This is a genomic window from Trichococcus paludicola (assembly GCF_003052295.1).
Classification (GTDB): Bacteria; Bacillota; Bacilli; order Lactobacillales; family Aerococcaceae; genus Trichococcus; species Trichococcus paludicola.
The window spans coordinates 57,672-173,014 of record NZ_QBLC01000005.1; the positions used below are offsets into that span (position 1 = coordinate 57,672).

Sequence of the window (115,343 nt, forward strand, 5' to 3'; positions counted from 1 at the left end):
CCGATATGGTTAAAGACGGCATCCAGCATGACTTTCATACCGCGCCTGTGGCATTCATCCACGAGTTTTTTGAAGATTTCGGCATCGCCGAAAGCCGGATCGATTTTCAGGTAATCAATCGTGTCGTACTTATGGTTGGAAGAAGCTTCAAAAATCGGACAGAAATATATACCGTTGATTCCCAGGTCCTCCAAATAGTCAAGCTTGTCTATGACCCCCTGCAGGTCGCCGCCGAAGAAATTCTGCCTGTTAGGATCTTCCGAACCCCAAGCAAGTGTGCCTTCCGGATCGTTGCTCGGATCCCCGTTGGCAAAACGCTCCGGGAAAATCTGATACCAAATGGTTTCTTTGACCCATTCAGGTGTTTTGTAGCGATCGACTTCATGGAAGAATGGCATCCGGAAGTAATTATTTGGCATCAGCAAATACTCTTCTTCTAATGGATAGACGCCGTGATCGCCATAAAAGACGGAAATTCCGTCATGACCCTTTAAAGAAAATGCATAGGATAAGCGCTTTAAAGGTGCGTTCACTTGCACAAACCAGTAGTCGTAAAGATCGGTGGAAAGTGTTTTGATCATCTGAAGCGGTTTGCGGAACCACTCCTCTTTGTCCAAAAAATAAGGGTCCCCGTAAAGCAATCCCATCTCTCTAACGTCTCCGCGGGCAGTCCGCAGGCGGACGTGCATCGTTTCTTGGTCATATAGATAGGCAAACTCGCTTTCGGGACGATGGTAAAGCGCTGAAGTGTTCATAGTAGTATCGGCTCCTTTTCACTCTTTGTTTTCCCACATTGTGGCACATCAGATAATCGGTTGCAAGAACTTTTAGCAATCGGTTGCATTTTATTTTTGGAGTGGAGAATCATATCCATTGGCTTGCATATTGTTAGAAACCCTTGATATACATATGTAATTAAGCTTTTCACAATCAATCCGATTCATCAAAAAAATAAATCGTTTTCTTTTTATGAGAAATAACGCTTGACTATTTAAGCAATCGGTTGCATAATCTAGAGTGTAAAGGAAATTCATTTCAAGGGGGACAAGTAAGTGAAGACGAATTGGAAAAAATATTTTGGAAGCGGTTTAATTTTGGGAGCATCTGCTTTAATCTTGGGCGCATGCGGCGGCACAACGGATACAAGCGACACAGGCTCGGCTGAGAACACATCCGGGGAAGTCGTAGTAGAAGGCGATGTCAAATTGTGGGTGGACACGGATCACGTGGAAGTCTTCAAAGGAATCGTGGCAGACTTCGAAAAAGAATTCCCTGAAGTTACCGTTGAAGTGGCAGCAGGAAGCTCAGCGGATGCAAAAAAAGATGTATCGAAAGATCCAAAAGCGGCTGCCGATGTCTTCATGATGCCGCATGACCAGGTCGGTCAAATGGCTGAAGCCGGTCTGTTGTACCCGAACACAAAATACGCGGATGAAGTAAAAGCAAACAACGTGGAATCGGCTGTGGAAGGCGTAACGTGGAACGATGAGCTTTACGGCTACCCATACGGCGTTGAATCGCAAGTTCTCTACTATAACAAAGCGAAACTTACTGAAGATGATGTGAAGAGCTGGACGACGTTGTCTGAAAAAGGCAAAATCGGCACAAACTTTGCTGAAGCTGGAGCCAACTATATCTTTGGACCGCTGTTCATGAGTAACGGTCTTTACTTGTACGGTGAAAACGGTGAAGATCCAAGCGGAACCAATTTCAATAACGAAAAAGGTGCTGAAGTACTTGCATGGGTCGCAGCTCAAAAGAACAATCCAGGCGTGATCCAATCTGGAGCTGAAGCTTTGGCCAACTTGGAAGCAGGCGTTTCGGATGCTTTCCTTTCCGGCCCTTGGTCCAAAAATGACGTAATCAAAGCATTGGGCGAGAACATGGGCGTTGCGGCTTATCCGACAGTCGATTTCGGCAGCGGCGAAGTTCAAATGAAAGCTTTCTTGGGCGTCAAATTGTTTGCCGTAAACCAACAGACAGATGCTCCTTTAGCATCCATGGCTTTGGCTAACTACCTGTCCAATGAAACTTCCCAATTGACTGAATTCCAGGAAATGGGCGTCATCCCATCTAACAAAGTCGTTCAGGAAACAGCGGAAGTGCAAGAAGACGTTGTTGCAAAAGCGGTCATGGAAATGTCCCAACCCACTCATTCAGTCGTAATGCCTAAAGTTCCGGAAATCGTTTCGTTCTGGCCAGCAATGGATGCCATCATCAATGATGCATACAAAGGCAACATCACAGAATCCGAGTACATGGAAAAATTGGACAAATTGGTCAGCGACACTTCCAAAGTAACAGAACCTGAGGAAGAAAAAGAATAACAAAAATTAAAAAGGGAGGGCGAAAGATCACGCATCTTTCGTCCCTCCTATTTAAATGACGAAAGTGAGTGGGGAAGCCATGTTCAAGAAAAAAAGTTACAGCCAGCAGATGACCTTTCGGGAAGTGTTCAAAGAAGGGGACGTCGCAACAAAACTTTCCTTTGTTGTCATGGGAGCTGCCAATCTTGCCAATAAACAATACTTAAAGGGTTTGATTTTTCTGTTTTCGCAGATCGCCTTCTTCTATTGGCTGATCCGCAACGGACTACACGCGCTGTCCATGTTGGCGACGTTGGGTACTCAGGGGCAAGGGCTCGTTTTTGATGAACGCATAGGGATTGAAGTGCTGCAAGAGGGCGACAACTCGATGTTACTGCTATTATTCGGCATTGCTGCCATTGTGATTTGTGTGCTCCTTGTGGGTTTGTACATCATCAATCTGAAAAGCGCACGGCATCTCCATGGGCTAAAAGTAGCGGATGAAAAGATTCCGAGCACGATGGATGATTTGGCGAGTCTGCTGAACGAACGGTTCTACCTTACCCTAATGACGATTCCGTTGTTGGGCGTACTGCTGTTCACGGTCCTGCCGTTGCTTTACATGATCTCGATCGCCTTCACTAACTATGATCATACGCACTTGCCGCCGAAAAACCTCTTTACCTGGGTCGGCTTGGTGAACTTCGGTAACGTCATTTCCGGAAATATGGCAGACACCTTCTTCCCGGTCTTGGGCTGGACGCTGATCTGGGCTACGCTGGCGACGGTCACTTGCTTTTTCTTCGGCATCCTGCTCGCGCTTTTGATCAACACCAAAGGCCTGAAATTCAAAGGCGTTTGGCGCACGATTTTCGTCGTCACGATGGCAGTACCGCAGTTCATCTCGCTATTGGTGATGCGCAATCTGTTGAATGGCGCGGGACCCATCAACGCCACGCTTCTGAATTTGGGGCTGATCGATTCGGCCATTCCGTTTTTGACGGATCCGATTTGGGCAAAAATTACGGTCATTGTCGTTAATATGTGGATCGGTATTCCGGCAACGATGCTGGTTTCGACGGGGATCATCCAAAACCTGCCGACTGACCAGATTGAGGCTGCACGGATCGATGGCGCCAACAAGTTGCAGATTTTCAGGAACATCACTTTCCCGCAAATTTTGTTCGTCATGATGCCAGCGTTGATCCAACAATTCATCGGAAACATCAACAACTTCAACGTTATTTTCCTGTTGACCGGCGGCGGCCCTTCAAATTCTGACTTTTACGGAGCTGGTTCGACGGATCTGCTGGTTACGTGGCTGTACAACTTGACAGTCAACACGATGGACTACAACTTGGCGTCCGTCATCGGTATCCTAATCTTCATCCTGTCCGCAGCTTTCAGTCTGCTGGCCTACACAAGAACGAATTCATTCAAGGAGGGCTAAAAAAATGGCAAAAGAAAAGAAAACAACAGGATACAAAGCGCAGCGGCGATATTCGCTGGCTGCAGTCTACGCCGTCCTGGCTGTCCTGTCGGTCATTTGGATGTTCCCTATCGTATGGATCGTTTTAACCAGCTTCCGGGCAGAGGGCGGGGCGTTCGTTCCGTACATCATTCCAAAATCATTTACTTTGGAAAACTACAAAATTCTGCTGCAGAACACAACCGGAAATTATCCGTTTGTGCGTTGGTTCCTGAATACGCTGTTTGTTTCCGTGATCAGCTGCCTCCTGTCGACTTTCATTACGATCGCAATGGCGTACGCACTGTCGCGCTTGCGCTTCAAGATGCGGAAACCGTTCCTGAAAGTGGCGCTTGTCCTGAACATGTTCCCCGGATTCATGAGCATGATCGCCGTGTACTACATCCTGAAAGCCCTGAACCTGACGGAAAGCCTGCTTGCTTTGATTTTGGTCTATTCTGCGGGCTCCGCGCTGGGCTTCTATATCGCCAAAGGATTCTTTGATACGATCCCGATGGCGCTGGACGAATCGGCCATGATCGACGGCGCCAACAAGTGGCAGATTTTCACGAAAATCACGCTGCCGTTGTCCAAACCAATTATCGTGTACACGTCTTTGCTGGCTTTCATGGGACCGTGGATGGACTTCATCTTCGCAAAAATCATCATGGGCGACAACATCCCGAACTACACAATAGCGATCGGGCTGTTCACGATGATGACCCGCACGACCGCGAACTCGCTGTTTATGGCGTTCACCGCAGGTTGTGTGCTGATCGCCATCCCAATCACGATCCTGTTTATCTTCATGCAACGCTTCTATGTGGAAGGCGTGACTTCCGGATCAGTCAAAGGATAGTATTGTAAAGTGAAAAAGCCCAAAAGGCGCTCTTGCCGGAGCGCCTTTTGGGCTTTTTGGGTTTTGTTTTTGTGGGGGTAGGCAATTTTGTCGTGTGAACATGGATACTTTGGAGTTATTCATGATTTTGGCAGTATTCGGGCTGGAAAAGATGAATACTTTGGAACAATCTATCTTTAGCACGGCATGCGCGCGCAAAAAGATGAATACTTCGCATTTATCCATGGTTTCAATCAACATTCCGCCGCGCGTTCGATCAGCCGGCGGTCGCCAAGCCCTTTACGATTTGAGCCAAGGCCTCGTTGATCGGAGTGGCTGGATGGCCGAGCAGTTTTTCGAAATCCTCGCTTTCGACATCCAACGAACCTTCGCGGATGCTCTTTTGGATAGCGAGCAGGATAGGGATGACGAAATCCGGTACACCGGCACCGCTCATCGCTTCGGCATAAGCGGCATCATCAAGCTGCAGTACGGTGACTTCTTTCTCCAAAACGGTTCCGAGAGCCGCGGCAATTTCTTCCTGAGTCAAGGGCTTGCCGGAGAGCTCATAGATTGTGTTTTCGTGTCCGCTGCCGGCCAACACGGCAGCGGCTGCTTCCGCATAATCCTGTTGCAGCGCCCATCCGACCTTGCCGTCGCCTGCGGATGTCACCCACGGAGCGCCTGCCAGGACGCCTTGGATGCTGGAAGCCTCATTCTCCAAGTACCAGTTGTTGCGTAGGAAAGAATAGGGGATGCCGGTTTTCAGGATGGCGTTTTCCGTCGCCTGATGCGTCGGAGCGAACAAGTTGGTGCTGTCCTGAGCTTTAGCTAGGCTGGTGTACGCAATGAAGCCAACGCCGGCCCGCTCTGCCGCAGCTACAGCGTTGGCATGCTGGCGGATCCGGGTTTCGTTATCTCCGTCCGCAGAGACAAGCAAGATGCGATCGACGCCTGCGAAAGCGGCGTCCAACGTTTCCGGATGATCAAAGTCCCCTTGGCGGACATCCACCCCGCGAGCGCTCAATGCTTCCGCTTTCTTTGGATCGCGGACACTGACCGCCAATTGGTTGGCCGGTACTGTCTGCAAAAGCGTCTCTACAACTTTTGTGCCGAACTTTCCTGTTGCTCCCGTTACTAATAATTTCATGCTGAATCCCTCCGATTTCTTCACTTATTTATTGTAATCTAATGATATAGCATCCGGCTTCATTTGGAAAGCCGTTACACTTAGAGTTGTGTGTGGATGAAAAATTGGCAAGGAAGAAAGGGAATGGGGGATGAATATGTAGAGAACCTCCGACATTTATCTTGTATTCTCGGCAGTTCGCGAAGAGTGGTGAGATCCTCCGACAATCTTCCTAAAATGTTGAACGACTAGGTTCGCCACCCACAAATGATTGATACAGCAGGATACTGGTTTTATTGGTGGTCAGCCAGTATTTCACCCAACCTTTGCAGCTTTTCAGGACTGTCCTTGCATAACGAGAATAGCAATCTATCAGTTTACGATTTTTTCAACTGCCATACTCCTAGATCAGATGAATCGGTACATTAAAATGAGCAATGTTTACTAAAAATTCAGTTTAAAAAAGGCAGGCTTCCATTTCAATCCCGAAAATAATAGTGATTTCTGATATTGGGCCTGTGCGTATCATTTGTTATTTCGTTTTGCTTGTTATAGAATGGGTGAAGGATAATGCAAGCGCTCTCAATTCTTTTATACGTTATGAATCATAAGGAGGAACCGTAATGGATAAGAATCCTGAATTTGAAAAAGAATTACACGAAAATGAAGTGGCCGCAGCAAATGCTGCCCATTCCCATCCAGATCCACTTTCCGGAGAAGCAGAATCTGAAAGGGACTATCAAATACCAAAATCCCAACATCCGGACCCAGAATTGGATGCCGAAGCAGAAGAGATTGGGAAATTAAATTCGGATGATGACGCTTAAAAAAATACACAGATAGAGGCTGGACAAAACCCAACTGAATAATAAAAATAGGCGCTAAATTACCTGAGTTGGGGTAAGTTATCGCCTATTTTTTTATCCTGCTACGGAGGTTCGTTCCATAGGTGTGTCCTTTCAGAAAAGCGAATTCATCTCTACCGTGATATCCGTCAACAGGATCTGGAAGGACAGCAGCGTCAACTCGAAGAGGAACGCTGCGATTGGGTCTACTTCGAGAAAATCACTGGAACGAAAAGTGATCGTCCCGAATTTCAAAAACTTCTTCAGGAAATCCAGACAGGGGACACGCTGGTTGTGACGAAGTTGGATCGCTTCGCTTGGAGCACACAAGATGCATTGAACACGATTAAGCTCCTATTCGGGAAGGGCGACCAAAGAAATTCAATCAGTAACAAATCAATCTTGCCATGAACCTATTGAAGGACCATTCCTAAGGGTACTACTTGCTTTAATTGAATAACATAAGGTGCTATTGTATCTATAAGCAAAGGGGGGTGTCTCATTTTGAGACACCCCCCTTTAAGTTCTATCTATAGTTCTTCTCCATTTGTAGTAATTACCTGTTTATACCAATCAAATGATTTTTTCTTGCTTCTCTCTAAAGTACCATTGCCATAATCGTCTTGATCAACGTAGATGAAACCGTAACGTTTAGACATTTCAGAGGTACTTGCACTAATTAAATCGATACAACCCCAGCTTGTGTACCCAATAAGATCTACACCCTCTTTGATCGCTTCGTTCATTTGCTCAATATGTGCACGCATATAATCAATACGATAATCGTCGTTGATTGAGCCGTCTTCCTCTACTTTATCATAGGCTCCAAGTCCATTTTCCACGATAAACAACGGTACTTGGTAGCGATCATACATTTTCTTTAAGGTAATACGCAATCCTTTCGGATCAATTTGCCATCCCCAATCAGATGACTCTAAATAAGGGTTTTTCACACCACTAAAGAAGTTCCCTTTTTCCTTCTGCTTACCAGGTGCTCCGCTGGCAACCATTGACATGTAGTAACTAAAGGATAAGTAATCCACTGTATGTTGCAGTAATATTTCTTCATCGCCAGGAAGCATGTCAAGCTTAATATCATTTTCTTCAAAATAACTTAACATGTAACTTGGATAATAGCCACGAACTTGGACGTCAGTGAAGAACAGGTTCATTTGGTCTTCTTTCAGTGCTTCTAATACATCATCTGGACTGCAAGTTTCTGGATATACTTCCATACGAGCCAGCATACAACCAATCATGGCATCAGGGATCATTTCATGACATGCCTTGACCGCTCTAGCGCTTGCTACAAACTGATGATGTAATGCTTGATAAACCGTTTCTTCCTTGTGTTCTACTTCATCTATAAGAACACCACTACCGATATATGGAGACAGCGTTGAAATATTAATTTCATTGAACGTTAACCAGTATTTCACTTTTCCTTTGTAACGATTAAATACCGTTTCTGCATAATGAACAAAGAATTCAACTACGCGTCGATCTGCCCAACCATTATATTTTTGAACTAAAGCAAGTGGAATTTCATAGTGTGATAACGTCACAAGTGGCTCGATTCCATATTTCAATAATTCATCGAATACTTTGTCATAGAAAGCTAGTCCTTCTTCATTTGGCTCTGTCTCATCACCATTTGGAAAAATACGAGGCCAAGAGATGGACATACGGAATGTTTTAAAGCCCATTTCTGCAAACAGTGCAATATCTTCTTTATAACGGTGGTAGAAGTCGATACCACGACGTTTCGGGAAGTTATCTCCAACGGTTCCTGCTAAAAGATCCTCAAGTTCCTTTTTGCTTCTGATATCCATTTCGATTTCATTTGCACGTTCTTCTTTTGGTACAAATTGAACCATATCAAAAATGGAAAGGCCTTTGCCCCCCTCGTTGTAAGCTCCTTCTAATTGGTTTGCAGCCGTAGCTCCACCCCATAAAAAACCTTTTGGAAATGTCATAGTATATTCCTTCTCTCGACTTTTTTTGTTTCTGATTTTATTATAATTTAGTGATGCTAAAAAAACTGGTCTAAAAGAGACCAGTTTAAGGCTGCGAAGAATGTTGCTATTGGGATCAATGAAACAATACATCAAACAACCTTAATAAGGTTTGACTGCTGACAGCACTATTTTCAATTTTTCCGCACTGTAAAATTTCATCAAATAATGCTAGATGTTGATGTGGCTCCGAGAAGGTAATCAGTAATTTCTTTCCTTTTGTCCTTTTAAGTTTTTCAAATAAAAGGAATTCCTCTGATAGTAAGTATCCCTGTATAGAAATAGTGATAATCATATCTTCCTCTGTCAATATGTCCAGAACATCCATTTGTTTAAAAATATTTGTATTACATTCACAAAATTTCCCTGCAAGAAGTATTTTTTTTTGTAACTCCAAAGCTTGGATTTGATGCTTTTCAAAACCTAGTATTACAACTCGACGGGATTTGCTGATTTGTTTTACAATCCGCTCAATCTGTTCCCTTGGGATATTTTCAATTATTTCCACGTTTTCCTTTAATTGCTCTATAAACCTATCTCCACTTAGGTGAATATCGTTCTTTTCAAGAGGTGCCCCATGCTTAATTACAGAATTTCTTAAGTTTGAAAAATTTCTAAAACCAATTCTTTTGCAGAAACGATTAATTGTAGAAGGGGCTACATTACATACCTCTGCTGCTGTTTCTAATGAAAACCCCTCAATCTTATGAAAATTTCCGAGCAACGTTTTCGCTATATGGTAGTTAATATCCTTATCAAGAGAATTGTTTATGTATGCTAAAAGATTATAAATCAATGTTTCCACGTTTCCCACCTCAAGTGAATAATTCATGTTAGTTGGACAATCACTTCATTATTTTAACATTAATTCCCTTTTTTTATTCGTGATTAGTGCTAAAATCTACGTGTATAACGCGACTGATGAATGACACCATCTAAGCCGGTCCAATCGGAAAGCAGCGTTGCCTGGCTTTTAGGGTTAAGATAAATAAACAGACAACAGAGGATGCGCCATGAACGAAAAACTATTAAAGGATCTATTTTTTAAAGAATATTATTTCTCGGATTTTTATTTTTTTAATGTGGGATATGAGAAGTGCCAGAGCAAGCATCGGTTTGGCCCTTCGTTACGGGATAACTATATCGTGCACTTTGTAATCAGCGGAAAAGGGCGGTATACCGTGAACGACACAACTCATCACTTAGGTGCGGGGGATTTTTTTCTGATCCGGCCGAATGAACTGGTCGATTATGAAGCGGATGCGGAAGATCCCTGGGAATACTATTGGATAGGATTTTCTGGCAAAAAGGTGAAAGAAATCCTGCAGACAAATGGCATCGGAGTCAAAGACTATATCGGGCAAGTCGACACGAAAGAAGCGTTGCGGGAAAAATTCGAGGGTTTTATGCAATCCGATTTTTTTGATGATTCTCAAAAACTAGCAAATCAGGCCTTCTTCTATGACATTTTTTCGTTCTTCAAAATCCATAATGAAGGTGTGGAAATGGAGGTCCGAGTCAGCCAAAGGACAAAATACAGCGAAGCTTTTTTGTTGTACGTGGAAAATAATTATTATCGCGAGGATTTGACGATCGAAGAAATTGCGAAATCGATGTACCTGCACCCTTCCTATTTCAGCCAGGTGATCAAAGAGGAGTTGGGTTTGAACGCCCTCAAATATTTGAACCTGTACCGCATGAACAAAGCCAGCCAACTGTTGAAAACGACGGAATTGTCGATTGAGGAAATCTCAAACGCGGTAGGATATGAGAACCGGCACTCTTTTTCGAGGGCCTTCAAGAGCAGATTTCACAGTTCGCCGACCGAATATAAGGCTGAAAAATAAGACCTACAAAATTGTACCCTGCAGCTAAAATCATGCACTTTTGTTTCAGTGAGAATAAACTATACTGGAGACATCAAATGGAAAAAGGAGCATGGATATGGTTAAAATTTGTTTTATCGGTGCAGGCAGCACGATTTTTGCGAAAAATGTTTTAGGGGACGCGATGTTGACGCCGAGTCTTCAAGATGCAGAGATTGCATTATACGATATTGATGAAAAAAGATTAAACGAATCTGAATTGATGCTTAAGGCTATCAACAAAAACTCGAACCAAAACCGCGCCAACATACAGTCTTTCAGCGACAGGAAAGAAGCTTTGAGAGATGCGAATTTCGTCATCAATGCTATTCAAGTTGGGGGATACAAACCGAGCACTGTGATTGATTTCGAGATTCCCAAAAAATACGGCTTGCAGCAGACAATCGGGGATACTGGCGGTATCGGCGGTATTTTCAGAGGATTGCGCACACTTCCAGTCATGTTTGAATTTGCCAAAGATATGGAGGAGGTTTGTCCGGATGCCTGGTTACTGAACTACACCAATCCTATGGCCATTTTGACGATGGGCATGCTGAAAGGGACGAAGATCAAAACGGTCGGCTTGTGCCACAGTGTTCAAGTTTGTGTGCCGGAATTATTTGAACATCTGGGGATAAAAGATCAATACAATCTGGATGAATTCCAATGGAAAATCGCCGGCATCAACCATATGTCTTGGCTATTGGAGATTAACCGAAACGGGAAAGATTTCTACCCTGAAATTCGCCATCTGGCTTCAACAATCGCTGATCCGCATAAGGATTCTGTGCGCTTTGAATTGATGAAACATTTTGGCTACTACATCACAGAATCCAGCGAGCATAATGCAGAGTACCATCCTTATTTTATCAAAAAGAATTATCCGCAATTGATTGATGAATTGCAGATCCCGATTGATGAATATTTGCGCAGATGTGTTACCCAAATCGAAGGCTGGGAACTTCAAAGAGATGAGATCGTCAATAACGGTTCGCTGGAACACACAAGAAGCCGCGAATATGCCTATTATATTATGGATGCGATTACAACCGGAAACCCAACGATGATTGCTGGAAATGTTCTCAATAAAGGCCTGATCACCAACTTGCCGGAAGATTGCTGTGTGGAAGTTCCGTGTTTGGTGGACAAAAATGGCGTTCAACCTACCTATGTGGGCAACCTCCCTACGCAACTGGCCGCATTGAATCGAACAAACATCAATGTCCAGGAGTTGACGGTTGAAGCCGCAATGACACTTGAAAAAGATAAAATCTATCAAGCGGCATTGTTGGACCCTCATGCGAGTTCAGAACTGTCCATTTCAGAAATAAAAGCAATGGTGGATGAATTGATCGCTGCCCATGGCGACTATCTGCCGACTTATAAATGAGAGAAAACAGGTGCGCCCAGTCAATCGGCTTCGTCGCATCATAGAGCATACTCGATATCTTGAAATACAAAAAAACGAAAGGAAGAGCAGCCTGTTGGTGCTCTTCCTTTCGTTTTTTTTGTTTATTTTGAACTAGGCTTCGCATGTTTCGGATGCTCGTGGTTGGCCTGAGAAATTTCCCGGGAAATGGTAAAAAGGCCAGTGTGAGAACGCTTTCCCTAAAGGGGTCCATCTTATTGTGGGGCTCTTTTACCCGTGCTATAGTAGTCACATGAAAAGGATTTCAAAAAACAAAAGGAGATGAAAAATGATGATGCAGAAATTGCAGCGCTTTGGTGGCGCCATGTTTACACCTGTTTTATTATTCGCTTTTGCAGGGATTATCTTGTCGCTTTCGATCATGTTCCAAAATGAAATGTTGGTTGGTGGAATCGCAGCGGAAGGGACAATATGGAAAAACTTCTGGGCGGTAGTTGAATCCGGTGGGTGGACAGTTTTTAATCAGATTGAGTTATTATTCGTTATTGGTTTGCCTATGGGATTGGCCCAAAAAGCAAATGCTCGTGCAGCTTTGGAGTCGTTCGTTGTCTATACCACATTCAACAACTTCTTAAGCAAAATTCTTCAGCTGATGGGACCGACGTTCAATGTTGACTTCACCCAAGAAGTCGGCGGCAACAGTGGCCTGAAAATGATTGCTGGAACAAAGACGCTGGATACCAATTTAATCGGCGCAATCTTGATTGCAGCTATTGTTGTTTGGATCCACAATCGTTACTTTGAAAAGAAATTGCCTGATTGGATCGGTATTTTCCAAGGTTCTTCGCTAGTCGTGATTATCGGGTTCTTCCTGATGCTGCCTATAGCATTTTTGACGGCTTGGATTTGGCCAATCATCCAAAGCGGTATCGGATCAGCACAAGGATTCATGGCCAGTTCCGGTACATTCGGCGTTTGGTTGTACGTGTTCCTCGAAAGGATTTTGATTCCGACGGGCTTGCATCACTTCATTTACCAACCGTTCATTTTTGGGCCAGCGGTAGTCGAAGGTGGGTTGACCGCTGCTTGGTTGGAAAACCTGAATACATTCGCGCAGTCGACTCAGCCTTTGAAAGAGTTATTCCCTGAAGGTGGGTTCGCTTTGCATAATGTTTCCAAACTGTTCGCACCGCTGGGGATTGCAGCTGCCTTCTATACGACAGCCAGTCCTGAGAAGCGTAAAAAAACATTGGCACTGTTGATTCCGACGGCGTTGACCGCCATTCTTTCCGGGATCACGGAACCGTTCGAATTCACGTTCCTTTTCATCGCACCGCAGTTGTTCTTGGTTCATGCTTTATTGGCGGCAACTTTAGGCGCGACTGTATATGCTTTCGGAGTTGTCGGAGATATCGGTGGTGGGTTGATCACAAACCTGTCGCAGTTCATCATTCCGATGTCGATCAATCATATTGGATCAGTCCTAACCCTATTCGCAGTCGGCTTTACTTTCAGTGTCATCTACTTCTTTGTGTTCCGATTCGCCATTCTGAAATATGACCTGAAAACACCTGGGCGTGAAGATGCGGAAGAAGTCAAGATGTACAGCAAACAAGAGTATCGGGAAAAGCAAGCCAAGAAAAATGCTGGCGAGCTGGCAGGCAATCCGTACTCTGTGAGAGCTGCGCATTATATGGAAGCGTTAGGCGGCGTGGATAACATTGTCGAGGTGAACAACTGTGCGACAAGGCTACGTGTGACAGTGGCAGATGAAGCACTGGTGGCAACGGATGCGGAATTCAAGCAAGGCGGCGCCCATGGACTCGTCAGAAATGGAAAGGCGTTCCAAGTGATTGTGGGGCTGGATGTTCCGCAAGTCAGGGAAGCATTCGATCAGCTGGTCGAACAAAGGCCGATTTAACAACATATCCAATAGATTTATCATCATACATTTAAGTTAACAGGAGAAAGGGAGAATAAACATGGAATTAAAAAAACAATCGATCGCTATCGCAGGCGGAGGCAGCACGTTTACACCAGGGATCATCATGATGTTATTGGAGAATCTGGAGATTTTTCCGATCAGACAAATCAAATTTTATGACAATGACTCGGAGAGACAAAAGCAAATTGCGGATGCATGCGAAATTATCCTAAAAGAACGCGCCCCTGAAATCACTTTTGTTGCAACTACTGATCCCGAAACTGCCTTTACAGATGTCGATTTCGTGATGGCCCATATCCGCGTCGGCAAATATGCGATGCGTGAAAAAGATGAAAAAATTCCATTAAAATACGGCGTCATCGGCCAAGAGACTTGTGGACCAGGCGGGATTGCGTACGGCATGCGTTCGATCGGGGGCGTGTTGGAATTGGTGGATTACATGGAGCAATATTCTCCGAATGCATGGATGCTGAACTACTCCAATCCAGCAGCGATTGTAGCGGAAGCGACGCGTAAACTGCGTCCGAACAGCAAAATCATCAACATATGCGACATGCCGGTAGGTATCGAACATCGCATGGCGGAAATTCTTGGAATGAAATCCCGCAAAGAACTTTCCATCCGCTACTATGGATTGAACCACTTCGGATGGTGGACAGATATCCGTGATAAAGACGGCAATGATCTGATGCCTGCAATCCAAAAGCATGTCAAAGAGCATGGCTACCTCACTCCAGCCGAACTGGAAGGAAAGGGCAGCGAGGAAGTCGAAGCAAGCTGGGTGCACACATTCGGAAAAGCTAAAGAAGTTTATCCACTGGATCCAAAAACCTTGCCGAACACTTATTTGAAGTACTACTTATTCCCACAAGATGAAGTCGAAAAAGCCAACCCTGAATATACCCGCGCAAACGAGGTGATGGATCACCGCGAGAAGATGGTCTTTGGGGAATGCAACCGCATTGCGCAACTAGGGACTGCGGTAAATTCCGAACTGGAAATGGACGATCACGCTTCTTACATTGTCGACTTGGCTCGGGCGATTGCCTACAATACAAAAGAGCGCATGCTGCTGATTGTGCCGAATAATGGGGCAATCTCCAATTTTGATCCGACAGCGATGGTGGAAATTCCGTGTATCGTTGGTTCGAACGGTCCGGAACCACTTGTTCAAGGTGAAATCCCTCGTTTCCAAAAAGGCTTGATGGAACAGCAAGTCGCTGTAGAAAAACTGGTAGTGGAAGCCTGGGAAGAAGGCTCCTACCAAAAATTATGGCAGGCACTGACTGTTTCCCGCATCGTACCAAATGCGCGGGTAGCCAAAAACATTCTTGATGATTTCATTGCCGTCAACACAGAGTTTTGGCCAACTCTAAACTAAGAGTTCCTTCCTGAAACAGACACTTCATATGATACAATAGAGTCGCAAACCAAAGAGAGTTGCTCTTGGTAGGCGACTCTTTGTTTTCGGAGGGATAGGGATGGAATTAGAAGGCATCATCAACGAGCACTTCAACGAACTGAATGAAAATGAAAAAGCCATTATTGAATATATCATCAGGAATAAGGCGAATTGCCAAGAGATGACCATCATTGAATTGGCGAAAGAGACGCTGACGTCGAAATCATCCATCCTGCGCTTGACGCAAAAGTTGGGATTCAGCGGGTACAGTGAGTTCAAATACAGCATCCGAAAAGATATTTCCAAGAAAAACGTCACCGGAGAAAAACAAGATCTTTACAGTCTGCAGATCAAAGACATTGAAGCGACAAAGAAAATTTTTGAACAAACCGAATTGACACCCATTTTGAAACAGTTGCATGAAGCAAATCGGATTTATTGTTATGGGACCGGCTGGGGACAGCGCAACGTTTTGGCTGACTTCTTACGCTCTATGATTGCTGTCGGTAAATATCCTGTTGTCCTTGAAGCCAAAAGGGAACTGGAAATGGCATCCAAAAGCGATATCCAGCCGACGGATTTATTGATTGTAGTATCGTTAAGCGGCGATATCCGCGAAGTCGAAAAAGAAATGGGTATTTTGAAGCTGAAGGGCATTCCGATTGTCTCGATCACTAGCTTGAGCAATAACAGCTTAGCGTCTTTAGGAAAGTATAATCTGTATTTCCAAAGCACCCCGGTCATGCAGGGTGACACCGAAATTGTTTCCTTCCTACCCATCCACCTGACTTTGGACAGCCTGTACAGGAAATATGTGGACTACACAAACCTCCTGCTCAAGCAGTGACGCCAGAGCGGGTAACGCTGTGACTTAGCCCGCCAAAATTGATTTGGCGGGCTTTTCGGTCCGCATTTCAGGGCGCCCCCGCCTTCGTGCCCAACAAGACTAAATAGAAAAAGAAGATCTACCTCGCCCGAGGTAGATCTTCTTTCTTTCAAATGTATCAAGCTCAAGCGTACGTTACCGCAACCCCATAATGGTCGGACACGCCAGGCAACTTCTTACCATCAAACTTAACTTCGTAGGTTTCGACCGCTTGCGGTTGATCCGAGAAGATGTAATCGATGCGCAGCGGCACTTCGTTTCCTTCCCAGCCGTCGATCGCCGGCGGAACGGTTGCAGAGCCGATTCGAGTTGCAGCGACGGCATAGGCATCTTGCCAGCCGGCATTCGTGATCAGGTCGTAGCCTTCGTTGCGGACATCGGCCGGGTTGTTGACGTCGCCCATCACGTAGATAGGCTTGGTGCCACGCAACTTTTTGACGCCTGCCTCGACTGAACTCCACTCCCGCAGGAACGGATTTTCTTCTTCCTCTTTCCACCAGGACAGGTGGACGGAGACGAAAGCGGCCGCTTCGGTCTCGAGGACCAATGCACGGCGGGTGTGGATGCTTTCGAAATCATTGACTATAGAAAGTTGGACCTGATCGACTGACTGAATCGGCGCTTTGCTGAGGATGGCGACTCCTTCATCGAAACGGAAGTAGCCTTGGTGGCACGGCACCCAGGACCAATGGTAGGAAAGGCCTTTCTCCGCCAGAGCCTTTACCAAGAAATAGGCGAAGTTATCCGATTTGATCGGGATTTCATTCTGAGTGGGCAGATAGCCTTCCGGTTCGCTGATGGCAGGGCCGGAAGAAAGCTGATTCACCTCCTGAAAAGCGATTGCGTCATATTCGTTTTCCAGGATGTCGGCAACAAGCGGTTCAAACAGGCTAGGGTCTGCTGTTTGAACCCAGCTGTACGTATTCAAAGTCAGTAGTTTCATGTGGTCCTCACCTTTCTATTTTCCTAATAAATCTATTATATCAGATTTCAGGACATCTGCTTGAGGGCCGTACACGACTTGGATGCCTTTTCCTTTGCGGATGACACCGCGTGCGCCCAATGTGGACCATTTTTTATCTTCCGCGACTTGTGTTTCATCTTTCACCGTTACGCGCAAACGTGTCATACACGCATCGACTTCAGAAATGTTGTCTTGTCCGCCGAATGCGCCGATGATGTTCCAAACAAGTTTGTCGTTATCGGATGCATCAGCGTTGCCTGCCGTTGTTGCAGTTGAAGGAGCAGCTTCTTCGCCTTCACCATCGAAGTCGGTATAGTTACCCAAACGGCCTGGTGTTGCGAATTTGAAGCGTTTGATCATGAAGTTGGCAACGAAGTACATAATGACAGCAAAAGCGAGCGTCACCCAGATGTAGTTGACAACATCCAACCATAAGCCGGCTTTCAAGGACATCGGGATGCGCGTCAGGAATTCCAGTGTACCGAAGGAGTGGACGCGCAGGCTGATGATGTCGGCCATTGCAAAAGCGACTCCTTGGAGGACTGCGTAAACGCCGTAAAGTAGCGGTGCAGCGAACATGAACATGTACTCAAGCGGCTCAGTTACGCCCGTCAGGAAAACAGCGATGGCTGCCGAGAAGAACATAGATTTGTATTTTGGACGTTTGTCTGCATCGACATTGCGGTACATTGCATATGCCAATCCCATCAAACTGCCGGCAGCGCCGATCATTTGGCCGACTTTAAAGCGGGCCGGAGTGAATGCGCTAAGCAACTCGTTGTAGCCTGCGGTATCGCCAGTATTGTTCAAATTCACCAAATCGCTGGCCCAAGCCAACCATAGAGGATCTTGTCCGAACACTTGCGAACCTGCAGCGGCGCCCGTCAAAATTGTGTAGGTTCCGCCCAAAGAAGTGTAGTTCATCGGAATCGTCAGCATATGGTGCAGACCGAACGGCAACAACAGACGCTCCAGCGTACCGTATACGAACGGCGCTAAGATCGGTGCTGTATCCGCGGAGTCTGCGATCCAAATCCCAAAATTATTGATGCCGGTCTGAACGACTGGCCAGATGATTGCCAAGACAAGGGAAATAACAACGGATCCACCGATGACGACGAAAGGCACGAAGCGTTTGCCGTTAAAGAAGGACAATGCTTCAGGCAGTTTGCGGTAGTTGTAGTATTTATTGAAGATAACCGCACCGACAAAACCGGCGATGATGCCGACGAAAACGCCCATATTCAAAGCGGGTGCGCCCAAAACGTTAGTGAAGTAGCCGTTCACCAAGATATCTTGGCCGAACAATGTTTTGGTTGTTGCGCCGTCAGTAGCCAACATATCCGCGGTCACTCCGAAAAGTTTACCGGTCGTGCGGTTAATCAGGATGAATGCAAGCAGTGCTGCGAAGGCTCCGCCAGCACGCTCTTTCGCCCAAGATCCCCCGATGGCGACAGCGAACAGGATATGCAGGTTGACGATGACAGCCCAGCCCAGGTCTTCGATAACCCCAGCCGTTGTCAGCAACAATTGGACATCCCCCGAGAACATAGCGATCATTTTACCGATACTGATCATCAAACCAGCTGCCGGCATGACCGCGATAACGACCATCAAAGCTTTACCAAATTTTTGCCAAAAATCGAACGTAAATATTTTTTTCATTTTTAAAACTCCTCTCAAAATTTATTAGTGCAATCGATTGCAACGTTTACGATTCGAAGTATAGAACATATCCAGAGATTTTGCAAGCGTTCTATTTGAGAATAATTCGGTTTTCCCGACGGATATTCAGCGAATAGATGAAGGAAAGAGCAGAAATTCCGAAAAATAACACGGCGGAAATAATAATGCAACTTTTGCATTGACAATGCAACCGATTGCACTTAAACTAAGGGGGAAGAACAAATAAGGGGGAACAAATGATGACACAACAAATTTTTGAGATCGATCCATGGAAAGTGACAACCAAACAATTAGATAAAGAAAACCGCCGCCTGCAGGAAAGTTTGACCAGCCTCGGCAACGGCTATATGGGCATGCGCGGAAACTTCGAGGAAGCCTACTCGGGCGATCACCATCAAGGCACCTATGTGGCGGGCGTCTGGTATCCCGACAAAACACGCGTTGGTTGGTGGAAAAACGGTTATCCGGAATATTTCGGAAAAGTGATTAATGCGATGAATTTCCTGTACATGCACATCTTTGTGGACGGGGAAGAAATCGATCTGCATAAGGATGCAGTGAAAGACTTTTCCTTGACGTTGGATATGGAAAAAGGCCGCTTGGAACGTTTCTTTACGGTAGTGAAGAACGGTAAAGAAGTCACGGTCCATTTCACACGCTTCCTGAGCATCGACATCAAAGAGCTTTGCGCCATCAAAGTGGAAATCACAGCTTCAGAAAATGCTGCTATCCGCATCGAAAGCGCTCTGGACGGGAATGTCCAAAACGAGGACGCCAACTATGATGAAATGTTCTGGGAATGGGTTGAACAGACTGACGATACGTTGGTCGTCGAAACAATCCCGAACAACTTCGGCATCGAACGTTTCAGCGTGGCTGCAACGATGCACCACAAAGCGACAGGCTTCAATCAAAAAGGCAACAACAGCAAAGAGTTGTTCGTCTCCCAAGTGTTCGAAGGGGAAGCGGGAAACGGCCAAGTCCTTTCATTGGAGAAATACGTGACGCTGACAACGAGCCGCGATCATGCGAAGGATCAACTTGCAGCAAAAGCCGAAGAAATCTACGCAACAAAAATAGCAGGCCAAAGTTTTGAGGAATTGGAAGCAAAACAAGCGAATTTGTGGGCAAAGCGTTGGGAATTGGCGGATGTCGAAATCGGCGGGGATGATGAAGCGCAACAAGGCATCCGTTTCAACTTGTTCCAACTGTTCTCCACTTATTATGGAGAAGATGAGCGCCTGAACATCGGACCGAAAGGCTTCACCGGCGAAAAATACGGCGGCGCTACTTACTGGGATACAGAAGCTTACGGCGTGCCGTTCTACTTGGCAGTCACCGAGCCGGAAGTCACCCGCAACCTGTTGAAATACCGCCACAACCAATTGCCGGGAGCTTTCCACAATGCCGCGCAACAAGGATTGAAGGGCGCATTGTATCCGATGGTGACCTTCACCGGCGTGGAATGCCACAATGAATGGGAAATCACTTTTGAGGAAATCCACCGCAACGGTGCGATCCCTTACGCAATCTACAATTACACAGCCTATACAGGCGATGAAAGCTACTTGGCCGAAGAAGGACTGGAAGTGCTCAGCGCCGTCAGCCGTTTCTGGGCGGACCGCGTACACTTTTCGCAGAACAAGCAATGCTACATGATCCATGGCGTGACCGGGCCGAACGAGTACGAAAACAACATCAACAACAACTGGTACACAAACCGCTTGGCTGTCTGGGTGCTGCGTTATACCTTGGAAAGCCTGGAGAAATATCCGGAACGCGCAGAAGCGTTGGGCATCACCGCAACCGAAAAAGAACAATGGCAGGATATCATCGACAACATGTACTTCCCGTACGATGAGGAGCGCCAAGTTTTCGTGCAGCATGACACTTTCCTTGATAAGGATCTAAAACCGGTCAGCGCGCTGGACAAGGCTGATTTGCCGTTGAACCAACACTGGTCATGGGACAAGATTTTACGTTCCTGCTTCATCAAGCAAGCGGACGTCCTGCAAGGGATCTACCTGTTCGGTGACGAATTCACGATGGAAGAAAAAGAACGCAACTTCGACTTCTACGAGCCGATGACCGTGCATGAATCAAGCTTGTCGCCATGCATCCACGCCATCCTTGCGGCAGAACTGAACAAGGAAGAAAAAGCTGTGGATCTTTACCGCCGCACCGCTCGCTTGGATCTGGACAACTATAACAACGATACCGAAGACGGCTTGCACATCACATCGATGACCGGCAGCTGGTTGACGATCGCGGAAGGCTTCGCCGGCATGCGCGCCAAAGACGGTCTGCGTTTTGCGCCATTCTTGCCGAAAGACTGGACGCACTACCAATTCCACATCAACTACCGCGGCCGCTTGATCCTGATTGCAGTGAACGAAGAGATCGTCAGCCTGACCTTGGTGAAGGGCGAAGCGTTACCTGTCCGCATCTATGATGAAGAGTTGCAGCTGAAAGATGAAATCAAAGTCGCACTGAAAAAGACCGTGTCCGTATGAGCGACACCAAAGGAGAGAAAGAAATGTTGAAAGCAGTATTGTTTGATTTGGACGGCGTGATCACCGACACCGCCAAGTTCCATTTTTTGGCCTGGCGTGACCTCGGAGCGGAGTTGGGGATCACCGTCGACGAAGCCTTCAATGAAGAACTGAAGGGTGTCAGCCGGATGGATTCTTTGGAGCGCATCCTCGCATACGGTGGCTTGGCTGACAAGTATTCTTTGGCTGAAAAAGAAGCCCTCTGCACAAAGAAAAATGACCATTATCTGGAATTGATCCAGGAAATGACACCTGCGGACATCCTGCCAGGGATCCTGCCGCTTTTGGAAGAATTGCGCGAAGCGGGTCTGAAGACGATCATTACCTCAGCCAGCAAGAACGCACCGGGCATCCTGGCGTTGCTGCAGGTGAAGGACTACTTCGACGGCATCGTCGATCCGGCTTCAGTAGCTGCAGGCAAACCGGCTCCGGACATCTTCTTGGCCGGTGCGGAGCTTGCAGGCGTGCAACCAGCCGAGTGCATCGGTGTGGAAGATGCCGCTTCAGGAGTGGACGCCATCAAAGCCGCGAATATCACTGCGGTTGCGATCGGCGATGCAGCCGTGCTGGGGCATGCCGACCGCGTGTTGGCGGACACAAGCGCATTGTCGCTTGCCGTCTTGCGTGATACCTGGGAGCAGGCGATTTAAAATGGGCAGCATAACGATCCGCGAATGGGGCAGCATCGGAACGGAAAAAGTCATGCGCATCACCTTGAGCCAGCCGAACGGGATGTCCGTCAGCTGCATCAACTACGGTGCCCGGCTGATCCGTTTGCTGGTCCCGGACCGGGAAGGCCATAGTGAAAATGTTGTCCTAGGCTTGGCTGATGCTGAAGCCTACGGAAACGACCGCGCTTCCTTCGGCGCCACCGTTGGCCCGGTTGCCGGCCGGATTTCCGGAGGCAAATGGAGAGCGGTGCAGCTGGAACAGAATGCCGGCGAACACCATATCCACGGAGGCAATAGCGGCTGGGGCCAACAGTTCTGGGACTTTACGACCGAAGAGACGGCAGAAGCCATAACCGTCACTTTCTCGTTGGAATCAACTCGGGAAGTGGTCGGCTATCCCGGCCGACTGCAGGCGAAAGTCAGCTATTCTTTGGATGCAGAAGGATGCCTGACGATCACGATGGAAGGGGTCAGCTGTGACCCTGAAGAAACGCTGTTCAATCCGACCAGTCATATTTATTTCAACTTGAGTGGCGACGCCAAACGTTCAATAACCGGTCATACTTTGCAGCTGGCCTGTGAGGAAGTGCTGGAGTTGGATGCTGACAAGCTCCCGACCGGATTGAAGCGAGCGGTGGCGGGGACGGCTTTCGATTTCCGCGAAGCGACAGTTATCCGCAAAGCCATCCGCAAGCGTCCAGAAGGATTCGATGATGTTTTCCTGATGCAGCCGAACCGACAGCCGCAGCTGATCCTCCATGATGAGGGGAGCGGCCGGAAAATGGAACTGTCCAGCAACCGCAGCAGCATTGTGCTTTTTTCGACGACGGACATGAACGAACCGTATCTTGTAAATGGCCGCCCGATGCGGAGCCATCTGGGGTTGGCGATTGAAGCGCAGGAAATGCCGGATGCCATCCATCATCTGGGCTGGGACAATATCGTCCTGGCGCCAAATACTTTGGCGATAAGGGTTCAAAATTACACTTTTAAATGGTAATCTTAGGATACAAAATGAACTCTGAGGAAAATGCCTATGACAGTTACGATAAAAGATGTCGCCAGAGAAGCGGGCGTCGCAACTTCAACCGTTTCACGCACGTTGAAGGACAGCCCGCTGATCAGCGAAAACACAAAAGTGAAAGTGCGCCAAGCGATGCAGAAACTGGGCTACACGCCCAACTTCGCTGCCCAGAACCTGGCCAATAAGTCCACGCAGACGATCGGCGTGATCCTGCCGGTGGCGACGATGGGAAATCCTGCGCAGAACCCGCTCTTCCTGGAGATGATTCAGGAAATCGGCGTCGTCTGCAATGAACAGAAATACATGATTTCTTTGGCTACCGGGAAAACGATGGCAGAACTGAAGGAAAGCGTGCGCCTGATGCACCAACGCAAACTGGTCGACGGCTTCATCCTATTGTATTCGGAGGCAAAGGATCCGATCCGCAAGTTCTTGCATGAGGAAAAGATCCCATATGCTTTGCTGGGGAAACCCGATGTCTACGAGAACGAAACGATCTATATCGATAACGATAATCGCCTGTCCGGCAAAACTGCGACTGACTGCTTGATCCGGCATGGGCACCAACGGATCGGCTATGTCGGTTTGACGCCTTCCCAAATGGTCGATAAGGAGCGCTATAAAGGCTATTCCGATGCCTTACGCGACGCCGAATTGGCCGTCCATCCGGAACTCTATTTCGAAACACCGGACAATTTCATGGCTTTCCAAGAGTTCCTAGAAGAGACCAAACCGACCGGACTTGTCGTCGGCGATGACCGTTTGGCCTTGCGGGTCCTGCAGTATCTGCAGCTGGACAAGTACAAAGTGCCGGATGACATCTCCCTCGTCAGCTTCAACAATTCCGTCTTTGCGACCCTGTCCCATCCATTCCTGACGACAATCGACATCCATGTCCAGGAATTGGCGAGACAAGCCGCCGCCCTCCTGATCCGCCAACTCAACGAACCGAGCGCCTTGCTGCCGAAAATGATCGTGCCGCATGAAGTGATCGAAAGAGAAACGGTTATGCGGGTGCGGGGAGAGTAAGTCCTCAATAGATAAATTCTTTAAAACAGCAAGCCCCTAATTTCCGATATCCGATTGGAGACTAGGGGGCTTGCTGTTTTTGTTTTGGGGGCATAGCTAAGCGTGCCTTATATATTATCTGAGAATGATTTGGTCAGGAACTTCAGGAATTGCTGGGCTTCCGGGGTGATGTTTTCTCTTGTTCTTTTGATCCAGCCCATTTTGATGAGGACGTCGTAATTTTCGATAGGGATGGTTCTGATGCCGTGTTCCAGAAAATCTGCTGGCTGATTCCGGGGCCAAACCGGAAAACATCCGTATTCTTCAGCATCGTCAGGATGGTGGAAGTTTCATTCACAAAGAAAACCTTTTCGAACTCGGTCAATTTCACACCGTCTATTTCCGGGTAGTGGCTCAAGTTGGAATAATAATCATCCGGTTTTCGGATGACCGGGAAGGCCTTAAGCTCCCTTATGTTAGTTTAAGTGAGGGTGCTTACCTTTAAAGGTTAGTTTGAGTTCGGTATTTAACTGGACTTAAGCTAGCCATTTTTTATTTTCCATAAAAGGTAGTCGAAGACTCAATGAAATCAGCAGCGAATAAGCGACTTGTAAAAAGATATCAGCAATTATAATGAGGCAGTTGGATATAGCACTGTAACCGTATCATAAGTCAATAAGCTAAAATTTGGGCATTTTGGTGCATGAGTAGTATGATGAAGTTACTAATAATTAGTATTATGAGGAGTGGTAGGATGACAGCATATGAATTACCAAAAGTATGGCAGTGGGAAGAAGAGAATTCAAATAAAGTTGGAAACCGTCCAACAGCCGGCAGTCGTTTCGAACAAAAATTACCAGTCGGAGATGCTCCGTTCCAACTCTATTCATTAGGAACACCGAATGGCATTAAAGTTACGATCATGTTCGAAGAGCTAAAAGAATTGGGTGTAGAGGGTGCAGATTATGACTTATACACTATTAACATTGGGGAAGGCGACCAGTTTGGTTCGGATTTCGTCGAGATCAATCCTAATTCTAAAATTCCAGCCCTTGTTGACCAAAGTCAAAGTCCGCGTTTGGAAATTTTTGAATCAGGTTCCATTCTGCTTTATTTAGCGGAGAAATTTAATCAACTGATTCCGACTGATATCCATGGCCGGACCGAAACCCTTAATTGGTTATTCTGGCAAACAGGAGCAGGCCCTTATGTTGGTGGAGGATTTGGCCACTTTTTTGCTTATGCTCCAGAGCCTATGCAATACCCGATTGATCGCTTCACGATGGAAACGAAACGTCAGCTGGATTTACTCGATAAAACCTTAGCGCAACGACCTTATATAGCTGGTGATGCCTATACCATAGCAGATATTGCCATCTGGTCTTGGTACGGTCGTTTAGCTTTAGGAAAATTATATGAAGGATCCTATGAATTTTTGAATCTGGATGAATACCCTCATCTCTTGGAATGGGCTCAGCGCATTGCAGAACGATCAGGCGTTCAAAAAGGTCTGGCAGCGGAGTCTCAACCGCTTGAGAAGTAGTTCAAGAAAACAAATCATTGAGTTTTCTCCTTAGGTAGCACTAAACCTCATTTAGACATAGTGCGGAGAACCGATCAAGATGTTGAGTAGGGAAGAGCGGGAGGAGAAAATACTCAAAAAATAAACCATCAACTTTCCTATGAGAGTTGATGGTTTTTGTATTCCGAGAATGATCCGGTCAGCAATTTCAGAAAGCGTCCGCATAAATTAATTACTTTTGTCAATTTACATACGTGACAAAAGTATATAGACTGTGAGGTGGGAGAGTGATGGGATGCGGAATGTTAACAAAATGATGGTTGTAATTGTCTCTATTTGTGTCATCGCGGTTTCATCCATCTATTATAATTATAAATTTGTCAGATACGACAGTGAAAAAATTGTTTTTGGCGCTACTTATATGACCATGAATAACAGCTTTTACAAGGCCATAACAGATGAAATAGAAAAACAAATCAATGATCGTGGCGATATCTTATATACCCGTGATCCGGCTTTGGATGTCGATAAACAAAACGAACAAATCAATGACTTGATTGAGATGGGGATTGATGTATTGATCATCAACCCGGTTGATTATTCTAAAGTGAATGATTCTTTGGAAAAAGCCAAAGAAGAAGGCATCAGGATCATTGTCATTGATGCGCAGCTGGATGACGATACCATTGCCGATACGACTGTTTTGTCCAATAATTATGATGCCGGCGTGCAATGTGCCAAGGATATGATGCGTAATCTGGCTTCGGCAAAGATTGTGCTGTTAAAACACAGCGCTGCTTTATCGTCTGTTGACCGGATCAACGGTTTTTTGGATACAATCAAAGATAATGATAATTATACCGTTGTTGCAAGTGAAGAGTGTTTGGGCCAAACGGAAGTCGCGATGCCCGTAATGATGGAAATCATTGATAAAAAAATCGATTTCGATGTTGTTATGGCTTTAAACGATCCTAGCGCATTAGGTGCTTTGGCGGCAATAAAAGATAAACAAATCAGTCATGAAGTACTGGTCTATGGCGTGGATGGTTCACCGGATATGAAAAAACTATTGATTGACAGTGATGAAGTCCAGGGAACTGCAGCACAATCGCCTACTACGATGGGGGCAAAAGCGATTGAAGCAGCCTATAAAATTGTTAATAATGAACAATATGAAAAGTCGATTGTTGTGCCGGTTAGCTTAATAACCAAGAACAACATCAGCGAATATGACATTTCGGGGTGGCAATAATGATCAATTTAGAGACGAAGCATATAGCTTATATTCATAATTCCTTATTGCTGCTGAATTTCATTATTGTTTTGTTCAATGCTTCCATCTTTTTGCTTTCGACCAAATATTTGCAAGCCCATGGGTATGCCTCTGCTTTTTTGGAAAACCTGTCTTATGTCCCTCCGGCGCCGGAAAAGACTTTTTTTGGGGCGATACTGTTGTTTTTGATATTGCTGGCGAGCATGTATTTCCGCACGAAAGACAGTTATATTGTTTACTGGTTGATCTATCTGGAAGTTATCGTAATGATAATGTTGATAATCGTTTTGAACGGCAGTTACAATGGCATCGTGTTGTTGGTATTCGCTGATATTCTGTACAATACAAAAAACATCAAATATTGGCCGGCACTGCTGATCATCAGCTTTGGCCTATTGATAATCTCTGATTATGCCATTCTTTCGCTCATTGTCAGAATGCCATCCATTGAAACCTATATCAATTTTTATCCCAGCGGAGCCAGAACGTTGATATTGCTTTTCAGAAATATCCTTACCTCGCTGAATATCGTCGGGTTCATTTCTTTTCTGGCGGCTTCCTTATTTGTCCAACAAAGAGAAAAACAGCGGTTCGGAGAACAACTAGCGATGGTCTCACGCGTAAATGTCGAATTGAAGAACTATGCCAATTTGACTGAAAAAATCGGTGAAGACAATGAACGGAAAAGAATTTCCAGGGAAATACACGATACGCTGGGCCATGCTTTAACCGGAATATCGGCGGGCGTCGATGCCTGCATTGCCATCATTGATATTGACCCGGAAAAAACGAAACAGCAATTGCTGCTGGTCAGTGATGTTGTCAGAATGGGCATCAAAGATGTGCGGCGTTCCTTATATAAATTGCGCCCGGGCGTTTTGGAAGACAGCACGCTAAAAGATGGGTTAACCAAAATGATCGCCGAATATGCAGGTGTGTCGAATCTGAAAATAGATTTACATTACAAATGGGATAATGTTGATATTGATAATACAAAAGAAGATATCATTTTCAGGATGATCCAGGAATCCATTACCAATTCTTTGCGGCACGGGCATGCCACGGAGATCGAGATAAATATGTTCGTCTACGATGATGAATATGTCATCATCATTCAGGACAATGGCACGGGTTGTGAAAATATCAAATGTGGTTATGGGTTAAAACAGATGTGTGAACGCGTAGCTATTTTAAATGGGACGGTCAGATTTTCTGGCGAGAACGGGTTCAGAACTGCCATAGAAATACCGATCGAAAGGGGAATAAATTATGATTAAAGTAATGATTGCCGATGATCAAGAGTTGATAAGACAATCCCTGGAAATTGTCTTATCGACCAAACCGGGTATTGAAGTTGTCTCAACCGTAGCTGATGGTTTTGAAGTGTTGGAAAGCATCAAAAAATGCCATCCGGACCTTATTTTGATGGACATCAGGATGCCCAAGATGGATGGCGTATACTGCACAAAGATGGTCAAGGAACAATATCCTGACATCAAAATCATTATTCTGACTACTTTTGATGACAATGAATTTGTCTTCAGTGCTTTGAAATATGGGGCCAGCGGTTATCTGTTGAAAGGGGTCAGCATGGACGGCCTGCACCAAGCCATTCTGACCGTCGTCAATGGGGGCGCCATGATCAACCCGGATATCGCCACTAAAGTTTTCAAAAAATTCTCTCAAATGGCAACCAGCAATTATGCGATCCAAGTGGACGATAAAAATGTTGCGGATATCTCAAACCGTGAAATGAAGGTCATCCAACAAGTGGGATTCGGCCTGTCCAATAAAGAAATATCGCAAAAGTTATTCTTATCAGAGGGGACGGTCCGTAATTATCTCAGTACCATTTTGTCAAAATTGGATTTAAGGGATCGGACACAACTGGCTATTTGGGCAGTCCAAACGGGTCAAACAACAAAAGATTTCGGTAATGAGCATGACTAAGATGAAAAAGCTATTCCTCGCTTTGATAGGTTGCAGTCTATTGATGATCTATCTGTTTGTCAGTTCTCGCAAGGAAATCACGATTACGTTGGGGATGTTCACAGGCAGCAATTGGGATGTCTACAATGCGGAAAGTTATAAAGTGATCGATGATGCCATTGAAAAATTCGAAAAGGAACATCCTAATGTGACCATCGAATATAAGAGCGGCATTTTGAAACAAGATTATTCAGCCTGGTTAGCTTCCAATATCGCCAGCGGGGACCAACCGGATGTCTTTATGGTTTTATCTGAAGACTTCAATAGGTTATCTTCCTTAGGGGCTTTGATGCCGTTGGATGATGTGATCAAAGCCAACAATGTAAGCACTGATATTTTCTATGAAAGCGCTCTTAATTCGGGCGGTTACCAAAACACGCAATATGCCTTACCCTATGAAATCAACCCGACCATGATGTTTGTCAATCGCGATTTATTGGAAAAGGAAGGCATTACCATACCTGAGGGCAATTGGACGATTGAACAATTTTATCAAATCTGCGCCCAAGTAACGAAAGATACTGATAATGATGGCACGATTGATCAATATGGATCCTATGGTTTCAAATGGCAAGATGCGGTCAACGGTTATGGCATCAGTCTGTTTGATAAGGAGGGTGCATCAAGTAATCTGAATCAAAGCGATGTAAGGGAAGCCTTATCCTATGTTCAAAAACTGAAGGATCTGAACAAAGGCTATCAAGTATCGTCGGAGGATTTCGATAAAGGCAATGTCGCTTTTTACCCGTTGACGTTTGCCCAATATCGGACGTATCAGCCTTACCCTTACCGCGTCAGCAAATATTCTACCTTTAAGTGGAGTTGCTTAGCGATGCCAGGGACAACGGCTAATCAAAAAACTTCTCAAATAGCCACCTCTTTGATAGCCGTGAGTTCCAAAACGACACAGCGGCAATTGGCATTTGAGTTTCTGGAAACCTTAACGATCGACCAAGAGATCCAGCAGGAATTATTTGAAAATTCGCAAGGGGCTTCAGCTTTGAAGAGTGTGATGGCGAGCGACAGCACGAAAGCGTTGCTGGATCAGGATGCCATGAGCAATTATTCCTTAAAACAAGCTGTGTTGGATGATATTATCGAAAATGCGGTCATTGAACCGAAATTCAAAAAGTACAACAATGTCATCGAAAGATGCGATTATTTGATCACGAATGCATTGAATGAAAATCGGATCGAGGATGAGCTGGTCGACATCGAAAGAGAAATTGACAATCAATTGAAATAAGCGGAATGACAAATGTCACCCGGAGGATGAGGTCTGTTAGGCCTGAGTAATCCACTAGATATTGCAATACGAATAGCCCTGCTGCGATAGGAATGTCCTATCGCAGCAGGGCTATTTTTCGGTTCAACAAGAGTCCTGGGGGAACAGTTTTTTAATTATTTCATGTCAAATGTCACATGAATGTGTTGACACTCGACACGATGCAAGCGCTTCAATGGGTGTTATTCTTTAGAGGTTAATTGATATACGCGAAGGAGGAAAATAATTTGAAATATGTGGTTCTGGTAAGCCACGGTGATTTTGCGACGGGCTTAAAGACATCGTTGGATATGCTGGCTGGAAAACGGGATGATGTAATCGCAGTTGGATTGCCTGATGGTAAAACAGCAGATGAGTTTGCTTTGATGTTCAAGGAAGGCATTCAAGCTGTGACTGGGGATGATGAAATCATCTTGCTTGCTGATATTGTAGGCGGTTCACCTTTGACAACTTCATTGAATGTTTTAGCGGATGCAGGCAAACTTGCCAATACAATCACTATCGGCGGCATGAACTTGCCATTGGCTTTAACGGCAGTTTTGATGAAAGACAGCTTGGATAAAGAAACTTTTACTGCTACGGTCGTATCTGAAGCGAAAGAAGCTTTGCAAGAATTCAAATTAGAACAACCAGAAGAAGACGACGAAATTTAGAGGGGGAAAGAAAAATGACAGTATCATTTATTCGGATTGATGATCGTATGATTCACGGGCAAACATGTACGCGTTGGGCAAAAGAGTTCCCTTGTGACGGGTTGGTAGCTGTGAATGATAAGGCGGCTCAGAGCGACGTTCTAAAAGCGGCCTATAAGAGTGCCAGCGGTTTAAAAACGTTCATTTGGACAAATGAGGAATGGCAACAAAAAAATCAAAAAGTATTGGACAGTAAAGATCGATATTTCCTGATCACCAAAGATCCTTTGGACATGAAAAAGATTTTGGTGGATCAAAAATTCAAACCCGGAATCGATACTGTGATCGTAGGTCCGTGCAATGACCGTGAAGGTGCTACGAAATTGGGGAATAACCAATCGATCACACAAGCAGAAGCAGAGGCTTTTGAAGCAATGTATCAAGCTGGTTATAAAATTAAATTTGCCTTACTGCCTGATGTTTCAATCGGAACATGGGAAAACTTCAGAAGCAAATTTGGTTTTAAATAAAAAAACAAAAGGGGAGAAGAAATTATGACAATTAGTTGGATTCAAGCAGCTATGCTAGGGCTGTTCGCCTGCTTATCAAGTATGCCTGGTTTAGGTGGTACATCATTCGGAAATTATACATTAGGTCGTCCTTTAATCGGTGGTTTAGTTTCAGGTATTATTTTAGGAGATATCCAAACGGGTATTTTAGTCGGCGCAGCAATGCAAATCGTGTACATCGCATTGGTCACTCCTGGTGGAACAGTTTCAGCTGACGTTCGAGCAGTCAGTTATATCGGTATTCCGCTTGCGATGGTAGCTTTAAAAAGCTATGGTTTGACGGCTCTTAGCATAGAAGGTGCAGCATTAGCTACGTCATTCGGTACAATGGTCGGTACATTGGGTACCGTATTATTTTACGGAACTGCAACAGCTAACCTCGCATGGCAACACATCGGTTGGAAAGCGGTGGAAAAAGGTGAATTCCATAAGTTATATACAGTCAACATGGGCTTGCCTTGGATTTCCCATTTCTTCTTCTCATTTATCCCAACCTTGATCATGTGTAAATTGGGAGCTGATGTTGTAGAGGTAATCAAAACAACCTTACCGATGGATGGTTTGGCAATGAAAACCTTATTCACAGTCGGATCCTTGCTTCCTTGCGTCGGTATTGCGATTCTATTGAAACAAATCGTTACGAAAGCAGTAGACTTTATTCCCTTCTTCTTCGGCTTTACTTTGGCTGCGTCATTAGGGATCAACTTAGTTTCAGCGACAGTGGTTGCGGCTATGTTTGCATTAATCAACTATCGTATCAAACTGCTGTCATTGCAAAGAATGGTATCAGTGAGCGGCGACGAAGAGGAGGACATTTAAGATGGCTAAGGAATTAAGCAAAAAAACATTAAATAAATCTTTCCACAATTGGTATTACGGAAACTTGACATGTTTCTCTCAAGAACATATGCAAACATTTGGATATCTATGTTCGATGTTGCCAATCGTTGAAGAACTTTATGATAAAAAAGAAGATCAAGAAAGATCGATGAAAACCTATACTGCCTTCTTCAATACTGAACCACAAATCGGTACAGTGGTAGTCGGTATTACAGCTGGGTTGGAAGTCGCTCGTGCCAATGGGGCAGCGGATGTTGATGACGAAACAATCAATGGTTTACGTGCTGGTCTGATGGGTCCTTTGGCGGGTATCGGTGATTCCCTGATCGTTGGAACTCTGATTCCGATTCTATTAGGTATCGCACTGGGATTATCTACTGATGGTTCACCGTTAGGCGCAATCTTCTACATAATCGTGTGGAACATCATTGCCTACTTGGGAATGAAATTTCTTTACTTCAAAGGATTTGAAGTAGGCGGTAAAGCTGTCGATTTCTTGGTAGGACCACAAGGTTTGGCATTACGTGAATCGATTACTTTATTAGGCGGAATGGTCATTGGGGCTGTTGCTGCTACTTGGGTAAGTGTTAAAACTTCGTTCGTCTTAGTTGGATCGGATGGCAATAGCCTCTTGACGCTGCAAGACAAATTCGATTCCGTATACCCTGGATTATTGACTGCTCTGTTTGTGGTAGGCTGCTGGTATTTGCTTTCCAAAAAGAATATGTCACCAATCAAAGTAATGTTGATTTTGGTAGTCGTTGCCTTTGTCGGAGTTTTGGTCGGATTCTTCAACCCAGGATTGACTTATTAATATTAAGAAATATTGTGGGGCCGTCTCTTTGCGAGGCGGCTCTTTTTTCGGAGCAGAGCAGAGGAGATGTGTCTGGTAGCCGGAGGAGCGCGGTTTGAAACGGTCGTCAACTCCGGTTAAGCTTCGCTCCCCGGAGGACAGCGGTAACTTTCGTCCCCATCTTCGACTAAGCTGGCCTTATCGGAGAAGAAAGACGAAATGTTGGGTGACCTCCGGCGAGGCCTGCGTTCACCGGAGGACAGACCGTGAGCAAATCGTGAGCAAATCATAGACTAGGGGTGAAAAATTCAGTACTTGGACCGATGCCTTTGCGCGCAGCAGGGATTATAATGAAAGGGAAAGAGAGGGGAAGGATCATGAATTTCTTAATGAATCTGATTTGGTTTGTATTGGGTGGTTTCATCAGTTTTATTTCTTGGATCGTTATCGGAATCCTATGGTGCCTGACCATCGTCGGGATTCCTATCGGTATGCAATGCTTCAAGTTCGCAGTGATGGCGGCAGTGCCGTTCGGCAGGGAAATCCGCATCAGCGAAAGCGGCACATCGTTTATATTCAACATTATCTGGATGGTGTTGGGCGGATTGGCGTTGGCAGCCGAAGAAGTCATTATGGGCGTCATCTTCTGCATGACAATCGTTGGCATTCCGTTTGGGCTGCAGCACTTCAAGCATGCCAAGTTGGCATTGATGCCGTTCGGAGCGGAAATCTATCGGGTTGCGTAATCTGCAATATCATTGTTGGATAAGTACGCTACCGAAGACTCTATTTTAAAAAGCAATGAGGTCCTTTGTTCCCAGTCAATCACTGGGAACAGAGGACCTCATTTTTAGGGCTCAATGCACTAATTAATTTTGCGTAATTCCATTAACGATTTGAGTCAAAGCCTCATTGATTGGGGTTGCTGGACGACCAAGGAGTTTTTCGAAATCATTGCTCTCAACATCCAATGAACCTTCGCGGATGCTTCTTTGGATTTCAACAAGGATAGGGATAACGAAATCCGGCACACCAGCCTCCTGCATAATATCAGCATAAGTAGCGTCATCAACTTGTTGTACAATGACTTCTTTGCCCAATACACTTCCGAGAGCTGCTGCTATTTCTTCCTGAGTCAATACCTTGCCAGAAAGCTCGTAGATTGTATTTTCGTGCCCGTCACCGGAAAGTACAGCAGCCGCAGCCTCTGCATAATCTTGTTGAAGTGCCCAGCCTACCTTGCCGTTTGCTGCTGATGTGACCCATGGAGCTCCTGCCAGGACGCCTTGAATACTTGAAATTTCATTCCCCAAGTACCAGTTGTTGCGCAAGAAGGAGTAGGGGATCCCCGTTTTCAAAATCGCTTCTTCGGTGGCCTGGTGCGTTGGCGCGAATAAGTTTTTGCTTTCTTTGGCATTCGCTAAACTGGTATACGCAATGAAACCGACGCCGGCGCGTTCTGCCGCAGCTACTGCAGCGGCGTGCTGACGAATTCTTGTTTCGTTATCCCCATCCGCAGAAACAAGCAACAAACGATCAACACCTGCAAAAGCAGCATCCAATGTTTCTGGATGATCAAAATCCCCTTGGCGGACTTCCACTCCACGAGCCTTTAATTCTTCCGCTTTCTCTGGGTTACGAACACTGACAGCCAGTTGATTGGCTGGTACAGTCTTCAAAAGCGTTTCTACAACCTTCGTACCGAATTTTCCTGTTGCTCCCGTTACTAATAATTTCATGCTGCATCTCTCCAATTCTTTTGTTTACTTATTTAATGTAAACTAATAGTATAGTACTAGACAGATTTTTGGAAGTAGGCACTTTTTTATAACCTAGTCACAAAAACAGTACCATCAGGAACGGGAGGCATTTATTATGGCAAGAAGTCGGTTTGGTGAACCTGTAGGGGAGCAAATAGAAGTTTGCCCCGTTACGCAAACGCAGGACATCATTGCAGGGAAATGGAAAATCATCATATTATGGAATTTAAGCACGCAGACGAGAAGGTTTAATGAACTTCAACGGTTGTTGCCGAATATTTCAAAAGGGATATTAACAAGGCAATTGAGAGAATTGGAAGAAGACCGGATGGTTCACAGAGAAGTCTATAAGGAAGTTCCGCCGAAAGTAGAATATTCCTTAACACCTTTGGGGCAAAGTTTTATCCCTATTCTGAATAGTATGGGCGAGTGGAGTAAAAAAAATTTGGTGAGCAAGTAAAACTCCGCGGTGATGGCGGCAATACCATTCAGAGCGGAAATCTATCGGGTTGCGTAACAGCTGAAGGCAGGATTTGGCGGTTGTGATTATGTAAAAATATTTATCGGTTTCTAGCGGGAATTGATTGTCTGTGGTGGATCCGGTGTTTTCGGACTTGCTGCAGACGGATCAGTTCCCGTTTTTTTGGATTGGATGTAAATAGATGACATATCTTAATAGAGGTAGCTTTTTGGCGTAGGAATTGGTCGTGCGGTGCATCCGTTTTGCAAATGATAACGAAATCATTTTCGAATTGGATAAACAAATAAAGTCAATTGGCGGCCAGTTGGATACCTGATTGTAAAATAATTGACTCCCTAAGCCATCCGTTGACAATGCCCTATTTCTTGCGTATCCTTTGAACTAATTTTAAGCTTAAGGCAACTGAGGCAGAAATGCAGACGAAAGGGATGGAGATATGAAAGCGGTACTATTTGATTTGGATGGTGTGGTCACCGATACGGCGAAGTTTCATTTTTTGGCTTGGCGCGACTTGGGAGCGGAGCTGGACATTGAAGTGGATGAGGCTTTCAACGAGGAGCTGAAAGGGGTAAGCCGCATCGATTCGCTGGAGCGCATATTGACGCAAGGCGGGGTTGCGGATAAATATTCCTCAGCCGAAAAAGATGAATTATGCGTCAAAAAGAATACCCATTATTTGGAATTGATTAAGGAAATGACGCCGGATGATATTTTGCCGGGCATCATTCCGCTGTTGGAGGAACTGAAAGCTGCCGGCATAAAAATGATCGTGACTTCCGCAAGCAAGAATGCTCCAGGAATCCTTGATCTGTTGCAGGTGCGTGCTTATTTTGATGGCATCGTCGATCCCGCAACTGTTAAGGCTGGCAAACCGGCTCCGGACATTTTTCTGGCGGGCGCCCAACTTGCGGGTGTTGATCCGGTCGATTGTGTAGGAGTCGAAGATGCGGCTTCAGGCGTTGAAGCGATCAAAGCTGCCGGCATCGTGGCGGTAGCGGTTGGCGATGAACAGGTTTTGGCTCTGGCTGACCGTGTGCTGCCGAGCACTGCGGATTTGTCGCTCGCGGTTTTGCAGGAAGCATGGGCGAAAAGCCACAAATAACGGATCAGAACTTCTAAGAGATCGATAAAAGTGGACTTGCCAGGCGGCAAGTCTATTTTTGTTGTCGTTTTTTTGGGGCGGATTTGCTGGGATGGCTTCGCCGGAGCAGACGCGAGCGGAATTCTTTCACCTCCGACGAGCCCCTGTTCGTCGGAGGACAGCATCTGACCACGCATCCAGCCCCGACCAACATTCGCTCGCAGGAGGAGAGCAGATTACCGTAACCGCACCTCCGTTGAGAAGGGCGCTCACCGGAGAAAAGCACCAGTTCCCGCGGATACCTTAAAAAATGTCGGATATACACTATCAAATGGCATGGCATCTGTTGCGGGATATGATTAAACTGTAAAGTGAGAGTGGGGATACCCACAAATGAAAGCGTATACTGGAGAGGGTGGATGAAATGATAGAGAAAAAATTTAATGACAAGTGGATATTCTGGGAGGACAAGAACTCCTTTGCGTTGGTATGGAATGTGCCGGAAACAGCCAAGGAAATCACGGTACCGCATGATGCGATGTTCGAAAAGAAGGCACATGCGGACAGTCTGAACGGCGGTAACACAGGCTATTACGACGGCGGATTTTATAACTATGTGAAGACGCTCCATGCTCCGGTTGATTACAAGGAAAAGACGGTCATCCTGAAGTTTGAAGGTGTGTATATGAACGCCATGGTGTACATAAACGGCGAGTTGGCCGGTAAAAATATGTTCGGGTATTCAACTTTTTATGTGCGGCTGAATGATTTTCTCCGCTACGGAGAAGAAAATGAAATCCGTGTCCAAGTCCGCAATGGCGCGATGACAAACAGCCGCTGGTATTCGGGCGGGGGAATCTATCGGGATGTCTACCTGCTTGTGTCGGATGTGACGCATCTGGTTCCAGAAGGGGTCCAGATCAAAACGGCAGAAGCCGATGAAACGTTGGCAGTGCTGGATATTGCGACAGAAGTGAAGACACGGAAGTATGCGCCAAGCCGCGTCGTGTTGGAAACCGTGATCCGCGATGCGGAAGGCAATGAAGTGGCGAAAGAACGCTCGCCTTTTGTGTTGTTTGAGCAAGAGGAACGCATCATCAAACAGCGCGTGACAGTGGATAACCCGGAGCGTTGGTCGGACGAAAATCCGAGCCTGTATACATGCGAAAGCAATCTGTACGTGGATGGGGAATTGGCGGATGAAGCCGAGACGACTTTCGGTATCCGGACGTTGCAGGTGGATGCGAAGCGCGGTTTGCGTGTGAATGGTGAAACAGTGAAACTCCGCGGCGCCTGCATCCATCACGACAGCGGTCTGCTTGGTGCAGCCACTTACGAGGATGCCCAATTCCGTCAAATCAAACGGCTGAAGGAAGCTGGTTTCAATGCAGTCCGGATGTCCCATCACCCGATGGCGCCTGCGATGCTGCGTGCCTGCGACCTTTTAGGCATGTACGTGATGGACGAAACATTCGACATGTGGAACCGGATGAAATCCGACTACGATTACGGCCTTTATTTCCAGGAATGGTGGGAAAAAGATGTCACAGCGATGGTCCGCAAGGATTTCAATCATCCAGCCGTCATCCTTTATTCGGTCGGCAATGAAATACCGGAAATCGGGACCCCGCATGGAGCGAAAGTATGCCACGAACTGTGCGCCAAGATCAAAGAATTGGACGATACCCGCTTCACGTTGGCGGGCATCAATGGCGTCTTTGCGGCCGGTGATAAAGTCGATCAGATCGTGAGCGACGTTGTTTCCGATCTGCAACAGTCAGGCGAAATCGAAGGCAATGTCAATGATTTCATGACGCTGATGGATGGCCATCTGGACGATATCGTTGTGCATCCGGCCATCTCGGAACGTTTGGAAACGGCCTGCAGTCCGATGGATATCGCGGGCTACAACTATATGACTGCCCGTTATGAAGGGGACAGCAAAGCTTATCCGAACCGCATCATGGTCGGCAGCGAAACGTACCCGCCTGAAATCGCCCGCAACTGGGACTTGGTTGAAAAACTGCCGCAAGTGATCGGCGATTTCACTTGGACCGGCTGGGATTATCTGGGGGAAGCTGGCGTCGGCGTGCCTGCTTATCAGTGGGGTGAAGGCGGCTTTGGGGCCAAGTTCCCTTGTCAATTGGCTTATGTCGGTGATTTCGACATCACCGGCATCCGCCGCCCGCTCTCCTATTTTCGCGAAATCGTTTTTGGGCTGCGGAAAAATCCGTATATCACCGTCCAAAATCCTCACCGATACGGCGAACATCTGATCAAAACGCCATGGATCATGAGCGATAACGTGTCGAGCTGGACTTGGAGCGGCTGCGAGTGGAACCCGGTGATCGTGGAAGTGTATGCGCCGGGGACGGAAATCGAACTGTTCCGCAACGGGGAATCGCTGGGCAAACAAGCTTCCGGCAAAGCTGTAGGCTATCGTGCGCTTTTCGAAACCACTTATGAGCCAGGCACCCTGACAGCTGTCGCTTACGAAAACGGTCTAGAGATCGGCCGGATGGACTTGACGACAGCCGGCGAGGACTGCAAGTTTGTCTTTGGCGCCGAGGAAATCATGGATGAACTCATCTATGTCCCGGTTGCCTATCGTGACGCGGCAGGAAATTTGGCCGCGGATGCTGATCAGACGATCCGCTTGGCGGTTTCCGGTGACGCGGAGCTCGTCGGCTTTGGCAACGGCAATCCGAAACCGGAATCCCATCCTGATAAGCATGTGACGCAAACGTTCCTTGGCCGTGCGATGATCATCCTCAAAAAGACTGCCGATGCAGAAAACATCTTCTTGACCCTTACTGATGAGAACGGCGTTGCAGAATCGCTGAAACTGTTGCTAGCTGATTTGGAATTGGATCAACAAGCACTGCGCGTTTCGGAAAGGGTGAAGCTATGATCCGGAATCCGATTCTGCCGGGTTTTTACCCGGATCCGTCGATTTGCCGGGTCGAAGATGATTTTTATCTCGTCACTTCCAGTTTCAGTTACTTTCCGGGCGTGCCGATCTTCCACAGCAAGGATTTGGAGCAATGGGAACAAATCGGGCACGTGCTTGATCGGCCTGAACAGTTGCCGCTGACGCATGAAATGATCTCGGCCGGCATTTTTGCCCCGACAATCCGTTATCATGACGGCACGTTTTATATGATCACGACCAATATGAGCATGGGTGTCGTCAATTTTGTCGTGACCGCCACTGATCCTGCCGGGCCTTGGTCGGACATGCACATCATCCAGGGCGCGGACGGCATCGATCCTTCCTTGTTCTGGGATGATGACGGAAAATGCTACTACACAGGGACGACCCGTTTTGATGATGAAGCAGGGTCCAGGCAAGGCATCTGGTGCTCCGAAATCGATCTGGCCACTTTCGAGTTGGTCGGCGAGCGCCACATCATCGGGACCGGGGCCCAGGTAAACGCTGAAGCTCCGGAAGGTCCGCATTTGTACAAGAAAGACGACTATTACTATTTGATGATCGCGGAAGGTGGGACGGAACATTTCCATGCCGTCACGATCAGCCGCAGCCAATCCATTTTCGGGGAATATGAGAACCACCAAGGGAATCCGATCCTCACTCATCGCCACCTCGGGAAAGGCTATCCGATCTGGAATGTGGGCCATGGGGATTTGGTCGAATTGCAAAATGGCGATTGGTATATGGTTTGCCTCGGTTCACGCTTGAGTGAGGGGCAACATAAACTGTTGGGCCGCGAAACCTTTCTCGTTCCAGTCGTGTGGGAAGATGGCTGGCCCGTCGTCAGCAAAGGCACAGGCAAATTGGAGTGGAGCTATCCATCCCCGGGCCTGCCGAGTTGGCAACCGGTTGGGCACGCAGTCAATGATTTCAAGGAGCCTGTCGTCGAGAGGTTTGAAGAAGAACTCGGTTTTGAGTGGAACTTTTTGGGCACGCCCCGGGAAGATTTCGCCAAGGTTGATGCGGGCCGTTTGCGCTTGAAACTGTTGAAGAATGCGCTGGTCCCATGGGAATTCGACAATACGGACGGGAGCGTCTTCAGCCGCATCTCGAAGATCGGCAAAACGAAAGAGAATATCAGCTTCGTCGGCAGACGCCAACAGCACCTGGATTTCCAGGCAACGGTCACGGTCCGTTTTTCGCCGGAGGAAAACGAAACGGCGGGCATCGTCGTCCTGCAGAACGACGCGAACCAATTGCGTCTGGAAATCGCGAAAGGTCAAGAGGGCAATCCGGTCGTGCGTTGTATCCTGGTTATTTCGCATTGTGATCAAGCCGGCATCCAGCACTTCACCGAAGCGCAGCTGGGCGAAGTCGTTGCGGCTCCGACGCAATCGGAATTTACGCTGCAAGTGAAAGCAAACGGCTCGCGCTACAGCTTCTCCGCAGGGCCAGCCGCAGACGAAATGCAGTCGGTTGCGGATGAGGTGGACGGATCCTTCCTGGGTTCGGAAACAGCGGGCGGCTTTGTAGGTGTCTATATCGGTATGTTTGCTTCCGGAAACGGGCAAACGAAGGAAAAGTATGCAGATTTCGAGACCTTCATTTATGAGGGATTCGAATGAGAAGGAGATTGTAAACGATGATGGATGTTCAGGTACAAAAAATAGATGCCTTGATCGGCGAAATGACTTTGGAGGAAAAAATCGGACAGCTGCAGCAATGCGGGCCTTCCTTGGTGGGAGCTTTTGAAGTCAGTTTCGAGGAACTGCTTGATATGATGTTCGATGGCCGGATCAGTCAGGAAGAATTCGGCCGATTGATGAGCACCGCCGAAAAAGATTTTCATGAGGATAATCTGCGTGCCGGGAAAATCGGTTCGTACAATGGCGTCGGGGATGCCCTGACCGCGAACAGGCTCCAGAAAATCGCCGTGGAGGAAAGCCGTTTGGGGATTCCCTTGCTGTTCGGCTATGATGTGATCCATGGTTTCCGGACGGTGACGCCGATCCCGTTGGCTGAAAGTTGCGCCTGGGATCCTGAACTATGGCAGAGAACGGCCAGAATGGCTGCGGAAGAAGCGACAGCAGCGGGCATTCACATGACGTTCGCCCCGATGGTGGATGTCGCGAAAGATGCCCGCTGGGGACGCGTCAGTGAAGGCGCCGGTGAGGACACTTTGTTGAATGGGGACTATGGGGCAGCCAAAGTAAGAGGATTTCAAGGCGAGGACCTCTCGCAAGCGGACGCGATGGCAGCCTGCTTGAAGCACTTTGCGGCATATGGAGCCGGTGAAGCGGGTAAGGATTACAACCGGGTGGATATGTCCGAGCAGCGGTTGTGGGAAGAATATTTGCCTGCTTACAAAGCCTGCATCGATGCCGGAGCGCGTGCGGTTATGCCGGCGTTCAACGATCTGAACGGCGTGCCGTGCACCGTGAACGAATGGCTGTTGCGGGATGTTTTGAGGGATGAATGGGGCTTCGACGGTATCACCGTGAGCGACGCGAATGCCATCGCTGAATGCGTGAACCACGGAGTCGTGGCGGATCGACAAGCGGCGGCCAAAGAAGCGCTGCGGGCTGGAATCGATATGGACATGACTTCGAACGTCTATGCTGAGAATCTTGCAGGTTTGATTGAGGCCGGTGAAATCGCTGAAGAATTGTTGGACCAAGCCGTTTACCGGATCCTGAAGCTTAAAATCGAATTGGGCTTGTTTGAAAATCCATATCAAACGAATGAAGACAAAGAAAAACGGACCTTGGTGAAGCGGGAATACCGGGCGCTTGCCCGCGAAGTGGCGACCAAGTCGATGGTGCTGTTGAAAAATGAGTCTATCTTGCCGCTTAATCCGCAGCAAAAAATCGCTGTCTTCGGTGCGCTTGCAAACGATCCGGGCCAGATGACGGGCGCTTGGGCAATCGGAGCGCAGGAAAATGATTGCTTCAGCTTGGCTCAAGCAATGGATGCACAGGGTATCCGCTACGCGTATCATCCCGGCATCGTCGACGGGAGCGTGGCAACGGATGAAATCGAAAAGGCAGTAGCAAGCGCGGACGTAGTGATCTTGGCTATCGGCGAGCAAAAAGAAGAGAGCGGGGAAGCCGCAAGCAAGGCGGATATCTCCTTGCCGGCCATTCAGTTGGAGCTCGCAGAAATGCTGATTCAGACAGGAAAGCCGGTTGTTGCGGTGCTGTTCAACGGCAGGCCGTTGGCGATTCCGACTGTTGCGGAACAGGTGCCCGCCATCCTTGAGGCTTGGCATCCGGGAATCGAAGCCGGGAACGCAATCTTGGATATTCTCTATGGCGTTGTAAATCCGAGCGCAAAATTGACCACAACCTTTCCGTTCGCAACCGGGCAATGCCCGCTTTATTATGATCACATTTCCACCGGCCGTCCCGGAGGTAAGTCCAAATTCACATCAAAATATTTGGACACGCCGCTTGAACCTGTGTACCCGTTCGGCTACGGCCTGAGCTATACGACTTTTTCCTACAGCGATCTGCAAGTGGAAACAACGGATGATGTTGTCCGTCTCGCGGTGACCGTCACGAACAGCGGCGCGCGTGCAGGCGAGGAAATCGTCCAGTGCTATGTGCAGGATAAAGTGGCCAAACGGGCGCGACCGGTCAAGCAGTTGAAAGCCTACAAGAAGGTCTTGCTTCAGCCTGGGGAATCGATTACGATGGGATTTGCAGTGCTTTTCGAAAAATTGGGCTACTATGACCGGAAAATGGATTATACTTTGGAGGTGGGCGCATTCACGTTTTTTGTGGGTGGAAATTCCAGGGACACCCTATCGGAAACGACTTATCTTTCGTTCGGTTAATGGAGAAGGCGCGCTGAAGAAATATCGGCTGCGCCTTATTTTTCATTTCAAATATAAACTTTCTAATCGGGAAAAGTTTTTAAAACAACAAAGTAAACCCTTTCTAAAATAAAATGATGTATATTAAAAAATGTCGGATTATCAGTAAATAATAACATGGTCGTTTGGTAAGCGGTTTTATATAATGTGATTATCAAGCTTGATATAAAAAAGGAGTGATACTTTATGGCAGAAAAGACAGAAAGAACAGTGTTGGTGGAAACAGCAACAAATGCGCCGAAAGAAAAAGTCAGTAACTTATTCGCCTGGTCGCACGCTACGTCAGTAAGTGGAACCGCTATGTTGATAGCAGCTATTATCGGAAGTTATTTCTCAGTTTACATGACGGACACAATGATGATTCCGGCAGCGGCAGCATCCATGATCATGTTTGTTGCAACTTTATGGGATGCGATCAATGACCCGATGATGGGCGTCATCGCCGACCGTACCAAATCAAAATGGGGACGCTATCGCCCGTACTTTGTGGTTGCACCGATCCTGTTGACTATTTTCGGGACGCTGATTTGGTTGAATCCCGACTTTTCAACAAATGGAAAAATCATCTACGTGCTGTTGACGTATATCGGCTACGGCATGACGGTCACAATGTACACGATGCCGCAAATGGCCGTCTTGCCTGCGCATGTAAAGACGGATGATCAAAGAAACAAAGTCATCATGATGGGAGCAGGATCGACCGCGGTCATGTTCACGATCGGCGCATCCTTCACCCCACAAATGAAAGCGTTCTTCGAAGGCGCGTTCGGAGTATCAAACGGCTATATTCCCTTGATGATCATTCTCGGATTGATCTCCTGCATCTCGTTCTGGAGTTTATTCGCAACTGCAAAAGAAAAATACATCGCTCCTTTAAGCGATACGCCGCTCACGCAAGATCTGAAAAAAATACTGCGCCACAAAGAATTGTCGCCATTCGTGGTTGTTTGGATTATGGCTTCAATGGGATACGGCTTGATGTTTGCCAGTTCCGTATTCTATGTCATGTATTACTTGGGCCGTCCCGACTTGATTTCCATCTACATGCTGGTCGTTTCCATGGGCGCTTTGGTTTCGATGGTTGTCTTGATGCCGATCTGCATGCGCATCTTTAAGACAGCTCAAAGAACATTGTTTGTCACGCAAATTGCAGCAATCATTTGCTATGTGACGCTATTCTTCGTCGGCAGCAGAAGCATGATGCTTCTTTATGTAATCACTTTCATCGCTACATCCGTGGCATCGATGTCAAATGCATTGGTCAACGTATTGGTGAACGATGCCATCGACTATGTCCAATTCAAAGACGGCATCACAGCGAACGGCGTCATTTCATCCATCAAAGGTTTCGCACAAAAATGCGGAAATACCGTGACAAACTCAGGTATTTTGGCAGTGCTTGCTTGGGCAGGCTACAGAGCCGGTGAAATTGGCAACCAACCAGAGAGCACGATGTTTGCCATCAACTTCCTGCGTTTCGGCGCGCCAGCCTTGATCAGCGGCATCCTGTTGATCGCCTTGAAGTTCAATCCGGTAGAAAAACACCGCGCAGATATCCTGGAAATGAAAGAGCTTATCCGCGACCACAGCGAAGACAATCATGATGCATAATCAACAGTAATTGTTAGAAAAAGGGTGCTGTCTCCAAAAGGGGCAGCACCTATGTTGGTTTATTGATGGGTGGGCTTCGCCGGAGCTGCCGCGAGCGCAAAACTCTCAACTCCGACGAGCCATCGTTCGCCGGAGGACAGCATCCGATTCCACACCCAGCTCCGGCCAACATTCGCTCACAGGAGGAGGGCAGATTACCGGCACCGCACCTCCGTTGAGAAAGGCGCTCACCGGAGGAAAGCACCAGCTCCGATAAGGGTTGTCTTCGCAGGAGCTGCCGCGAGCGCAAAACTCTCAACTCCGACGACCCATCGTTCGTCGGAGGACAGCATCCGATTCCACGCCCAGCTCCGGCCAACATTCGCTCACAGGAGGAGGGCAGATTACCGGCACCGCACCTCCGTTGAGAAAGGCGCTCACCGGAGGAAAGCACCAGCTCCGATAAGGGTTGTCTTCGCAGGAGCTGCCGCGAGCGCAAAACTCTCAACTCCGACGACCCATCGTTCGTCGGAGGACAGCATCCGATTCCACGCCCAGCTCCGGCCAACATTCGCTCACAGGAGGAGGGCAGATTACCGGCACCGCACCTCCGTCGAGAAGGGCGCTCACCGGAGGAAAGCGCCAGCTCCGGTAGCTCCGCGCAAAAAAATAGGCCGTCCTGGAATCAGGACGGCCCATCTTAAAAGTTTATATGAACGGATTGAAAGTATCCTCGGAGTGCGCGTGCTGCTTGCGGTATTGAACCGGGGAGACGTGATAGGTGGTACGGAACACGCGCGAAAAATGATCGGTTGACTTATAGCCAACCTGCGTGGCGATTTCGCTGATTTTCAGGTTGGAGTTCTCCAGATATTCGATCGCATGCGCCAAGCGCAAGCGCCGGACCAAATCGGTAAAATTGTAGCCAGTATTTTCCCGGATCATCGTCGACAGATACGGCTCGCTGTAATGAAATTCCTCGGCCAAACGGGACAGCGACAGCTCCTGGTAATGGTGCTGGATGTACTGCAGGATGACGGAGAAATCGGTGCCGATGTGATAGTTATGGAATTGCATGCTCTCGCTGTAATTGCGCAGCAAGTTGGAGAACATCAAGTTGATCCAATTGATGCAGCAACTGTTGCTGTAGTTGTCGTAGCGATGGCATTCGACCATGGCGTTGCGGATAATCGGTTTCAGCTGGTCGTTCTGATCGGTTTTGAACAAAAGAAAATTGGGACTCGTATCATCCTGGAGGATTTTGCGGAAAAAGTAAGAAAGCAGATCTTTTCCGGACAGCAACGAGAAGAAAATCGTGTCGAACGAGCTTTTCCGGAGCATGATCGTGTACACAATTGATTGATCCTCAATCAAGATATCATGCCTTGAGGAAGGTGCGATGATGCACAGTTCGCCTTCCTCAAGGGTAGATGTTTCATCCTCAAAAGTGAACCGACAGCTGCCCTGCACGACATAATTGATTTCAAAAAAGTTATGCGTATGCGGATTCGGCCGGGTGAACTGGGGATGGCGGATGATGAAAACATCTCGTTTGGGAGGAATGATATCCGCCTCGACGACGGAGGACGATGACGGAACCTGCGGCGTCAGGGAAAGGACGAAGGAATCGATGATTTCCTCAAACTCGTCGTCCGACATGTTCTCGAAAATGCCGGTTACATGGGGCATTTCAAGCGTCTGTTTCAACAAACCTTTTCGGTAAAGATAGTCCGTCATCTCGGTAAATTGCATACGTTTGCCGGCTTGACGGTAATAAGCGGTCATTTGTTTTTGGAATTCACCGTACGTGATATAGTAGGGCATAATTATGTGATCCTCCCTGTCAGAACTAGATTAGCGGTTGTTGGAAAAGTATAGCAGACATATTTTCGATATTCAAGGAAGCCTGGATTACAGCAATCATACGCAACAAAGCAAGAACGAGCAAAAATGAAAACGGAGGCAAAATCATGAACATACAGAAATTACGCACCAACCATTTGGAAAATCCACTCGGCTACTTATTGGATACGCTGAGCTTGTCCTGGATCGTTACCGGGAAAAATGAGCCGGGAATGGAAACGAAAGTAGTGATGGCGGCTGATGCTGCCTTCGCAGAAATCCTGTTCGAAAGCGAGTGGTTAGAAGCAATCAACGCATTGGACTTCCAGCCGAAAATCAGCTTGATTCCCCAAACGCGCTACTACTGGAAAGTTCTTGCTCAATCAGCAGCCGGTGAGTTGCTTGCCGAAAGCGAGCAGGCTTGGTTCGAGACAGCGAAGCAGCAAGGCTCCTGGACGGCACAATGGATTACACCCGGCGAGGATCAAGAGGCACAGCCGATCGTGAAGAAACAATTTGTGCTGGAGAAGGAAGTCGTGGCTGCGCGTTTGTACATATGCGGCTTGGGCTTGTACGAATTTGAAGTGAACGGTCAGCGGACGCATGATGAGTACCTCTTGCCGGGATATCATGCCTATGACTTTTGGCAACAATACCAGACGTTCGATGTGACGGACAGTCTCAAAAGCGGCGGCAATGCGCTGGGAATCATGCTCGGGGATGGCTGGTACAAAGGCCGATTCGGCTTTGACGGCGGCTACACCAACCTGTACGGGGAGCAGCTGAAACTGATCGCAGAATTGAATCTTTCATATGCGGACGGAACAACCGAAACCATCGTCAGCGATGATTCCTGGCTGACACAACCGAGCCCGGTCCTGAAAAGCAGCATCTACGACGGCGAAGTGTACGATGCGCGCAAAGAGGTTGCCGATTGGTCCGTTTATACGGAAGACCTCGCGGGGTGGCAGCGGGTCGCGGTGTTGCTGGATGCAACGGATCAGCTCTCCGCTCGCTTGAGCCCGGCCCTGAAATACGTCGAAAGCTTGATTCCGGAAGTGATCCAGTCACCCGCAGGCGAAACGATTCTGGATTTCAAACAGAACATGGTCGGTTGGATCGCCTTCAAAACGCAGGCGCCGGCCGGAACGGAAATCGGCTATGAAGTGGGGGAAGAGCTGCAGGGCGGCAATTTCTACAACGACAATCTGCGAACCGCGGAGGCCAAGTTCACCTACATCAGCGACGGAAGCGAAAGAACCGTCCGTCCGCACTTCACGTTCTATGGCTTCCGCTACGCAAAATTGAACGGTTTCGATCGGGAAATCAATCCGGCCGATTTCATCGGCTACGTGATCCACAGCGCCTTGGAAGTGACCGGGAAAATCGAGACGGCCAATCCCCAAGTGAATCAATTGATCAAAAATGCGCTTTGGGGGCAAAAAGGGAATTTCCTGGATGTGCCCACGGATTGTCCGCAACGCGATGAACGGATGGGCTGGACAGGCGATGCGCAGATTTTTGCCCGCACCGCCAGCTATAACATGTACACACCGGCGTTTTACCGGAAGTTTATGCACGACCTGCGCCTGGAGCAGGAACAATTGGACGGATCCATTCCTTTCGTCGTCCCGATGCTGAAACCGAAAAGTTCGGAAGGCGGCTTTATGGGAGCCGGAGCCGCGGCTTGGAGCGATGCGGCGACCGTGATTCCGTGGGTGCTGTATGAACAGCACGGCGACCTCTCGCTTTTGAACGAGCAATACGCCACGATGGTCGATTGGGTGGAATATGTCTACCGCGAAGATGAGCGCAGCGGTTCGAACAGACTTTGGACGACGGGTTTCCAGTTCGGCGATTGGCTGGCATTGGACGGGAAAAACCCGAAAGCACCGATCGGCGGGACCGATCCGAAACTGGTCGCTTCTGTCTACTATTATTACTCGGCAACCCTTACGGCCAAGGCTGCCGCAGCGCTAGGCAAGCAGGCGGATGCCGAAAAGTACACGGCGTTGGCGGAAAGCATCAAGGCCGCCCTTCAGGCTGAATTTTTGACTGCGAAAGGCCGCTTGGCAGTGAACACGCAGACCGCGTATGTCCTGTTCCTCTACTTCGATCTGGTCCCGCAAGCAAGCCTGAGCCGGGTCATTGCCGATTTTGAAGCGAAGCTGTTGGAGGATGATGTGCATCTGAAAACCGGATTTGTCGGCACGCCTTATCTGTGCGAAGCGCTGACGAAGAGCGGCTTGACGGAGCTGGCCTACAGCATCTTGCTGAACGAGGATTATCCCAGCTGGCTGTACGCGGTCAATCTCGGCGCAACCACGATCTGGGAACGATGGAATTCCGTCTTGCCGGATGGGAAAATCAGCGGCACCGACATGAATTCATTGAACCATTACGCGTACGGATCGATCGTCGAATGGCTTTACCGTTCGGTGCTGGGCATTCAAGCCGATCCGCTGCATGCCGGCTACCGTCATTTTTATCTGAAACCTGTCCCAAGCGCACAACTGGGTGCCGCAAGCGGGGAATACGAGTCCTCATCAGGCAAAATCAAGAGTGCGTGGCGCATCCTGGAAGACGGACAACTGCATTTCGCTTTCGAGGTGCCGACCCAAAGCATGGCCACGATCGAGCTTCCGCACTGCCAAGCGACTGAAATCGCCGATCAATTGCAAAGCTTTGGCATTACCCAAACGGAAATCATCCAAAAGGGCGAGGGCATAGCCTTTACGGTTGCCGGCGGGGCATATGCTTTTACCTACAAGCCGCTGAAATCTTACAAGGTCAACTATTCCATTGCGATGACGTACAAAGAGCTCTTGGCAATCAAAGCGACCCGTACGGTGATTTTTGAACATCTGCCGATGCTGAAGGGGAATGATCTGGCACTGAACCAGTTGGACAGCCCGTTCGAAACGTTTTCCTCGGTTCCGATCGTGCAGCATTTTGTGAATGACCGCGTACTTGGGGAAATCAACGAAGCGTTGGCAAAACTGTAAGGCGTTGTGTTGAACAAACACCTTAAAAAATGTCGGGAATGTGAAAAGAACGGACCCTATGCACGTGCGTTAATGCGGCGGGAACTGCTGTATAATAGGCGTTAAGAAGGAATAACAGTAAAGGTGTGATTTGATGGTACGTTTAACAGAAAAGCCGTTTTTTTTATCGGATGACCAAATTACTTGGGTAGAAAATACAGTTAGCGAGATGACAATGGAAGAAAAAATCGGACAAATTTTCTGCCCAATCGCCGGGAATCCGGACGATCAAGCACTGACGGAATTTGTGCAGAAATACCAACCGGGCGGGATGATGTTCCGCCCGATGCCGGCAAAAGCGATCAGACAGGCGCACGGTGTTCTGCAAAACGAAAGCAAGATCCCGCTGTTGTTGGCGGCCAATCTTGAAGCCGGCGGAAACGGGATCTGCTCGGATGGAACCTATTATGCCCGTCCGATGGGTATCGCGGCGACAGCCGACGAGAAGGAAGCCTATCAGTTGGGCTTTGTTTCCGGGCGTGAAGCGCAAGCTGTCGGCTGCAACTGGGCGTTTTCCCCGATTGTGGACATCGACATGAACTTCAAAAATCCGATCACGAACGTCCGGACGTTCGGCTCGGACGTCGATCTGGTGATCGATTTTTCCCTGCAGCAAATGAAAGGCCTGCACGAGAACGGCATCGCGACGGCAGTCAAGCACTTCCCCGGTGACGGCGTGGACGAGCGCGATCAGCATCTGGTGAGTACTGTGAACAGCCTGTCCGTTCCGGAATGGGATGAAAGCTACGGCAAAGTGTACAAAGCCATGATCGAAGAGGGCGCATTGTCCGTCATGATCGGACATATCCTGCACCCTGCCTACAGCAAAGCGCTCAATCCCGCTTTGGAGGACAGAGATATTTTACCGGCTTCCTTGTCGGCGGAATTGGTGAACGGTTTGCTGCGCGAGCGCTTAGGCTTCAACGGAGTGGCGGTGACGGATGCGACGCCGATGATCGGCTACAATGCGGCGATGTCCCGAAAGAAGGCGATTCCGACAACGATCAACGCCGGCTGCGATATGATCCTGTTCAACAAAAACATCGACGAAGATTACCAAGCGATGCGCGATGCGGTAAGCTGCGGCGACGTATCGATGGAGCGGCTGGATGAAGCGGTCACGCGCATTCTGGCGATGAAAGCAAGCATGGGCTTGGTGGATAAACAGAAAGCCAACAGGCTCATCCCAGCGCCGGAAGCACTGGGTACAGTGGGCTGTCCGGAGCATCTGAAATTGGCAAGAAAGAGCGCTGACAAAGCCATCACCTTGGTGAAAGACACGCAAAATTTGTTGCCGATCTCACCGGAGAAGACGCCACGCGTACGGGTCTATATGTTGGAAGACCGATTGGGCGGCGGCTTTAAGGACGGCGGGGCTTCCGAAGGTTCCTTCATCGGAAAACTGAGTGAAGCCGGATTCTCGGTAGAAACATTCAATTATGACCAACTGAACTTCCATGAAATCTTTGAGGAGGGCGTGGACGATCTGAAGGCGAAAGTGGATCTGGTCATCTATGTCGCGAATTACGATACCGCGAGCAACCAGACGACGCGCCGGATCGATTGGATCCGCTTGATGGCGGCCGATGCGCCTTGGTTTGTCCAGGATGTCCCGACGCTTTTCGTGTCCTTGGCGAACCCGTATCATCTGTTCGATGCCCCGATGATCAAGACCTACATCAATTGCTACAGCGCGAACGATACAGTCAACGAAATCCTCGTGGAAAAATTGATTGGCAAGTCCAAATTCCAAGGCAAGAGCCCGGTCGATCCGTTCTGCGGGGTCTGGGGCACGAACTTATAAGGGAGTCCAGAGAAAAATATAAGGTTAAGTGCTAAGGTCGGCCCCGAAAAGATGAATAACAGTGAAATATCCATGGTTTCAGAGCACCGGGGCCCGAAAAAGATGAATAATAAAAAGTTATTCATCTTTCTGGGCCAACACGGACTGAAAAAGATGAATAATAAAAAGTTATTCATCTTTTCGGCCCCCACGCCGACAACCGATTCAACGCGGGGTATGCATCAGAACGTATTAAGGAGGAAAAAAATGATTGTTGAAACGATAAAATTATATCCGGAGCGGGAAGACGTCACGTTGACGACCTATGTCCTTCAGGATTCACCGGAATTGTTGGACGGCGCAACCCGCCCGGCCGTGCTGATCTGTCCGGGCGGCGCCTATCTTTCCTGTTCCGATCGGGAAGCCGAGCCCGTGGCGATGCGGTTTGCGGCGATGGGCTATCATGCCTTTGTGCTGCGCTATTCCGTTTATCTGGATAAGCACGAACCTTTTGAATCCATTTTTGGCGGAGTCGAAAGGCGCGAGCATACGGTCTTTCCGGCCGCGATACGGGACATCGGCAAAGCCATGCTGACGATCCACGAAAACAGCGAAACGTGGCTGGTTGATACAGATCGGATCGCACTGTGCGGATTTTCGGCAGGCGCGCACAATGCCGCGACGTATTCGGTCTATTGGGATAAACCGATCCTGACCGATCATTACCAGGTGTCGGAAGAAACACTTCGCCCAGCCGCTACTATTTTAGGCTATACGTTAAGCGACTACCTGTTCATGAAGGAGACAGAAAAGGATGAAATGGCCACCTTGCTGTTCGATGCATCCGCTATGTCGCTGCTGGGGGAAGCATCCCCTAGCGACAAAACGTTGAAAGAAGTGAGCCCGGCGTTGTTGGTCACAGAAAAAACACCGCCAATGTTCTTGTGGGCCACAGCATCAGACGCACTTGTGCCGGTTGGGCATACGCTGCGGATGGGTATGGCCTTGTCGGAGCACAAAATTCCTTTTGAACTCCATGTATTCGAGGATGGTCCGCACGGATTGAGCCTTGCCACGCAAGCCACTGCTAACGCAAAAACATTGGTCGATCAGAATGCAGCCAAGTGGATCGATTTAGCGGACGCCTGGCTGTTGAAACGCTTCAGTTTCGATTTACAGGATCAAACCAGATGGGATTAGTAACCGGGGATGAAGGTTGCGATGAAAAAAGATGGATAACAGTGAGATATCCATGGTTTCAGATCACCGGAGGTCGAAAAAGATGAATAATAAAAAGTTATTCATATTTCTGGACCAATTTGGAATAAAAAAGATGAATAACAGACAGCTATTCATCTTTTCGGACTTGCCGGTAACCAAGTAAATGTAGGAAATGTGCAAAAAAGTTAAGGAACGCCTCATCATTTTGGAGGCATTCCTTAACTTTTTTCGGTTATCAGGATTTATCACTTCGGTAACTTTGATTTAATCCTATTCGTCAGCTCGGATTCCCCGGCCGACGAACCAGAATACCACAGAACCGCGAAACCATAAAACCTTAGAATCCGTGCCGTTCGACTTCCAGCAGCGCGAAGGTTTTCTCCTCCGAATCATATTCGTACTTGAAGACGCAACAGTTGGTGATGCCTTCTTTCACCACTTCATGGGGATCCTGCCAAGCACTCAGGAAGTGGAAGCAGGCGCCGCCGTGGGAGACGGCGAGCACAGTCTGGTGGTCGTCCTGTTCCATGATTTCCGTGCAGGTCTGGACCATCCGGTTGCGCACATCTTCCCTGGATTCACCGCCGTACTGCACGAAAAAGGTGCTTTTGTCTTTTGGATTGAGGTCTTCGCTTTCGCCTTCGAAGGTGCCGAAATGCATCTCCTTCAGGCCTTTCAGTCTTTGGTAAGGCATCAGTTCGCTCGTCACGATTTCCAACGTATCGCAGCTGCGTTCGGATGTGGAGCTATAGGCATGATCGAGCTCAATATCGGTAAAGTAGGCACTGGCGATTTCGGCTTGGTGAATGCCGAGCTCCGTTAAAGGCGAATCGCAAGCGCCCTGGATTTTTCTCCGGACATTGAAGAGGGTCTGGCCATGGCGCATCAAGTATAAAGTTTTTTTCATTTGAGGACCTCCTGGTATGTTGAGCGTATGTATATCAATTATACTACTCGCTTCGGGTAACAAGTCAACAGGGAGTGTCTCCGCATATTTGCCGTTCTCATACATGTGGTTGAGGTGATACGCTACACTGGTTTTCTACTCCGGCGAGAGGAGGCTACGCCGGAGTTCGGCCCACATTTAAATACTGTGCTCCGATGAGAACTTGCTCGCAGGAGAAGAACCCGCAAGATACCGCTGTTCTCCGGTGTGGGGATCCTCGCCGGAGGAGCGCGACGATTCGGGGGCGCTCAGCGTGGGAATTCGCTCGCCGCAATTATTTCCGCGAAAACGCTTGACCTGAAGTTAACTCCAGGTGTTATGCTTTAGCCTAACAAGTTAGCGATTACAAAGCCAAGAGGTGCTTCATCGTAGAAAGGCGGTATCCATTTGAAAAAAGATCTGTTATTGAAAATTTCCATCCTGTCGGCCTCGTTGGTTGTGGTTTCGGGAGGGGCCATCGCTGCCAATATCCCGGCCATGGCGAAAACATTCGCGGATGTTCCGCTCCAAACAGTGGAAATGCTGTCGACCATCCCATCCCTTTTCATCATTATTTCGGTGTTGATGAGCAATCTGTTCGCGCGTTACTTGGGTTACAAACGCACAATCCTGATCGGAATCGCCATCGTCCTGGTCTCCGGTATCGTTCCGGCACTGATCGACAATTTTTGGATCATTCTCATATCGCGGGCGCTCTTCGGCTTCGGGGTGGGGATGTTCAATTCCCTCCTCGTGGCCATCATCAGCCATTTTTACGAAGGGGACGAAAGAGCAGCCATGATCGGTTACCAGAGCGCCTTCGAAGGGTTGAGCGGGATGTTTATGACATTCGCGGTCGGGCAGCTGCTGAAGGTTCATTGGCAAACCTCTTTTTGGGTCTATCTGATCGCTATGCCCGTCTTCATCCTGTTCCTGCTGTTCGTCCCGAATGTCGCGTATGACGAAATCGGCAAAGAACGGTCTACGGATGGGGGAATGAAAGCCTCGGCCGTCCGGAAAAACAGCGAGCCCGCTCTCGGCAAACGGGACTTCCTTGGATATATCGTGTTGCTCGTCATAGCCGTCATCATCTACATGTCCATCGCGGTGAAAGGCACGACCTTGATGACCACGCTGGGATACGGCGATGCGACGGACGGCAGCAACATCCTCGCCCTGATTGGGGTTGGGGCCATGTCAGCCGGTTTTCTTTTCGGGAAGGTGTACCGGATCACACGAACCTATACGCTTCCAATCTCATTCTCCGTCATGAGCATCGGCATGTTTTTGATCGCGTCATCGAACAGTGTCCTACAGACCAGCATCGGTGCAGTCATCTGTGGATTTTCCTTCAGGACGTTCCTGCCTTATCTTTTCAACAAAGTCAGCACTTCCTCTGCCGGCAACGCGGCTTACCGGACTTCGTTGATTTTGGTCGGCTTCAATATCGGCGCAGCCTTCTCGCCATACGGCATCGTAGTATTGGAGCGGCTGTTCCAGGTGAACTCGGTGCGCGGAATCTTCTATATAGAAGCGGCGATCCTGCTCGGGTTGGCGGTATTCAGATTTGTGATTACTGTGAGGAAACCTCGGGAAAATCCGCAGATTGCTGCAGCAGAATAGAATTAATAAATAAAATAAGACATTAAAAATCACCCACGAAGGATCTGGAGTCCTTGGCGGGTGATTTTTTTGGTAAACGGTATGGACATCCGGCTAGTTTTTAGTTTGGTCCGGTGGGCAATCATTTTTTTCCTCAGGGCTGCCTTCCGTTTCGTCGGGCTCCATGGCTCCCAAAGGAAAGGTCGGCAGGATTTCTTCGGATCCTTTCAAGCGGTACTTTAGCGCTCCTGAAGGACAAGTATGGATAACGCGCGCTACTTCTTCAGGCGCATCCGCATCAGGCAAGATCCAAGGTTTTCTTTTCGTATCGAAAATTGCGTGATTCCCCCGCACGCAGTTGCCGGAGTAGGTGCAGACACTTAAGTTGAAGTAAACATCGACCTTTTCCCCTGTGTATTTTCGATAGCCGTGCGCTAATAATTCGGACTCGTTCATAATTATGGCTCCCCTTTCGGACCGCTTTTTTGGTAGCGGGTTCATTTGTGATTATTATATCATTCTGGCCATAAAATCCATACAGGAAGGGTAGTCATATGCGTTGATAAGTAGTAGACTAGGTTTGGAGAGTAGGGAACTTTTTGATGTCCCTTTATGGCATGGAAAACAAAAGAATGGAGGTGAGGACAAATGGACGCAGATAGTAGTCAGGGTATAGCAGACAAACCACCTAGGTGCGGTTTTAGCCTGAATGGTTCTAAGCGGAGCCAGCCATCAGGTCTGTTTGTATCCTCAGCCCCATCGCAGATAATATAAACCGGAAACTTGTCATCTATAATCTGTCTGTTGTACCTTCAAAAAGTTTAATCAATTTGGAGGTGTAGACATGGAATTGAATGAAATATTGTTAAACGCAGTAGCAAACAAAAATGTGAGAGAACTGAAGGAGCTCGTCGGCGATCACTATCCTGTGGATGTCGCAACGGCTCTGTTTGAATTTGAAGATGAAGAATTAGCCGCCTTGCTTAATCTGTTGGAAGCGAAGGAAATCGCCGCCATCATAGAGGAAGCGGAAGAAGAACTCCAGCAAGGCATGATGGGCTTGCTGGACTCGAAGAAGATCGTCAAGTTCTTCGCATACATGTCGCCCGATGACATTGCCGATATCCTGGGAACGATCGGTGTCGGACAACGCAAAGAAATATTGGGCATGATGAAAAAAAGCGACTCGAATGAGATCCAGATGCTTTTGGGTTATGGACCGGACACAGCCGGAGGGATCATGACCACGAAGTACATCGCCTTGAGAAGCGAACTCAGCATGAAAGATGTGCTGCAGGAAATCCGGCGCATCGGCCCTAAAACAGAAATCATCGAAACGATTTTTGTCGTCGACAAGGCGAATGAACTGATCGGATCTGCCGACTTGCGGGATATTTTGACATCCACCGAAGATGTCAGTTTGGAAGAAATCATGAATGACAATGTCCTCTCTGTCCGCCCGGAAACCGACCAGGAGGAAGCCTCTCTTATCGTTTCCAAATACGATCTGAAGGTTATTCCTGTCGTGAACCGGAGGAACGTTATCTTAGGCATCATCACCATTGATGATATCATCGACGTTATCGTCGATGAACAGACAGAAGATTTACTGATGCTTTCAGGGGTTAGCAAAGATGAAAAGGTCGGCAACAAAATCAGCACTTCTGTTGTCAGAAGGCTGCCTTGGTTGGTCATCAATTTGATGACTGCTTTCCTGGCTTCCTTTACGGTGGGGATGTTTGAGGATGTCATCATCCAAGTGGTCGCGCTCGCGGCTGCGATGCCGATTGTTACCGGAATGGGTGGAAATGCTGGCTCCCAGACGTTATCCGTGGTCATAAGGAGCATCGCGTTAGGGGAAGTCGATATAAAAAATGATTGGAAATATGTTTTCAACGAGGTCGGCTTGGGGTTGATCAACGGGTCGGTGACCGGTTTGATCACCGGCATCATTCTTTACTTGAGATACGATAATGTCTTTTTGGGACTCATCATTTTCATAGCCATGATTGGAAATCTCATCATCGCGGGTTTCTTCGGGTTCTTGATTCCCTTGGCCTTGAAAAAATGGGATCTGGATCCGGCAATTTCTTCCTCCATTTTCCTCACTACGGCTACAGATGTATTCGGGTTCTTTCTCTTTTTGAGCTTGGCAAAAATGTTCTTGCCGCACTTGTTGTGACAGGCAATCATAAAAGGTTATCCGAGAGGCGCTTATGAGATAAGCGCCTCTCTTTTTCGTACGTGGATGCTTTGCGGAAATCTGCCTTCAGAGCCATCGGCGATACTCATTAATTGCTGGTGTTGTATAATTTAAGAAAATCAGTTTTCTTGCAAGTTGCTCTATGACGTTTTGGAGGGGATTGACGATGTTCAAAAGAAATTACAGGATGAAAATCCTTTTTGCAACACTAATAATGGTGACGGTTATGACTGGTTGCGCGAAGGAACCATACAGGGATTCCGCGGTAGAAGAATCGGTGGCAACCAAATATACTCCTCATATATTGGACGCATTCCATATAGCTTTTGCCCCTGGTGCGGATGAAACGGAACGGACTTTCAGCTGGCATACTCGGGGCATAAACAAAAAAGCCGTAGTGGAGCTGAGCCGGCTGGATGAAGCAGGCAATATCCTGTCGAGCGAGACGTTTGAGGCGACTGTCGAAGGTGTTTTGCGCGGCCAATCAAGACACAAGGCCATCATCACCGGACTGGAGGAGAACCAGCTTTATTCCTACCGCTTCGGAGACGGCCACCGTGCCTGGTCGGAATCCTATACATTCCGGACGCAGGCGACCGAGGACGGTGACTTCAACTTCCTGTTCTTCGGCGATCCGCAGATTGGGGCAGGCGATGGCGCCCAGATCGATGCGGACGGATGGGATCGCACGGTGACGACCGCGACGGAAATGTTTCCCGATACGGCCTTTCTTGTATCGTCGGGTGATCAGGTGAACCGCGCCAACAACCCGATCCAATATGATGGCTGGTTCTCCCCGGAAGAGCTGACCGCCTATCCTATCATGCCCATTGTCGGTAACCATGATGCTGCCTCGTTTGCGGATTATTTCAATGTGCCGAATGAGACGGGCTGGGGAGGTGATTCCGAAGACAGCGATTTTTACTTTACCTATGGAAACACCTTGTTTCTGGCGTTGAATTCCCAAAGTAGTGATGTCGCTGAGCATAAGGAAGCGATGGAGTTGGCGATCGCGGCAAACCCGGATGCGATCCATCGGATTGTGCTCGTGCACAAGTCGCTCTACAGCAGCGCGGACCATGCGCTCGACGAGGACGTTTTGGCTTTGCGCGCCGGGTTGGTGCCCGCATTCGATGAGTTGGATATCGACGCCGTCCTGATGGGCCACGACCACGTGTATGTACGGACCTACCAGATGAAAGGCGATGCGGTTATCGGGGAAACCGCCTACAACGAAGAGGGCGCGGCTGTCGATCCCGACGGTACCGTCTACCTGACCGGTAACTCAGCTTCCGATTCGAAATATTACGAGATGCGAGATCCTTCCGTTTATGACCGCTACTCCGCAGTCGCCCTGCAACTGGAGGAGCCGACCTACATGAATGTAGAAGTGACGGACGATTCGCTCACTTTCACAACGTACAAAGTTTCCGATCAGTCTGTAGTGGATGCGTACAGCATTGTGAAGACATTTGGGGAGGAATGAATCAACAAACGAGTCGGTGTTAAGTCAAATAGATAATTGATAGCACAAAAAAAGCTGATTGCGGCTATGCAATCAGCTTTTTTCTGTGGAACAAGCGCTTGTATAAGTTTAAGTATTACTCCTGGATGGCTGCTTCCAACGCAACAATGATCATGTCGTTGAATGTTGTTTGACGTTCTTCGCTGGAGGTCAATTCGCCGGTGATCAGGTGATCGCTGACCGTCAGGATGCTGAGAGCTTTGACATGGAATTTAGAAGCCAAGTAATAAAGCCCTGCTGTTTCCATTTCGACCCCGAGTACGCCATATTTGCTCATATTGTCTGTGATATTGGAATCACTGTAAAAGCTGTCAGATGAGTAGACGTTTCCGACGTGGATGTTCATCCCTTGTTCTTTCCCGAGCGTGTAGGCTTTATTGATCAAGTCATAATTTCCGATAGGCGGGAAATAGGCTGGCGCGAAATCTTTGTAGATCATGGATGAGTCCGTAGCCGCCGCTTGTGCGATGATGACGTCACGGATATGCACATCTTCTTGGATGGCACCGCATGTACCGATGCGGATCAAGTTTTTGGCGCCAAAATCATTGATCAATTCATGGATGTACAAGGTTGCGGATGGCATTCCCATTCCCGTACCTTGCACCGATATTTTTTTGCCCTTATAAGTGCCTGTATAGCCCAGCATGTTCCTGACGGTGTTGTAGCATACCGCATCCTCCAAGAATGTTTCCGCGATATACTTCGCACGAAGCGGATCCCCCGGTAATAGAACGATTTCCGCGATTTGCCCTTTTTCTGCATCAATGTGAAGACTCATAATGATTTCCTCCTCTTTAGTGGTTAGTACCAATGATAGAGCAAAGGAGGATGAAGCGTTATGAAATCGCTCTCAGCGTAAGTGTGAGGATGTTCACACTTATTTTGTTAAAGGGTTCATTCTTGGAAAGCGTTTTCTTTGTTAACATGAAGGCACGACATCAGGAACCTAGATGTTTGCGTAATCTTTCAATTTAGGAAGGTTCAAGATGCGGATTTTCTTTGATTCCAAAGCAATGATTTTTTCATCCTGCAGATCCTTGAATGTTTTTGAAACGGATTCCCGGGTCGCGCCGATGATGCTGGCGATCGTGCTTTGGTTCGTATGCTGGATGATCAGATCAGTGGAAGCCTCACTGTTTTCGATAAAGTCAAGCAAGGTACGACAGACGCGGGTGTGGACGCTATGGAATGTGAGATTCTGTATTTGCCTGTTCAATGCCTTAAAGCGTTGATTGTAAATACGGAAGATATTTTTCAGAAGAGCTTTATTCTCATAAAGTAAGGTAGTGAAATCTGCTTGGGATAAATAGTAAATTTCTCCATCTTCAATCACTTCCACAGAAGAGAGAGCGTTGCCGTCCGAAAAAAGTTCGATCTCGCCAAGCACTTCATGTCTTTTTGCGAAACCGAGTATGAGCTCCTTCCCTTCATACATGCGATAAACTTTCAGCATGCCGCTCTTGATGATGTAAATTTTTTCGATGGGATCATCCTCGAAGATAAGCATATGGTTTTTCTTGTACTTCCTCGATGGGAGCTTTGAAAGGATGGTTTGAACTTGTTCGTCGGTCATACCATCAAATAGTTGAATGCTTTTACTCATAATTTCACCTCGTTTAAAATTGTAACATGAAACAGAAAGGAAGGGTATCGTGAAAAGTAAACGAATACATTTGGTCGTTTTGGACTCTGTTGGGATTGGGGAGGCGCCGGATGCGGCAGTTTTCCATGATAGCGGGGCACACACCATAGGCCACATTGCCGAGAATATGGCATTGCGGCTACCCCATCTCGAAAGCTTGGGGTTAGGCAATATCGCAAACATAAAAGGGATAGAAAAGGCGATCCCAAGCAAAGCCTATTGGACAAAGTTGGCTGAAAAGAGCGCAGGAAAAGACACGATGACAGGCCATTGGGAAATTGCGGGCCTGCAGATCGATACGCCATTCAGGGTATTCCCGGATGGGTTCCCCGAGGAACTGTTGGAAAAAATAGCATCCTACTCAGGGAGAAAAATCATAGGCAACAAACCTGCTTCGGGAACAGCCATCCTGGATGAGCTGGGGCCGGAACAAATGGAGACAGGAGCATTGATCGTCTACACATCCGCTGACCCTGTCCTTCAGATTGCAGCACATGAGGGTATCATTCCGTTGGAGGAACTGTATGATATCTGCGAATATACGCGCCAGATTACAAAAGATGATCCCTATATGATCGGCCGGATCATTGCACGGCCATACATTGGCGAACCCGGTTCCTTCCAACGGACGGCTAACCGGCATGATTACGCACTGAACCCATTCGGTAAGACAGTGTTGGATCAGCTGAAAGACAACGGGAAAGAGGTAATCGCCGTCGGGAAAATCAACGACATCTTCAATGGCCAAGGCATCACCAAAGCCATCCGGACGAAGAGCAATATGGACGGCGTGGATCAGTTGCTGAAGGTTATGGGCGAGATGTTCGAAGGGCTTTCATTTACAAACTTGGTCGACTTCGATGCGCTGTACGGGCATCGTCGGGATGTTCAAGGATATGGGGAAGCATTGATGGCCTTTGATGCACGAATGCCGGAAATACTTGATCAAATGGCAGAAGATGACTTGTTGATCATTACGGCAGATCATGGAAACGATCCGACAGCACCGGGAACGGATCACACGCGTGAATATGTACCGTTGCTTGTCTATTCAAAACAATTGGTTCAACCAGGTGAATTGACCACAGCTCATCATTTTGCGGATATTTCCGCAACCATCGCGGATAATTTTGATGTACCACAAGCCGAACACGGAAAAAGTTTTTTGGCGGAACTAAAATAAAAAAATCATAGGAGTGATTCAGATGAAAAAATTTACAGTTAGAACGATTGGTTTTTCCTTATTGGCAACAACCTTATTAGCTGCCTGCGGAAACGGTGGCTCAAGCGACAGCAGCGAAAGCGGCACAACTGCCGGGAAAGAGTTTAAAGTCGGGATGGTAACGGATTTGGGCAGTGTGAACGACAAGTCCTTTAACCAAAGCGCCTGGGAAGGATTGCAAAAATTACAAGCAGACTTCGGCTACGATGTGAAATACCTTGAACCACAATCCGATGCGGAAGTGGAACCGAGCTTGCTGCAATTCGTCAACAGCGGCACGGACTTGACATGGGCAACAGCAGCAACGTTAGCGGATGCCGTTACAAACATAGCCAAAAATAATCCCGATGCTAAATTGGGGATCGTCGATGCCGATATCGAAGGGATCGACAACATCGTATCGATTTCATTCAAGGAGAATGAAGGGGCATTCCTGGCAGGCGTTGTTGCAGCGAGCATGTCTGAAACCGATAAGATCGGATTTATCGGTGGAATGGAAATCCCTGTTATCCAACGCTTCCAAGCCGGTTTTGAAGCCGGAGTCCATGAAATCAATCCGGATGCGCAAATCGTCGTGAACTATGCGGGCGTTTTCAACCGTGTGGATATCGGGAAATCTGCTGCCTCCACCATGTACAACGACGGTGTGGACGTAATCTTCCATGCTGCAGGTGGAACTGGGAACGGTATTTTCAATGAAGCACAAGAACGTTTCAAAGCTGGCGAAAAAGTTTGGGTCATCGGCGTCGATAAAGATCAGTCCTTGGAATTCGGGAATGATGTTACATTGACATCCATGATCAAGAACGTCGACAATGCAGTCTATGAAGTATCCCAACAAGCTGCCGACGGGGAATTCCCAGGTGGACAAGTTGTGCGTCTAGGATTGGCAGAAAATGGCGTTGGTTTGGCTGATACTTCCGATATCAATGTGCCGAAAGAAGTACTGGATGTGGTCGAAAGCTATAAGGAAAAAATCATTTCTGGAGAAATCACAGTGCCTGAACAGCCATAAGGAGAATACTATGATGAATCAAACGAAGGTCGAGAAAGTATTGGAATTAAAGCACATCACAAAGAAATTTGGCGATTTTGTCGCTAATGATGATATTTCACTGACAGTAGGACGTGGAGAAATCCACGCTCTGCTTGGTGAAAATGGGGCTGGAAAATCCACTTTGATGAATGTGGTGTTCGGGATGTATCAACCAGATGGCGGTGCCATATCGGTTTATGAAAATGAAACGAAGATTGAGAACCCGAATCATGCCATTCACCTCGGCATCGGGATGGTCCATCAACATTTTAAACTGATAGAAAATTTTACCGTGACCGAAAACATCATTTTAGGGATGGAACCAAAGGACGGAATCCGCATCAACATGAAGGCAGCGGTGAAGGAAGTCAGCGATATCTCCACGAAGTACGGATTGAAGGTAAATCCGACCAGTAAAATCGAGGATTTGCCCGTTGGCATGCAACAAAAAGTTGAAATCTTAAAATGCCTTTATCGCGGTGCCAATCTGTTGATTTTTGATGAACCGACTGCGGTATTGACCCCGGATGAAATTGGGGAACTGCTTCAGATCATGAAAAAATTAGTGGCGGAAGGCAAGTCCATCATTCTGATCACCCACAAATTGAATGAAATCATGAAAGTAGCTGACAAATGCACCGTCATCCGCAAAGGGAAATTCATCGCCAGCGTGGATGTAGCAGAAACGAATGAAGAACAGCTTGCAGAGTTGATGGTCGGAAAGAATCTTTCCCGTGAAATCGAAAAAGCAGCATACAACCCGCAAGCGACCGTGTTGGAAATCACTAACCTTACTTCATTCAGTGCAAGTAAAAAACGCATTTTGGACGACGTTAACTTGACCGTAGCGGCGGGCGAAATTTTGGGGATTGCCGGCGTGGACGGGAATGGGCAAAGCGAATTGGTGGAAGCAATCGTTAAGATGCGCGCATTCGATGAGGGAGATGTCCTTATCAATGGCGTCTCGATCAAAGAGAAATCCACGCGTGAAATCTATGAATCCGGTGTGAGTTATGTGCCGGCCGACAGACATAAACATGGTCTTGTTTTGGATAACGATATAGCCGAAAACCTGATTTTGATCGAATATTACAAGGAAAAGCATAACCAAGGGATCAAACTGGACAAAGTGCGGATGTATGAAGAAGCGCGTGAAGCGATGCAAAACTATGATATCCGTGCTGAAAATGAATATACGGTTGTGCAGGGCATGTCCGGCGGTAATCAACAAAAAGTCATCCTATCGAGGGAAATCAGCCGCGATCCAAAACTCCTTATCATCGTACAGCCGACAAGAGGTCTGGACATAGGCGCCATCGATTTTATCCATCGCCAAATCGTGCGTTTGCGTGACAAAGGAGTCGCTATCCTGTTGGTTTCTTTCGAATTGGAGGAAATTTTGACCTTGTCAGACCGGATAGCAATCATCTTCGACGGTAAAATCGTCGGGGAAACAAAACCAGAGACAACTAACGACAGAGAGCTGGGTCTGATGATGGCTGGTAAAGGATCGGGTGAGGAATGATACCATGGAAAAAGTGAAAAGAAAGACAAAAAACAGTAATGTAATGGTTCCAATCATCGCCGTACTGATTGCACTCGTTATCGGAGCAATCGTGATGGTCATCGGTGGGTACAATCCGTTGGTTGCCTATCAGTCGTTGGTCACAAAAGTATTCGGCTCGGTTTATGATATCGGGGAAACGATTCGTGCCATCATTCCGCTGCTTTTGAGTGGCCTGGCTGTTGCGGTGGCCAATAAAGCGGGTGTATTCAACATCGGGGTGGACGGCCAGATCATTATGGGCGCCGTCAGTTCCCTTTTGGTCGGTACGCTCATCGAGATGCCGCCTATTTTGCACGGTATTGTGGCAATCTTTGTCGGTGTCGTTGCGGGTGGATTATGGGGTGTGTTGGTTGCGGGTCTCAAGACCAAATTTGGGATCAATGAGGTCATCAGCTCGATCATGCTGAACTATATCGCTTTGTATTTCAGCCATATTTTGATCAAGAATTTCGCGGCTCAGGAAGGGACGGCACGTTCCGCCATGATCAAAGAATCGGCTGGCATAACGTTCCCTTCCCTGAACGAAGTGTTCGATGGCGCGCGAATCCATTGGGGATTCTTTCTGGTCCCGTTCATCATCTTTGCTTTTTACTACTTCTTTGAGAAGACCCGCTGGGGATATGAAACCAAAGTCGTGGGCTTGAATCCGAATGCAGCTTCCTATGCCGGCATCCGCGTGAACCGCATTATGACACGCACGATGTTCCTTTCCGGGGCTTTGGGTGGCTTAATCGGTACTTTGGATACGCTGGGCGTTTATGGGTATGTCGCAATCAGTTCCTCCACAAGCGGTATAGGCTTCGATGGTGTGGCCATTGCATTGCTGGGAGGCAATTCCGCATTGGGAACAACCTTGTCCGGGATCCTGATCGGGGCTTTGAATTACGGTTCGCAAGGGATGCAGTTCGGAGCGGGCGTGCCGAGCGAAATCATCGGCATTGTGATATCGCTGATTATTTTCTTTGTGGCAGCACCCGGAATCGTCAAAGCCGTATTGCCAAAGAAACAATTGCATAAAGAGGAGGCGAAATAGATGGTAGCCAATATTATAAGCGGCAGTTTGATTTTTGCTACAGCACTGTTGTTCGGTGCACTCGGCGGGATGCTCAGCGAGCGGGCCGGCGTCACCAACTTAGGGGTGGAAGGATTCATGATTTCTGGGGCTTTCTTCTCCGCTGTCGGTGCCAATTTCGCCGAATCGATGGGAATGGGCGGGTTCAGTCCATGGATAGGGTTGCTGTCGGCCTTTGTGTTCACTTCCTTGTTCTCAGGGATGCATGCGCTGGCGACCTTGAAATACAAGGCTGATCATGTCATCAGCGGGGTGGTCATCAACTTGCTGGCGGCCAACTTCACCTTTTTCTTGGTGAAATTGTTGTTTGATGGCGCAGCAGATACACCACGCTTACGGAATATGTTCGCAAAAGTGAACATACCGGTATTATCCGACATACCACTCATTGGGGATGCCTTGTTCCGTTCCTATCCTACAACCTATTTGGCCTTCATTCTGGTCTTTGCCATCGGATTTTACTTCTTCCGCACACCTGCAGGCTTACGTCTGAGAGGGGTCGGCGAAAATCCTGGGTCCATCGATACAGCCGGGATCAACGTCATGAAAATCAAATTCTGGGCTGTGATGCTCAGTGGTTCGATTTCTTCCTTGGGAGGAGCGACGATTGTATTGACGACAAACGGAAACTTTTCGTTCAATACAATCGCCGGGCAAGGCTTTATCGCGATTGCGGCAGTCATTCTGGGACGCTGGAACCCATACGGCGTCATGATGGGAGCGTTACTTTTTGGATTCGCACAATCCATCAAAGACCAGATCCAAATCTTGGACTTTGCAAGTGCCATTCCGACTGAATTCTTCTATATGTTGCCATACATCGTGACCTTATTGGCGCTTATCTTCACAGGAAGAAAAACTAGGGGGCCAAAAGCGCTAGGTGTCCATTATGACGCGAGTGTGAGATGATGGGGCTATTGCAAGAGCTGTTTCGTGTGAAAGAGAAAGGCAGTTCGATACGGACCGAAATGTTGGCGAGTGCGACTTCCTTTTTCTCCATCGTGTATATTGTGGCTGTCAATGCGCTGATTTTGTCTCAAGCCGGCATGGATTATAATTCGGTTGTGATTGCGACGATACTGACGACAGCCATCAGTAACATTCTGATGGGTTTGTATGCCAATTCCCCTTTGATACTTGCCCCAGGAATGAGCGACAATGCCTTCTTCACCTACATCTTGGTCGGAGCCTTTGCTTTTACTTGGCAAAAAAGCTTATCGATTATCTTTATCGTCGGTGTGCTCTTCTTCCTGTTGACACATTTCAATGTGGTCGATCAACTCCTTCGCTCCATCCCGGTGACTTTGATCAAAGGGATGAGCGCGGGAGTCGGCTTCTTCCTGATATTCCTTGGCTTGAAGAACGGCGGAATCATCGTATCCTCAGAGGGTACAATCGTGGCACTGAATAATATTTTTCAACCGGTGCCGTTTACGCTGTTGGCAACACTGCTGGTCGGACTGATTCTGTTCGTCAGAAATGTAAAAGGCAATTTTTTGTTGACGATTATTTTCGGTGTTCTCATTTCCATTGCTTTAGGGGTAACGGACATAAGCTCCTTTTCCTATTCCTTCATCGATCTGGGTTCCTTGGAGCCGTTTATCCTCCAACTTGATTTTTCGGGCGTTCTGTCGATGGACTATTGGGTTGCCGTATTCTCGCTCTTGATTTTGGTCGTTTTCCAAAATTTAGGGACACAGGTCAGTTTTTTGACCTCCGAACAACCCAAAGTGTTGAAACGAACGCTTGAATCAAACGCATTGTCAGTGATGATTGCAGGTTTATTGGGATGCAGCTCCACCTGCACAAGTGCGGAAGGGGCAACGGGCATCGCTGTGGGAGGAAGGAGTGGCTTGACATCCTTTATGGTGGGCGTTTATTTTCTGTTCACCATCGCATTGATTCCCTTCATTGCCCTTATTCCGCTGGCTGTCATTTCGGCTTTGCTCATCATTGTGGGATCCTTGTTGGCTGCCAACAATCTGAAAGGCATCAATTTTGATGACTTCACGGAATATTTCCCGGCCATCCTGATGGTGTTGATGATGGTATTGACATTCAACATCGCGGACGGCATCGGCTGGGGCTTTATTCTGTACACGTTCATCAAAGTATTCTCGGGTGATCGACAAGCTGTTTCGAAAATGATGTATGGATTGACTGGCATCTTTGTTCTGTATTTTGTGCTGAAATTCATTTAAAAAAGGCAAAAAGTCTGTCTCTTTTTCGAGATAGGCTTTTTGCTTTTTGAGCGATATTCAGGATTGCCGGATTTTCCCTCAGGAGAGTCGGTCCCCGCACGGATGCAGCGCTTCTTCTTTTGCGGTCAGAAAATTTTTTCGCACGTAATGCTTGCAAACGTTTTCCGAACGTGCTATATTATTTGTGTAATCGGTTACACATTTACAACCAGCGGAGGTGAAGGAGAATGGCTACTATCAAGGAAGTTGCAGAATTGGCAGGTGTATCCGTCGCAACAGTGTCAAGGTTCATGAACGACAGCGGATATGTAGGGAAGGCTTCACGCGAAAAGGTCGAAAGAGCAATCAAGCTATTGAATTTTTCGCCGAATGAAGTTGCGCGGTCCCTCTATCAGAAAAAATCCAAGCTGATTGGATTGCTGCTGCCGGATATCGCAAACCCATTCTTCCCATTGGTTGCTAAAGGTGTGGAAGATAAAATCAACGAGAGTGGCTACAGTCTCATCCTTGGGAATGTGCAGGGGGATGTCGAAAAGGAAAAAGAGTACCTGAAAATTTTCGCGCAGAACAATGTGGCGGGAGTCCTGTCCGCAGTACAAGGTAGCACAAAAGAATTCCATGGCATGCCATACGTGTTATTGGATCGGGTCAGCGAAGATATCGAATTTGCAGTTCACACGGACGATTTCCACGGTGGCGAGTTGGCGGCACAGGCCATCAGCGAGCGACAAGCAAAGCATGTCGTCATTATGGTCGGGCCGAAAGACGTGCCAAGCTCGCATGACCGGCTTTCCGGAAATCTGAGGGTATTGAACGAAAAAAACATTCCTTACCAACTGTACCAAACCGATACATACCAATTCGATTCAGCGGAAAAGACTGCACAGCATTTTTTGGATCAATTTCCTCATGCGGACAGCGTGATTGCTTCCAATGACGTGTACGCATTGGCAGTCATGAAGGAAGCTATCAAAAGAGGGATCCGTATCCCTGAGGAACTTCAGATCATCGGCTATGACGATATGCCATTCGCTGCACTGATGTTTCCTGGGCTTTCCACAATTGCCCAGCCAGCTTATGAGTTAGGCTATCAAGCTGCAGATCTTCTTTGCAGACATATCGAAAACAAAATCATTCTGAAAAAAAGGATACAATTGCCTGTAACGTTAATAATAAGAGAATCATTGAGGGAGAAGATGGAAAATGGGTAATATTATGGTGTTAGGAAGTATTTCAACTGATTTTGTCGTCACAGCCGACAGACGCCCAGAAACTGGGGAGACCATTACAGGGAAGGACTTCAGGACTACTTTCGGAGGGAAAGGCGCTAACCAAGCAGTTGCCAGTGCGCGCTTGGGCGGCAACGTTTCAATGGTAGGGACTGTAGGCAACGATCTGTTCGGGACGGAATTGATCGAAAACCTGAAACGCAATCGGATTGATACAAGCAATGTGGAACGGGTTACACATTTGCCTTCAGGCTCAGCCCACATCACGATTGTCGATGGCGATAACGCAATCATTTATATCCCGGGCGCGAACAACGCATTCGAAAGCGCACGGTTACAAAATCTGGAAACAGAACTGGAGAAAGTCGAGCTGCTGGTTATCCAGAATGAGGTGCCGCAGGAAATTGTCGATGACGTGATCGGACTGTGCTTTGAAAAAGGTGTAAAAGTGCTCTATAATCCTGCACCCGCAAGAACAGTGGATGAGGGCTTGCTGGAGAAAGTTACTTTCATGACACCGAATGAGAGCGAATACAAAACCATGTTTCCTGAGCTCTCCCTTTCGGAAGGGATCAAAAAATACCCTGGAAAACTCATTGTGACACTTGGCTCTAAAGGCGTTTGTTACCATGATGGCTCGGTTGAACGGAACGTTCCGGCATATGTTGTCGGACCAGTGGACACTACTGGAGCGGGGGACACGTTCAATGGTGCCTTTGCTGTAGGCATCGCATCAGGATTGGATATCGAAGCCAGCCTGCAACTCGGGAATCTGGCAGCGGCATTATCCGTACAGAAATTTGGAGCGCAAGGCGGCATGCCGACACTAGCTGAACTGAAGGAGAATGAACATTATGAAAAAACATGGAATCTTGAATAGTGATATCGCAAAAGTTTTGGCGGATTTGGGACATACAGATAAAGTTGTGATCGGTGATGCAGGTCTTCCGATACCGGAAGGCGTCAAAAAGATTGATTTATCCATTCGTTTGCACGAGCCAGCCTTTCAGACGATTCTGGAGCTGCTGATGGAAGAGATGGAAGTGGAAAAAGTATTTTTGGCTGAGGAGATAAAGGAGCAGAATCCGGACCAATTCGAGCGGACTATGGAGCGATTGGCGGGCGTTGAGGTTGCCTTCGTCACTCATGAGACCTTTAAGGAAATGACGGGTGATGCTAAAGCCATTATCCGGACAGGGGAAGCGACACCGTATTCCAATATCATACTGCAATCAGGAGTCCTATTTTAGGAGGGAAACAAATGGAAGTTGTGATGAAAGGAATCACGAAAAGCTTTGGTACCAACTACGTATTGAGGGGCGTTGACTTCACCATCAAAGCGGGAGAAGTGCATGCCTTAATGGGAGAAAACGGGGCCGGCAAATCGACACTGATGAATATTTTGACCGGACTTCATAAGCCGGATGCAGGCGAGATCCTAATAGATGGCACCCAAAAGCAATTTGATAGTCCAAAGGAAGCGGAGAAATTCGGGTTGAGCTTTATTCATCAAGAAATGAATACGTGGCCGGAAATGACGGTAGTCGAAAATTTGTTTTTGGGAAATGAAATCAAAAACGCTATCGGATGGATCGACAACAAGAAAATGAGAGCGCTTGCTCTTGAGACGTTCCGTGAGCTGGGTGTATCCTTGAATCTGGATGAAGAAGTGAAGAATTTGTCGGTAGGGCAGCAACAGATGATCGAAATCGCGAAGTCCTTACTTTCCGATGGTGAAGTGATCATTATGGACGAACCTACAGCAGCCCTGACGGAAAGGGAAATCGAGGTATTGTTCAGGATTATCCAGAACCTGAAGCAAAAGAATGTGGCCATCATCTACATTTCCCACAGGATGGAAGAAATCTTCAAAATCAGTGACCGCATCACGGTCATGCGTGACGGTGTATCTGTTGATACGAAACGAACAGCTGACACTAGCAACGATGAAGTGGTGCGTAAAATGGTCGGCAGGGATCTCGCTGATTATTATCCGGCGAAGACTTCCAAAATCGGACCTATCGTTTTCGAAGCAAAGAAACTTTCATCGGAACGGAAATTCCAGGATGTGTCCTTCCAAGTGAAAGCAGGGGAAATTGTTGGTTTTTCGGGACTCATGGGAGCAGGACGGACTGAAATCATGCGGAGCATCTTTGGAATCGATCCGCTCGGCAGTGGTGAGATGTATCTTGAAGACAAGAAAATAACCATTTCCAGTCCAAATGATGCCATTCGTCAAGGCATCGGATTCTTGACGGAGAACCGGAAAGAGGAAGGTTTGATTCTCGATTATTCCATCAGTGAAAACATCAGCCTTCCTTCAATAGACGGTTTCCGTAAGAATGGCCTGATCGACACACAAGCCGAGAAGGATTTTGTTGAACTGCTGATGGAACGCTTGAAGGTCAAAGCTGAAGGGTGTGATGATATTGTTTCCGGACTATCCGGAGGGAACCAACAGAAGGTCGTTTTAGCCAAATGGATCGGCATCGGCTCCAAAGTCTTGATTTTGGACGAACCGACGCGCGGTGTGGATGTAGGCGCCAAACGTGAAATCTATCAATTGATGAATGAACTGGCGGACAGAGGCGTTGCCATCGTTATGGTTTCGAGTGATTTGCCTGAGGTGCTTGGTGTAAGTGATCGCATTGTGGTTGTCCATGAAGGGAAAATATCCGGTGAGTTGCAGCGTGGAGAGGCGACAGAAGAGAAAATCATGAAATTAGCAACGGGGGTAATGTAAATGAATTTAGGAATACAAGCCTTAAAAAGTAACAAAGAAAAGGGCCCAGCAAAAAAAAGGCTGAATAAATTGGGGCCTTTGCTCGCATTAGTTGTGCTTGTCATATTTGTCACCATCATGAACCCGAGCTTCATGTCACCTACCAATCTGCTGAACCTTTTGAGACAAGTTTCCACAAATGCACTTATCGCTTTCGGTATGACCTTTGTCATCATCACGGGTGGGATTGACCTTTCTGTAGGTTCAACGCTCGCTCTCAGCAGTGCTTTGATGGCGGGCATGATTGCTTCTGGTCTGAATCCTGTTCTTGCGATGGGAATGGGCTTGGTACTTGGTGCCTTTTTGGGAGCCTGCAATGGTGTAATGATCACAAAAGGTAAAATGGCGCCATTCATTGCGACCCTTGCAACGATGACGATCTATCGCGGACTTACTTTGGTTTACACGGATGGGAATCCTATCACTGGTATCGGGAACAGTTTCATATTCAAATATATGGGCCGAGGCTATCTTTTCGGCATTCCTTTCCCGGTGGTTGTGATGCTTCTCTTCTTCGGAGTGTTGTATGTGCTTTTGCATAAAATGACATTCGGAAGAAAGACGTTCGCACTTGGTGGGAATGAGAAGGCTGCGTTCATTGCCGGCATCAAGAGTGACCGCATCAAAATCGCCATCTATTCCATTTCCGGATTGATGGCGGCAGTCGCTGGTATCATCATCACTTCTCGTTTGAACTCTGCTCAACCGACTGCGGGTAATGCCTATGAAATGGACGCGATCGCATCCGTTGTTCTTGGAGGAACCAGTCTATCCGGAGGACGCGGAAGGTTAGTGGGGACATTGATCGGAGCATTGATCATCGGTACGCTGAACAACGGTTTGAACCTATTGGGTGTATCGAGTTTCTATCAGCAAGTCGTTAAAGGTGTTGTCATCATCATCGCTGTTTTATTGGATCGTAAGAACAAAAAATAGGAGGAATAAAAATGAAAAAATTATTGGGATTGACTGCTGCTTCTTTGTTACTGTTGGCTGGATGCGGAGGAGCTACATTGGAAGGCGACAACGCAGAAAGTGTTGCTGTCGAGGAAAAGGAAGCTTCCGAATTGGTTGTGGGAGCCTCTATTTCAACTTTGAATAATCCGTTCTTTGTTTCATTGGAAGCCGGCATCACTGGACTAGCGGAAGAAAATGGCACGAAAATCATCAGTGTCGATGCCCAGGATGATACAGCAAAACAGACGAATGATGTGGATGACCTTATCCAGCAGGGAGTCGATGTATTGCTGATCAATCCGGTCGATTCGGCTGCGATTGCTCCTGCTGTGGAAGCCGCAAACAGCGCAGGCATCCCTGTCATCACAATCGATCGTTCCAGCGATGGGGGAGAAGTGGTTACCTTAGTTGCTTCAGATAATGCAGCCGGAGGAGAGCTAGCTGCGCAATATATTGTCGAATTATCAGGAGAAGGAGCCAACACAGTCCAACTGGAAGGTGTTCCCGGTGCTTCTGCAACTCGTGAAAGAGGAGAAGGCTTCACGAAAATCGCTGAGGGGTCGTTGAATCTATTGGACAGCCAGACAGCCAATTTTGACCGCGCTGAAGGACTGACAGTTATGGAAAATATGCTGCAGGCGCATGCGGATATCCAAGCGGTATTTGCTCAAAATGATGAAATGGCATTGGGTGCCATTGAAGCAATCGAAGCTGCTGGCTTGACCGGGAAAATTCAGGTGGTTGGCTTTGATGGAACGGAAGATGGCATGAATGCTGTTGAAGAAGGAAAAATGAGTGCGACTGTCGCGCAACAACCTGAAGAAATGGGCAGACTTGCTTTACAAGCAGCCTTTGACTTCTTTGCTGGCAAAGAAGTAGATGCGTACATCCCTTCTCCGCTAGAGTTGGTCAAAAAATAAATAAAGAGTCACTTGCAGCACCTCGAAGTGACTGCAAGTGAAGAAAGCCCCTGTCCTCGCGCCTTAGTTGCGTAAGGGCAGGGGCTTTTTGGCGCAATCCAGTTTAGGGTGTTGCGCATGGCTTTCGAGGGACTGGATTTTAGCAGCCTTCAGCTAATCAAAATAGCTCCTCGATTGTATCAATATTTTCCCTTTCCAACTGAAAAACGCTTGTAAATATGCTGTCAAAATGGTACATTCTCATTGTAATCTAATGTTCGGAAGAAAGAAGGAAATTCCATGAACTACGTATTTATATCTCCCCATTTTCCCAGTAATTTCAAGAATTTCGCAATCGGTCTGAAGCGGGCGGGCGTGAATGTCTTCGGTATCGCCAGCGAGCCGTTTGAGTTGTTGGATACTGATTTGCGCGAGAGCCTGACCGAGTATTATCGCGTCAATGATATGGAAAATTATGACGAAATGATGCGCGCGGTGGCCTATTTGACTTACAAGCACGGCAAAATGGACCGTATCGAATCGCACAACGAATATTGGTTGGCGCAGGATGCGCGTCTGCGCACTGATTTCAACGTATTCGGCTTCAAAAACGAGGATATGGCCTTCGTAAAACTGAAATCCGCCATGAAAGAAAAATTCAGAGAAATAGGCATTCGGGTAGCGCAAGGGCGTGTCATCGGCGATTATCACGATGCCCTCGGGTTATGCCACGAATACGGATTCCCGGTCTGCATCAAGCCTGATTCAGGCGTAGGTGCGGCGGATACGCACAAAATCCGTTCAGAAGAAGAACTCGGGCATTTTTTCCATGTGAAGAATCCATATGAATCGTATATTCTTGAGGAATTCATCGACGGAAAGATCGTCACATATGACGGTTTGACCGATGCCGCGGGGAATATCCTTTTCGATGCCACGCTTGTGTACGAAAAAGCAGTGTTGGAAATCGTCGAAAAAAATGCGGATATGTTCTACTATGTCGACCGCAATATGCCGGAAGACTTGCGCGAAATCGGAACCAAACTCGTTCAGGCCTTCAATGTCCGCGAGCGTTTCTTCCATTTTGAGTTTTTCCGTTTACCTGACGGCAGCTTGGTTGCCTTGGAAGCCAACTTGCGTCCGCCTGGCGGTCATACGATGGACATGTGGAACTGGGCCAATGATGTCGATCTGTATGCCGCATACGGGAATCTGGTTGCGACCGGCAATTTCACGGCGCAGATGAACACGCCTTACTACTGTTGCTATGTCAGCCGCAAAGGTGTCCATCCTTACCGCTTCACGCATGAGGAAGTGATTGCCCGTTACGGAGGCAACGTTGTCCTGTTTGAAGAAATGCCGGGGATTTTTGCGGCTATCATGGGGGATTTCGGCTACGTCATCCGTGCGGCAGAATATCAAGAACTGATGGACATTATCCATATGATTTCCATAACCGAATAGACTGGGGGAAATAAGATGCACGTAGAATATTCATCACAATGGAGCGGTCACTTGAACCGTGAGATGCGTTTCAATCGCTATGGACATGCGGGTAAACCGATCATCGTCTTCCCATCATCTGGAGGAAGCCACAACGAATACGCGGACTTCGGCATGATTGAAGCCTGCCAGTGGTTCATCGACCAAGGCTTAGTGCAATTTTATACACCCGACAGCATGGACAACGAATCTTGGCTGTGCGAATGGAAAAGTCCGTACGACCGCGCCAACATGCACGAACGCTATGACCGCTACATCATCGAGGAACTGGTGCCGCACATCAAGCATCAGACGAACTATCAGGGACCGATGATCACGACCGGCTGCAGCATGGGCGGCTACCACAGCCTGAACTTTTACCTGCGCCATCCGGATGTCTTCGACAGCGTCATCGCGTTGAGCGGCCTTTACGATGTCCGTTACTTCTTTGGGAATTACCATGATCGCAACGCATATGAGAACTCACCGATCGACTACCTTTGGAATCTGAACGACGGCTGGTTCCTGGACAAATACCGTTCAGGCAACATCATCGTCGCGACCGGCCAAGGCAACTGGGAAGAAGTCAGCATCCGCGACACGCGCAAGATTGAAGAAGTGATGCGCTTCAAGAACATCCCTGCCTGGATTGATTTCTGGGGCGAGAACGTCCATCACGATTGGGAATGGTGGCGTGTCCAGATGCCATATTTCCTGGGCAAACTGAACGAGCAAGGCAAGCTATAATTGTATTTGAGAAGAGAATCCCGTCCTTTCAGCGTTTTGCTGGGAGGGCTTTTTGTTGCGTGGGGATGAAATGGTCGGGGCCGAGGTCTGGCCGGCCGCTCGAAAAGATGAATAAATAAATGTTATTCATCTTTTTCGCATGTCAGACGCTCAAAACCATGAATAATTTTCGGTTATCCATGTTTTTCCGTGCAGCTCATGCCGCAGAATGATGAATGACGGGGTCAATAATGAAAATCTCACGAATTCAGGGTGAATCAGTTTCAAAATTGATTATAATAATACTAATGTTCTGATTTGTCCATTAAAAATATACAGATGCTAGTAGTTGTTGCACGCCTTGAATCATTCACTTAGCTTGGTATGAAAGCGTTTTTTGGATTGGGCCCAGTCGATTTCCGATTTCGGGAAAATGGTTGGACCGAGATAAGCTTTAAATGAAAAGGGTTGCAAGTTATACTAAGTTTCGTAAGGAGGGTGTACATGTACGACAATCGATTAATGATTCTCCTCAAAAAAATCATCGCCATGCCGCAGATGCATTTTTGGGAATTGGGATTGAAAATGAACGAGCCGACGAATGTGCTCATGCAAGACTTAGCTACCTTGAATGAGTTGTTGGCCAAAAACGATTTTCCTACGGTATCTGTTGATTCGGAAAAATACACCGTGCCCAAAGCCTTGATCGCCATGGAGGATGAGCTTCAAAAAGTTTTCGCTTCACCGCAGATCTATCTCGATGAAGAAGAGCGGATGTATATGCTTTACCTCTATACATTCATCCGCAAAGATTTTATTTCCAATTTTCACTACCAGGATTTGTTGAAAGTAAGCAAGAACACGACGTTGGCCGACATTAAACGGCTGCGCTGCAAGTTGTCCGAATACAGGATCACCTTGGAATATCAGCGTTCAAGAGGGTACTTTTTGGAGGGGGATGAGGCCGACAAACGGCGGATGGCTTTCCACAGCATCAGCCAGCTGTTGCGGCACGCTTCCGGCAATTGGGCATTGAACTACATTGCAGAAGATTGGCAGGAAAAGATCGACCTTGAACCGGTAATCCGGATCATCAAAGCCTACGCAAACGAACACAACATGCATTATGTGGAGGAACGCATCCGTGATTCGCTTTATCTCATCCTTTACACAAGGATCCGGGTAGCGCGTGTCCAAGGGCACCTGGCTTTCACCAAGAAACAGCAAGAAGTTCTATCGGCAAGCCCGCTATGGGAGTTGGCAGATAAGGTCTACCGCCACTTGTTTGAGGATCTCGAGATTCAAGGTGAGAAAGAGGAAATCAGGTTCATCGTAATGCTTTTCCTGGGAACGATTGAAGGTAAATGGGAAAACAGCGAAGATGAAGCCCTCAAGAAAATCACAATGGCCATTATTTCTGAAATGGAACGGATCGCTGTCGTATCTTTCGAAAGGAAAGAGGAACTCTTCCGAAACTTGTATCTTCATCTCGTGCCTGCCTACTACCGCATTCTTTTCCGCATTGAGCTTGATAATGCCTTGACGGAGATGATTCAGGCTAAACACAAAAGGCTGTTTGTTTTGGTCAAGCGTGCCCTTAAGCCGCTTGAAGAATATGCGGAAGGTACGATGACCGATGACGAGATTGCTTACTTCACGATCCATTTTGGCGGTGAGATAGAAGTCCAAATCAACAAGAAAACAGCTTATCGGGCAGCGGTCATTTGTCCGAGCGGCATCAGTTCATCCTTGATTCTGCTGTCGGAGTTGCGGCAGATGTTCAGTAATATCACTTGGATAGATGGACACAGTTTGGAAAGTTTTTACGATCTCGATTCGAAGGAATATGATCTCGTCTTTTCAACCGTGTATCTGGAGTCCAGCAAGCCTGTGTTTATTGTGAATCCAATGATGAATGCGGAATCGAAAAAACATCTGATCCGTGCAGTCCTGTCTGTGTTCCCATTAGACAGCTACTTGGGGCCGGACCTGAATGCGCTCATAGCCATCATCAAGAAATACGCAAAAATAGAAAACGAAGGGGCTTTACGGAACGAGTTGATTACGACTTTGAATCCAACAGATGCCTACGGAAGGAGATATACACCTATGTTGAAAGATTTATTGGTAGCGGATACGATTCAATTTGCCGATCAGTGCGCTGATTGGGAGCAAGCCATCCGTTTTGCAGGAAGTCCATTATTGGAAAATGACACGATCTCGGGAGATTATATCGCAGCGATGATCAATAAAGTGAAGGAATTCGGTCCTTTTATCGATCTTGGGAAAGGCGTTGCCATCCCGCACGCCAGACCGGAGGAAGGAGTCAACCGCATCGGCATGTCGATGCTGCGGCTCAAGGAACCGGTGAATCTATTGGGGGATGAGGCACATGCAGTGGATACGATCATCTGCATCGCGGCTATCGACAACCAGACCCATCTGAAGGCACTGTCGGAATTGACCGGCATCCTGAGTTCCGACGAAAAATTGGCGGAACTGAAAGCAGCAACTACGAGTAAAGAAATCATAAATATGTTCAGTGAAGGGGAGAAAGTCAATGGTTAGATTTGGAGCAGCGTGTGGTTCAGGTTTGGGTTCGAGTTTTATGGTGGAAATGAATATTCAGTCGATTTTAAAGGAATTGGGAGTGAGCGACAAGGTAACGGTGCAACATTATGACCTAAGCTCCGCCAGCCCAAGTGATGCGGATGTTTGGTTTGTTGGCCAGGATTTAGAATACTCTGCAGGACATTTGGGTGATGTGCGCTTCCTGAAGAGCATCATCGACATGAATGAACTGCGCGAGAAAGTGACGCAAGCATGCAAGGACAAAGGTTTGGTCGCATAAAAATAAAACAGAAGAGGTGTAGAGATTATGAATGGAATATTAGACATCCTGATTGACATTGCCAGCACTCCTGCCATTTTAGTAGCATTGATCGCCGTTTTGGGTTCCGTGCTCCAAAAGAAATCAACCACTGATATCGTAAAAGGCGGCGTAAAGACGTTCGTCGGGTTCCTCGTTGTAACGGCCGGTGCCGGCGTCATCGTCGGTGCATTGGCGCCTTTTGGGGAAATGTTCAAAGTAGCCTTCAATATGCAGGGTGTTATCCCGAACAATGAAGCAATCGTAGCCGTCGCATTAGAACAATATGGCACAAGTACAGCCCTTATCATGTTGTCAGGGATGATCTTCAACATCCTGATTGCCCGCTTCACAAAATTCAAATACATCTTCTTGACTGGGCACCATACGTTGTACATGGCGTGCATGGTTGCCGTAATCATGTCCGTTGCAGGTTTCACTTCAGTATCGCTTATTTTGTTAGGTGGGTTGGTATTGGGGATCATCATGTCCATATCGCCAGCATTGGTCCAACGCTATATGGTTGAATTGACAGGCAATGACTCGGTAGCATTGGGACACTTCAGTGCCGTCAGTTATGCATTGAGCGGATATGTCGGTAAACTAGTAGGCGACAAGAAAAAATCTACGGAAGATATCAACTTTCCTAAGAGCCTAGGTTTCCTTCGTGATTCAACAGTCAGCATCGCGATTACAATGACCGCCATCTACACCACGGTCGCCTTGTTTGCAGGTCCTGCTTACATCCAAGAAAACTTAAGCGGTGGAACAAACTATCTTATCTTCTCTTTGCAACAATCAGGCTCCTTCGCTGCCGGTGTGTTCGTAATCCTTGCAGGTGTTCGTCTGATCCTGAATGAAATCGTTCCAGCATTCAAAGGCATCTCTGACAAATTAGTGCCGAATGCAAAACCAGCATTGGACTGCCCAATCGTTTTTCCTTATGCACCAAATGCCGTATTGATCGGCTTCTTCTCAAGCTTTGTCGGCGGTCTGGTCAGCATGGTCATCATGATCTTCACTGGCGGTGTCATCATCCTGCCGGGTGTAGTTCCCCACTTCTTCCTTGGAGCGACTGCCGGTGTCATCGGTAATTCTTCAGGTGGACTAAGAGGAGCCATCGCGGGTTCATTCCTGCAAGGTATGTTGATCAGCTTCCTGCCGCTATTCTTACTGCCGGTATTAGGTGAATTAGGCTTTGCAGGTTCCACATTCTCAGATGCGGACTTTGCAACATCTGGCATCATCCTTGGCAGCTTGGCCAATATGGGCGGCAAGACAGCAATCATGATCGGTATCGCAGTCGTCATTGCGATCATGCTGGCTTTGACCGCACTCGACAAAAGCAAAAAAGCTGTGACCGCAGAATAAGGAGGAAATGGCATACATGGATAACCAAGCAATAAAACACTTTGCAGATCAGATTCGTTACTATACCTTAAAAGAATTGAACTACATGGGGTATGGGCATTACGGCGGCAGTCTTTCGATTGTGGAGACCTTGGCGGTGCTCTATGGAAATCAATTGCAGGTCAGTCCGGAAACGAAGGATGACCTGAACCGCGATTTCTTCGTCCTTTCGAAAGGGCATGCCGGTCCTGCGCTGTACGCAACCCTATTCCTGAAAGGCTTCATCACTGAAGACTGGCTTTATACACTGAACCAGAACGGCACGAATTTGCCGTCGCATCCTGACAAGAACAAAACACCGGGTGTCGATATGACAACCGGGTCGCTAGGCCAAGGGATCTCTTCCGCGACAGGCATAGCCTACGGGAACAAACTTGCCGGGCGCCGCAACTATACCTACTGCATAGTCGGGGATGGTGAGTTGAACGAAGGGCAATGCTGGGAAGCTATCCAGTTTGCCGCTCATAGACAACTCGATCATTTCATCCTGTTCATCGACGACAACAAGAAGCAACTCGATGGCTATACGACTGAAATCTGCAATCCGTTTGATTTCGATGCGAAATTCGCTGCTTTTGGATTTCATACACTGAAAGTCGACGGATCTTCAGTTGAAGCAATCAATGCCGCAGTCGAAACTGCTAAGTCCCTGACAGGGAAGCCAATCGCCATCATCCTGGATACAGTGAAGGGACAAGGGGTTCCGTACATCGAAGACATGTACAGCAACCACCACATTCGCGTGGATGATGAGGCGAAGGCCGCCATCGAAGCGACTACTGAAAAAATCGGCATTGAGATAGGAGTAAGATAAGGATGACTTTTGAAGCGAAAATGGGAAAAACAGAATTGCGCGAAGTTTACCGTGAATTCTTGTTGGATAAAGCGCGAAAAGACGACAGCATCGTTGTGCTGGAAGCAGACTTATCGAGCTCAATGTCCACGGATAAAATCAAGGATGAGCTTGGCGGTCGGTATATTAATGTTGGCATCATGGAAGCCCAAGAGGTTTGTTGTGCTGCTGGACTTTCAGTGGCCGGATTCAAACCGTACATCCATACTTTCGGGCCGTTCGCGAGCAGACGGGTATTCGACCAAATCTTCATCTCGGTGGCATATGCCGGAACGAACGTGACCATCATCGGCTCGGATGCGGGCGTAACCGCCGAAGCCAATGGTGGAACGCACATGCCTTTCGAGGAATTGGCATTATTGCGCGCCATTCCGGATGCGCATGTCTACGAAGCCAGCGATGACAAGTGCTTGCGTGCTATCCTGGAAGAAACGTACCATACGGACGGCTTGAATTATGTGCGGATGATCCGTAAAAATGCGATCGAAATCTATCCGGAAGGCGAGACTTTCGAAGACGGCTATAAGCTGTTGCGGGAAGGTTCGGATGTCAGCATCATCGCTTCTGGGATCATGGTAGCCGATGCCCTGCAAGCTGCAGATCAGTTAGCGGAAGAAGGCATCTCAGCAACGGTCATCGACCTCTACCGGGTCAAACCGGTGAATGAAGCCGCTTTATTGAAAGCAGCTGAGACGGGTGCAATCGTCACCGTCGAGAACCACAATGTCATCGGCGGCATCGGCAGCGCGGTAGCCGAAATATTGGCTGAAGTGAAGCCGACCCTGCAATATCGCGTCGGCGTCCGAGAAGCTTTCGGTCAAGTCGGGAAGGTGGATTATTTGAAGGAACAGTACGGTTTGACCGTGAAAAACATCGTTGCCCAGGTCAAAAAATTAGTGGATCAAAAAGCCAAAGTTGGCGTGAACGTGTAACAAAAAGAGAGGAGTTGTCTCATTGCGAGGCGGCTCCTTTTTTACGCGTAAACATGAATAACTAGCCGTTATCCATGTTTTTTGGTTGGCTGTGGCTCGAAAAGATGAATTCATAAATTTTATTCATCTTTTTAGCATGTCAGACACTCAAAAACATGAATACTTTTCGGTTATTCATGTTTTAGCCAGGCATTATACGTAACCCAAGCAACCCGATGAACGTTTTTACCTATCAACAGTGATCGATAATACGGATTATCACAAAATTTAGATAGATGCTATGATAAACAAACGCAAATGTAAATAAGAATAATTAATTGGATACAATATAATGCGATATAGCGCCTAGGAGGAACGATATGAGAAGAGAAAAATGGTTGTTTTCAACAACATTGGCTATAAGTTTGATGCTGGCAGGTTGCTCAACAGGAGGGGCTGAAAGTGCAGATAGTGAGGCTGCAAGTAACTCCAATGCGAAAGCGGAAGTGGAACAGGTCATCACCGTGACGAACAGTGGTGAATTGGGAACTTTGGATAACGCCTTAGCTCCTGATATATCGAGTATGGTCATCATCGGGAACGCTATTGAAGGCTTGTATCGTATCGGCGACGATGGCGCATGGGAACTCGGGGTTGCTGCAGAGGAACCAAGCGTCAGTGAGGACGGTCTGGAATATACCTTTAAGATCAAGGAGGATGCGAACTGGTCCAACGGAGATCCGGTTACGGCGGAAGATTTTGTCTATACCTATCAAAAAATTGTGGATGCGAACACCGGCTCTCCCAACGTGAACAAGTTTTATGTCCTGAAGAATGCCCAAGCAATCAATGGCGGTACAGTGGATAAAACGGAACTAGGTGTGGAAGCCATCGATGAAAAAACAGTCAAATTTACTTTGGCGTATCCGACCACTTATTTCAAGGAACTCTTAGGGATGGTCGCTTACCTACCGCAGAACCACACAGTGGCCACGGAATGGGGCAGCGCGTACGGAATGAACAGTGAGAATACCGTCTACAACGGGCCTTTCATCGTGGAAGGCTGGGAAGGCACAGACCTGAACTGGTCCTTTGTTCCGAATGAAGCATATTGGGATGTTGAAAATGTGCAACTCGACCAGATCAATTGGGAAGTCACGAAGGATGTGGCGACGAACGTCAATCTTTTTGAATCAGGCGATGTCCAATTTACCCAAATCGGCAACCCGCATATAGAACAATATGAAGGCTCCGATGCTTTGGTCACTGAACCTAAAGCTTTGGTCGGCTACCTGTGGTTCAATCAAGATCGAACTAGCACGGGAAATGTTCATTTGAGAAAAGCCTTGTCACAGTCTTTCGACAAGGAGGCCTATGTTGAAACTGTCCTGAATGACGGATCTGTTCCTTTAAACGGCCACGTTCCTTCAAACTATGCCTATAATCCGGAGACGGAAGAAGATTTCCGTACAGAAAATGGCGACTTGAGCGTGACTGATATTGAAGCTGCTCAAGCAGAATGGGAACTTGCAAAAACTGAATTGGGCATTGAAACGTTGGAAATTGAGCTGCTGACATCTGACGCTGATACATCCAAAACGACTTCTGAATTCCTGCAGGCTGAATGGCAAAAAAATCTGCCTGGACTGACTGTCACCATCCGAAATGTTCCTTTGAAGAGTCGTCTGGAAGCTACCGCCAATGGTGAATACGACATTGCCTACGGTACCTCGACCCCGAGCTATGCGGATCCGATCGCCTTCTTGGATATGTACGAATCAACGAATGCTATGAACAGCTCCCATTACGACAATGAGGAATATGATGCGTTGCTTGCCTCTACAAGAAGCACCTATGCAAACGATCCGGAAAAACGTTGGGAAGCTTTGCTGGCAGCAGAGAAATTATTATTGACCGAAGATGCCGTAGCCGCTCCGATTAACCAAGGAGCCAACGCAAACTTGGTTGACCCTTCATTGAAGGATGTCCAAATACAACCCGTCGGAATTCCTATGTACTTCCGTACCGCCTATGTCGCGGAATGATGAACTGATATAAAGAGAAACTCCCGTCCTTTCAGGTGAGCCTGAAAGGACGGGAGTTTTTTGTTGCATGGGGATAAACTGCCCAGGGGCGGAGCTCGGGCCGGCCGCCTTTTTTGCGCGTAAAGATGGATAACTGGCCGTTATCCATCTTTTACCCACGCACAAGCGAAACCACGCAACCCGGTGTTCGCTTTTCCCTGTCAATACTGTTCGGAATCGTGTGCTTTTCAGGCCGTGGCTGCGATGATAGACTGTGTCTATGAATCAAAGCCATACAGAAAAAAGCAAAGAAGAGGAAAGTACTTGTTGGATAGTCCTTCAGAGAGCTCTTGGTTGGTGAGAAAGAGCGGACGGCAGCACAGGAAAAATGGCCTCGGAGTTGATGCGCTGACAGGGAGTTTCCTTCAGGCGCGTCCGGACGCCCCCGTTAGACAGGCAGCAGTATTGAGGATGATGAATCCCTCTGTACTGATTGAGATGGCAATCGCAAGATTGTCATGAAGCAAGGTGGTAACGCGATCTAACCGTCGTCCTTTCTGGAATCGATCCAGAGGGGCGATTTTTTATTACACTTTCTATTACACTTTATTAAACTTTAGGAGGAATATACATGACAGACAATAACAGAAGAAAATTGATTTTTGACGCTTTCGACAACAAAGAAACGGAGCGTGTGCCGGTTGGCTTTTGGTTTCACTTTGTTTTCGGTGATGATCAATTCCGTGGTTTGGAGGACAGATCGATTTTGGATCGAGTGATTGACGGGCATACGGATTTCTACGACGCATTCAACCCGGATTTCGTGAAAATCATGAGCGATGGCTTCTTCGGCCATCCCAGCCTGTTGGAAAAAACGATCGAGCATGCGGATGACCTGTACAACGTCAAAGCTGTTGGGCCGGAACATCCGTGGATCACGGAGCAGGTCAAGACGGTCAAGCAAATCAAGGAATCCTTCAACGGTGAAATCGCAACCTTCTATAATATCTTTTCGCCAGCGAACTATATCCGGATCGCCTTCGAAGCGTGGGATAAGGATCCCGAAAAATTCACCCGTTTCTTTGAGACGGATCCCGGCGCACTCGCATATGCGGCGAACGAAATCGCCAAGGACGTGGCGCTGCTAACGCAAAAAATCATCGAAGAAGCAGGCGCGGACGGCATCTACCTGAGCGTTCAGAATGTCCAAACCAGCGCGGCCACGAAAGAAGCTTACCAGACCTACATCGCGCCGAGTGAATTGGACGTGTTGGCTGCGGCAAATGCAGTCAGCGACTACAACATCCTGCATATCTGCGGCTATGAGCATAACCAAAACAACTTGGCGTACTACCAGGACTATGATGCAAAAGCATATAACTGGGCGGTCCATACCGAAAAAATCAGCCTGAAGGAAGGCAAAGACTTCTTCGGCAACAAAGCGGTGATCGGCGGTTTCGACAATAACGCAGGCACGTTGCTGGATGCAGGGAAAGAGGCGGACATCGCCCAATACACAGCCGACCTCATCCAAGAAATCGGCGACACGGGCGTCATCATCGGAGCGGACTGCACCGTCAATCCCGAGATTGAACTGGATCGTTTGACATTGGTCCGGGATACAGCTGCGGGTGTGTCGGGCAAGAATCGCAAACAAGCGACCCCCTCGGCATAATCGAATTGAACAAAGCAGGCGCCGGTGTTCGGCACAGGCGGTCAACCCTGATAGACAATCGGTATTATTTTTAACCGAACAGCCGTGATAGAATCAAGCACATAGCTAAAACAGCCGTCATCCTAAAAAGCGGAAGGCAAAGAAAGGAGGGGTCTCATGGTCGGGATTGTCATCATCGGTTGCGGGGACGTTTCGAAACAGAGGCACGCCCCTCTAAGCCACCAAAATGAAAAAGTCGATTTGATTGGATTCTATAACCGCACCATCGCCAAAGCAGAAGCTTTCCAAAAGAGGTACGGCGGGAAAGTCTACCAGAACCTGGATGAAATCTGGGAAGACGGAACAGTCGATGCCGTCATCGTCGCGACGAACGAACAGTCGCACAGCCCCATCACCATCGCCGCCCTGGAAGCAGGCAAGCATGTGCTTTGCGAAAAGCCGATGGCGGATTCGGCGGCCGAGGCAGAACGAATGCAGCAGGCAGCCGAGAAAACGGGTAAAAAGTTGATGATCATCCATAACCAACGGCTTTATCCCGCGCATCAGCTGCTGAAAAAATTACTGGCGGAAGGGACGCTCGGGAAGATCCATGCCTACCGGACGACCTTGGCCAACCAAGGCCAGGAAAATGACGGCTGGGGTACGGCATTCCCTGATTTCTACGACCGCATCGGCCATACGAACGGGGCTTTGGCTCAAGTAGGCGTTCACCGCATCGACTTGTTGAACTACTTGTTCAGTGAAGATCCCGTCATCGCAGTATTGGCGCACACCATGACACAAGGCAAACAGTTGTCTGACGGCAGCCCGGTCCCATATGAGGATTATGCGGTGCTGCAATTACAACATCGCTCGGGGATACAGGGAACGCTGCTGACCCACTGGTTCGATTATTCGAACGATAGGCAGACCGTCATCTACGGCGAAAATGCCACAGTCGCGACGTATGCGGACGGGCATCCGGTCGCACTCTACCGGAAGAACGGGGAAAAGACCTATCTGGATGATCTGGCGCAAGGCGATTCTTATACGGAACCGTTGACTCCAATCGTCGACAAGTTTATCGAAAGCATCGAACAGGATACCGTTCCCTTCGTCACAGCGGAGCAGGGGATAACCGCATTGCGCATTCTTGCCGCCGCCTATCGGTCACAGGAAACGCAGACTTGGACACCAATCGAGCAGGAGGACGCACACTATGACAGAAAAATTTAATGGAAGAAAACGAATAGAAGCAGCTCTCGCAAAGCAACCTTTGGACAGACCGGCCATTTCCGGTTGGCGTCACATGCCATTAGTCGATCGGGACGTCGAGGCGTTCACCGCAGCGACGATCGCATTCACCGATGAGAACGATTGGGATCTGATCAAGCTGATGTCGCAAGGGCAATTCTTCGCTGAAGCCTATGGAGCTCCTATCGAATTCTCGACAGATGCGAAGGAATGGGCAGGCAAAATCCTGGAGTATCCGATCCGGAGCGCGGAAGATTTGACGCGCTTGAAGCCGTTACGAGCCGATAACCCTGTTCTCCAGCGCGAAGCCGCTTTTGCCAAGAAAATCGTGGATCATTATCCAGGCGAAAAAGTGGTCGTCGGCACCGTCTTCTCGCCTTTGTCATGGGTGAAGCAATTTGCGCCAGGCAACGATTCGATCGCGCATATCGTCGACGGACCGGAAGAAAGCCCAATTGCGGATTTCCTGGAAAACCATCGTGAGGAATTGAAGGCGGCGCTCGATGTGCTGCATGCCTCGAATAAAGTGTTTGTGGACGAATTGATCGCGGCCGGCGTGGACGGTTTCTTCATCGCCGAGCAGTACAGCCAACGCGGCGATATTTCCGAAGCGGACTACGCAGCTTTCGCCAAACCTTATACGGATGACCTTTTGGCTTACATCAACGACCGCACCTGGTTCAACATCCTGCATGCACATGGGCATGTCGATCTGGCTGTGGAACGTTTTATCGATTACGATGTCCAGGCAATCAACTGGGAAGACGGCAGCGATCACGCGGAAGATCCGACCCGCTTGAGTTTCCGTAAGCTGCGGGCACTGACGGACAAACTGCTGATCGGCGGCATCTCGCCAAAAACCGATCTGACGTTTTCGGATAATGCTCAGGAAGTCGAGGATTTGCTGGTCGATCGATTGGCGGATGTCCTCGCCGAAACCGGCGATACGGGCATTGTATTTGCACCGGGCTGCGCAATCTCATTGGAAGCCAACCCGGATTTTTATCAACGCATCAACGCCGCCGCCCAAAAAGTGAGCACGACGACCATAAACACAACGAACCATTAAAATAATTGATAACACAGGAGGAGTAGAATATGAAGAGAAGAAGATTATTGACGACAGTAAGTTTATTGGGGGCAGCATTTTTGGCCGGATGCGGTCAGACGGATGCGGAAACGACGAGTGAGGCAACGAGCAGTTCCGCAGCTGAGACGGTGGAAGTGACAACAGTTACAGTCGCGCATACGCAAAGCTCCGCGCCGATGAATTATGTGGATGAGAACGGCGAATCCACCGGCTATGAAGTCAGCGTTCTGAAAGCCATCGATGAATTGTTGCCGCAATATGAATTCGAATACGTGCCGACTTCCGACGAAGACCTGCTGATCGGGATCGAATCAGGCAAGTATGATGTCGGAACAAAAGGCGCTTGGTATACAGAGGAACGCGCGCAAAAGTTCATCTTCCCTGAAAATTATATCGGTGCCAGCAGCATCGGCGTGCTGATCCGTTCGGAAGATGCCGAAGAAATTACCGACTTGGAGTCGTTTGCGGCTGCAGGCAAGAGCCTGGTTCCGATTTCGCCAAATAATGCACAGTACAACGTGATCGAGGACTTCAATGCGGAACATCCGGATACACCAATCGAACTGACTGCGGCTGATGTATTCGAAATCGCCGACGCCTACACCTGGTTGTTGGAAGGACGCTATGATGGCTACTTCGCCGTTAAGACCGCTTATGAAGTGAACGTGCTGGCAGAAGGCGCGCCGTACAGCCAATACAGGGATGACTTCGACTACTTCGTCTACGAAGCGCTGCCGACTTGGCCATTGTTCAACAAAGAACAGCAGGAACTGGCCGACGCCTATGACGAAGCCTTCCTGCAATTGGAAGAAGACGGCACCATTGATGATTTGATGATCGAGTTCCTTGGCGAAAATACATTCCAATACGTGAAAGAATAACAACAAGAGTGCCGACGGATGACAACACAGACAAGGAGGAGGATAAAAGATGAATCGTCCATTCGATATCGCTTATATTTGGAAGGCCGTGCCGGAAATTTTATCCGGTCTGGGCGTAACGCTGCAATTTTTGATCGGTACAATCGTGATCGGGGGTCTTTTGGGATTCCTGGCTACCTGGGCAAGGCTCAGCGGTCCGAAATGGCTGCGGGCAATCGTCCATAGCTACATCTGGATCATCCGCTGCACGCCTTCGATCGTCATGATGTTCTTGGTCTTTTACGGCTTGCCGGAGGTGCTGTTGGGCACCTTCGACATCGACATCAACAGCTGGAATCGCCTCAACTTTGTCGTCGTTGCCTTGTCGCTCCTGTTTTCAGCGCCTTGTTCGGAAACCATGCGGTCGGCTTACTTGGCCGTCGCAAAAGTGCAGCGCGAGGCTGCCCTCAGCATCGGCCTCACCGAAGCACAAGCATTCAGAAGGATCGTTTTACCGCAGGCTCTTGTGAGTGCATTGCCGAATCTCGGCAACTCGTTCATCTTGCTGATGAAGGAGGGGGCTTTGGCCTACACGATTGGCATCATCGACATCATGGGCAAAGGCCAACTGATCATCGCGCGCAATCTCGGCGGTTATTCGATCGAGACGTACATCGCGTTGGCGGGCATCTATTGGCTGCTGACGCTGGCGATCGAGAAGGCGTTCAAGCTGGCGGAAGACAAATTATCGGCAGGAAAACAACCGCTGCGGGCGGCATAGGAGAGAGGAGCGAGACGCATGACCATTGATTTACCTTATGTGCAGGAAATTCTGATCCTTGTGTTGAAGGGCATCCCGACAACGCTGCGCTTGACCTTTATCCCCTTGCTCATCGCGCTGCCGTTTGCTTTCCTGATTGCCGTGGCGAGACAGCGGAACATCAAAATACTGGCCCGCGTTTCCCAAATTTATGTATCCTTCATCAGGGGAACGCCCTTGATCGTCCAGATTCTGGTGATGTACAGCCTGTTCCCGAGCCTGCTGAACGTGCTCGTGAAAAGTTTGGGGCTCGATTACGACGTCTTCGGCATCAATCCGATTTATTACGCCTACATCGTTTTCACTTTGAATACGATCGCGATCCTGTCGGAGGTTTTCCGTTCGGCCCTCGAAACGGTCGACAAACGCCAACTTGAGGCGGCCCTTTCGATCGGGCTGCTGCCGGTCCAGGCCTATAGTCGCATCGTGATTCCGCAAGCGTTGGTGGCGGCAACGCCGAACTTGTGCAACAGCACCGTCAATCTGCTGAAATCGACCTCGCTTGCCTTTCTGATGTCGGTACAGGACATCACGGCCATCGCCAAGACGGAAGCGGCATTCGGCTACAACTATCTGGAGTCATACCTAGTGATTTTCATCGTATACATCGTCCTCTGCTCGCTCGTTCAGGTATTCTTCCAACTGCTGGAGCAACGCTTGTCCCTCTACAAGCGCGGACGTAAAATGACGGTAAAATCAGAAAATGATAACCAACCGGAGTATTTTGAAGGCGAACGAAAGGAGCGATACCATGCTGGCATTGAAGAATATTCATAAGAAATTCGGCGAAACGGAAGTGCTGAAAGGCGTGGACATCGAAGTCGAAAAAGGCGATATCGTCGTGATCCTGGGCCCAAGCGGTTCGGGCAAGACGACCTTGTTGCGCTGCATCAATTTCCTGGAGCGCGCCGACGAAGGCTCTCTGCATTTCGATGAAATCCAGACTGAATTTTCGAAAGCAAGCAAAAAAGACATCAACGCTGTAAGGAAAAAATCGGCATTCGTTTTCCAAAACTATGGCCTGTTCGACAACAAAACGGTGTTGGACAATGTCACCGAAGGCTTGATCGTCGGGCGGAAAGTGCCGAAGAAGGAAGCCATCGAAACCGCCATCCGCGCTTTGGAAAAAGTCGGCCTGAGCGATCGCTTGGCTTACTACCCTTCGCAGTTGTCCGGTGGCCAGCAGCAGCGGGTGGGCATCGCCCGCGCCTTGGCGGTGAATCCGGACGTCATCCTGTTCGACGAACCCACCTCGGCTTTGGATCCGGAATTGGTCGGTGAAGTGCTGCAGGTCATCCGCAAACTCGCCGAGGAAGGCACCACCATGGTCGTCGTCACGCATGAGATGACCTTCGCCAAAGAAGTGGCCAACCGCGTCATTTTCATGGACCAGGGCGTCATCGTAGAAGAAGGCACACCGGAAGATATTTTTGGAAATCCGAAAGAAGCCCGCACCAGAGGGTTCCTGCAGCGGATCCTGGCCCGGGTTTGATCCCGGAACAATCCCCTGCATCGCTCGTCCTGCCGTTCACAACGGGGGACGGGTTTTTTGTGTTTCGTGATGTATCGGTTGTGCCTATCACACGTGTTCGGAAATCGGAATTATCCTAAAGGCTGCTGCAATGGTAAGCTACTTGTACATACATATCAAAGAAATGAATTCCAACATAGGGATAAAAATAATGAAAATCGTCAGGAGGAACAGTATGTTAAAAGATAAATGGGTCATCACTACAACGCTAGCAATCAGTTTGGTGTTGGCGGGCTGTTCGACTGGTGATGCCGCAAATACAGAAAGCAGCGAAGGCACGGCTGCTTCATCAACCGCCGCCGCAGCCGAGCAAGTCATCACAATCACGAATACAGGGGAGTTGGCCTCCTTGGACAACGCCGTTTCGGCCGACAACGCCAGCTTGGTGGTGCTCGAGAACGCAAATGAAGGTCTTTACCGCGTCGGTGACGAGGGCGTGTTTGAACTGGGTATCGCAGCCGAAGAGCCTGTCGTCAGCGAGGACGGACTGGAGTATACCTTCAAAATCAGGGAAGATGCGAACTGGTCGAACGGTGATCCGGTGACCGCGGAAGATTTTGTCTATACCTACCAGAAAATTGTGGATCCGGCGACGGCTTCCCCGAACATCAATAAACTGTATCCGTTGAAGAATGCGGAAGCGATCAACAATGGGGAGTTGGACAAAGCGGAACTGGGTGTCGAAGCGATCGACGAGAAGACCGTGAAGTTCACTTTGGGCAATCCTACCGCTTACTTCAAGGACCTGTTGGGGACGTCTTCCTACTTGCCGCAGAACCACCAAGTGGCGAGCGAATTGGGCGGCGCCTACGGAACGAACAGTGAAAACACTGTCTACAATGGACCTTTCGTCGTGGAAGGTTGGGAAGGCACGGATCTGAACTGGTCGATGGTTCCGAACGAAGCCTATTGGGATGCGGAGAACGTCCAATTGGATCAGATCAATTGGGAAGTCAGCAAGGAAATTGCCACGAACATCAATCTGTTCGAGTCCGGTGAGGTCCAGTTGACGCAAATCAGCAATCCTTACATCGAACAGTATGCAGGCTCCGACGCTTTGGTGACGGAACCGAAAGCTCTGTCCGGCTATGTCTGGTTCAACCAAGGCCGCACGAGCACCGCCAATGTCCATCTGCGGAAAGCCTTGTCCTATTCGTTCGATAAGGAAGCTTATGTGGATACCGTTTTGAATGACGGTTCCGTTCCTTCGAATGGTTTTGTGCCTTCCAATTACGCCTTCAATCCGGAAACCGATGAAGATTTCCGCGAAGAGAGCGGCGATTTGGCCGTCTACGATGTGGAAACGGCACAAGCCGAGTGGGAAACCGCGAAGGAAGAACTGGGCATCGAAACGCTGTCGCTCGAATTGCTGACTTCCGATACGGAAACATCCAAGACAACGGCCGAATTCCTGCAATCGCAATGGCAAGAGAACCTGCCGGGCTTGACGATCACGATCCGCAATGTGCCTTTGAAGAGCCGGATGGAATCGACCACGAACGGTGACTATGATATCGCCTACGGAACGTATACGCCGAGTTATGCCGATCCGATCGCCTTTCTGGAGATGTATGAATCCACAAGCGGCCTGAACAGTTCCCGCTTTGCGGATGAAGGTTACGATGCTTTGCTGGACGACACCAGAAGCGCGTATGCCAACGATCCGGAAAGCCGTTGGGAAGCGTTATTGGCGGCCGAAGAAACACTGATAGCCGAGAACTCCGTGAATGCGCCGATTTATCAAGGAGCCAATGCCAATCTGATCGATCCGTCCTTGAAGGATGTGCAGATCCAACCGGTGGGTGCAGCGATGTACTTCCGCACGGCCTACGTGGAAGAGTAAACGGACAACAGACCGAAAACAAGTACGTGAGAAAATATCCGCTTAACGGACTGCCTCGTGAAGGCGCCCGTTAGTCGGATATTTCCTTATACCGATAAGAAAAGCGTCAAAGAAAGGCGGATGAGGAATATGTACGAAAATTTATTGGAACGATTCATCGCATACGCAAAGGTCGACACGCGGTCGGACGACAGCAGCTACACGGTGCCGTCCACGCACAGCCAAGTGACATTCGCCCTGGAATTGGCGAAGGAACTGATCAGAATCGGTTTGGATGAGGTCGAATACAATGAAACGAACGGCTTCCTGACGGCAACCCTGCCGAGCAATACGGCAGAAGCAGTGCCGGTCATCGGTTTCATCGCACATCTGGACACAGCCGATTTCAACTCAGTCAATGTCCGTCCGCAGGTTCACTATGCTTATGATGGCGGTGACATCGTCCTGAACGCGGACGAACAAATTATCCTTTCGCCGAAGGAATTCCCGCGACTGCGCAACTACATTGGGGAGACGGTCATCACGACGGATGGTACGACCTTGTTGGGCGCCGACGACAAAGCCGGCATTGCCTCGATCGTGACCGCCTGCGCGCAATTCATCGCGCATCCGGAACGGAAACACGGGAAGATCCGCCTCGCTTTCGGACCCGATGAGGAACTGGGAGCTCGCGGGGCGAAGCTGTTCGATGTGGACCATTTCGCGGCCGACTTCGCTTACACGATCGATGGCGGACCGATCGGAAATCTGACCTACGACAACTTCAATGCGGCCCAAGCGGAGCTCATCATCCGCGGTACGAGCGTACATCCCGGTTCCGCAAAGGATACAATGGTCAACGCTTTACTGGTCGCCAGTCAATTTGCGACAGCTTTGCCTCAGCACGAAACGCCCGAACGCACTAGCGGCTACGAAGGCTACTACTTCCTGACTTGCCAGAGCGGGACCGTCGATGAAGTCAAACAGACCTATTACATCCGCGATCATGACCGGGAAGGCTTCGCAGCCCGCAAGCGTTTCTTCGCCGAACAGGTAGCGGCCTTCAACTCCCAATTTATCGAACCGCGTATTTCATTGAAAATTTTCGATCAGTACTATAATATGCGCGACATCATCGAGCAGCATCCGGTCGTCGTTGATTTGGCGGTCCAAGCTTATGAATCCTGCGGCATCACGCCGGTCTTCAAACCGATGCGCGGCGGTACGGACGGCTGCATCATCTCCCACAAAGGCTTGCCGACCCCGAACCTGTTCTCCGGAACCGAAAACGGCCACGGGAAATACGAATTCGTGACACTTGAGACGATGGAGAAATCCGTTGACGTCATCATGGCTATCGTCGAACAGAATGCCGCGCGGAGTGGAACGTTTCTGCTGGAATACGACTTGTCCTTAACGCAATCTGTCAAAAAGCGGGTATAATATACTTAACAGATAGCACTAAGGGAGGATGGATTGTATGGGTGAAATGGAAAAGCTGATGAAACAGTTGAACAATTTCGTGATGAAACACGGCGAGGACTATGATTCTGTGGAGGAAGCAATCGAAGCATTCATGAAACTTTCCAACGAGGCGGGTGCCAAGGGAGCAGCGTTCACAGCCGGAGAATTGACTGCTGAAGAGAAGGCGAGCGAAGAGTTGGAGAAGCTGGAGTTCGCGACTTCCGAACGCGAACACGCGGCTATATTGGAGCGTGCCTTGAAATTGGATCCGGATAATCTGGAAGCGAGACTCTATCAGCTGGATCCTGAGTCACTCGAATTCATCCATGAAATCAAGAAACTGGTGGCGTTCGGAAAGACGGTGCTGCAAAAGCATGGTTTGGATGATGAAGAGTCCATCGGAAAATATTGGGGAATCGTCGAAACCAGGGCATACATGCGCGTCAAGGCGCTCTATGCCGAAGAACTGCAGCGACGTCGGATGTTGACAGCGGCCGTGAGGGAATACGAGGATATGTTGCGGTTGAGTGTGGGGGATAACATGGGAGCCCGCTACATTCTGATGGGTATCTACTGTCAGTTGGAACAACTGGAAAAAGCCAAAGAACTTTATGAACGCTACCCCGAAACATCCGCCCAAATGCTGTTGCCGCTGATTCTGCTGTCGTTGAAATACGATGATGAGCTAAGCGCAAAACGCTATTACAAAGATCTGCAGAAAGAAAACAAAAACTGCAAAAAAGTTTTTGGCCGGATGGAGTTTGATGTAGAAAGTATGTTTGACGCAACGGATGCTGCCGATTATCTTGCGGACAGCGAAGAAGAACTCTATATCGCGATTTCCAATGTGATGGCCGATTTTGCGGTTGTGCCGGACATGTACTATTACGAATGGCTGAAGAAAAATCTGATCAAACCGACCGCATCCCGGAAAGGGACCCAGAAGAAAAAATAGTTGCCTGATTGCTCAATAAAAAAAGCCGATAAGGAAACGGAATATCCGTGACCTTATCGGCTTTTTGCCCATTACTGGCTATATGTTTTTGGGCACTGTTTTCTTCCTACTTCAAACAGTCTTTGTGGAATTGCAGATGTTCTTCTATGAAGGAAGCGATCGTGAAGTAACTGTGGTCGTAACCGTCCAATTTTTCGTAGTTCACTTTTTTACCTTCAGCGGCTTGCAGGAAGGCTTCCTCGTTCAGCTGGACAGCATAAAAGTTGTCAGCGGTCCCTTGCGAAATATGGATAGGGGGAGCGGCAGGGCTTTCCGCAATCAAGCTGGTCGCGTCCCAGGCTGCCCAATCTTTTTCATCCGACCCCAAGTAGGCGGTGAAGGCTTTTTGGCCCCAAGGAACCTGCGACGGATTCAAAATAGGTGCGAAAGCGGAAATGGATCGGTAGCGTTCCGGATTTTTCAATCCGATGACCAACGCTCCGTGTCCGCCCATCGAGTGGCCCATGATGCTCTCTTTTCCTGAAAAATTGGGAATCAGAGTGTAGACAAGTTGAGGCAGTTCTTTCGTCAAATAATCATACATCCGATAATTTTTTGCCCACGGTTCCTGGGTCGCGTTCAGATAGAATCCGGCGCCTTGGCCCAGATCCCATTTTTCGTCATCCGCCACATCCGTTCCGCGCGGAGAAGTGTCCGGCATGACAACTGTCAACTGGTGTTGGTTTGCGTATTTTTGGAACGCGCCTTTTTGGCTGAAGTTGTCGTCGGTGCACGTCAATCCTGAAAGCCACCAAACCAAAGATGTCCGCTTGTTGTCTGTTTGTTTCGGCAGGAACAGGCTGAAAACCATGTCGCAATCCAGCGTTTCAGAATAGTGACGGTATTTTCTTTGTTCGCCCTTAAATACTTTATGCGTTTCGATCAAGGTTGTTGTCATATCTTTATTCTCCATAGGTCAAGATGGTACGGATGGACTCCCCTTTATGCAACAGGTCGAAGGCTTCGTTGATGTCGGTGAAATTCAGGTGATGCGTGATGAAACTGTCCAGATCGATTTCGCCATTCATGAAATCCTCCACCATTCCGGGTAATTCCGTACGGCCTTTGACACCTCCGAACGCGGAACCTCTCCAAACGCGTCCTGTCACCAATTGGAACGGTCGTGTGTGGATTTCTTTGCCGGCACCGGCGACACCGATGATGATGCTTTCGCCCCAGCCTTTGTGGCAAGCTTCCAAAGCGGCTTTCATGACTTCGACATTTCCGATGCATTCAAAACTGTAATCCACGCCGCCGTTGGTCATTTCGATCAAGACTTCCTGGATCGGGCGATCGTGATCGCTTGGGTTGACGAAATCAGTGGCGCCCATTTTTTTGGCCAATTCCCATTTGTCGGGATTCATATCGACCGCGATGATACGTTTGGCTTTGGCTTTTTTCAAACCTTGGATAACGGCGAGGCCGATTGCGCCCAGCCCGAATACTGCAGTCACTGCGCCTTCTTCGACTTTAGCCGTGTTTTCGACAGCACCGAGACCTGTAGTAACTCCGCAACCGAACAAAGCGACTTTATCCAGCGGCGCTTCCTTATCGATGTTCACCAGGTTGATTTCATTGACAACCGTGTACTCGCTGAAAGTGCTTGTCCCCATATAATGATAAATAGGCTCACCATTATAAGAGAAACGGGTCGTTCCATCAGGCATCAAGCCTTTGCCTTGGGTTTCGCGCACGGCTGAACACAGATTCGTTTTGCCGGATAGACAGAATTCGCATTCCCCGCATTCCGGCGTGTAAAGAGGAATGACATGGTCCCCGGGTTTGACGGAAGTGACTTCATCACCCACGGAAACGACAACACCGGCACCTTCATGTCCCAGTACGGCAGGGAAAACACCTTCCGGATCGTCGCCCGACAAAGTGAAGGCATCGGTATGGCAGACGGAAGTGTAAAGGATCTTCACCATTACTTCTTTGGCTTTTGGCTCTGCTACATCTATTTCCACGATCTCCAACGGTTTGCCTGGTCCAAAAGCGACAGCTGCTCTACTTTTCATAATTTTATTTCCTTCTTTCTTTAAAAATGGTATTTCGTTCTGTTTCAGAATACTATATAATGACTCTTGTGTGAATACTGACATATTTGTCACCATGATGAATTTTCAAGAAACGAGGCAGTCCTATGATCCAATACCAAGAGAAAGAATTTTACAATACAAAAGACTTAGCCTTATCCGTCGTGGGTGGAAGATGGAAGATTGCGATCATCTGGTCATTGCTCCACAACGGCACGCTGCGGCTGAGCGAGTTCAACAAAATCCTCCCTGACATCAACCAGCGGATGCTGATCCGGCAGTTGCGGGAGTTGGAGCGCGATCTGATCATCGCAAGGACGGTCTATCCCGTGGTTCCTCCGAAAGTCGAGTATCATCTGACCGACATCGGCAAGGAATTGGCGCCGGTCGTCCAATCCATTTGCGACTGGGGAGACCAATATCTGAAAGTGATAACGGCAGAAGAGACGCTTTAGCGCAGCTGGGAACGCCTAAAACAAAAAGTAACCGCCAATCGACATAATAGTTGTACGAACAAATTAAATGTGCTATCTTAATTTGTAAGTACATATATTATGTGCGGATGCAAATGTTAGCGGTTGCAATTATAGAAGGAGGCGTTTTTTATCATTACCAGATCGAGAATATCCAAATTGTTGCTTTGCGGTATGGCCATCAGCATGGCTGCCGCGGTCCAGTCCAAGTCACAGGTGCACGCGTCGGAAACGGATGAGGCCATCACTTTCTCAAATGCATCGGTCCACGATCCCTCCATCATCAAAGATCCGAAATCCGGGATGTACTATGTGTTCGGTTCGCATATCGCAGCCGCCAAATCGTCGGATCTGATCAATTGGCAGAATTTCACCAACGGTTACACCAGTACGGACAATACGATTTACGGGGATTTGAGCGAAAATCTTTCCGAATCCTTCGCCTGGGCAGGGGAAGATGATGCCGACAGCAAAGGAGGTTACGCGGTCTGGGCGCCGGATGTCATCTGGAACAAGCACTATCGGAACGAAGACGGCAGCAAAGGTGCCTACATGCTTTACTACAGCGTCTCCTCCACCTATATCCGATCGGCGATCGGCTTGGCTGTATCCAAAAATATCGAAGGGCCGTATGCGTATGTCGATACGATCATCTACTCCGGCTTCCAGGAAGAAGAGGCGTACGATGCCAATAGCGACGTCAATAAGCAATGGGAGAGCACGAACATCGACGAACTCATCGAAGAGGGCGTGCTGGAAGAGCCGAATCCGGATTGGTTCACGGATAACGGTACCTACAACAATGCAGACTACACGAACGCCATCGATGCCAATATCCTGTATGACAAGCAAGGAAAACTGTGGATGACATACGGTTCGTGGTCAGGCGGGACATTCATTCTTGAACTGGACAAAAAAACAGGTATTCCGCTGTATCCCGGCGAAGACGGAGTGACCAAGGACGGCCGGATGATCGATCGGTATTTCGGCACCAAGATCGCTGCTGGGTATGGGCGTTCGTCTGAAGGGACTTATGCCGTCTACGACAAAAAGGCTGGCTATTATTATCTTTATTTGACCTATGGCGGGTTGGCTTCGGATGGCGGTTACCAGATGCGTCAGTTCCGTTCGGAGTCGATCACGGGTCCTTATGTGGATGCAGCCGGCAATGAAGCCGTGTATCCCGAGTCCTTCGACAAGGGCGTAGGCAATTTCCCGGGGGTCAACGATCATCAGGACATCGGCAACAAATTGATCGGGAACTTCCTCTTCACCCGGGAATTGGGTGAGGACGGGACCGGGGACGGCGTCGGTTATCTGTCGGCTGGGCACAACTCCTATTACATCGATGCAAAAGCCGATAAGGAATTTCTCGTATTCCATACCCGCTTCCCGAACAAAGGCGAAACCCATGAAGTGCGTGTCCATCAGACATTCAAGAACAGCAACGACTGGCCGGTTCCGACACCGTATCGCTATGCTGGTGAGACGATAACGGAAGTGGCGCAGGCAGAGGTCACCGGCACTTACAAGTTCGTCAACCACGGCAACCAGATCACCGGCCAATTGACGGAGTCCACACTAATTCAGTTGCAGGCTAACGGCACGGTTACAGGTGCGCAGGAAGGTACATGGCGGCTTTATGATGATTATCGGGCCGAATTGAAACTGGCGGACGGAACGTACGACGGGGTCTTCATCAGCCAATGGGATCCGACGACAGAAGCGTGGGTCATGACTTTCAGCGGCATGTCCGAGAACGGACAGGTCATTTGGGGAAGTCAAACCAGCACGGCAACGGACGCGGAACAGATGGAGAAGATCAAAGCCGAGCTTGCGGAATCCATGCCTGAATCCGTCATGAAGGACATCATACTGCCGACAACCGCTGCGGGCGGAAGCACCATCCAATGGACTTCCTCCGACCCGGCTGTCATTTCGGAAACAGGCATCGTCACTCGTCCTGAAGCCGGTCAGCCGGCAGCGCTCGTGACGTTGACTGCACTCATCCAAAACGAGCTGCAATCGGAGCAAGTCAGCTTCGAGATCCAGGTCGAACCGAAGGAAGCCGGCAAGCTTTCGGCTTACTATTCCTTCGATGAGACTTATCAGAATGCGGCAGGCGATCAGAGTGATGCGCAAGTGACCGGAGACCGGATCAACAATACGGGCGGAGCTGTATCGCTCGTTGAGGGTATCAAAGGCCAGGCAGCTTCATTCGATGGCAAATCCGGACTGTCGCTTGGGAAGGGATTGATCACCCAAAATGCCTATACCGTAGCTTTCTGGATCAATCCAACCGAGCTGAATCAGTTCACGACCGCCTTCTTCGGCGCCGCCACAGAGCAAAGCTGGATCAGTTTGACGCCTGTAGGACCGGCCAATCAGACGATGCTTTGGTCCGGTCAGCAATGGTATGATGCGCCGATCGGTTCGACCATCCCTGCTGGTGCATGGACCCACCTGGCCTTTACGGTAGATGCCGGCCAAATCTCCGTCTATGTCAACGGTGAGGAAAAGTTCACAGGAGAGGCATTCCCGAACATCTTCGAAGGTTCGGCAGCATCGTTCAGTCTAGGCGTCAACTACTGGGATCAACCATTCAAAGGGCTGATTGATGAACTGTATATCCAAGACGGCATCGTCCTTTCGGCGGATGAAATCAAAGCACTGTACGAGGAAGCACCTGCTGCAGCCCCGGATGCGCCTGCGGCTGAAGCATCCATCAGCCAATCGACTTTGTTGTATGGCACACTCGCATTCGGTGCAGTGGCAGCCGCAAGGGTATCAATGTACTATTACAAAAAATCAGCTAAGAAAACAGAAGAGTAAATTATCCAAAGGGAAAAGTAATTTTTTCCCCTGAACGGCAAGGCAGAAGAGGGCCGGATCGCTGATCCTGGGCCTCTTTTGTTGATTAGCGGCTATGGCTGAGCCGAAAAGCCCAGAAGGGTTCTGGCTTTACTTCAGGTTGCGTTTGTTCGATAATGAACATGTATGCGGCTCATTTTTCTTACAAAAATTTGATTGGAAGGAGGAAAATGAAATATGCTTACACTTTTTCAAACGATTGAGCCGTTGGAAATGCTGTTCATCATTGGCGTGGCCGGCACTGTCCTGACATTCCCGCTCAATGATATTTTGTCTGTGGGATTCTATGATATCACTGATTTTTTCTTGGGAATTTTGACGACGAGCTTGCTCATCAATGCGCTGCAAAAATCGGATGGCTGGTCAGTTGGCTTGTTCGCATCGGCTTTTCTGGTTATTTCAGCCCTCATCATCGCCTTCAAAATTTTCTTTGTACTGCCCTTATTGAAACGAGCAGAAAACAGCACCATCACGAGTTCAAAAGATTTGGAAGGCAAAGAAGCGACGGTGACTGTGCCGATCGGGCAGAAAACAATCGGTGAAATCATCGTATCGACCGGATTCGGTAAAATGAACAAAATGGCGCTCATCTATGCCTGTTCTGAGACGGCTGATGTGCTGAACATCGCCAGCGGGGAAACGGTGTTGATCATTGAAATCCGTGATAGCATCGCCTATGTCACGCCGTACAAAAATGCTGTCCACGATTTGGTGGATGAGCCTGCTACATGGAATCAAAAAAAATATAAAGGTGGGAAATAAATGACGAATTTTTTGGATCAATTTATGGGTATCGGTATCTTAGTGATTTTACTGGTGGTCGCCTTGATAATTTTCATTGGGCGATACAAGACGGCTTCGCCGGATAAGGCGCTGATCGTCAGTGGGAGTTTTCTTGGCAGAAAAAATACTTATATCGACAAAGCGACAGGCAACACGATGAAAGTTGTCCGCGGTGGCGGTACTTTTGTCATCCCGGTATTTCAGACAGCCAAGGCATTATCGCTCTTGTCGAGTAAATTGGAAGTTAGCACGCCGGCTGTCTATACGGAGGAAGGAGTCCCCGTTTCTGCGGATGGGACGGTCATCATCAAGGTCGGTTCCACAGTGGAAGAAATTGCCACCGCGGCCGAACAATACTTAAGCAAGCCGACAGAGGATCTGGAGAATGAAGCCCGTGAGGTTTTGGAGGGCCATCTGCGTTCGATTCTGGGTTCCATGACGGTCGAGGAAATCTATAAGAACCGTGATAAGTTCTCACAAGAAGTGCAAGCAGTCGCCAGTGTGGACCTTGCGAAGATGGGCTTGGTCATCGTCTCTTTCACTGTGAAGGAAGTGACGGATGAAAATGGTTATCTGGATGCCCTTGGGCAACCGCGTATCGCCCAAGTCAAACGGGATGCGTATATCGCTCAGGCAGAAGCCGATAAGGAAACGCGCATCAAGCGTGCCCAAGCGGAACAAGAATCGCAGCAAGCCGAAATTTTGAGAGAGACCCAAATTGCGGAATCGAATAAACAAAAAGAATTGAAGTTGGCTTCCTTCCGCCAAGAACAGGACGTAGCCAAAGCGAAAGCAGATAACGCCTATGCTCTGGAAAAGGCGCAGCTGGATATCTTATTGAAAGAAAAAGAAATGAACGTCGAAATCACGGAACGTGTGAAACAAATTGAACTGGAAGAGAAAGAAATCGTCCGGAGAGAAAGACAATATGATGCAGAAGTGCGTAAGAAAGCTGATGCAGAGCGGTATGCCATCGAAACAAAAGCGGCTGCCGACAAACAAAAAGCGATCTGGGAATCCGAAGCGCGGGCCAAAGAGAAAGAGCTGAACGGTTTGGCGGAATCCGCCAGCATCCTTGCGATCGGGGAAGCAGAAGCGAAAGCGAAGGAAGCTTTAGCGAACGCATTGAAACAATATGGGGAAGCAGCCATCTTGACGATGCTGATCGAAAAATATCCGGATATCGTGCGTGCTGCTGCTGAGCCTATTTCCAACATCGACAGAATTACGGTGATAGACGGCGGCAACGGCAGCCAAGGTGCTGCGAAAGTAGCCAATTATGCCAGTCAAGTCCTGGCTGCAACCCAGGAAGGGCTCAAAGAAACGACCGGGTTGGATGTGACGGCGTTGATCGAATCGTTCGTCGGAAACAAAAATATCGGCAGCAAATTGGGTACACTCAATGAGACAATGGCAGCCGAAATTTCGGCAGATAAGGCAATCAGTCCATCTGGAGCCGACAAAGAAGCGGAAACGGAAACAGCCGTTTCTTAAAAGCGGGGATACAAGTAAGGCTTTGCAAACAGAATCCGCATGAAATCAGAATCCTTCGGAAGCATAAGAGCCCCGAAGGATTTTTTGTGGAACAGGAAAATATAAGAATAGCTGTGGTAAAATAAAAATATAATAAATAAATCACAAATGGAAAAGGGGCGCACATATGGCTTATCGTGTTTTTCGGTCGCCTAGCCGGTATATTCAAGGAGTAGGCGCAATAGACGTACTAGGGAAGGAAGCGGGTGAATACGGAAAGAAGGCATTCCTGCTCACGGATGATTTCGTTTGGGGCTTGCTCCAGGAAAAAGTGGAACGGGCTCTGGAGGGTTTTCCCTATCATTATGAAGCATTCACTGGCGAAGCCTCGCTGGAAGAAATGGTTCTTTTGGCTGACAAAGTCGCCGATGCAACGGCGGACGTCATCATCGGCCTCGGAGGCGGCAAAATCATCGATGTTGCAAAAGGCATCGCAGCTGCATGCGACTTGCCGATCGTGATTGTCCCGACCACTGCTTCCACGGATGCCCCAACCAGCGCCATCTCAGTGCTCTATACGCAGGGCGGGTTGTTCGACCATTATCGTTTCTATGCGAAGAACCCTGATCTGGTGCTTGTTGATACGCAAATCGTCATCCAAGCGCCGATCCGATTCTTCGCAAGCGGGATGGCGGACGCCTTGGCAACATGTGCAGAAGCGTTGGCAACGAAGGCCTCCGGGGAGAACACATTGGCCGGAGGATTGCCAACAATCGCCGGCACCGCCATTGCGAAAGCCTGCGAAGAAACCTTATTCCGTGACGGCCTCAGCGCCTTCGCTGATGTCCAAAAAGGCTTGGTGACGCCGGCTGTCGAAGCGATTGTTGAGGCGAATACGCTGCTGTCGGGACTGGGCTTTGAAAACGGCGGCTTGGCGGCCGCACATGCCATCCATAATGGCTTCACCGCCATCAAAGGCGAGGTCCATCGTTTGACGCACGGGGAAATAGTCGGCTTTTGCCTGTTGGTCCAACTCGTGCTCGAAGAGCGCCCTCACGCAGAATTCAAAAAATACAGCCATTTCCTCGCGGAGATCGGCATGCCGACGACTCTGGCCGGGATGCATCTGACCGGAGCCACACGCGAAGAGCTCGTTAAAGTCGGAAAAATTGCGGTGGCACAAAGCAACACCATGAAAAATCTAAACAAAAACATAACGGCTGAGCAAGTCGCCGACGCCATTTTGGCAGTGGACGGACTTGTCGGAAAGGAATGATCGCGATGATCATCGGAGTGCCGAAGGAAATCAAAAACAACGAAAACCGGGTGGGTATGGTGCCAGCGGGTGTGCAGTTGCTGATCCAGAATGGCCATCAAGTCTGGGTCCAAGCGGGCTGCGGCATCGGCTCGGGATTCGAGGACGGACAGTACGAAAAAGCAGGGGCGACAGTGTTGGAAGATTCAGCCAAAGTCTGGGCTGCTGAACTGGTCATCAAAGTGAAAGAGCCTTTGGAATCGGAGTACGCATACTTCCGCGAGGACCTGATTCTTTTTACGTACCTACATTTGGCGGCCGCACCGGAGTTGACGAAGGCCATGCTGCAAGCGGGCATGACTGCAATCGGCTACGAAACAATGGTCGGTAAAAAAGGTGATTTGCCCTTGCTCACGCCGATGAGCGTTATCGCGGGCCGCCTTTCTGTCCAGATTGGCGCGCAGTTTCTGGAGAAACCGTACGGCGGAAAAGGCGTGCTGCTGAGCGGCGTTCCGGGTGTGGCGAACGGGAAAGTCGTCATCATCGGCGGCGGTGTGGCCGGACGCAATGCGTTGCAGATCGCATTGGGACTCGGCGCCCATTGCACAATCCTGGACGTCAGACCGGAGATCTTGACTGAAATCGAGAATTTGTACGGGAACGCGGTCATCACCTTGCTGTCGAACGAGTGGAACATTGCCCATGCCATCAAGGATGCCGACGTAGTCATCGGGGCTGTCCTGATTCCCGGCCGGAAAGCGCCAACCTTAGTGACCAAGGAAATGGTGAAAAGCATGCAGCCGGGTTCCGTGATCGTCGATATCGCGGTGGATCAGGGTGGCATCTTTGAAACCGAAGACCGCACGACCACCCACGATGATCCGGTTTATGAACGGCATGGCGTCCTGCATTATGCGGTGCCGAACATGCCGGGAGCCGTTCCGCGCACTGCTACAATCGCGTTGACGAATGTCACGCTGCCCTACGCAGTGGAGATCGCGAATCAAGGCGCACTACAAGCGGCGGCAACCAATCCGACCATCCTCACCGGATTCAACGTGCACAGCGGCAATTTGACGAATAAAGATGTCGCCGAATCGATCGGCGCAGTCTATACTCCAATCGAAACTTTATTGTAAAAGGTACTGGATTTCCTGGGATATCAAGCAGGAAATCCGTTTTTTTGCGTAGAATTAGTTAACGTACACTTGTATTTTTCCGGTTGGTTTACTATACTATTTGTACGGACATATACAAAGGGAGAGCATGCCATGAAAACAAAATACCAGGTGATTGCCGATGAGATACGCTCAAAAATACTTTCGAACGAATTTGTGGTAGGCAAAGTCATTCCGCCTGAACTGCAGCTGCAGAAGGATTATGGGGTCAGCCGCCATACTGTCCGGGAAGCAATCGCTTTGCTGGTGAATGAAGGCTTTTTGCGCAAGGAGAAAGGTTCCGGGACTTATGTCGACGATACGTATCAGAGGCGTGGTGACGGGGTGTCATCCAGCAAAACGATCGGCGTCATCACGACTTATCTGTCGGACTATATTTTCCCGTCGATCATCCGCGGTATCGAGCAGAAGTTGCGGGAGAATGGCTACTCCTTGCTGCTGGCGAGCACGAACAACGATGTCGATCAGGAGCGGGAGTGTCTGGAACAGATGCTCAGCCAAGGCGTTTCGGGGCTGATCGTGGAACCGACAAAAAGTAACCAATACAATCCGAATTTGGCTTATTACCTTTCCTTCAAGGAACGAGGCATACCGGTTGTCATGATCAATGCCTACTATGAAGAACTGTCGGTCCCTTTCATTTGCGTCAATGACACGAAAGCGGGCTATCTTGCCACGAAACATCTATTCGAGCAGGGCCATCAGCATTTGGCGCTGATCACGAAGATCGATGACCTGCAAGGGAAATACCGGATGAAAGGCTTCATCAAAGCCCACGAAGAGATGCGGACAAATTTCGATCCGAAAAATGTGTATACGTACACGACAGAGACGAAGGCGCTAGTGTTCCAGACGATTCGGGAGAAACTAGCGAGCGATCAGGAAGTCACTGGCATCGTCTGCTACAACGATGAAGTGGCGCAGGGCTTGATCCAAGCACTTGCTGACATGGGCAAACGCGTACCTGAGGATTATTCGGTGGTCGGCAACGATGACTCGTTCTTAAGCACGGCAGGCAGCGTCAAGCTGACAACCCTTTCCCATCCGAAAGAAGAATTGGGCGAGGCCGCTGCCGAGTGGATCATGCTGGCCGTACAGCAAGAAATGACAGGCAACAAAATATTCGAGCCGGAATTGATCATCCGCGATTCGGTCAAACGGATCCAATAACTGGAGAACGGAGCTATCTCTGAATCAGGATAGCTTCTTTTTTGTTGCTGCATTAGGTTTTTGGTGGATCTTGAGGCTGCGTTGCGGAAGGGAGCGATGCACAAACGACAGGAAGTCGATTGTGCATTGTTTTTTTTGTGTTCGGACAAATATTCAATTTATCTCTTTACATGTACGGACATATAGAATATAATATGCCTAAGAAGAACGGACAGCATCCTGAAAGGGTGCACCGCAAAAAGGAGGAAATATTTTGACTGAGAAGTTACAAGCGATAGTCACTGATATCGAATCGCGGCAGACTAGCATCGGAATCGAATTCGGATCCACCCGCATCAAGGCGGTGCTGATCGACTCCCGCTTCGCTCCGATCGCATCCGGCAGCTACGAATGGGAAAATCAGTTAGTCGACGGCATCTGGACGTATTCATTGGAACAAATTTGGAAAGGCCTTCAAACAAGCTACGCAGAACTGACGCGCGAGGTTAAAGAAAAATACGGCGTGACATTGACCACAGTCGGATCGATCGGTTTCAGCGCGATGATGCACGGCTACATGGCGTTCAATCAGGAAAATGAGTTATTGGTGCCGTTCCGGACTTGGCGCAACGCCACTACGGCTGATGCCGAAAAGGAATTGACCGCACTGTTCAAATACAATATCCCGCAACGCTGGAGCATCGCCCACCTGTATCAAGCGGTTTTGAATAAGGAAGAACATACAAATGAAGTCGCTTTCTTTACGACTTTGGCAGGCTACATCCATTGGCAACTGACAGGCAAGAAGGTTTTGGGAGTCGGTGATGCCTCCGGGATGTTCCCGATTGATGTCGAGAAGAAAAATTATGACGAACGGATGATTGGTCAGTTCGATGCTTTAGTCGCAGAAAAAGGCGCGACTTGGAAATTGGCGGATCTGCTGCCGGAAGTATTGTTGGCAGGTGACGCGGCTGGGAAGCTGACGGAAGCGGGAGCCAAACTCCTCGATCCGACAGGCACACTCGAAGCGGGCATCCCGTTGTGTGCGCCGGAAGGGGACGCCGGAACCGGCATGGTCGCCACGAACAGCGTGGCGGAGCGCACCGGGAACGTATCTGCAGGGACTTCGGCATTTGCGATGATCGTCTTGGAGCAGGACTTAAATGAAGTGCATCCTGAAATCGATCTCGTGACGACACCGGCAGGCAGCCTGGTTGCGATGGTCCATACCAATAACTGCTCATCCGATATCAACGCCTGGGTCAAACTTTTCCGGGAATTCAGCGAGGCAGCCGGTTTCGCGATTGATACGGACAAATTATTCGCCACTCTATTCAATAAGGCTCTTGAAGGAGATGCCGATTGCGGCGGATTGCTCTCCTACGGTTATTACTCGGGCGAGAACATCACCCATTTGGCGGAAGGACGGCCGTTGTTTGTCCGCACACCGGAAAGCAACTTCAACTTGGCCAACTTCATGCGCGTGCACCTCTTCACTGCTTTTGGCGCCATGAAGATTGGCATGAATATCCTGAAACAGGAACATGTCGCAATCGATAAAATCGTCGGTCACGGCGGTATCTTCAAGACCCCAGAAGTCGGCCAGAAAGTATTGGCTGCCGTCATGGACGCACCGGTCACCGTCATGGAGACCGCAGGGGAAGGCGGCGCATGGGGCATCGCATTGTTGGCTGCTTACATGGACCGCAAAGAAACGACAGAGACTTTGGATACATTTTTGGACAAGAAAGTATTCGGTGCCGATGAAGGCGTTACGATTGCACCCGATGCGCGCGATGTTGAAGGTTTCGGAATCTTCATCGAACGTTACCAAAAAGGACTGGCGATCGAGCAAGCTGCAGTCGATCATTTGAATTTGAGATAGAAGGGAAGGAAACATCTTGCTGGAACAATTAAAAGAAGAAGTTTTTCAAGCCAATCTGGAACTGCCGGAACGAGGACTGATCAAATACACGTGGGGAAACGTGAGTGCAGTCGACCGCGAAAAAGGCTTATTCGTCATCAAGCCCAGCGGGGTCGGCTATGACGACATGCAGGCGAGCGATATGGTCGTTTGCGACTTTGACGGCAACGTCATCGAAGGGGAGCTGAACCCGTCATCCGACATGCCGACGCATGCCGTTCTTTACAAAGAATTCCCGGAAATCGGAGCTGTTGTGCATACGCATTCGACTTGGGCCACGATTTGGGCGCAAGCCGGATTGGATGTGCCGGCCATGGGTACGACACACGCCGATACCTTTTACGGTACGGTTCCTTGCGCCCGGTTCTTGACGCAGGCGGAAATCGATCGTGGTTACGAGGAAGAAACAGGAAACGCCATTGTGGAAACTTTCCGCGAACGCGGCATCAAACCGATGGAAGTTCCCGGTGTATTGCTGCATGGGCACGGACCCTTCACTTGGGCCAAGGACGCCAAGGGTGCAGTACTGAATGCGGTCGTGTTGGATGAGGTCTGCAAAACCAATCTGTTCGCCCGTCAATTGAATGCCTTCGCGGAGGAATTGCCGCAACGCATTCTGGATAAACATTATTTGCGAAAACACGGAGAAAACGCCTATTACGGGCAAAAAAAATAGGGGAGCTGAAGATATGTTAGAAGTAGGAAAAAAAGAATTTTGGTTCGTTGTCGGTTCACAACATTTATACGGTGAAGAAGCTTTGCAAACAGTAAAAAACAATGCAGCGGTAATCGTGGAAAGCCTCAACAATAGCGGCAAACTGCCTTATCCGCTTGTGTTGCAGGAATTGGCAGTAACGCCCGATACAATCACGAAGATCATGAAAGAAGTGAATTACCGTGATGAAGTGGCAGGTGTCATCACTTGGATGCATACCTTCTCGCCAGCCAAAATGTGGATCCGCGGCACGAAATTGCTGCAAAAACCGTTGTTGCATCTGGCAACGCAATTCAACGAAAGCATTCCATGGGCAACAATCGATATGGATTTCATGAACTTGAACCAAGCAGCACACGGCGACCGCGAGTACGGCTTCATCAATGCGCGCTTGAAAAAGAACAACAAAGTCGTTGTCGGCTATTGGGAACGTGAAAATGTCCAAACCCAAATCGCGGAATGGATGGACGTTGCGGTAGCTTACAACGAAAGCTTCTCCATCAAAGTGGCGCGTTTCGGCGATAACATGCGTAACGTTGCCGTGACGGAAGGCGACAAAGTGGAAGCGCAGATCCAATTCGGTTGGACAGTCGATTACTACGGTATCCGGGATCTAGTGGACTATGTCGATGCGGTCGAAGATGCAGAAGTCGATGCTTTGTTCAATGAATACAAAGATTTGTATGATTGCGACTATGGCGATTATGAACAAGGCAAATGGGAAGCGCATGTCAAAGTGCAGGCACGTCAAGAAATCGGTATCCGTCGTTTCTTGGAAGCGGGCGGCTACACTGCCTTTACGTCAAACTTTGAAGATCTGCATGGCCTGCAACAACTACCGGGTCTTGCAGTACAACGCTTGATGGCAGAAGGCTACGGATTCGCAGGCGAAGGCGACTGGAAAACAGCAGCAATCGACCGTTTGATGAAGATCATGTCCCACAACATCGACACCGGCTTCATGGAAGACTACACATATGAAATGGCTGAAGGCAGAGAAGCGATTCTGCAGTCGCATATGTTGGAGGTCGATCCAGGACTGGCAGTCAACAAACCGAAAATTTTGATCGCACCATTATCGATGGGGAACCGTGAAGAGCCTGCTCGCCTTGTCTTCGACGGCAAAGCAGGGGAAGGCGTTGTCGTTTCAATGGCTGACTTCGGAACGCACTACAAATTGTTGGTGAATGAAGTTGTTGCTTTTGAACCGACTGAAGCAGCTCCAAACCTTCCAGTCGCACGCGTCCTATGGGAAGTGAAACCTAATTTCCATGACGGTATCCGCGCTTGGATCGAAGCTGGCGGCGGTCACCACACTGTCGTTTCATTGAGTTTAAGCACAGATCAGATTCTGGCTTGGGCAAAACTGGTCGGTCTTGAAGTAGCCTTAATCAAATAGTCTATCGGTCGGTTTGACAGAAGATCGTCAAACCGATTTTTTGGAGGACGTTTGTGAAAGGTGTAGCAAGCGTTTTCAATAATATAACTGAAAAGGAGCAAAAAAAAATGACTGCATTTGATTCAAAAGAATATCTGGACAAGGTGGATGCCTTCTGGCGCGCCGCTAATTTCATCTCCGTAGGACAATTGTACCTGAAGGACAATCCCTTGCTGCAACGCCCAATCGAGGAAACCGATGTGAAGCTTCATCCAATCGGCCACTGGGGAACGATCTCCGGACAGAATTTCATCTATGCCCACTTGAACCGCGTCATCAACAAATATGACCTGAATATGTTCTATGTTGAAGGGCCGGGACATGGCGGTCAGGTCATGGTTTCGAACTCCTATCTGGACGGCTCCTACACGGAAATCTATCCTGAAATCACCGAAGATCTGGAAGGGTTGACGAAACTCTACAAACAATTCTCCTTCCCTGGTGGGGTCGCTTCCCATGCGGCACCGGAAACACCCGGATCGATCCATGAAGGCGGCGAACTCGGCTATTCGCTTTCCCATGCAACAGGCGCTATCTTCGACAATCCGGAAGTGATCGCAGCGACTGTTGTTGGTGACGGGGAAGCTGAAACCGGTCCGTTGGCGGCTGGTTGGTTCTCGAATGTGTTCATCAATCCGGTCACGGATGGGGCCGTTTTGCCGATCTTATACCTGAACGGCGGCAAGATCTCCAATCCGACGATCCTGGACCGCAAATCGAACGCAGAATTGACGCAGTACTTTGGGGGCATGGGCTGGGAGCCGTTGTTCGTGGAAGGAACCGAACCGGAAGCGGTGCATCCGATCATGGCGCAAGTGTTGGATACAGCTGTTGAAAAGATAAAAGCGATCCAAACCGAAGCCCGCAAAGGCTCCGCTGCCGAAGCGAAGATGCCGGCTTGGCCGGTCATCATTTTCCGCACACCGAAAGGCTGGACGGGTCCGAAAACGTGGGACGGCGAACCGATAGAAGGCGGTTTCCGTGCCCACCAAGTGCCGATTCCAGTGGATGCACACCACATGGAACACATTGATGCGCTAGTGGATTGGATGCAGTCCTACCGTCCCGCAGAGCTATTCAGTGCCGATGGCCAACTGGTGGCTGAATTGAAAGAGATGGCACCGAAAGGTGACCGACGGATGGCTATGAATCCAATCACAAATGGCGGCATCGATCCGAAACCGCTCGTCATTCCGGATTGGAAGCAGTATGCCGTCGACACGACCGTTCCAGGCGCAGTCATTGCCCAGGATATGATCGAATTCGGCAACTTTGCACGCGATCTGATCGTGGACAATCCGGATAATTTCCGCATCTTCGGACCGGATGAAACCAAATCGAATCGCCTGAACAAAGTCTTTGAGGTAACGAATCGCGTCTGGATGGAAGCAATCGATCCTGCTTATGACGAATGGTTATCCCCATCCGGCCGTGTCATCGATTCACAATTGTCCGAGCACCAAGCAGAAGGATTCCTGGAGGGGTATGTCTTGACTGGGCGTCATGGTTTCTTCGCCAGTTACGAAGCCTTCCTGCGCGTGGTGGACTCGATGATCACCCAACATTTCAAATGGTTGCGCAAAGCCAAAGAACAGACGTGGCGCAAACACTATCCGTCCCTGAATCTGATCGCAACATCGACAGTTTTCCAACAGGACCATAACGGCTACACCCATCAAGATCCAGGTTTGTTGACGCACTTGGCTGAGAAGAAACCGGAATTTATCCGGGAATACTTGCCGGCGGATGCGAACTCCTTGATGGCCGTGATGGCGGAAACGATGGCTTCCGAGGAACAGATCAATCTGATCGTGTCTTCGAAACACCCGCGTCCGCAATTCTACTCTGCTGAAGAAGCGGAAATATTGGTCAAGGATGGCTTGAAAGTGATCGATTGGGCTTCGACTTGCGGAGACGAAGAACCAGATGTCGTGATCGCAGCAGCGGGAACGGAACCGAACCTGGAGGCACTTGCCGCCGTTACGATTCTGCATAAGCAGTTCCCGGCATTGAAGATCCGTTTCATCAACATTGTGGATCTGTTGAAACTGCGTCATCCGGATGTGGATCCGCGCGGCTTGAGCGACGAAGCCTTCGATGCCTATTTCACGGCGGACAAACCGATCGTCTTTGCCTTCCACGGCTTCGAAGGCTTGATCCGTGACATCTTCTTTGATCGTCATAACCATAACCTGCACATCCACGGTTACCGTGAGAACGGGGATATCACGACACCGTTCGACATGCGTGTGTTGTCCGAAATGGATCGTTTCCACTTGGCGCAGGATGCGGCTAATGCTGTCTATGGCGAAGAAGCGGCAGTCTTTTCGCAAAGGATGACGGAAACGGTGGACTTCCACCACCGCTTCATCCGCGAGAACGGCGAGGACATTGCGGAAGTCATGGAATGGAAATGGGAAGCACTGGAAGGTGCGGCAGCAGCCAAAGAACTGATTGCAAACAAAGCGGACTAACGTAAGAGATCCCGTTTAATAATCAAAAGATGCGTTCCCGGCCTTGGAGCAGTTGCTCCAACGGTCGGCAGCGCATCTTTTTCGGATATTTCCTGATTTTGAGGAACAAAGAAGCTGCCCCAAACGGGACAGCTTCAGTTCGTCACACGGCCTGCAGGAGGTCGTATTGGGATTGGTAGAGATGGTGATACAAGCCTTTTTGGGCCATTAGCTCTTCGTGGGTGCCTGCTTCGGCGATGTTGCCGCCTGCCACGTAGAAGATCTGGGAGCTGTTTTTGATCGTGGACAGCCGGTGGGCGATGATGAAGGAAGTCCGATCTTTCAGAAGTTTCTGGAGACCTTCCTGCAGCAGTTCCTCTGTCCGGGTGTCGATGCTGGCGGTCGCTTCATCGAGGATCAGGATCTTCGGATCGGCAAGCAAGGCCCGCGCAAAGGAAAGCAATTGCCGTTGGCCAGCCGAAAGGGTGCTGCCGCGCTCCTCCACAACGGTATGGTAGCCGTCCTTCAGATGTTTGATGAAGTCATGTGCGCGTACTACTTTTGCGGCGGCGATCACTTCCTCCTCGGTAGCATCCAGCTTTCCGTAGCGGATATTTTCCAGAATCGTACCGGAAAAGATGAAAGTATCCTGCAGCATGACGCCCATCTGGCTGCGTAAGGAGTGGAGCGTGACTTCGCGGACATCATGGCCATCGATTTTAACGCTGCCTTCGTTGATGTCATAGAAGCGGGTCAACAGGTTGATGATGGTCGTCTTACCTGCTCCCGTCGGTCCTACCAAAGCGATGCTCTGGCCCGGTTCAATATGGAAGTTGACCTTATGCAAAATATCTTTGCCATCCTCATAGCGGAAGGTGACATCTTCGAAGTCCACTGCTCCGGAGACCGAGGGCAGTTCATACGCGGTCGGCGCATCCTGGATGGAAGGTACCTCGTCCAGTGTTTCGAAGATGCGTTCCAGGTAGGCCGTCGCTGTGATCAAGGAATTATAGAAGTTTCCGATGTTGATGACGGGATTCCAGAAATTATTGATGTAGCCGATGAAGGCGATCAATGTTCCTGTCGTTACGGATACGCCGAGCTGGCGGATGCCTACAAAATAAATCAAACAGGTCGTTATGACTGAAATATTCAGAACACCCGGCCACATCAAGAATTGAATTTTGACGGCTTTCATCCACGACGTCCGGTATTCCTCGCTCACTTCATTGAAGATGTCATAATTGACCTGTTCGCGGGCAAAGGATTGGGTTATTTTGATTCCCGAAATGCTTTCGTGAATATAGGCGTTAAGATTGGACTGTTTGTTGCTCAATATCTGAAAAGCTATCCGCTGACGCTTTTTGATGAACAGCACCAATCCGAACAGAACCGGCAGCAAGGCCATACTGTATAAGGTCAAGCGCACATCGATGAGGAACATGAAGACTAACGTGATCACTACGTTGAAAAGGTCCGATATCAAATTGATGAGGCCGTTGCTCAACAGGTCGCTCAGCGTATTGATGTAATTGACTACGCGGATCAGGATCTTGCCGTGGGGCCGGTTGTCAAAGTAGGCGAAGGGCAACCGCTGCAGATGCGAAAAAATGTCGTAACGCATGTCCTTCAGAATGTCCTGGCCGACTTCGGTGATGGCGTAGATCCGGTAGCGCATGCACCCGCCGATCAGGACAAGGGAAAGGATGAAGATGCCGCCCAGTCCCAGCAACTGTTGCACGTTTCCTGCTGGTATCAGGTCATCGATTGCGATTTTTGTGAAATAAGGACCTGCCATTCCGGCGATGTTCGCCAGAATGATGACAGCCAATATCTTTGAAATTGATTTTTTGTAAGGGCGGATATAGCCGGCTAAGCGCCGGTAATGGCCCCAATTGAATTCTTGCTCTAAGCTTTCATCGACATCATACGTATTGCGTGCCATTGGTTTCCCCTCCCGTCAATCCGAGTTGCTTGCAGTAAACGTCATAATATTTGCCGCGCTCGGCCAAAAGTTCCGCATGGGTTCCTTGTTCAACGACTTGGCCTTTTTCCATCATCAGGATCAAATCTGCATCCCGCACCGACGAAATCCGGTGGGCGATGATGAAGGTTGTTTTGTTTTCCGTCAAGCCGAATAATTCCTGTTGGATTTTCGATTCAGTTTCCATGTCCACAGCGGAAGTGGTGTCATCCAAAATCAAGATGGCTGGATCCTTCGCCAACGCTCGGGCTAAGGAAATGCGTTGCTTTTGCCCTCCCGATAAGCCTACTCCTCGTTCGCCGATGATAGTGGCGTATCCTTGGGGCATGCTGGTGATGAAGCCGTCCGCATCGGCAATCCGGGCCATCTGCTGGATATACGAGCGGTCCACCAGGGGATTTCCGAAAGCAATGTTGTCTTCAATCGTATCCGAAAACAGAAAGACGTCCTGCATGACCATGGCGATGTTTTCCCGCAATTGGCGGACCGGGTACTCCT

Annotated in this window: 92 protein-coding genes, 2 pseudogenes and 1 other annotated feature (2 of these 95 cut by a window edge); of the genes and pseudogenes, 77 read left to right on the forward strand and 17 right to left on the reverse strand. The window is 48.5% G+C overall.

Annotated elements, in window-relative coordinates; genetic code table 11:
- A protein-coding gene (locus C7R56_RS08285) for a glycoside hydrolase family 13 protein (RefSeq protein ID WP_107996071.1) crosses the window boundary here: on the reverse strand, positions 1-755 show its start. It extends 1,009 nt beyond the left edge of the window; only the first 755 of its 1,764 coding nucleotides appear in the window; its start codon is at positions 753-755; its stop codon lies off the left edge, out of view.
- 297 nt (positions 756-1,052) lie between these two features.
- On the opposite strand from C7R56_RS08285, the gene C7R56_RS08290 reads away from it, so the two are divergent.
- The 3 genes from C7R56_RS08290 to C7R56_RS08300 all read left to right on the forward strand — a co-directional run bounded on the left by C7R56_RS08290 (position 1,053) and on the right by C7R56_RS08300 (position 4,633).
- Positions 1,053-2,327, forward strand: a complete 1,275-nt coding sequence (locus C7R56_RS08290; protein ID WP_107996072.1) for an extracellular solute-binding protein — start codon at positions 1,053-1,055, stop codon at positions 2,325-2,327.
- Positions 2,328-2,406: 79 nt separating this feature from the next.
- Positions 2,407-3,756 (forward strand): carbohydrate ABC transporter permease, encoded by a 1,350-nt coding sequence (locus C7R56_RS08295; RefSeq protein ID WP_107996452.1) that lies wholly within the window; start codon positions 2,407-2,409, stop codon positions 3,754-3,756.
- A gap of 4 nt (positions 3,757-3,760) precedes the next feature.
- The gene (locus tag C7R56_RS08300; protein WP_107996073.1) at positions 3,761-4,633 is read left to right on the forward strand and encodes a sugar ABC transporter permease; all 873 of its coding nucleotides are present in this window, start codon (positions 3,761-3,763) and stop codon (positions 4,631-4,633) included.
- Positions 4,634-4,889: 256 nt separating this feature from the next.
- Here the strand turns inward: C7R56_RS08300 and C7R56_RS08305 are convergent, their stop codons facing one another.
- Entirely contained in the window at positions 4,890-5,762 is an 873-nt protein-coding gene (locus tag C7R56_RS08305; RefSeq protein ID WP_107996074.1) for an SDR family oxidoreductase, read from the reverse strand.
- 211 nt (positions 5,763-5,973) lie between these two features.
- The gene (locus tag C7R56_RS09130) at positions 5,974-6,117 is read right to left on the reverse strand and encodes a family 1 glycosylhydrolase (protein ID WP_407701487.1); all 144 of its coding nucleotides are present in this window, start codon (positions 6,115-6,117) and stop codon (positions 5,974-5,976) included.
- A gap of 247 nt (positions 6,118-6,364) precedes the next feature.
- Between C7R56_RS09130 and C7R56_RS08315 the strand changes: the two genes are divergently transcribed.
- A complete protein-coding gene (locus C7R56_RS08315) occupies positions 6,365-6,568 on the forward strand; it encodes a hypothetical protein (protein ID WP_107996075.1) in 204 nt (67 codons plus the stop codon).
- A 177-nt stretch (positions 6,569-6,745) separates the two neighbouring features.
- A complete protein-coding gene (locus C7R56_RS08320; protein WP_234402621.1) occupies positions 6,746-6,997 on the forward strand; it encodes a recombinase family protein in 252 nt (83 codons plus the stop codon).
- Positions 6,998-7,116: 119 nt separating this feature from the next.
- On the opposite strand, the gene C7R56_RS08325 is transcribed toward C7R56_RS08320, so the two are convergent.
- Both C7R56_RS08325 and C7R56_RS08330 read right to left on the reverse strand, forming a co-directional pair.
- Positions 7,117-8,562 carry a glycoside hydrolase family 1 protein gene (locus C7R56_RS08325; RefSeq protein WP_107996077.1) on the reverse strand — a complete coding sequence of 482 codons (1,446 nt, stop codon included), beginning with the start codon at positions 8,560-8,562 and terminating at the stop codon, positions 7,117-7,119.
- Between the two features lie 115 nt (positions 8,563-8,677).
- On the reverse strand, positions 8,678-9,406 hold the full coding sequence (locus C7R56_RS08330) for a MurR/RpiR family transcriptional regulator (protein ID WP_159072207.1): 729 nt from the start codon (positions 9,404-9,406) through the stop codon (positions 8,678-8,680).
- A 208-nt stretch (positions 9,407-9,614) separates the two neighbouring features.
- Between C7R56_RS08330 and C7R56_RS08335 the strand changes: the two genes are divergently transcribed.
- The 5 genes from C7R56_RS08335 (at position 9,615) to C7R56_RS08355 (ending at position 16,029) form a co-directional block, all read left to right on the forward strand.
- A complete protein-coding gene (locus C7R56_RS08335; RefSeq protein WP_107996079.1) occupies positions 9,615-10,448 on the forward strand; it encodes an AraC family transcriptional regulator in 834 nt (277 codons plus the stop codon).
- Between the two features lie 97 nt (positions 10,449-10,545).
- On the forward strand, positions 10,546-11,856 hold the full coding sequence (melA, locus tag C7R56_RS08340; protein ID WP_107996080.1) for an alpha-glucosidase/alpha-galactosidase: 1,311 nt from the start codon (positions 10,546-10,548) through the stop codon (positions 11,854-11,856).
- A gap of 310 nt (positions 11,857-12,166) precedes the next feature.
- Positions 12,167-13,756 carry an alpha-glucoside-specific PTS transporter subunit IIBC gene (locus tag C7R56_RS08345; protein ID WP_107996454.1) on the forward strand — a complete coding sequence of 530 codons (1,590 nt, stop codon included), beginning with the start codon at positions 12,167-12,169 and terminating at the stop codon, positions 13,754-13,756.
- A 61-nt stretch (positions 13,757-13,817) separates the two neighbouring features.
- On the forward strand, positions 13,818-15,161 hold the full coding sequence (locus tag C7R56_RS08350; protein ID WP_107996081.1) for a 6-phospho-alpha-glucosidase: 1,344 nt from the start codon (positions 13,818-13,820) through the stop codon (positions 15,159-15,161).
- Between the two features lie 100 nt (positions 15,162-15,261).
- The gene (locus tag C7R56_RS08355) at positions 15,262-16,029 is read left to right on the forward strand and encodes a MurR/RpiR family transcriptional regulator (protein ID WP_107996082.1); all 768 of its coding nucleotides are present in this window, start codon (positions 15,262-15,264) and stop codon (positions 16,027-16,029) included.
- A gap of 163 nt (positions 16,030-16,192) precedes the next feature.
- Here C7R56_RS08355 and C7R56_RS08360 read toward each other — a convergent pair whose 3' ends face one another.
- Positions 16,193-17,011 carry an endonuclease/exonuclease/phosphatase family protein gene (locus tag C7R56_RS08360; protein ID WP_107996083.1) on the reverse strand — a complete coding sequence of 273 codons (819 nt, stop codon included), beginning with the start codon at positions 17,009-17,011 and terminating at the stop codon, positions 16,193-16,195.
- Positions 17,012-17,026: 15 nt separating this feature from the next.
- The gene (locus tag C7R56_RS08365; protein ID WP_107996084.1) at positions 17,027-18,697 is read right to left on the reverse strand and encodes a PTS transporter subunit IIBC; all 1,671 of its coding nucleotides are present in this window, start codon (positions 18,695-18,697) and stop codon (positions 17,027-17,029) included.
- Between the two features lie 257 nt (positions 18,698-18,954).
- Between C7R56_RS08365 and C7R56_RS08370 the strand changes: the two genes are divergently transcribed.
- The 14 genes from C7R56_RS08370 to C7R56_RS08440 all read left to right on the forward strand — a co-directional run bounded on the left by C7R56_RS08370 (position 18,955) and on the right by C7R56_RS08440 (position 33,622).
- Complete coding sequence (locus tag C7R56_RS08370) at positions 18,955-21,231, forward strand: glycoside hydrolase family 65 protein (RefSeq protein WP_107996085.1); 2,277 nt, start codon at positions 18,955-18,957, stop codon at positions 21,229-21,231.
- 23 nt (positions 21,232-21,254) lie between these two features.
- Positions 21,255-21,920, forward strand: coding sequence for a beta-phosphoglucomutase (gene pgmB, locus C7R56_RS08375; protein ID WP_107996086.1), 666 nt, complete (start codon positions 21,255-21,257; stop codon positions 21,918-21,920).
- Between the two features lies 1 nt (position 21,921).
- Positions 21,922-22,941: an aldose epimerase family protein gene (locus tag C7R56_RS08380; protein WP_159072208.1), complete on the forward strand. Its 1,020-nt coding sequence runs from the start codon at positions 21,922-21,924 to the stop codon at positions 22,939-22,941.
- Positions 22,942-22,977: 36 nt separating this feature from the next.
- Positions 22,978-23,994: a LacI family DNA-binding transcriptional regulator gene (locus tag C7R56_RS08385; RefSeq protein WP_107996088.1), complete on the forward strand. Its 1,017-nt coding sequence runs from the start codon at positions 22,978-22,980 to the stop codon at positions 23,992-23,994.
- Between the two features lie 733 nt (positions 23,995-24,727).
- Positions 24,728-25,516, forward strand: coding sequence for a glutathione-dependent disulfide-bond oxidoreductase (gene yghU / locus C7R56_RS08395; protein ID WP_107996090.1), 789 nt, complete (start codon positions 24,728-24,730; stop codon positions 25,514-25,516).
- A 274-nt stretch (positions 25,517-25,790) separates the two neighbouring features.
- A complete protein-coding gene (locus C7R56_RS08400) occupies positions 25,791-26,747 on the forward strand; it encodes a sugar ABC transporter substrate-binding protein (RefSeq protein WP_107996091.1) in 957 nt (318 codons plus the stop codon).
- A complete protein-coding gene (locus tag C7R56_RS08405) occupies positions 26,747-28,045 on the forward strand; it encodes a sensor histidine kinase (protein WP_107996092.1) in 1,299 nt (432 codons plus the stop codon). The genes C7R56_RS08400 and C7R56_RS08405 overlap by 1 nt, the downstream gene beginning before the upstream one ends.
- Positions 28,038-28,718 carry a response regulator transcription factor gene (locus tag C7R56_RS08410; RefSeq protein ID WP_107996093.1) on the forward strand — a complete coding sequence of 227 codons (681 nt, stop codon included), beginning with the start codon at positions 28,038-28,040 and terminating at the stop codon, positions 28,716-28,718. Before C7R56_RS08405 ends, C7R56_RS08410 begins: the two co-directional genes overlap by 8 nt.
- A 1-nt stretch (position 28,719) precedes the next feature.
- Positions 28,720-30,003, forward strand: a complete 1,284-nt coding sequence (locus C7R56_RS08415; RefSeq protein ID WP_234402615.1) for an ABC transporter substrate-binding protein — start codon at positions 28,720-28,722, stop codon at positions 30,001-30,003.
- 266 nt (positions 30,004-30,269) lie between these two features.
- Positions 30,270-30,695, forward strand: coding sequence for a PTS sugar transporter subunit IIA (locus tag C7R56_RS08420; RefSeq protein ID WP_107996094.1), 426 nt, complete (start codon positions 30,270-30,272; stop codon positions 30,693-30,695).
- 14 nt (positions 30,696-30,709) lie between these two features.
- The gene (locus tag C7R56_RS08425) at positions 30,710-31,204 is read left to right on the forward strand and encodes a PTS system mannose/fructose/N-acetylgalactosamine-transporter subunit IIB (RefSeq protein WP_086629849.1); all 495 of its coding nucleotides are present in this window, start codon (positions 30,710-30,712) and stop codon (positions 31,202-31,204) included.
- Between the two features lie 24 nt (positions 31,205-31,228).
- Positions 31,229-32,062, forward strand: coding sequence for a PTS mannose/fructose/sorbose/N-acetylgalactosamine transporter subunit IIC (locus tag C7R56_RS08430; protein ID WP_086629850.1), 834 nt, complete (start codon positions 31,229-31,231; stop codon positions 32,060-32,062).
- Between the two features lies 1 nt (position 32,063).
- Positions 32,064-32,897 (forward strand): PTS system mannose/fructose/sorbose family transporter subunit IID, encoded by an 834-nt coding sequence (locus C7R56_RS08435; RefSeq protein WP_107996095.1) that lies wholly within the window; start codon positions 32,064-32,066, stop codon positions 32,895-32,897.
- A 356-nt stretch (positions 32,898-33,253) separates the two neighbouring features.
- Entirely contained in the window at positions 33,254-33,622 is a 369-nt protein-coding gene (locus C7R56_RS08440) for a YccF domain-containing protein (protein WP_106450137.1), read from the forward strand.
- A gap of 123 nt (positions 33,623-33,745) precedes the next feature.
- On the opposite strand, the gene C7R56_RS08445 is transcribed toward C7R56_RS08440, so the two are convergent.
- Complete coding sequence (locus C7R56_RS08445) at positions 33,746-34,615, reverse strand: SDR family oxidoreductase (protein WP_107996096.1); 870 nt, start codon at positions 34,613-34,615, stop codon at positions 33,746-33,748.
- A 136-nt stretch (positions 34,616-34,751) separates the two neighbouring features.
- On the opposite strand from C7R56_RS08445, the gene C7R56_RS08450 reads away from it, so the two are divergent.
- The 6 genes from C7R56_RS08450 (at position 34,752) to C7R56_RS08475 (ending at position 44,615) form a co-directional block, all read left to right on the forward strand.
- Positions 34,752-35,096 carry a winged helix-turn-helix transcriptional regulator gene (locus C7R56_RS08450; RefSeq protein ID WP_199903014.1) on the forward strand — a complete coding sequence of 115 codons (345 nt, stop codon included), beginning with the start codon at positions 34,752-34,754 and terminating at the stop codon, positions 35,094-35,096.
- 457 nt (positions 35,097-35,553) lie between these two features.
- Positions 35,554-36,219 carry a beta-phosphoglucomutase gene (gene pgmB / locus C7R56_RS08455; RefSeq protein WP_107996097.1) on the forward strand — a complete coding sequence of 222 codons (666 nt, stop codon included), beginning with the start codon at positions 35,554-35,556 and terminating at the stop codon, positions 36,217-36,219.
- A 403-nt stretch (positions 36,220-36,622) separates the two neighbouring features.
- The gene (locus tag C7R56_RS08460; protein WP_107996098.1) at positions 36,623-39,109 is read left to right on the forward strand and encodes a glycoside hydrolase family 2 TIM barrel-domain containing protein; all 2,487 of its coding nucleotides are present in this window, start codon (positions 36,623-36,625) and stop codon (positions 39,107-39,109) included.
- Positions 39,106-40,755, forward strand: a complete 1,650-nt coding sequence (locus C7R56_RS08465) for a glycoside hydrolase family 43 protein (protein WP_107996099.1) — start codon at positions 39,106-39,108, stop codon at positions 40,753-40,755. The genes C7R56_RS08460 and C7R56_RS08465 overlap by 4 nt, the downstream gene beginning before the upstream one ends.
- Before the next feature lie 17 nt (positions 40,756-40,772).
- Positions 40,773-42,965, forward strand: a complete 2,193-nt coding sequence (locus C7R56_RS08470; protein ID WP_199903015.1) for a glycoside hydrolase family 3 N-terminal domain-containing protein — start codon at positions 40,773-40,775, stop codon at positions 42,963-42,965.
- A gap of 225 nt (positions 42,966-43,190) precedes the next feature.
- On the forward strand, positions 43,191-44,615 hold the full coding sequence (locus C7R56_RS08475) for an MFS transporter (RefSeq protein WP_107996100.1): 1,425 nt from the start codon (positions 43,191-43,193) through the stop codon (positions 44,613-44,615).
- A 687-nt stretch (positions 44,616-45,302) separates the two neighbouring features.
- On the opposite strand, the gene C7R56_RS08480 is transcribed toward C7R56_RS08475, so the two are convergent.
- Positions 45,303-46,418, reverse strand: coding sequence for an AraC family transcriptional regulator (locus tag C7R56_RS08480; RefSeq protein ID WP_107996101.1), 1,116 nt, complete (start codon positions 46,416-46,418; stop codon positions 45,303-45,305).
- A 146-nt stretch (positions 46,419-46,564) separates the two neighbouring features.
- Here C7R56_RS08480 and C7R56_RS08485 point away from each other — a divergent pair, with 146 nt between their 5' ends.
- The 3 genes from C7R56_RS08485 to C7R56_RS08495 all read left to right on the forward strand — a co-directional run bounded on the left by C7R56_RS08485 (position 46,565) and on the right by C7R56_RS08495 (position 52,463).
- Positions 46,565-49,441 (forward strand): alpha-L-rhamnosidase, encoded by a 2,877-nt coding sequence (locus C7R56_RS08485; RefSeq protein WP_107996102.1) that lies wholly within the window; start codon positions 46,565-46,567, stop codon positions 49,439-49,441.
- 133 nt (positions 49,442-49,574) lie between these two features.
- Positions 49,575-51,284: a glycoside hydrolase family 3 protein gene (locus C7R56_RS08490; protein ID WP_107996103.1), complete on the forward strand. Its 1,710-nt coding sequence runs from the start codon at positions 49,575-49,577 to the stop codon at positions 51,282-51,284.
- Positions 51,285-51,530: 246 nt separating this feature from the next.
- On the forward strand, positions 51,531-52,463 hold the full coding sequence (locus C7R56_RS08495; protein WP_107996104.1) for an alpha/beta hydrolase: 933 nt from the start codon (positions 51,531-51,533) through the stop codon (positions 52,461-52,463).
- Between the two features lie 358 nt (positions 52,464-52,821).
- Here C7R56_RS08495 and C7R56_RS08500 read toward each other — a convergent pair whose 3' ends face one another.
- Entirely contained in the window at positions 52,822-53,391 is a 570-nt protein-coding gene (locus tag C7R56_RS08500; RefSeq protein ID WP_107996105.1) for a histidine phosphatase family protein, read from the reverse strand.
- 426 nt (positions 53,392-53,817) lie between these two features.
- Here C7R56_RS08500 and C7R56_RS08505 point away from each other — a divergent pair, with 426 nt between their 5' ends.
- Positions 53,818-55,032 (forward strand): MFS transporter, encoded by a 1,215-nt coding sequence (locus C7R56_RS08505; RefSeq protein ID WP_159072209.1) that lies wholly within the window; start codon positions 53,818-53,820, stop codon positions 55,030-55,032.
- A 204-nt stretch (positions 55,033-55,236) separates the two neighbouring features.
- Here C7R56_RS08505 and C7R56_RS08510 read toward each other — a convergent pair.
- Positions 55,237-55,512: pseudogene (locus C7R56_RS08510) on the reverse strand ((4Fe-4S)-binding protein); the annotation flags it as partial.
- Between the two features lie 343 nt (positions 55,513-55,855).
- Here C7R56_RS08510 and mgtE point away from each other — a divergent pair.
- Complete coding sequence (gene mgtE, locus C7R56_RS08515) at positions 55,856-57,193, forward strand: magnesium transporter (protein WP_107996108.1); 1,338 nt, start codon at positions 55,856-55,858, stop codon at positions 57,191-57,193.
- A 187-nt stretch (positions 57,194-57,380) separates the two neighbouring features.
- Complete coding sequence (locus tag C7R56_RS08520; protein WP_159072210.1) at positions 57,381-58,700, forward strand: purple acid phosphatase family protein; 1,320 nt, start codon at positions 57,381-57,383, stop codon at positions 58,698-58,700.
- Positions 58,701-58,815: 115 nt separating this feature from the next.
- Here C7R56_RS08520 and deoD read toward each other — a convergent pair whose 3' ends face one another.
- Positions 58,816-59,520 (reverse strand): purine-nucleoside phosphorylase, encoded by a 705-nt coding sequence (deoD, locus tag C7R56_RS08525; protein ID WP_086629871.1) that lies wholly within the window; start codon positions 59,518-59,520, stop codon positions 58,816-58,818.
- Between the two features lie 168 nt (positions 59,521-59,688).
- A complete protein-coding gene (locus C7R56_RS09035; RefSeq protein WP_159072211.1) occupies positions 59,689-60,345 on the reverse strand; it encodes a Crp/Fnr family transcriptional regulator in 657 nt (218 codons plus the stop codon).
- Between the two features lie 49 nt (positions 60,346-60,394).
- On the opposite strand from C7R56_RS09035, the gene deoB reads away from it, so the two are divergent.
- The 30 genes and pseudogenes from deoB to C7R56_RS08690 all read left to right on the forward strand — a co-directional run bounded on the left by deoB (position 60,395) and on the right by C7R56_RS08690 (position 95,074).
- Positions 60,395-61,567, forward strand: a complete 1,173-nt coding sequence (deoB, locus tag C7R56_RS08540) for a phosphopentomutase (RefSeq protein WP_107996111.1) — start codon at positions 60,395-60,397, stop codon at positions 61,565-61,567.
- Positions 61,568-61,589: 22 nt separating this feature from the next.
- Positions 61,590-62,621, forward strand: coding sequence for a BMP family lipoprotein (locus tag C7R56_RS08545; protein WP_107996112.1), 1,032 nt, complete (start codon positions 61,590-61,592; stop codon positions 62,619-62,621).
- A 13-nt stretch (positions 62,622-62,634) separates the two neighbouring features.
- The gene (locus tag C7R56_RS08550) at positions 62,635-64,167 is read left to right on the forward strand and encodes an ABC transporter ATP-binding protein (protein ID WP_107996113.1); all 1,533 of its coding nucleotides are present in this window, start codon (positions 62,635-62,637) and stop codon (positions 64,165-64,167) included.
- A gap of 4 nt (positions 64,168-64,171) precedes the next feature.
- Positions 64,172-65,242 (forward strand): ABC transporter permease, encoded by a 1,071-nt coding sequence (locus C7R56_RS08555; protein WP_107996285.1) that lies wholly within the window; start codon positions 64,172-64,174, stop codon positions 65,240-65,242.
- On the forward strand, positions 65,243-66,190 hold the full coding sequence (locus C7R56_RS08560) for an ABC transporter permease (protein WP_107996287.1): 948 nt from the start codon (positions 65,243-65,245) through the stop codon (positions 66,188-66,190).
- Between the two features lie 26 nt (positions 66,191-66,216).
- The gene (locus tag C7R56_RS08565) at positions 66,217-67,482 is read left to right on the forward strand and encodes an NCS2 family permease (RefSeq protein ID WP_159072212.1); all 1,266 of its coding nucleotides are present in this window, start codon (positions 66,217-66,219) and stop codon (positions 67,480-67,482) included.
- Positions 67,483-67,709: 227 nt separating this feature from the next.
- On the forward strand, positions 67,710-68,693 hold the full coding sequence (locus tag C7R56_RS08570) for a LacI family DNA-binding transcriptional regulator (RefSeq protein ID WP_107996291.1): 984 nt from the start codon (positions 67,710-67,712) through the stop codon (positions 68,691-68,693).
- Positions 68,686-69,591 carry a ribokinase gene (gene rbsK, locus C7R56_RS08575; protein WP_107996293.1) on the forward strand — a complete coding sequence of 302 codons (906 nt, stop codon included), beginning with the start codon at positions 68,686-68,688 and terminating at the stop codon, positions 69,589-69,591. The genes C7R56_RS08570 and rbsK overlap by 8 nt, the downstream gene beginning before the upstream one ends.
- On the forward strand, positions 69,566-69,961 hold the full coding sequence (gene rbsD / locus C7R56_RS08580) for a D-ribose pyranase (RefSeq protein WP_086629881.1): 396 nt from the start codon (positions 69,566-69,568) through the stop codon (positions 69,959-69,961). The genes rbsK and rbsD overlap by 26 nt, the downstream gene beginning before the upstream one ends.
- Before the next feature lie 11 nt (positions 69,962-69,972).
- Complete coding sequence (locus C7R56_RS08585) at positions 69,973-71,454, forward strand: sugar ABC transporter ATP-binding protein (protein ID WP_107996295.1); 1,482 nt, start codon at positions 69,973-69,975, stop codon at positions 71,452-71,454.
- Positions 71,455-72,429 carry an ABC transporter permease gene (locus C7R56_RS08590; RefSeq protein ID WP_107996297.1) on the forward strand — a complete coding sequence of 325 codons (975 nt, stop codon included), beginning with the start codon at positions 71,455-71,457 and terminating at the stop codon, positions 72,427-72,429.
- Positions 72,430-72,440: 11 nt separating this feature from the next.
- Complete coding sequence (locus C7R56_RS08595) at positions 72,441-73,370, forward strand: substrate-binding domain-containing protein (RefSeq protein WP_107996299.1); 930 nt, start codon at positions 72,441-72,443, stop codon at positions 73,368-73,370.
- 279 nt (positions 73,371-73,649) lie between these two features.
- On the forward strand, positions 73,650-74,813 hold the full coding sequence (locus C7R56_RS08600; protein WP_107996300.1) for an ATP-grasp domain-containing protein: 1,164 nt from the start codon (positions 73,650-73,652) through the stop codon (positions 74,811-74,813).
- A 15-nt stretch (positions 74,814-74,828) separates the two neighbouring features.
- Complete coding sequence (locus C7R56_RS08605; protein ID WP_107996302.1) at positions 74,829-75,578, forward strand: esterase family protein; 750 nt, start codon at positions 74,829-74,831, stop codon at positions 75,576-75,578.
- A gap of 483 nt (positions 75,579-76,061) precedes the next feature.
- Positions 76,062-78,125, forward strand: coding sequence for a BglG family transcription antiterminator (locus C7R56_RS08610; protein ID WP_107996304.1), 2,064 nt, complete (start codon positions 76,062-76,064; stop codon positions 78,123-78,125).
- Positions 78,118-78,408 (forward strand): PTS sugar transporter subunit IIB, encoded by a 291-nt coding sequence (locus tag C7R56_RS08615; protein WP_107996306.1) that lies wholly within the window; start codon positions 78,118-78,120, stop codon positions 78,406-78,408. Before C7R56_RS08610 ends, C7R56_RS08615 begins: the two co-directional genes overlap by 8 nt.
- A 27-nt stretch (positions 78,409-78,435) precedes the next feature.
- A complete protein-coding gene (locus C7R56_RS08620) occupies positions 78,436-79,797 on the forward strand; it encodes a PTS ascorbate transporter subunit IIC (RefSeq protein ID WP_107996308.1) in 1,362 nt (453 codons plus the stop codon).
- Between the two features lie 16 nt (positions 79,798-79,813).
- Complete coding sequence (locus C7R56_RS08625) at positions 79,814-80,650, forward strand: transketolase (RefSeq protein WP_234402616.1); 837 nt, start codon at positions 79,814-79,816, stop codon at positions 80,648-80,650.
- A 2-nt stretch (positions 80,651-80,652) separates the two neighbouring features.
- Positions 80,653-81,621 carry a transketolase family protein gene (locus tag C7R56_RS08630; protein WP_407701486.1) on the forward strand — a complete coding sequence of 323 codons (969 nt, stop codon included), beginning with the start codon at positions 80,653-80,655 and terminating at the stop codon, positions 81,619-81,621.
- 359 nt (positions 81,622-81,980) lie between these two features.
- A complete protein-coding gene (locus C7R56_RS08635) occupies positions 81,981-83,645 on the forward strand; it encodes a peptide ABC transporter substrate-binding protein (RefSeq protein ID WP_107996312.1) in 1,665 nt (554 codons plus the stop codon).
- A gap of 278 nt (positions 83,646-83,923) precedes the next feature.
- Positions 83,924-84,183, forward strand: a binding site (T-box leader).
- Between the two features lie 72 nt (positions 84,184-84,255).
- Positions 84,256-85,299: a uroporphyrinogen decarboxylase family protein gene (locus C7R56_RS08645; RefSeq protein WP_107996316.1), complete on the forward strand. Its 1,044-nt coding sequence runs from the start codon at positions 84,256-84,258 to the stop codon at positions 85,297-85,299.
- A gap of 156 nt (positions 85,300-85,455) precedes the next feature.
- A complete protein-coding gene (locus C7R56_RS08650) occupies positions 85,456-86,514 on the forward strand; it encodes a Gfo/Idh/MocA family protein (protein ID WP_107996318.1) in 1,059 nt (352 codons plus the stop codon).
- On the forward strand, positions 86,498-87,601 hold the full coding sequence (locus C7R56_RS08655; RefSeq protein WP_107996320.1) for a uroporphyrinogen decarboxylase family protein: 1,104 nt from the start codon (positions 86,498-86,500) through the stop codon (positions 87,599-87,601). The genes C7R56_RS08650 and C7R56_RS08655 overlap by 17 nt, the downstream gene beginning before the upstream one ends.
- A 29-nt stretch (positions 87,602-87,630) precedes the next feature.
- Positions 87,631-88,503: a transporter substrate-binding domain-containing protein gene (locus tag C7R56_RS08660; RefSeq protein WP_107996322.1), complete on the forward strand. Its 873-nt coding sequence runs from the start codon at positions 87,631-87,633 to the stop codon at positions 88,501-88,503.
- A 49-nt stretch (positions 88,504-88,552) separates the two neighbouring features.
- The gene (locus C7R56_RS08665) at positions 88,553-89,263 is read left to right on the forward strand and encodes an amino acid ABC transporter permease (RefSeq protein ID WP_107996324.1); all 711 of its coding nucleotides are present in this window, start codon (positions 88,553-88,555) and stop codon (positions 89,261-89,263) included.
- Positions 89,264-89,287: 24 nt separating this feature from the next.
- A pseudogene (locus C7R56_RS08670) lies at positions 89,288-89,965 on the forward strand (amino acid ABC transporter permease); the annotation flags it as partial.
- A gap of 88 nt (positions 89,966-90,053) precedes the next feature.
- A complete protein-coding gene (locus tag C7R56_RS08675; RefSeq protein WP_107996328.1) occupies positions 90,054-90,794 on the forward strand; it encodes an amino acid ABC transporter ATP-binding protein in 741 nt (246 codons plus the stop codon).
- 214 nt (positions 90,795-91,008) lie between these two features.
- Positions 91,009-92,676 (forward strand): peptide ABC transporter substrate-binding protein, encoded by a 1,668-nt coding sequence (locus tag C7R56_RS08680; RefSeq protein WP_107996330.1) that lies wholly within the window; start codon positions 91,009-91,011, stop codon positions 92,674-92,676.
- A gap of 129 nt (positions 92,677-92,805) precedes the next feature.
- Complete coding sequence (gene pepT, locus C7R56_RS08685; protein ID WP_107996332.1) at positions 92,806-94,098, forward strand: peptidase T; 1,293 nt, start codon at positions 92,806-92,808, stop codon at positions 94,096-94,098.
- 37 nt (positions 94,099-94,135) lie between these two features.
- Entirely contained in the window at positions 94,136-95,074 is a 939-nt protein-coding gene (locus C7R56_RS08690) for a hypothetical protein (RefSeq protein WP_107996334.1), read from the forward strand.
- A 106-nt stretch (positions 95,075-95,180) separates the two neighbouring features.
- On the opposite strand, the gene fghA is transcribed toward C7R56_RS08690, so the two are convergent.
- Complete coding sequence (gene fghA / locus C7R56_RS08695; protein WP_107996336.1) at positions 95,181-96,011, reverse strand: S-formylglutathione hydrolase; 831 nt, start codon at positions 96,009-96,011, stop codon at positions 95,181-95,183.
- A 4-nt stretch (positions 96,012-96,015) separates the two neighbouring features.
- The gene (locus C7R56_RS08700) at positions 96,016-97,131 is read right to left on the reverse strand and encodes an S-(hydroxymethyl)glutathione dehydrogenase/class III alcohol dehydrogenase (protein WP_107996338.1); all 1,116 of its coding nucleotides are present in this window, start codon (positions 97,129-97,131) and stop codon (positions 96,016-96,018) included.
- A gap of 125 nt (positions 97,132-97,256) precedes the next feature.
- Between C7R56_RS08700 and C7R56_RS08705 the strand changes: the two genes are divergently transcribed.
- The 11 genes from C7R56_RS08705 (at position 97,257) to C7R56_RS08755 (ending at position 112,882) form a co-directional block, all read left to right on the forward strand.
- On the forward strand, positions 97,257-97,604 hold the full coding sequence (locus C7R56_RS08705; RefSeq protein WP_107996340.1) for a winged helix-turn-helix transcriptional regulator: 348 nt from the start codon (positions 97,257-97,259) through the stop codon (positions 97,602-97,604).
- Positions 97,605-97,796: 192 nt separating this feature from the next.
- Positions 97,797-100,454 (forward strand): LamG-like jellyroll fold domain-containing protein, encoded by a 2,658-nt coding sequence (locus C7R56_RS08710; protein WP_107996464.1) that lies wholly within the window; start codon positions 97,797-97,799, stop codon positions 100,452-100,454.
- A 216-nt stretch (positions 100,455-100,670) separates the two neighbouring features.
- Positions 100,671-101,255: an NfeD family protein gene (locus C7R56_RS08715; RefSeq protein WP_107996342.1), complete on the forward strand. Its 585-nt coding sequence runs from the start codon at positions 100,671-100,673 to the stop codon at positions 101,253-101,255.
- Between the two features lie 12 nt (positions 101,256-101,267).
- Positions 101,268-102,770 (forward strand): flotillin family protein, encoded by a 1,503-nt coding sequence (locus C7R56_RS08720; protein WP_327229082.1) that lies wholly within the window; start codon positions 101,268-101,270, stop codon positions 102,768-102,770.
- A gap of 166 nt (positions 102,771-102,936) precedes the next feature.
- Positions 102,937-104,025, forward strand: coding sequence for a glycerol dehydrogenase (locus C7R56_RS08725; protein ID WP_107996347.1), 1,089 nt, complete (start codon positions 102,937-102,939; stop codon positions 104,023-104,025).
- Positions 104,026-104,030: 5 nt separating this feature from the next.
- Positions 104,031-105,143: an alanine dehydrogenase gene (gene ald, locus C7R56_RS08730; protein ID WP_107996349.1), complete on the forward strand. Its 1,113-nt coding sequence runs from the start codon at positions 104,031-104,033 to the stop codon at positions 105,141-105,143.
- A 132-nt stretch (positions 105,144-105,275) separates the two neighbouring features.
- On the forward strand, positions 105,276-106,352 hold the full coding sequence (locus tag C7R56_RS08735; RefSeq protein WP_107996351.1) for a GntR family transcriptional regulator: 1,077 nt from the start codon (positions 105,276-105,278) through the stop codon (positions 106,350-106,352).
- Between the two features lie 253 nt (positions 106,353-106,605).
- Positions 106,606-108,216, forward strand: a complete 1,611-nt coding sequence (locus C7R56_RS08740; protein WP_107996353.1) for a xylulokinase — start codon at positions 106,606-106,608, stop codon at positions 108,214-108,216.
- 16 nt (positions 108,217-108,232) lie between these two features.
- Positions 108,233-108,931, forward strand: coding sequence for an L-ribulose-5-phosphate 4-epimerase (locus C7R56_RS08745; RefSeq protein WP_107996355.1), 699 nt, complete (start codon positions 108,233-108,235; stop codon positions 108,929-108,931).
- A 13-nt stretch (positions 108,932-108,944) separates the two neighbouring features.
- The gene (gene araA / locus C7R56_RS08750) at positions 108,945-110,369 is read left to right on the forward strand and encodes an L-arabinose isomerase (RefSeq protein ID WP_107996357.1); all 1,425 of its coding nucleotides are present in this window, start codon (positions 108,945-108,947) and stop codon (positions 110,367-110,369) included.
- Between the two features lie 83 nt (positions 110,370-110,452).
- Positions 110,453-112,882, forward strand: coding sequence for a phosphoketolase family protein (locus C7R56_RS08755; protein WP_268811292.1), 2,430 nt, complete (start codon positions 110,453-110,455; stop codon positions 112,880-112,882).
- A 142-nt stretch (positions 112,883-113,024) separates the two neighbouring features.
- Here the strand turns inward: C7R56_RS08755 and C7R56_RS08760 are convergent, their stop codons facing one another.
- Both C7R56_RS08760 and C7R56_RS08765 read right to left on the reverse strand, forming a co-directional pair.
- On the reverse strand, positions 113,025-114,806 hold the full coding sequence (locus C7R56_RS08760) for an ABC transporter ATP-binding protein (RefSeq protein ID WP_107996359.1): 1,782 nt from the start codon (positions 114,804-114,806) through the stop codon (positions 113,025-113,027).
- Positions 114,787-115,343, reverse strand: the end of a protein-coding gene (locus tag C7R56_RS08765; RefSeq protein WP_107996361.1) for an ABC transporter ATP-binding protein. It continues 1,201 nt past the right edge of the window; 557 of the gene's 1,758 nt are visible here — the last part of the coding sequence; the start codon falls outside the window, past its right edge; the stop codon is at positions 114,787-114,789. Before C7R56_RS08765 ends, C7R56_RS08760 begins: the two co-directional genes overlap by 20 nt.

What these genes read in the sequence shown, in the direction of transcription:
- C7R56_RS08295 (WP_107996452.1), top strand. Translation starts at nt 2,407, where the DNA reads ATGTTCAAGAAAAAAAGTTACAGCCAGCAGATGACCTTTCGGGAAGTG.
- C7R56_RS08300 (WP_107996073.1), top strand. Translation starts at nt 3,761, where the DNA reads ATGGCAAAAGAAAAGAAAACAACAGGATACAAAGCGCAGCGGCGATAT.
- C7R56_RS08305 (WP_107996074.1), bottom strand. Translation starts at nt 5,762, where the DNA reads ATGAAATTATTAGTAACGGGAGCAACAGGAAAGTTCGGCACAAAAGTT.
- C7R56_RS08315 (WP_107996075.1), top strand. Translation starts at nt 6,365, where the DNA reads ATGGATAAGAATCCTGAATTTGAAAAAGAATTACACGAAAATGAAGTG.
- C7R56_RS08325 (WP_107996077.1), bottom strand. Translation starts at nt 8,562, where the DNA reads ATGACATTTCCAAAAGGTTTTTTATGGGGTGGAGCTACGGCTGCAAAC.
- C7R56_RS08335 (WP_107996079.1), top strand. Translation starts at nt 9,615, where the DNA reads ATGAACGAAAAACTATTAAAGGATCTATTTTTTAAAGAATATTATTTC.
- melA (WP_107996080.1), top strand. Translation starts at nt 10,546, where the DNA reads ATGGTTAAAATTTGTTTTATCGGTGCAGGCAGCACGATTTTTGCGAAA.
- C7R56_RS08345 (WP_107996454.1), top strand. Translation starts at nt 12,167, where the DNA reads ATGATGCAGAAATTGCAGCGCTTTGGTGGCGCCATGTTTACACCTGTT.
- C7R56_RS08350 (WP_107996081.1), top strand. Translation starts at nt 13,818, where the DNA reads ATGGAATTAAAAAAACAATCGATCGCTATCGCAGGCGGAGGCAGCACG.
- C7R56_RS08355 (WP_107996082.1), top strand. Translation starts at nt 15,262, where the DNA reads ATGGAATTAGAAGGCATCATCAACGAGCACTTCAACGAACTGAATGAA.
- C7R56_RS08360 (WP_107996083.1), bottom strand. Translation starts at nt 17,011, where the DNA reads ATGAAACTACTGACTTTGAATACGTACAGCTGGGTTCAAACAGCAGAC.
- C7R56_RS08365 (WP_107996084.1), bottom strand. Translation starts at nt 18,697, where the DNA reads ATGAAAAAAATATTTACGTTCGATTTTTGGCAAAAATTTGGTAAAGCT.
- C7R56_RS08370 (WP_107996085.1), top strand. Translation starts at nt 18,955, where the DNA reads ATGATGACACAACAAATTTTTGAGATCGATCCATGGAAAGTGACAACC.
- pgmB (WP_107996086.1), top strand. Translation starts at nt 21,255, where the DNA reads ATGTTGAAAGCAGTATTGTTTGATTTGGACGGCGTGATCACCGACACC.
- C7R56_RS08380 (WP_159072208.1), top strand. Translation starts at nt 21,922, where the DNA reads ATGGGCAGCATAACGATCCGCGAATGGGGCAGCATCGGAACGGAAAAA.
- C7R56_RS08385 (WP_107996088.1), top strand. Translation starts at nt 22,978, where the DNA reads ATGACAGTTACGATAAAAGATGTCGCCAGAGAAGCGGGCGTCGCAACT.
- yghU (WP_107996090.1), top strand. Translation starts at nt 24,728, where the DNA reads ATGACAGCATATGAATTACCAAAAGTATGGCAGTGGGAAGAAGAGAAT.
- C7R56_RS08400 (WP_107996091.1), top strand. Translation starts at nt 25,791, where the DNA reads ATGCGGAATGTTAACAAAATGATGGTTGTAATTGTCTCTATTTGTGTC.
- C7R56_RS08405 (WP_107996092.1), top strand. Translation starts at nt 26,747, where the DNA reads ATGATCAATTTAGAGACGAAGCATATAGCTTATATTCATAATTCCTTA.
- C7R56_RS08410 (WP_107996093.1), top strand. Translation starts at nt 28,038, where the DNA reads ATGATTAAAGTAATGATTGCCGATGATCAAGAGTTGATAAGACAATCC.
- C7R56_RS08415 (WP_234402615.1), top strand. Translation starts at nt 28,720, where the DNA reads ATGAAAAAGCTATTCCTCGCTTTGATAGGTTGCAGTCTATTGATGATC.
- C7R56_RS08425 (WP_086629849.1), top strand. Translation starts at nt 30,710, where the DNA reads ATGACAGTATCATTTATTCGGATTGATGATCGTATGATTCACGGGCAA.
- C7R56_RS08430 (WP_086629850.1), top strand. Translation starts at nt 31,229, where the DNA reads ATGACAATTAGTTGGATTCAAGCAGCTATGCTAGGGCTGTTCGCCTGC.
- C7R56_RS08435 (WP_107996095.1), top strand. Translation starts at nt 32,064, where the DNA reads ATGGCTAAGGAATTAAGCAAAAAAACATTAAATAAATCTTTCCACAAT.
- C7R56_RS08440 (WP_106450137.1), top strand. Translation starts at nt 33,254, where the DNA reads ATGAATTTCTTAATGAATCTGATTTGGTTTGTATTGGGTGGTTTCATC.
- C7R56_RS08445 (WP_107996096.1), bottom strand. Translation starts at nt 34,615, where the DNA reads ATGAAATTATTAGTAACGGGAGCAACAGGAAAATTCGGTACGAAGGTT.
- C7R56_RS08450 (WP_199903014.1), top strand. Translation starts at nt 34,752, where the DNA reads ATGGCAAGAAGTCGGTTTGGTGAACCTGTAGGGGAGCAAATAGAAGTT.
- pgmB (WP_107996097.1), top strand. Translation starts at nt 35,554, where the DNA reads ATGAAAGCGGTACTATTTGATTTGGATGGTGTGGTCACCGATACGGCG.
- C7R56_RS08460 (WP_107996098.1), top strand. Translation starts at nt 36,623, where the DNA reads ATGATAGAGAAAAAATTTAATGACAAGTGGATATTCTGGGAGGACAAG.
- C7R56_RS08465 (WP_107996099.1), top strand. Translation starts at nt 39,106, where the DNA reads ATGATCCGGAATCCGATTCTGCCGGGTTTTTACCCGGATCCGTCGATT.
- C7R56_RS08470 (WP_199903015.1), top strand. Translation starts at nt 40,773, where the DNA reads ATGATGGATGTTCAGGTACAAAAAATAGATGCCTTGATCGGCGAAATG.
- C7R56_RS08475 (WP_107996100.1), top strand. Translation starts at nt 43,191, where the DNA reads ATGGCAGAAAAGACAGAAAGAACAGTGTTGGTGGAAACAGCAACAAAT.
- C7R56_RS08480 (WP_107996101.1), bottom strand. Translation starts at nt 46,418, where the DNA reads ATGCCCTACTATATCACGTACGGTGAATTCCAAAAACAAATGACCGCT.
- C7R56_RS08485 (WP_107996102.1), top strand. Translation starts at nt 46,565, where the DNA reads ATGAACATACAGAAATTACGCACCAACCATTTGGAAAATCCACTCGGC.
- C7R56_RS08490 (WP_107996103.1), top strand. Translation starts at nt 49,575, where the DNA reads ATGGTACGTTTAACAGAAAAGCCGTTTTTTTTATCGGATGACCAAATT.
- C7R56_RS08495 (WP_107996104.1), top strand. Translation starts at nt 51,531, where the DNA reads ATGATTGTTGAAACGATAAAATTATATCCGGAGCGGGAAGACGTCACG.
- C7R56_RS08500 (WP_107996105.1), bottom strand. Translation starts at nt 53,391, where the DNA reads ATGAAAAAAACTTTATACTTGATGCGCCATGGCCAGACCCTCTTCAAT.
- mgtE (WP_107996108.1), top strand. Translation starts at nt 55,856, where the DNA reads ATGGAATTGAATGAAATATTGTTAAACGCAGTAGCAAACAAAAATGTG.
- C7R56_RS08520 (WP_159072210.1), top strand. Translation starts at nt 57,381, where the DNA reads ATGTTCAAAAGAAATTACAGGATGAAAATCCTTTTTGCAACACTAATA.
- deoD (WP_086629871.1), bottom strand. Translation starts at nt 59,520, where the DNA reads ATGAGTCTTCACATTGATGCAGAAAAAGGGCAAATCGCGGAAATCGTT.
- C7R56_RS09035 (WP_159072211.1), bottom strand. Translation starts at nt 60,345, where the DNA reads ATGAGTAAAAGCATTCAACTATTTGATGGTATGACCGACGAACAAGTT.
- C7R56_RS08545 (WP_107996112.1), top strand. Translation starts at nt 61,590, where the DNA reads ATGAAAAAATTTACAGTTAGAACGATTGGTTTTTCCTTATTGGCAACA.
- C7R56_RS08550 (WP_107996113.1), top strand. Translation starts at nt 62,635, where the DNA reads ATGAATCAAACGAAGGTCGAGAAAGTATTGGAATTAAAGCACATCACA.
- C7R56_RS08555 (WP_107996285.1), top strand. Translation starts at nt 64,172, where the DNA reads ATGGAAAAAGTGAAAAGAAAGACAAAAAACAGTAATGTAATGGTTCCA.
- C7R56_RS08560 (WP_107996287.1), top strand. Translation starts at nt 65,243, where the DNA reads ATGGTAGCCAATATTATAAGCGGCAGTTTGATTTTTGCTACAGCACTG.
- C7R56_RS08570 (WP_107996291.1), top strand. Translation starts at nt 67,710, where the DNA reads ATGGCTACTATCAAGGAAGTTGCAGAATTGGCAGGTGTATCCGTCGCA.
- rbsK (WP_107996293.1), top strand. Translation starts at nt 68,686, where the DNA reads ATGGGTAATATTATGGTGTTAGGAAGTATTTCAACTGATTTTGTCGTC.
- rbsD (WP_086629881.1), top strand. Translation starts at nt 69,566, where the DNA reads ATGAAAAAACATGGAATCTTGAATAGTGATATCGCAAAAGTTTTGGCG.
- C7R56_RS08585 (WP_107996295.1), top strand. Translation starts at nt 69,973, where the DNA reads ATGGAAGTTGTGATGAAAGGAATCACGAAAAGCTTTGGTACCAACTAC.
- C7R56_RS08590 (WP_107996297.1), top strand. Translation starts at nt 71,455, where the DNA reads ATGAATTTAGGAATACAAGCCTTAAAAAGTAACAAAGAAAAGGGCCCA.
- C7R56_RS08595 (WP_107996299.1), top strand. Translation starts at nt 72,441, where the DNA reads ATGAAAAAATTATTGGGATTGACTGCTGCTTCTTTGTTACTGTTGGCT.
- C7R56_RS08600 (WP_107996300.1), top strand. Translation starts at nt 73,650, where the DNA reads ATGAACTACGTATTTATATCTCCCCATTTTCCCAGTAATTTCAAGAAT.
- C7R56_RS08605 (WP_107996302.1), top strand. Translation starts at nt 74,829, where the DNA reads ATGCACGTAGAATATTCATCACAATGGAGCGGTCACTTGAACCGTGAG.
- C7R56_RS08610 (WP_107996304.1), top strand. Translation starts at nt 76,062, where the DNA reads ATGTACGACAATCGATTAATGATTCTCCTCAAAAAAATCATCGCCATG.
- C7R56_RS08615 (WP_107996306.1), top strand. Translation starts at nt 78,118, where the DNA reads ATGGTTAGATTTGGAGCAGCGTGTGGTTCAGGTTTGGGTTCGAGTTTT.
- C7R56_RS08620 (WP_107996308.1), top strand. Translation starts at nt 78,436, where the DNA reads ATGAATGGAATATTAGACATCCTGATTGACATTGCCAGCACTCCTGCC.
- C7R56_RS08625 (WP_234402616.1), top strand. Translation starts at nt 79,814, where the DNA reads ATGGATAACCAAGCAATAAAACACTTTGCAGATCAGATTCGTTACTAT.
- C7R56_RS08630 (WP_407701486.1), top strand. Translation starts at nt 80,653, where the DNA reads ATGACTTTTGAAGCGAAAATGGGAAAAACAGAATTGCGCGAAGTTTAC.
- C7R56_RS08635 (WP_107996312.1), top strand. Translation starts at nt 81,981, where the DNA reads ATGAGAAGAGAAAAATGGTTGTTTTCAACAACATTGGCTATAAGTTTG.
- C7R56_RS08645 (WP_107996316.1), top strand. Translation starts at nt 84,256, where the DNA reads ATGACAGACAATAACAGAAGAAAATTGATTTTTGACGCTTTCGACAAC.
- C7R56_RS08650 (WP_107996318.1), top strand. Translation starts at nt 85,456, where the DNA reads ATGGTCGGGATTGTCATCATCGGTTGCGGGGACGTTTCGAAACAGAGG.
- C7R56_RS08655 (WP_107996320.1), top strand. Translation starts at nt 86,498, where the DNA reads ATGACAGAAAAATTTAATGGAAGAAAACGAATAGAAGCAGCTCTCGCA.
- C7R56_RS08660 (WP_107996322.1), top strand. Translation starts at nt 87,631, where the DNA reads ATGAAGAGAAGAAGATTATTGACGACAGTAAGTTTATTGGGGGCAGCA.
- C7R56_RS08665 (WP_107996324.1), top strand. Translation starts at nt 88,553, where the DNA reads ATGAATCGTCCATTCGATATCGCTTATATTTGGAAGGCCGTGCCGGAA.
- C7R56_RS08675 (WP_107996328.1), top strand. Translation starts at nt 90,054, where the DNA reads ATGCTGGCATTGAAGAATATTCATAAGAAATTCGGCGAAACGGAAGTG.
- C7R56_RS08680 (WP_107996330.1), top strand. Translation starts at nt 91,009, where the DNA reads ATGTTAAAAGATAAATGGGTCATCACTACAACGCTAGCAATCAGTTTG.
- pepT (WP_107996332.1), top strand. Translation starts at nt 92,806, where the DNA reads ATGTACGAAAATTTATTGGAACGATTCATCGCATACGCAAAGGTCGAC.
- C7R56_RS08690 (WP_107996334.1), top strand. Translation starts at nt 94,136, where the DNA reads ATGGGTGAAATGGAAAAGCTGATGAAACAGTTGAACAATTTCGTGATG.
- fghA (WP_107996336.1), bottom strand. Translation starts at nt 96,011, where the DNA reads ATGACAACAACCTTGATCGAAACGCATAAAGTATTTAAGGGCGAACAA.
- C7R56_RS08700 (WP_107996338.1), bottom strand. Translation starts at nt 97,131, where the DNA reads ATGAAAAGTAGAGCAGCTGTCGCTTTTGGACCAGGCAAACCGTTGGAG.
- C7R56_RS08705 (WP_107996340.1), top strand. Translation starts at nt 97,257, where the DNA reads ATGATCCAATACCAAGAGAAAGAATTTTACAATACAAAAGACTTAGCC.
- C7R56_RS08710 (WP_107996464.1), top strand. Translation starts at nt 97,797, where the DNA reads ATGGCCATCAGCATGGCTGCCGCGGTCCAGTCCAAGTCACAGGTGCAC.
- C7R56_RS08715 (WP_107996342.1), top strand. Translation starts at nt 100,671, where the DNA reads ATGCTTACACTTTTTCAAACGATTGAGCCGTTGGAAATGCTGTTCATC.
- C7R56_RS08725 (WP_107996347.1), top strand. Translation starts at nt 102,937, where the DNA reads ATGGCTTATCGTGTTTTTCGGTCGCCTAGCCGGTATATTCAAGGAGTA.
- ald (WP_107996349.1), top strand. Translation starts at nt 104,031, where the DNA reads ATGATCATCGGAGTGCCGAAGGAAATCAAAAACAACGAAAACCGGGTG.
- C7R56_RS08735 (WP_107996351.1), top strand. Translation starts at nt 105,276, where the DNA reads ATGAAAACAAAATACCAGGTGATTGCCGATGAGATACGCTCAAAAATA.
- araA (WP_107996357.1), top strand. Translation starts at nt 108,945, where the DNA reads ATGTTAGAAGTAGGAAAAAAAGAATTTTGGTTCGTTGTCGGTTCACAA.
- C7R56_RS08760 (WP_107996359.1), bottom strand. Translation starts at nt 114,806, where the DNA reads ATGGCACGCAATACGTATGATGTCGATGAAAGCTTAGAGCAAGAATTC.